The 114910-nt window shown below is 42.2% G+C and carries 124 protein-coding genes, 1 other RNA gene, 1 pseudogene, 1 riboswitch and 1 other annotated feature (2 of these 128 only partly in view); of the genes and pseudogenes, 70 read left to right on the top strand and 56 right to left on the bottom strand.

Features of this window, described 5'->3' with window-relative positions:
- From C1712_RS09040 to rpmH, 13 genes are all read right to left on the bottom strand, one after another.
- Positions 1-78 carry the 5' portion of a DUF1848 domain-containing protein gene (locus C1712_RS09040; protein WP_245858113.1) on the bottom strand. Its footprint begins 837 nt before the window's first position, so the window shows 78 of its 915 coding nt (coding positions 1-78); the start codon lies at positions 76-78; its stop codon lies beyond the left edge, outside the window.
- 48 nt (positions 79-126) lie between these two features.
- Positions 127-1011, bottom strand: coding sequence for a prephenate dehydrogenase (locus C1712_RS09035; protein WP_102268588.1), 885 nt, complete (start codon positions 1009-1011; stop codon positions 127-129).
- On the bottom strand, positions 1001-2275 hold the full coding sequence (gene aroA, locus C1712_RS09030) for a 3-phosphoshikimate 1-carboxyvinyltransferase (RefSeq protein ID WP_102268586.1): 1275 nt from the start codon (positions 2273-2275) through the stop codon (positions 1001-1003). The genes C1712_RS09035 and aroA overlap by 11 nt, the downstream gene beginning before the upstream one ends.
- Positions 2272-3291, bottom strand: coding sequence for a 3-deoxy-7-phosphoheptulonate synthase (aroF, locus tag C1712_RS09025; RefSeq protein WP_102268584.1), 1020 nt, complete (start codon positions 3289-3291; stop codon positions 2272-2274). Before aroF (C1712_RS09025) ends, aroA begins: the two co-directional genes overlap by 4 nt.
- 10 nt (positions 3292-3301) lie before the next feature.
- Positions 3302-4318 (bottom strand): 3-deoxy-7-phosphoheptulonate synthase, encoded by a 1017-nt coding sequence (gene aroF, locus C1712_RS09020; RefSeq protein ID WP_102268582.1) that lies wholly within the window; start codon positions 4316-4318, stop codon positions 3302-3304.
- Positions 4315-5451 (bottom strand): chorismate synthase, encoded by a 1137-nt coding sequence (aroC, locus tag C1712_RS09015; protein WP_102268580.1) that lies wholly within the window; start codon positions 5449-5451, stop codon positions 4315-4317. Before aroC ends, aroF (C1712_RS09020) begins: the two co-directional genes overlap by 4 nt.
- 11 nt (positions 5452-5462) lie before the next feature.
- A complete protein-coding gene (gene aroB / locus C1712_RS09010; RefSeq protein WP_102268578.1) occupies positions 5463-6458 on the bottom strand; it encodes a 3-dehydroquinate synthase in 996 nt (331 codons plus the stop codon).
- 298 nt (positions 6459-6756) lie between these two features.
- Positions 6757-7725, bottom strand: a complete 969-nt coding sequence (locus tag C1712_RS09005) for a helix-turn-helix domain-containing protein (protein WP_180963109.1) — start codon at positions 7723-7725, stop codon at positions 6757-6759.
- A gap of 242 nt (positions 7726-7967) precedes the next feature.
- The gene (locus C1712_RS09000) at positions 7968-8372 is read right to left on the bottom strand and encodes a DUF4829 domain-containing protein (RefSeq protein WP_102268574.1); all 405 of its coding nucleotides are present in this window, start codon (positions 8370-8372) and stop codon (positions 7968-7970) included.
- 336 nt (positions 8373-8708) lie between these two features.
- Positions 8709-9314 carry a Jag family protein gene (locus C1712_RS08995; RefSeq protein ID WP_102268572.1) on the bottom strand — a complete coding sequence of 202 codons (606 nt, stop codon included), beginning with the start codon at positions 9312-9314 and terminating at the stop codon, positions 8709-8711.
- A gap of 13 nt (positions 9315-9327) precedes the next feature.
- A complete protein-coding gene (locus tag C1712_RS08990; protein ID WP_102268570.1) occupies positions 9328-10206 on the bottom strand; it encodes a YidC/Oxa1 family membrane protein insertase in 879 nt (292 codons plus the stop codon).
- Between the two features lie 23 nt (positions 10207-10229).
- A complete protein-coding gene (rnpA, locus tag C1712_RS08985; RefSeq protein WP_102268568.1) occupies positions 10230-10562 on the bottom strand; it encodes a ribonuclease P protein component in 333 nt (110 codons plus the stop codon).
- Positions 10563-10614: 52 nt separating this feature from the next.
- On the bottom strand, positions 10615-10749 hold the full coding sequence (gene rpmH / locus C1712_RS08980; RefSeq protein WP_008977969.1) for a 50S ribosomal protein L34: 135 nt from the start codon (positions 10747-10749) through the stop codon (positions 10615-10617).
- Between the two features lie 1091 nt (positions 10750-11840).
- On the opposite strand from rpmH, the gene dnaA reads away from it, so the two are divergent.
- A complete protein-coding gene (gene dnaA / locus C1712_RS08975; protein ID WP_102268566.1) occupies positions 11841-13196 on the top strand; it encodes a chromosomal replication initiator protein DnaA in 1356 nt (451 codons plus the stop codon).
- Positions 13197-13342: 146 nt separating this feature from the next.
- Complete coding sequence (gene dnaN / locus C1712_RS08970; protein WP_102268564.1) at positions 13343-14461, top strand: DNA polymerase III subunit beta; 1119 nt, start codon at positions 13343-13345, stop codon at positions 14459-14461.
- 83 nt (positions 14462-14544) lie between these two features.
- Here dnaN and C1712_RS08965 read toward each other — a convergent pair whose 3' ends face one another.
- Positions 14545-14952, bottom strand: a complete 408-nt coding sequence (locus tag C1712_RS08965; RefSeq protein ID WP_102268562.1) for a hypothetical protein — start codon at positions 14950-14952, stop codon at positions 14545-14547.
- 121 nt (positions 14953-15073) lie between these two features.
- On the opposite strand from C1712_RS08965, the gene nagA reads away from it, so the two are divergent.
- The 7 genes from nagA (at position 15074) to serS (ending at position 24491) form a co-directional block, all read left to right on the top strand.
- Positions 15074-16294 (top strand): N-acetylglucosamine-6-phosphate deacetylase, encoded by a 1221-nt coding sequence (gene nagA, locus C1712_RS08960; RefSeq protein WP_180963108.1) that lies wholly within the window; start codon positions 15074-15076, stop codon positions 16292-16294.
- Positions 16295-16345: 51 nt separating this feature from the next.
- The gene (locus C1712_RS08955) at positions 16346-16894 is read left to right on the top strand and encodes a GNAT family N-acetyltransferase (protein WP_245858111.1); all 549 of its coding nucleotides are present in this window, start codon (positions 16346-16348) and stop codon (positions 16892-16894) included.
- A gap of 247 nt (positions 16895-17141) precedes the next feature.
- Entirely contained in the window at positions 17142-17345 is a 204-nt protein-coding gene (gene yaaA / locus C1712_RS08950) for a S4 domain-containing protein YaaA (protein WP_102268556.1), read from the top strand.
- Entirely contained in the window at positions 17342-18448 is a 1107-nt protein-coding gene (gene recF / locus C1712_RS08945; RefSeq protein WP_102268554.1) for a DNA replication/repair protein RecF, read from the top strand. The genes yaaA and recF overlap by 4 nt, the downstream gene beginning before the upstream one ends.
- Positions 18449-18462: 14 nt before the next feature.
- Positions 18463-20379 (top strand): DNA topoisomerase (ATP-hydrolyzing) subunit B, encoded by a 1917-nt coding sequence (gyrB, locus tag C1712_RS08940; RefSeq protein ID WP_102269837.1) that lies wholly within the window; start codon positions 18463-18465, stop codon positions 20377-20379.
- Positions 20380-20394: 15 nt separating this feature from the next.
- Positions 20395-22872, top strand: coding sequence for a DNA gyrase subunit A (gene gyrA, locus C1712_RS08935; RefSeq protein WP_102268552.1), 2478 nt, complete (start codon positions 20395-20397; stop codon positions 22870-22872).
- 72 nt (positions 22873-22944) lie between these two features.
- Positions 22945-23164, top strand: a binding site (T-box leader).
- A 43-nt stretch (positions 23165-23207) separates the two neighbouring features.
- On the top strand, positions 23208-24491 hold the full coding sequence (serS, locus tag C1712_RS08930; protein ID WP_102268550.1) for a serine--tRNA ligase: 1284 nt from the start codon (positions 23208-23210) through the stop codon (positions 24489-24491).
- A 123-nt stretch (positions 24492-24614) separates the two neighbouring features.
- Here serS and C1712_RS08925 read toward each other — a convergent pair whose 3' ends face one another.
- The gene (locus tag C1712_RS08925; RefSeq protein WP_102268548.1) at positions 24615-25304 is read right to left on the bottom strand and encodes a DNA alkylation repair protein; all 690 of its coding nucleotides are present in this window, start codon (positions 25302-25304) and stop codon (positions 24615-24617) included.
- A gap of 317 nt (positions 25305-25621) precedes the next feature.
- Between C1712_RS08925 and ffs the strand changes: the two genes are divergently transcribed.
- From ffs to C1712_RS08895, 6 genes are all read left to right on the top strand, one after another.
- Positions 25622-25719: signal recognition particle sRNA small type (gene ffs / locus C1712_RS08920), an RNA gene on the top strand.
- 36 nt (positions 25720-25755) lie between these two features.
- Positions 25756-26259: a tRNA adenosine(34) deaminase TadA gene (gene tadA, locus C1712_RS08915; protein WP_102268546.1), complete on the top strand. Its 504-nt coding sequence runs from the start codon at positions 25756-25758 to the stop codon at positions 26257-26259.
- 53 nt (positions 26260-26312) lie between these two features.
- Positions 26313-28112, top strand: a complete 1800-nt coding sequence (dnaX, locus tag C1712_RS08910) for a DNA polymerase III subunit gamma/tau (protein WP_102268544.1) — start codon at positions 26313-26315, stop codon at positions 28110-28112.
- Between the two features lie 4 nt (positions 28113-28116).
- On the top strand, positions 28117-28425 hold the full coding sequence (locus C1712_RS08905) for a YbaB/EbfC family nucleoid-associated protein (RefSeq protein WP_102268542.1): 309 nt from the start codon (positions 28117-28119) through the stop codon (positions 28423-28425).
- Between the two features lies 1 nt (position 28426).
- A complete protein-coding gene (gene recR, locus C1712_RS08900; protein WP_102268541.1) occupies positions 28427-29020 on the top strand; it encodes a recombination mediator RecR in 594 nt (197 codons plus the stop codon).
- A 132-nt stretch (positions 29021-29152) separates the two neighbouring features.
- The gene (locus C1712_RS08895) at positions 29153-30082 is read left to right on the top strand and encodes a hypothetical protein (protein WP_102268539.1); all 930 of its coding nucleotides are present in this window, start codon (positions 29153-29155) and stop codon (positions 30080-30082) included.
- Here C1712_RS08895 and C1712_RS08890 read toward each other — a convergent pair.
- Entirely contained in the window at positions 30066-30335 is a 270-nt protein-coding gene (locus C1712_RS08890) for a DUF1294 domain-containing protein (protein ID WP_102268538.1), read from the bottom strand. The genes C1712_RS08895 and C1712_RS08890 overlap by 17 nt on opposite strands.
- Positions 30323-30880, bottom strand: a complete 558-nt coding sequence (locus C1712_RS08885; RefSeq protein WP_102268536.1) for a CYTH domain-containing protein — start codon at positions 30878-30880, stop codon at positions 30323-30325. The genes C1712_RS08890 and C1712_RS08885 overlap by 13 nt, the downstream gene beginning before the upstream one ends.
- A 55-nt stretch (positions 30881-30935) precedes the next feature.
- Here C1712_RS08885 and C1712_RS08880 point away from each other — a divergent pair, with 55 nt between their 5' ends.
- The 10 genes from C1712_RS08880 to C1712_RS13270 all read left to right on the top strand — a co-directional run bounded on the left by C1712_RS08880 (position 30936) and on the right by C1712_RS13270 (position 38814).
- On the top strand, positions 30936-31715 hold the full coding sequence (locus tag C1712_RS08880; protein WP_102268534.1) for an NAD kinase: 780 nt from the start codon (positions 30936-30938) through the stop codon (positions 31713-31715).
- Between the two features lie 55 nt (positions 31716-31770).
- Positions 31771-32331, top strand: coding sequence for an aminoacyl-tRNA hydrolase (gene pth / locus C1712_RS08875; protein WP_102268532.1), 561 nt, complete (start codon positions 31771-31773; stop codon positions 32329-32331).
- Positions 32332-32338: 7 nt separating this feature from the next.
- Positions 32339-35764, top strand: coding sequence for a transcription-repair coupling factor (gene mfd, locus C1712_RS08870; protein WP_102269835.1), 3426 nt, complete (start codon positions 32339-32341; stop codon positions 35762-35764).
- A 9-nt stretch (positions 35765-35773) separates the two neighbouring features.
- Positions 35774-36319, top strand: a complete 546-nt coding sequence (locus C1712_RS08865) for an AbrB/MazE/SpoVT family DNA-binding domain-containing protein (protein WP_102268530.1) — start codon at positions 35774-35776, stop codon at positions 36317-36319.
- A 21-nt stretch (positions 36320-36340) separates the two neighbouring features.
- Entirely contained in the window at positions 36341-36613 is a 273-nt protein-coding gene (locus C1712_RS08860) for an RNA-binding S4 domain-containing protein (protein WP_102268528.1), read from the top strand.
- Between the two features lie 120 nt (positions 36614-36733).
- Positions 36734-37273, top strand: coding sequence for a rubrerythrin (gene rbr / locus C1712_RS08855; protein ID WP_102268526.1), 540 nt, complete (start codon positions 36734-36736; stop codon positions 37271-37273).
- A 148-nt stretch (positions 37274-37421) separates the two neighbouring features.
- Positions 37422-37724 (top strand): sporulation protein YabP, encoded by a 303-nt coding sequence (gene yabP / locus C1712_RS08850; protein ID WP_102268525.1) that lies wholly within the window; start codon positions 37422-37424, stop codon positions 37722-37724.
- Positions 37724-38167, top strand: coding sequence for a spore cortex biosynthesis protein YabQ (gene yabQ, locus C1712_RS08845; RefSeq protein WP_102268523.1), 444 nt, complete (start codon positions 37724-37726; stop codon positions 38165-38167). Before yabP ends, yabQ begins: the two co-directional genes overlap by 1 nt.
- Before the next feature lie 7 nt (positions 38168-38174).
- On the top strand, positions 38175-38429 hold the full coding sequence (locus C1712_RS08840) for a septum formation initiator family protein (RefSeq protein ID WP_102268521.1): 255 nt from the start codon (positions 38175-38177) through the stop codon (positions 38427-38429).
- 235 nt (positions 38430-38664) lie between these two features.
- A complete protein-coding gene (locus tag C1712_RS13270; protein WP_146003327.1) occupies positions 38665-38814 on the top strand; it encodes a HipA N-terminal domain-containing protein in 150 nt (49 codons plus the stop codon).
- A 65-nt stretch (positions 38815-38879) separates the two neighbouring features.
- Here the strand turns inward: C1712_RS13270 and C1712_RS08830 are convergent, their stop codons facing one another.
- Positions 38880-39242 (bottom strand): winged helix-turn-helix transcriptional regulator, encoded by a 363-nt coding sequence (locus C1712_RS08830; protein ID WP_102268518.1) that lies wholly within the window; start codon positions 39240-39242, stop codon positions 38880-38882.
- A gap of 219 nt (positions 39243-39461) precedes the next feature.
- On the opposite strand from C1712_RS08830, the gene C1712_RS08825 reads away from it, so the two are divergent.
- Genes C1712_RS08825 through C1712_RS08815 form a run of 3 tightly spaced genes read left to right on the top strand, consistent with a single transcriptional unit; the run spans position 39462 to position 41180 of the window.
- The gene (locus tag C1712_RS08825) at positions 39462-40028 is read left to right on the top strand and encodes a flavodoxin family protein (RefSeq protein WP_102268516.1); all 567 of its coding nucleotides are present in this window, start codon (positions 39462-39464) and stop codon (positions 40026-40028) included.
- A gap of 15 nt (positions 40029-40043) precedes the next feature.
- The gene (locus tag C1712_RS08820; RefSeq protein WP_102268514.1) at positions 40044-40577 is read left to right on the top strand and encodes a nitroreductase; all 534 of its coding nucleotides are present in this window, start codon (positions 40044-40046) and stop codon (positions 40575-40577) included.
- Between the two features lie 3 nt (positions 40578-40580).
- Positions 40581-41180: a TIGR04076 family protein gene (locus C1712_RS08815; RefSeq protein WP_102268512.1), complete on the top strand. Its 600-nt coding sequence runs from the start codon at positions 40581-40583 to the stop codon at positions 41178-41180.
- 183 nt (positions 41181-41363) lie between these two features.
- Here C1712_RS08815 and C1712_RS08810 read toward each other — a convergent pair whose 3' ends face one another.
- The gene (locus tag C1712_RS08810; RefSeq protein WP_102268510.1) at positions 41364-42404 is read right to left on the bottom strand and encodes an HNH endonuclease; all 1041 of its coding nucleotides are present in this window, start codon (positions 42402-42404) and stop codon (positions 41364-41366) included.
- A 125-nt stretch (positions 42405-42529) separates the two neighbouring features.
- On the opposite strand from C1712_RS08810, the gene C1712_RS08805 reads away from it, so the two are divergent.
- Positions 42530-43216, top strand: a complete 687-nt coding sequence (locus C1712_RS08805) for an AT hook domain-containing protein (RefSeq protein WP_102268509.1) — start codon at positions 42530-42532, stop codon at positions 43214-43216.
- 64 nt (positions 43217-43280) lie between these two features.
- Here the strand turns inward: C1712_RS08805 and C1712_RS08800 are convergent, their stop codons facing one another.
- Entirely contained in the window at positions 43281-43841 is a 561-nt protein-coding gene (locus C1712_RS08800) for a chromate transporter (protein ID WP_102268507.1), read from the bottom strand.
- Complete coding sequence (locus C1712_RS08795) at positions 43838-44383, bottom strand: chromate transporter (protein WP_102268505.1); 546 nt, start codon at positions 44381-44383, stop codon at positions 43838-43840. Before C1712_RS08795 ends, C1712_RS08800 begins: the two co-directional genes overlap by 4 nt.
- Before the next feature lie 186 nt (positions 44384-44569).
- Here C1712_RS08795 and C1712_RS08790 point away from each other — a divergent pair, with 186 nt between their 5' ends.
- Complete coding sequence (locus C1712_RS08790) at positions 44570-45007, top strand: PH domain-containing protein (RefSeq protein ID WP_178199917.1); 438 nt, start codon at positions 44570-44572, stop codon at positions 45005-45007.
- A 29-nt stretch (positions 45008-45036) separates the two neighbouring features.
- Here C1712_RS08790 and C1712_RS08785 read toward each other — a convergent pair whose 3' ends face one another.
- Complete coding sequence (locus C1712_RS08785) at positions 45037-45582, bottom strand: GNAT family N-acetyltransferase (protein WP_102269832.1); 546 nt, start codon at positions 45580-45582, stop codon at positions 45037-45039.
- Positions 45583-45743: 161 nt separating this feature from the next.
- Here C1712_RS08785 and C1712_RS08780 point away from each other — a divergent pair, with 161 nt between their 5' ends.
- The 14 genes from C1712_RS08780 to C1712_RS08710 all read left to right on the top strand — a co-directional run bounded on the left by C1712_RS08780 (position 45744) and on the right by C1712_RS08710 (position 58402).
- Positions 45744-46016, top strand: coding sequence for a hypothetical protein (locus C1712_RS08780; protein ID WP_102268501.1), 273 nt, complete (start codon positions 45744-45746; stop codon positions 46014-46016).
- Complete coding sequence (locus C1712_RS12715; protein ID WP_102268500.1) at positions 46017-46238, top strand: hypothetical protein; 222 nt, start codon at positions 46017-46019, stop codon at positions 46236-46238. It abuts the gene before it with no gap.
- A gap of 60 nt (positions 46239-46298) precedes the next feature.
- Positions 46299-47660 carry an MATE family efflux transporter gene (locus C1712_RS08770; protein ID WP_102268498.1) on the top strand — a complete coding sequence of 454 codons (1362 nt, stop codon included), beginning with the start codon at positions 46299-46301 and terminating at the stop codon, positions 47658-47660.
- A gap of 24 nt (positions 47661-47684) precedes the next feature.
- Positions 47685-47936 (top strand): kinase to dihydroxyacetone kinase, encoded by a 252-nt coding sequence (locus C1712_RS08765; protein WP_102268497.1) that lies wholly within the window; start codon positions 47685-47687, stop codon positions 47934-47936.
- A gap of 104 nt (positions 47937-48040) precedes the next feature.
- Positions 48041-48652 carry a manganese efflux pump gene (locus C1712_RS08760; RefSeq protein ID WP_102268495.1) on the top strand — a complete coding sequence of 204 codons (612 nt, stop codon included), beginning with the start codon at positions 48041-48043 and terminating at the stop codon, positions 48650-48652.
- A 73-nt stretch (positions 48653-48725) separates the two neighbouring features.
- A riboswitch (TPP riboswitch) is annotated at positions 48726-48829 on the top strand.
- A 51-nt stretch (positions 48830-48880) separates the two neighbouring features.
- Positions 48881-49486: an energy-coupled thiamine transporter ThiT gene (locus C1712_RS08755; protein ID WP_102268494.1), complete on the top strand. Its 606-nt coding sequence runs from the start codon at positions 48881-48883 to the stop codon at positions 49484-49486.
- Positions 49487-49658: 172 nt separating this feature from the next.
- The gene (locus tag C1712_RS08750; protein ID WP_102268492.1) at positions 49659-52421 is read left to right on the top strand and encodes a sigma-54-dependent transcriptional regulator; all 2763 of its coding nucleotides are present in this window, start codon (positions 49659-49661) and stop codon (positions 52419-52421) included.
- A 98-nt stretch (positions 52422-52519) separates the two neighbouring features.
- Complete coding sequence (locus C1712_RS08745; protein ID WP_102268490.1) at positions 52520-52924, top strand: PTS sugar transporter subunit IIA; 405 nt, start codon at positions 52520-52522, stop codon at positions 52922-52924.
- Between the two features lie 4 nt (positions 52925-52928).
- Positions 52929-53420, top strand: a complete 492-nt coding sequence (locus C1712_RS08740) for a PTS sugar transporter subunit IIB (protein ID WP_102268489.1) — start codon at positions 52929-52931, stop codon at positions 53418-53420.
- A gap of 11 nt (positions 53421-53431) precedes the next feature.
- Positions 53432-54175, top strand: a complete 744-nt coding sequence (locus tag C1712_RS08735; protein WP_102268487.1) for a PTS mannose/fructose/sorbose/N-acetylgalactosamine transporter subunit IIC — start codon at positions 53432-53434, stop codon at positions 54173-54175.
- Between the two features lie 2 nt (positions 54176-54177).
- Positions 54178-55002, top strand: a complete 825-nt coding sequence (locus C1712_RS08730; RefSeq protein ID WP_102268485.1) for a PTS system mannose/fructose/sorbose family transporter subunit IID — start codon at positions 54178-54180, stop codon at positions 55000-55002.
- Between the two features lie 33 nt (positions 55003-55035).
- Complete coding sequence (locus tag C1712_RS08725; RefSeq protein WP_245858110.1) at positions 55036-56247, top strand: M20 family metallopeptidase; 1212 nt, start codon at positions 55036-55038, stop codon at positions 56245-56247.
- Positions 56240-57625, top strand: coding sequence for an NADP-dependent phosphogluconate dehydrogenase (gndA, locus tag C1712_RS08720; RefSeq protein ID WP_102268482.1), 1386 nt, complete (start codon positions 56240-56242; stop codon positions 57623-57625). Before C1712_RS08725 ends, gndA begins: the two co-directional genes overlap by 8 nt.
- A gap of 219 nt (positions 57626-57844) precedes the next feature.
- Positions 57845-58402, top strand: a complete 558-nt coding sequence (locus tag C1712_RS08710; protein WP_178199925.1) for a PepSY domain-containing protein — start codon at positions 57845-57847, stop codon at positions 58400-58402.
- Positions 58403-58569: 167 nt separating this feature from the next.
- Here the strand turns inward: C1712_RS08710 and C1712_RS08705 are convergent, their stop codons facing one another.
- Positions 58570-59106 carry a TetR/AcrR family transcriptional regulator gene (locus C1712_RS08705; protein ID WP_102268477.1) on the bottom strand — a complete coding sequence of 179 codons (537 nt, stop codon included), beginning with the start codon at positions 59104-59106 and terminating at the stop codon, positions 58570-58572.
- A 125-nt stretch (positions 59107-59231) separates the two neighbouring features.
- Between C1712_RS08705 and C1712_RS08700 the strand changes: the two genes are divergently transcribed.
- The 8 genes from C1712_RS08700 to C1712_RS08665 all read left to right on the top strand — a co-directional run bounded on the left by C1712_RS08700 (position 59232) and on the right by C1712_RS08665 (position 66658).
- Positions 59232-59609, top strand: coding sequence for a hypothetical protein (locus C1712_RS08700; RefSeq protein ID WP_102268475.1), 378 nt, complete (start codon positions 59232-59234; stop codon positions 59607-59609).
- A 28-nt stretch (positions 59610-59637) separates the two neighbouring features.
- Positions 59638-60270 (top strand): hypothetical protein, encoded by a 633-nt coding sequence (locus C1712_RS08695; protein WP_102268473.1) that lies wholly within the window; start codon positions 59638-59640, stop codon positions 60268-60270.
- Positions 60267-60464, top strand: a complete 198-nt coding sequence (locus tag C1712_RS08690; RefSeq protein WP_102268471.1) for a hypothetical protein — start codon at positions 60267-60269, stop codon at positions 60462-60464. Before C1712_RS08695 ends, C1712_RS08690 begins: the two co-directional genes overlap by 4 nt.
- 122 nt (positions 60465-60586) lie before the next feature.
- The gene (gene gpmI, locus C1712_RS08685; protein ID WP_102268469.1) at positions 60587-62158 is read left to right on the top strand and encodes a 2,3-bisphosphoglycerate-independent phosphoglycerate mutase; all 1572 of its coding nucleotides are present in this window, start codon (positions 60587-60589) and stop codon (positions 62156-62158) included.
- 263 nt (positions 62159-62421) lie between these two features.
- Complete coding sequence (locus C1712_RS08680) at positions 62422-63624, top strand: peptidoglycan bridge formation glycyltransferase FemA/FemB family protein (RefSeq protein ID WP_180963107.1); 1203 nt, start codon at positions 62422-62424, stop codon at positions 63622-63624.
- A gap of 146 nt (positions 63625-63770) precedes the next feature.
- The gene (locus C1712_RS08675) at positions 63771-64595 is read left to right on the top strand and encodes a hypothetical protein (protein ID WP_102268466.1); all 825 of its coding nucleotides are present in this window, start codon (positions 63771-63773) and stop codon (positions 64593-64595) included.
- Positions 64596-64777: 182 nt separating this feature from the next.
- Positions 64778-65341, top strand: coding sequence for a manganese efflux pump MntP (locus tag C1712_RS08670; RefSeq protein WP_102268465.1), 564 nt, complete (start codon positions 64778-64780; stop codon positions 65339-65341).
- A gap of 42 nt (positions 65342-65383) precedes the next feature.
- Positions 65384-66658, top strand: coding sequence for a replication-associated recombination protein A (locus tag C1712_RS08665; RefSeq protein WP_102268463.1), 1275 nt, complete (start codon positions 65384-65386; stop codon positions 66656-66658).
- Positions 66659-66749: 91 nt separating this feature from the next.
- Here C1712_RS08665 and C1712_RS08660 read toward each other — a convergent pair whose 3' ends face one another.
- The 4 genes from C1712_RS08660 to C1712_RS08645 all read right to left on the bottom strand — a co-directional run bounded on the left by C1712_RS08660 (position 66750) and on the right by C1712_RS08645 (position 71063).
- The gene (locus C1712_RS08660) at positions 66750-67994 is read right to left on the bottom strand and encodes an ABC transporter permease (RefSeq protein ID WP_102268462.1); all 1245 of its coding nucleotides are present in this window, start codon (positions 67992-67994) and stop codon (positions 66750-66752) included.
- A complete protein-coding gene (locus C1712_RS08655; protein WP_102268460.1) occupies positions 67978-68868 on the bottom strand; it encodes an ABC transporter ATP-binding protein in 891 nt (296 codons plus the stop codon). Before C1712_RS08655 ends, C1712_RS08660 begins: the two co-directional genes overlap by 17 nt.
- 103 nt (positions 68869-68971) lie before the next feature.
- Complete coding sequence (locus tag C1712_RS08650) at positions 68972-69406, bottom strand: GNAT family N-acetyltransferase (RefSeq protein WP_102268459.1); 435 nt, start codon at positions 69404-69406, stop codon at positions 68972-68974.
- A 472-nt stretch (positions 69407-69878) separates the two neighbouring features.
- A complete protein-coding gene (locus C1712_RS08645) occupies positions 69879-71063 on the bottom strand; it encodes an IS110 family RNA-guided transposase (protein ID WP_102266835.1) in 1185 nt (394 codons plus the stop codon).
- Between the two features lie 310 nt (positions 71064-71373).
- On the opposite strand from C1712_RS08645, the gene ispF reads away from it, so the two are divergent.
- Positions 71374-71844, top strand: coding sequence for a 2-C-methyl-D-erythritol 2,4-cyclodiphosphate synthase (ispF, locus tag C1712_RS08640; RefSeq protein WP_102268457.1), 471 nt, complete (start codon positions 71374-71376; stop codon positions 71842-71844).
- A gap of 80 nt (positions 71845-71924) precedes the next feature.
- Here the strand turns inward: ispF and C1712_RS08635 are convergent, their stop codons facing one another.
- From C1712_RS08635 to C1712_RS08625, 3 genes are all read right to left on the bottom strand, one after another.
- Entirely contained in the window at positions 71925-72902 is a 978-nt protein-coding gene (locus tag C1712_RS08635) for a BglG family transcription antiterminator (RefSeq protein WP_281254642.1), read from the bottom strand.
- Between the two features lie 146 nt (positions 72903-73048).
- Positions 73049-74233: an IS110 family RNA-guided transposase gene (locus tag C1712_RS08630; RefSeq protein WP_102266835.1), complete on the bottom strand. Its 1185-nt coding sequence runs from the start codon at positions 74231-74233 to the stop codon at positions 73049-73051.
- Between the two features lie 108 nt (positions 74234-74341).
- A complete protein-coding gene (locus C1712_RS08625; protein WP_102268454.1) occupies positions 74342-75466 on the bottom strand; it encodes a BglG family transcription antiterminator in 1125 nt (374 codons plus the stop codon).
- Between the two features lie 145 nt (positions 75467-75611).
- Between C1712_RS08625 and C1712_RS08620 the strand changes: the two genes are divergently transcribed.
- Genes C1712_RS08620 through C1712_RS08605 form a run of 4 tightly spaced genes read left to right on the top strand, consistent with a single transcriptional unit; the run spans position 75612 to position 78965 of the window.
- Positions 75612-75938 (top strand): PTS lactose/cellobiose transporter subunit IIA, encoded by a 327-nt coding sequence (locus C1712_RS08620; RefSeq protein WP_102268453.1) that lies wholly within the window; start codon positions 75612-75614, stop codon positions 75936-75938.
- Positions 75939-75942: 4 nt separating this feature from the next.
- Positions 75943-77349, top strand: coding sequence for a glycoside hydrolase family 1 protein (locus C1712_RS08615; RefSeq protein ID WP_102268451.1), 1407 nt, complete (start codon positions 75943-75945; stop codon positions 77347-77349).
- A complete protein-coding gene (locus C1712_RS08610) occupies positions 77346-78650 on the top strand; it encodes a PTS sugar transporter subunit IIC (RefSeq protein ID WP_102268449.1) in 1305 nt (434 codons plus the stop codon). The genes C1712_RS08615 and C1712_RS08610 overlap by 4 nt, the downstream gene beginning before the upstream one ends.
- A 12-nt stretch (positions 78651-78662) precedes the next feature.
- Positions 78663-78965, top strand: a complete 303-nt coding sequence (locus C1712_RS08605) for a PTS sugar transporter subunit IIB (RefSeq protein WP_102268448.1) — start codon at positions 78663-78665, stop codon at positions 78963-78965.
- 209 nt (positions 78966-79174) lie between these two features.
- Here the strand turns inward: C1712_RS08605 and C1712_RS08600 are convergent, their stop codons facing one another.
- The gene (locus C1712_RS08600; RefSeq protein WP_102265770.1) at positions 79175-80512 is read right to left on the bottom strand and encodes an ISL3 family transposase; all 1338 of its coding nucleotides are present in this window, start codon (positions 80510-80512) and stop codon (positions 79175-79177) included.
- Between the two features lie 220 nt (positions 80513-80732).
- Here C1712_RS08600 and C1712_RS08595 point away from each other — a divergent pair, with 220 nt between their 5' ends.
- The 3 genes and pseudogenes from C1712_RS08595 to C1712_RS13260 all read left to right on the top strand — a co-directional run bounded on the left by C1712_RS08595 (position 80733) and on the right by C1712_RS13260 (position 82995).
- On the top strand, positions 80733-81164 hold the full coding sequence (locus C1712_RS08595; protein WP_102268446.1) for a MarR family winged helix-turn-helix transcriptional regulator: 432 nt from the start codon (positions 80733-80735) through the stop codon (positions 81162-81164).
- Positions 81082-82155, top strand: a pseudogene (locus C1712_RS13265) (ATP-dependent metallopeptidase FtsH/Yme1/Tma family protein); the annotation flags it as partial. The gene C1712_RS08595 and the pseudogene C1712_RS13265, both read left to right, overlap by 83 nt.
- A 6-nt stretch (positions 82156-82161) precedes the next feature.
- On the top strand, positions 82162-82995 hold the full coding sequence (locus C1712_RS13260; protein WP_425436025.1) for an ATP-dependent metallopeptidase FtsH/Yme1/Tma family protein: 834 nt from the start codon (positions 82162-82164) through the stop codon (positions 82993-82995).
- 39 nt (positions 82996-83034) lie between these two features.
- Here the strand turns inward: C1712_RS13260 and C1712_RS08585 are convergent, their stop codons facing one another.
- Positions 83035-83388, bottom strand: a complete 354-nt coding sequence (locus C1712_RS08585) for an arsenate reductase family protein (RefSeq protein WP_102268444.1) — start codon at positions 83386-83388, stop codon at positions 83035-83037.
- Between the two features lie 414 nt (positions 83389-83802).
- Between C1712_RS08585 and C1712_RS08580 the strand changes: the two genes are divergently transcribed.
- On the top strand, positions 83803-85155 hold the full coding sequence (locus C1712_RS08580; RefSeq protein WP_102268443.1) for an MATE family efflux transporter: 1353 nt from the start codon (positions 83803-83805) through the stop codon (positions 85153-85155).
- Between the two features lie 450 nt (positions 85156-85605).
- Here C1712_RS08580 and C1712_RS08575 read toward each other — a convergent pair whose 3' ends face one another.
- Together C1712_RS08575 and C1712_RS08570 are read right to left on the bottom strand one after the other, a co-directional pair.
- On the bottom strand, positions 85606-86268 hold the full coding sequence (locus C1712_RS08575) for an HAD family hydrolase (RefSeq protein WP_180963106.1): 663 nt from the start codon (positions 86266-86268) through the stop codon (positions 85606-85608).
- Position 86269: 1 nt separating this feature from the next.
- Positions 86270-87880 carry an N-acetylglucosaminidase gene (locus C1712_RS08570; protein ID WP_102268439.1) on the bottom strand — a complete coding sequence of 537 codons (1611 nt, stop codon included), beginning with the start codon at positions 87878-87880 and terminating at the stop codon, positions 86270-86272.
- Between the two features lie 225 nt (positions 87881-88105).
- Between C1712_RS08570 and C1712_RS08565 the strand changes: the two genes are divergently transcribed.
- The 8 genes from C1712_RS08565 to ispE all read left to right on the top strand — a co-directional run bounded on the left by C1712_RS08565 (position 88106) and on the right by ispE (position 95518).
- Positions 88106-89338, top strand: a complete 1233-nt coding sequence (locus C1712_RS08565) for an Mbeg1-like protein (RefSeq protein WP_178199939.1) — start codon at positions 88106-88108, stop codon at positions 89336-89338.
- Positions 89301-90377, top strand: a complete 1077-nt coding sequence (locus tag C1712_RS08560) for a chorismate mutase (protein WP_102268436.1) — start codon at positions 89301-89303, stop codon at positions 90375-90377. Before C1712_RS08565 ends, C1712_RS08560 begins: the two co-directional genes overlap by 38 nt.
- A 2-nt stretch (positions 90378-90379) precedes the next feature.
- A complete protein-coding gene (locus C1712_RS08555; protein WP_102268434.1) occupies positions 90380-91621 on the top strand; it encodes a pyridoxal phosphate-dependent aminotransferase in 1242 nt (413 codons plus the stop codon).
- Positions 91618-92070 (top strand): D-aminoacyl-tRNA deacylase, encoded by a 453-nt coding sequence (gene dtd / locus C1712_RS08550; protein ID WP_102268432.1) that lies wholly within the window; start codon positions 91618-91620, stop codon positions 92068-92070. The genes C1712_RS08555 and dtd overlap by 4 nt, the downstream gene beginning before the upstream one ends.
- 309 nt (positions 92071-92379) lie before the next feature.
- Positions 92380-93177, top strand: coding sequence for a 3D domain-containing protein (locus tag C1712_RS08545; RefSeq protein ID WP_102268430.1), 798 nt, complete (start codon positions 92380-92382; stop codon positions 93175-93177).
- 124 nt (positions 93178-93301) lie between these two features.
- A complete protein-coding gene (gene rnmV / locus C1712_RS08540) occupies positions 93302-93838 on the top strand; it encodes a ribonuclease M5 (protein WP_102268428.1) in 537 nt (178 codons plus the stop codon).
- On the top strand, positions 93835-94689 hold the full coding sequence (rsmA, locus tag C1712_RS08535) for a 16S rRNA (adenine(1518)-N(6)/adenine(1519)-N(6))-dimethyltransferase RsmA (RefSeq protein WP_102268426.1): 855 nt from the start codon (positions 93835-93837) through the stop codon (positions 94687-94689). The genes rnmV and rsmA overlap by 4 nt, the downstream gene beginning before the upstream one ends.
- Positions 94679-95518 (top strand): 4-(cytidine 5'-diphospho)-2-C-methyl-D-erythritol kinase, encoded by an 840-nt coding sequence (gene ispE / locus C1712_RS08530; protein WP_102268424.1) that lies wholly within the window; start codon positions 94679-94681, stop codon positions 95516-95518. Before rsmA ends, ispE begins: the two co-directional genes overlap by 11 nt.
- Before the next feature lie 397 nt (positions 95519-95915).
- On the opposite strand, the gene C1712_RS08520 is transcribed toward ispE, so the two are convergent.
- The 4 genes from C1712_RS08520 to C1712_RS08495 all read right to left on the bottom strand — a co-directional run bounded on the left by C1712_RS08520 (position 95916) and on the right by C1712_RS08495 (position 98445).
- Positions 95916-97112, bottom strand: coding sequence for a tyrosine-type recombinase/integrase (locus tag C1712_RS08520; RefSeq protein ID WP_102268423.1), 1197 nt, complete (start codon positions 97110-97112; stop codon positions 95916-95918).
- A 79-nt stretch (positions 97113-97191) separates the two neighbouring features.
- Positions 97192-97395, bottom strand: a complete 204-nt coding sequence (locus C1712_RS08515) for an excisionase (protein ID WP_021421702.1) — start codon at positions 97393-97395, stop codon at positions 97192-97194.
- A gap of 375 nt (positions 97396-97770) precedes the next feature.
- Entirely contained in the window at positions 97771-98019 is a 249-nt protein-coding gene (locus C1712_RS08500) for a helix-turn-helix domain-containing protein (protein ID WP_021421703.1), read from the bottom strand.
- Positions 98020-98022: 3 nt separating this feature from the next.
- On the bottom strand, positions 98023-98445 hold the full coding sequence (locus C1712_RS08495) for an RNA polymerase sigma factor (RefSeq protein ID WP_021421704.1): 423 nt from the start codon (positions 98443-98445) through the stop codon (positions 98023-98025).
- A gap of 526 nt (positions 98446-98971) precedes the next feature.
- On the opposite strand from C1712_RS08495, the gene C1712_RS08490 reads away from it, so the two are divergent.
- The gene (locus tag C1712_RS08490) at positions 98972-99334 is read left to right on the top strand and encodes a helix-turn-helix transcriptional regulator (RefSeq protein ID WP_032509185.1); all 363 of its coding nucleotides are present in this window, start codon (positions 98972-98974) and stop codon (positions 99332-99334) included.
- 69 nt (positions 99335-99403) lie between these two features.
- Here C1712_RS08490 and C1712_RS08485 read toward each other — a convergent pair whose 3' ends face one another.
- From C1712_RS08485 to C1712_RS08400, 18 genes are all read right to left on the bottom strand, one after another.
- Complete coding sequence (locus tag C1712_RS08485; protein ID WP_021421705.1) at positions 99404-99628, bottom strand: hypothetical protein; 225 nt, start codon at positions 99626-99628, stop codon at positions 99404-99406.
- Positions 99629-99644: 16 nt separating this feature from the next.
- The gene (locus C1712_RS08480) at positions 99645-100883 is read right to left on the bottom strand and encodes an MFS transporter (RefSeq protein WP_021421706.1); all 1239 of its coding nucleotides are present in this window, start codon (positions 100881-100883) and stop codon (positions 99645-99647) included.
- Positions 100884-100981: 98 nt separating this feature from the next.
- Positions 100982-101623, bottom strand: coding sequence for a TetR/AcrR family transcriptional regulator (locus C1712_RS08475; protein ID WP_021421707.1), 642 nt, complete (start codon positions 101621-101623; stop codon positions 100982-100984).
- Positions 101624-101739: 116 nt separating this feature from the next.
- Positions 101740-102633 (bottom strand): conjugal transfer protein, encoded by an 894-nt coding sequence (locus C1712_RS08470; RefSeq protein WP_077717671.1) that lies wholly within the window; start codon positions 102631-102633, stop codon positions 101740-101742.
- A gap of 21 nt (positions 102634-102654) precedes the next feature.
- The gene (locus tag C1712_RS08465; protein WP_077717672.1) at positions 102655-103662 is read right to left on the bottom strand and encodes a bifunctional lytic transglycosylase/C40 family peptidase; all 1008 of its coding nucleotides are present in this window, start codon (positions 103660-103662) and stop codon (positions 102655-102657) included.
- A complete protein-coding gene (locus C1712_RS08460; RefSeq protein WP_087382685.1) occupies positions 103659-105848 on the bottom strand; it encodes a CD3337/EF1877 family mobilome membrane protein in 2190 nt (729 codons plus the stop codon). Before C1712_RS08460 ends, C1712_RS08465 begins: the two co-directional genes overlap by 4 nt.
- On the bottom strand, positions 105848-108295 hold the full coding sequence (tcpF, locus tag C1712_RS08455) for a conjugal transfer ATPase TcpF (RefSeq protein ID WP_102268422.1): 2448 nt from the start codon (positions 108293-108295) through the stop codon (positions 105848-105850). The genes C1712_RS08460 and tcpF overlap by 1 nt, the downstream gene beginning before the upstream one ends.
- The gene (locus tag C1712_RS08450) at positions 108282-108671 is read right to left on the bottom strand and encodes a conjugal transfer protein (RefSeq protein WP_070087533.1); all 390 of its coding nucleotides are present in this window, start codon (positions 108669-108671) and stop codon (positions 108282-108284) included. Before C1712_RS08450 ends, tcpF begins: the two co-directional genes overlap by 14 nt.
- Before the next feature lie 107 nt (positions 108672-108778).
- On the bottom strand, positions 108779-109270 hold the full coding sequence (locus C1712_RS08445) for an antirestriction protein ArdA (protein WP_425436004.1): 492 nt from the start codon (positions 109268-109270) through the stop codon (positions 108779-108781).
- 29 nt (positions 109271-109299) lie between these two features.
- Positions 109300-109797, bottom strand: a complete 498-nt coding sequence (locus C1712_RS08440) for an antirestriction protein ArdA (RefSeq protein ID WP_077717676.1) — start codon at positions 109795-109797, stop codon at positions 109300-109302.
- Positions 109772-110008 (bottom strand): hypothetical protein, encoded by a 237-nt coding sequence (locus C1712_RS08435; protein ID WP_074141186.1) that lies wholly within the window; start codon positions 110006-110008, stop codon positions 109772-109774. The genes C1712_RS08440 and C1712_RS08435 overlap by 26 nt, the downstream gene beginning before the upstream one ends.
- Before the next feature lie 98 nt (positions 110009-110106).
- Positions 110107-110496: a DUF5301 domain-containing protein gene (locus C1712_RS08430; RefSeq protein ID WP_021421714.1), complete on the bottom strand. Its 390-nt coding sequence runs from the start codon at positions 110494-110496 to the stop codon at positions 110107-110109.
- 198 nt (positions 110497-110694) lie between these two features.
- Entirely contained in the window at positions 110695-110916 is a 222-nt protein-coding gene (locus C1712_RS08425; protein ID WP_010817890.1) for a hypothetical protein, read from the bottom strand.
- Positions 110913-111053, bottom strand: coding sequence for a DUF3789 domain-containing protein (locus tag C1712_RS08420; protein ID WP_010817889.1), 141 nt, complete (start codon positions 111051-111053; stop codon positions 110913-110915). The genes C1712_RS08425 and C1712_RS08420 overlap by 4 nt, the downstream gene beginning before the upstream one ends.
- Before the next feature lie 15 nt (positions 111054-111068).
- Complete coding sequence (gene mobT, locus C1712_RS08415; protein WP_102269830.1) at positions 111069-112259, bottom strand: MobT family relaxase; 1191 nt, start codon at positions 112257-112259, stop codon at positions 111069-111071.
- Between the two features lie 190 nt (positions 112260-112449).
- Entirely contained in the window at positions 112450-113844 is a 1395-nt protein-coding gene (locus C1712_RS08410) for an FtsK/SpoIIIE domain-containing protein (RefSeq protein ID WP_074143639.1), read from the bottom strand.
- A 62-nt stretch (positions 113845-113906) separates the two neighbouring features.
- Positions 113907-114512 (bottom strand): VanZ family protein, encoded by a 606-nt coding sequence (locus C1712_RS08405; protein WP_074143640.1) that lies wholly within the window; start codon positions 114510-114512, stop codon positions 113907-113909.
- Positions 114513-114625: 113 nt separating this feature from the next.
- Positions 114626-114910 carry the 3' portion of a YdcP family protein gene (locus C1712_RS08400; protein WP_074143641.1) on the bottom strand. Its footprint extends 102 nt past the window's final position, so the window shows 285 of its 387 coding nt (coding positions 103-387); its start codon lies off the right edge, out of view; it ends in the stop codon at positions 114626-114628.

Below are 114910 nucleotides of genomic sequence, written 5' to 3'. Positions count from 1 at the left end.
AAACCACTCGGAATAAAAGGCCGGAATGTCACAGCGGCCGCTGACAAATAAGATCATCGCCATCACCTCTTCTATCATTGTATCACAGAATCAAAAAACAGGCGTGTGCCTGCTTATGATCACGAATCAATTATGTTCCTCCTGTTTTTGATCAAATACTTTACGGCGCTTCGTTGATAAGCGCATCAATTCCTTTAACTTTTCTTCATCATCTTCGGCCAGTGCCTTTCTAAGTGATGCCAAAGCTTTCGAAAAAGCATCGATCTCTGCCAAAAGCACCGGCTTATTTAAGAAAAATAACTCGCTCCACAGCTGTTCATTGATCTTCGCAATTCTAGTTAGATCACGAAAACTATCACCGGTATATTCGGCCAGATGTGTATTATCACTTGTATTCATCAAAGCAACCGCTATGATATGCGTCAATTGAGAAAGAAAGCCGATCATGCGGTCATGCTCCTGCAAGGATAATATCGCTGTATGATGAAATCCTAAAAGATGCGCAAATTCTTTCATAAAAGCAATGGCAGCGCTACTGTTTTTTTCTGTTGGTGTAATAATGAAATTGGCGATCTTGAAAATAGAAGGATCACTGAATCGATTTGACGATACTTCTTTACCCGCCATCGGATGTGCACCGATAAATTCCAGATCATTTCGCAGCGCCGCTTGAATAGAAGGGACGATCGCCGCTTTTACTCCGCTGACATCGCTCAGCAGCGCACCGCTTTTGATATATTGCTGATATCGGCTGATCCAGGGAAGGATCGCACTTGGATAAAGTCCAAATAAGATGCAGTCCGCCTGTTTGATCAAAGCGATTACCGTACCTTCATCATCTGTGCATGCTCCTTTTACGATCATCTGTTTTTCTAAAGCGTAGTCGATCGCTTCCTGCTCTTGATCGATCGCAAAGACCGAATAGCCCGCTTTGCTTAATCCCATTGCATAACTGCCGCCGATCAAACCTAAGCCGATGATCAAAAACCGGGTATCCTGTTTAATTTTCATCCTGCAGCACGACCTTTCCTCGGATGCGTTCCAGATCAGCAAAGAAATGCGGATAAGATTTAGAAATTGCCTGCGCCCCGATAATGACACAAGGCTTCTTACAAAGCGTCGTCGCAACTGCTAAACTCATGACGATGCGATGATCATTATGCGCCTCGAGTGCAACGCCGCCTTGATAAGCAGGACTTCCCTTTATCCAGATCTCATCTTCACTGCTGGAAATTTCCACACCTAATTTTTTTAGTTCTGTTTCCATTGCCGCGATTCGATCACTTTCTTTATAGCGCAGCCGTTTGGCATGATAAATATGCGTCATACCTTTGGCAAATGCGCCCAGTACCATTAAGATCGGTCCAAGATCCGGACAGTCGGCTAAATCAATTTCACTTCCCTGTACTTCACCACCGTGAATCACGACATTTTCCTTCGTTTGATCAATGATGATTCCGCTTTTTTCCAATATCGCTAAGATTGCCTGATCTCCTTGCTTCGAGGTGACTGAGAGATTTGATAAAGTGATTCCCTTATGTAACGCTCCTAACACCGCAAAAAACGCAGCCTGTGAATAATCACTTTCCACCCGATCATGCGCCGCTTGATACTGTTGATTTCCTTTGATCATAAAGCGATTGTGACTTTCTCGCATGATCTCAATGCCGAATCGTTTTAGAACATCGATCGTCAATTCCACATAAGAAGCGGATTCAAACGGTTCTTTTACGGTAATTGAGGAAGCAGCGGGAAGCAGCGGCAATGCAAACAATAATCCGCTGATAAACTGTGAGCTGATATTTCCTTCCAGTACATAATCGCCTGCCTGTAAAGGTCCCCGCACGACGATCTGTTCTTTATTTTGTAAAAATGTCAGCCCTTGTTTCGCAAACAACTCTTGATAAACACTTTGCGGACGTTCCAACAATCGCCCTTTTCCGGTAAAGATCATGCTTTGTTCAGACAGTGCAAATAAGGGAATCAAAAAGCGCAGCGTCGAGCCGGATTCATTGCAGTCGATCATCTTCTGCGGCAGATCTTGCAACGTCCCAATCCCTTGAATCGTCAAAGTCGTTCCTGATTCTGTGATCTTCGCCCCGATCGTTCGTATCGCTTCAATGGTAGCCAAAATATCCTTTGAATAAGATATATTTTCAATGATACTGGTGCCGGACGCCAAAGCGGCGGCGATGATCGCACGATGGCTGAGTGATTTACTTGGCGGAATGACACAGGTGCCGAAAGGAGTGCAAGGATATACGATTGCTTTCATCCTAATTCCCTTTCGACGATCTTTGCTGCTTTTCGACATTTTTCAATGATCTCTTTGAAGCGTTTTGGCTTTACGCTTTGCGCACCGTCGCTCCATGCACATTCCGGATGGTCATGCACTTCAATCATCAAACCATCTGCGCCTGCCACAACTGCCGCCAAGCTCATCGCTTCTACCAGTTTCCAATCGCCGGTCGCATGCGATGGATCAATGATGATCGGCAGATGTGTTTTTTCTTTGATGATCGGAATGACGCTGAGATCTAATGTGTTGCGCGTATATTTTTCAAAGGTGCGAATGCCGCGTTCGCACAAGATGACATTGGGGTTGCCCTGCGCCAAAATATATTCTGCCGACATGATCCACTCTTCGATCGTATTTGCCAGCCCTCTTTTTAACAGTACCGGTTTTTTCGTCTTTCCGACCGCTTTCAATAAAGAAAAGTTTTGCATATTGCGGGCGCCAATCTGAATGATATCCACATGTTCGACAAATTCCTCCAACTGTTCGCTGTCCATCAGTTCTGATACGATCGGCATACCGGTTTCTTTTTTTGCCTGTTCTAAATTCATGATGCCTGCAAAACCTAATCCCTGAAACGCATATGGGGAAGTACGCGGCTTATAAGCGCCTCCTCTTAACATATCCGCTCCCGCTTCTTTTACTTCCTTGGCAATGCGGGATATTTGTTCCTGTCCCTCGACTGAACAAGGTCCGCCGATTATGACGATCTTCTCTTTTCCGCCGATCTTGATACCATTTACATCTACGATCGTATCTTCCGGATGAAATTGCCTGCTGGCCTGTTTATAAGGAACGGCGATACGCGTAACTTGTGAAATATAAGGATCTGCTAAGATCGATTTTTCATCTAATGTGGTCGTATCTCCGATCAGTCCCAATATATGATAATTGGCGCCACAGCTGTCATTGATTTGAAAGCCCTGTTCTTCAAACTGTCTTTTGATTCGTTCCAGTTCTTTTTCGGGAATATTCGCCTTTACGGTTATGATCATAAAATTCCTCCTACATGCTGCGTCCTACAACATTGGCGATCACACGCCCTTTTTCGATCAGTTCTTTGAAGCGTTTTGGTTTTAATGACTGTGCCCCATCGCTCCACGCACACTCCGGATGGTCATGCACTTCAATGATCAAACCATCTGCACCCGCCGCGATCGCTGCTAAGCTCATTGCTTCCACCAGTTCCCAATCGCCTGTCGCATGGGATGGATCGATGATGATCGGCAGATGTGTTTTCTTTTTAATGATCGGAATGACGCTGAGATCTAATGTGTTGCGCGTATATTTTTCAAAGGTGCGAATACCGCGTTCACATAAGATCACATTCGGATTACCACCTGCCATGATATATTCTGCCGACATCAGCCATTCTTCGATCGTGTTGGAAAGTCCGCGCTTCAGCAAGATCGGCTTATTGGTTTTACCAAGTGCTTTTAACAGATCGAAATTCTGCATATTGCGGGCGCCAACCTGCAAAATATCCACATGCTCCACAAATTCATCAATTTTATCTACGCTCATGATTTCACTGACGATCGGCATACCGGTTTCTTTCTTTGCCTGTTCCAAATTCATGATGCCTGCAAAACCTAATCCCTGAAACGCATATGGGGAAGTACGCGGCTTATAAGCGCCTCCTCTTAGCATATCCGCTCCCGCTTCTTTTACTTCTTTGGCAATGCGGGATATTTGTTCCTGTCCCTCGACTGAACAAGGTCCGCCGATTACGACGATCTTCTCTTTTCCGCCGATCTTGATACCATTTACATCTACGATCGTATCTTCCGGATGAAATAACCGGTTTACTTTCTTATACGGCTCAGATACACGCATGACGCTTTCAACCTTGTTATTTGCTTCAATGGTCTTCATATCCAAAATCGTCGTATCACCGACTACACCGAATACATTGTAACTTGTACCGGAAATCATATTGACATGTAATCCTTTTGATTCGATCATAGAAATGATGGAATCGAGATCTTTTTGTGTTGCCGTTTTCTTCATTGTAATAATCATACTATCATTCCTCTTTCGTTACTGCTCATTTGTTTGATCAACGCCATACCTGCTTCTTGCTGACAAAGTGCTTCTAATAGGCCAATGGCGATCATACTGTCTACGACGACCGCCGCCCGGTGTAAAATAGCCGGATCATGTCTGCCTTTGATCGTCAGTTTTGCTTCTTTTCCGCTTTGCAGATCAACGCTGTCCTGCTCTTGGTAAATAGATGGGGTTGCTTTGATCACCGTATGCAGATGAATTGGCATACCATTGGTGATCCCGCCGTTGATTCCGCCATTATGATTGCTTTTGGTCACGATCTTTCCTTCTTTTAATGCAAAGGCATCATTCGCTTCACTCCCATACAAATTCGCAAAGTCAAATCCACTGCCGAAGGATACGCCTTTTACCGCCGGTATCGAAAACAGCAGATGTGCAAGAATGCTCTCGATCGAATCAAAAAACGGTTCGCCTAGTCCCGCCGGCACATGGATCGCTGCACTTTCCAATATTCCGCCAACGCTGTCTTTTTGTTTTGCACAGGCTTCGATCTTTTCTATCATTGCTTTTCCACATGTTTCATCTAATGTCGGAAATGAGCGATCTTGCAAATAAGCAATCTGCGTTTCCACTTCTTCGATCGTTTGTCCAAAGCGCACATCTTCTAAATCATGCAGCTTTTCAATATGTGTTGCGATCTGTACGCCCAACTGTTGTAAGATTTGCATGGCAATGCTGCCGGCCGCAACGATCGGTGCGGTCAATCGTCCGCTGAAATGTCCGCCGCCGCGATAATCTTCAAAACCGCGATATTTTACATGTGCGCTGTAATCTGCATGCGATGGCCGCAGCAGCATCTGGGTTCGCGCATAATCCTGTGATTTGACATTTGTATTTTCAATCAGGATCGTCAAAGGTGTTCCGCTTGTATGACCGTTGAAATAACCGCTGATGATCTTTACTTGATCTGCTTCTTTTCGCTGTGTCGAAATTTTCCCTTTCGCTTTGCGCTTTTCCATCTGTCTTTCCATTAAATCAAGATCTAATGCGATCCCCGCCGGCAATCCGTCAATCACGATACCGATTGCTTCACCATGGCTTTCTCCAAACAGGGTGTACTGAATATTGCTTCCAAACGTATTTTTCATATTGTATTCTCCTATAAACAGGCTTTGATCTCATCAAAAGACATCTTTTCTATATGACTTTTCCCTGCATCGCTTACCACTACGACGTCAATCGTATGCTCCGATGCTTTTTTATCATGTGCGATATGTGTAAATACCGCTTCTTTTTCATAATCACATGTACACGGTAATCCCAGTTTCTCATAAATCTTGATGACTTGTTCTTTCAAACTTTCATTTTCAATAAAATAAAGCATACCCAGCGCCACCGCTTCACCATGATAAAGGGAATCCAGATAACAGGCTTCCATGCCATGTCCGATCGTATGTCCGAAATTTAATAATTTTCGCAGCCCGGTTTCTTTTTCATCTTGTTCAACGATATGCTTTTTAACTAATAAAGAGCGATAAATGATCGTTTCGATTTCTTCCATCGGATCTGCTCGTGAAAACAAAGCGAATAATTTTGCATCGGCAATCAACCCTGCTTTTAATGCCTCTGCCAAGCCGCTGACGATCTGTCGATGATCCAGTGTTTTTAATACTTCCGGATCAATGATGACCAAGGAGGGCTGATAAAACGCACCGATCACATTTTTCACACCATCTAAATTGATTGCGGTCTTTCCGCCGATGCTGCTGTCGATCTGTGCCAAAGTCGTCGTCGGAAAATTGATAAAGCGGATCCCGCGCATGTAAATACTTGCGGCAAAACCTGCTAAATCGCCGACTACACCACCTCCCAGTGCAATCACACAATCGCTGCGCTGAAAATCATGTGCAAGCATATAAGACAAAATTTTTTGCAATACCGTAAAAGATTTGCTGCCTTCTCCCTGTTCTACGATATAGCAATCGCAATCCGCAAGCTGTGCTGATACAAGCTCGATATGCGCCTGCGGTACTCCTGTATCAGTGATCAGCAGTACCTTTCCCTGTATTTTTACATAATCTGCTAAGTGGGCAAGCGCTCCTCGCTCTAATATAATATCATACTCATGATTTGGGATCATGACCGGTATTTTCATACGCATCCTCCTTTTCTAATAAAAAAAGCACAACTTCTGTTTCTCGTTTGTGCTTTGTCTGTATCGAAAAATCAAAAATAACCATGCTATTTATGGTTTCTCGACTACGATTCAAAATAAAAGTAAAAGAATTGTGAGAATTTCTGCATGGTCATCACTCCTATGCGTTTATTCTAATACTTTTATCTCTTACTTTCAATAGTTTTTCAATAATTTTTGAAACATTTTCAGCATTTTGATCTTTTTTATTGCCAAATCAGATTATTGCATGGCTATGAAGGAAAGGTTTGTCTGTTCTCTATTGCTTATTTTTTATAGCTGCATAAGCCAGTATGATTACAGCCGTAAGTGGGAAAACGATCCAAGATGGATGCCAGATACCGGTCCATAAACCAAAGCCACAGTATAAAACACCAACGATCGGCATAACGATTTCAAAATAGCGATCGGTCATTTCTTCTGTTTTCTTTTCTTTTTCTTTCTCTTTTTGATATTTTTCATGTTCTAAAAAGAACTGGTAAGAGGATTCTCGTAATCCGAAATAAATGAAGATATATACGGCAATGGCAACAAATATAAATAAAGAACCGCCTGTATAAACATCTTTTTCTATGATTGCATCAATTAAAATAGCCGAAATCAATGCAAAGATACAAAGAAATACACCACTTGCCATAGCAATGATAAAGTGATCATGGAACTGTTGATGCTCTGTTTCCAAATAACGATAATCTTCTTTTTTGATCGTTAATTCTTGTTCATATTTTTTATTAAACTGGGCATTTTTAATTCCATATATGATAAATATAATGACGCCTACCGCTACAATTAAAAACATACCGGCTGCACCAAGCGCATCTTTTAGCAGTATTTCATCATTTGCGATCCTTTGCATTTGCTTCATTTCTGTACTGATCAAAGGCGGCAATAAAGATAGGATACATAGCATGACGCCAATACCGATCATCTTCGCAAATTTCTTTTTGAAGGTTAAATAATCTTTCATTTCTGCCATACTGACTTCATAAAATGATTGTTGCGGGAACATTTCTTCATTCTTATTATGATCTGTTTCTTCATTCAACAAATAATCGATCGAAACAGAAAACAGTTTACCGATCTGAATCAGTTTATCGGTTTCCGGATAAGCATTATCGCTCTCCCATTTTGACACTGCCTGTCTTGATACATTCAGTTCAAATGCCAGATCTTCCTGTGACATTCCTTTGTCTTTTCTTAATTGTTTTAATTTCTCACTAAATTTCATTTTCATCACCTCGCTTTATTTATAATAAAAGCCGCTTTTTCTCACTACCAATTTTCTGTTTCTTTTTGTCAATTTCAGGTTGCGGAAACATAAATTCTATCAATTATCTTGATTGTATCACATTTTATATGCTGTTTCTGTATGAATGATCTGCTTTTATAAAAAAGAGGCTATAAAACTTCATAACAATTTCATCTTTATGAACTTGTTTGTTTCTTACAGTCTCTTTCTTGTTTTATCATTTATAATAATCCAATAGATATGATTTTCCACTCGCCTTTTACTTTCTTCAAATAAAAGTTTCTTGTATCACCGCCGTCATTATAGGTAATGCCTTCATTATTCTCATTATAAATCAGATCAAAGTCTACATAATATGTGATTTCATCTTCTTTCTCCTCTTTTTCCATTAGATGTTCGTCTTTTTCTACTACGTTTATTTCTCTTATTTTTATTTCTTTTATTCCTTTGAACAATGTTTCTGTATCTTCTGGTTTTAATGGAACCGCGAATAAATTGTTAAATCCTTCTTCATTTTTTTCATTGATATAGTTGAAGTAATTTTCTACGACTTGTTTGGAAGTCATCTTTTTTTGACAGCCTATTAGCAGAAGAAACACAGTCAAGATCAATATTATTTTTTTCATTTTATTTTCCTCTCTTGGTGCAACTATTTCTATTACAACAATTATGTTGTCCTTTCTATAATTTAATTATAAATGAATACAAATTATAAAAAAGACTTAAAAAAAATATATAAATCATGTATTATTATTTGTATAGGATCATCTATCATAAAAGATAAAAAAAACTATGGACAATCTAAAACATCATACATCATTTAGTTATCCTACCTTCTTATTGCATTTTATATTGCATGACATAACCTGAATAAAATTAAGATAGAAAAAAAGCTGTAACTTCACCCGCAATCTCATTTCTTTATGAAATTGTCTGTTTCGTTACAGCTTCTTTGTTATCTTTTATTCTGCGTAAATAATTTTTAATCGACGCTGATTGCCTTCTCCTTCACTTTGGGTCATGATATGTTCCATATCTGATAAAGCGTTGTGAATGGCTTTTCTTTCATCGGCAGGCATCGGATCTAATACTGCATCAGTTTTAGTACGCTGTACTGTTCTGGCAACCCGTTTTGCTAAAGAACATACTTTTTCATATTTATCTTCTTTATAGCCGTTAATGTCGATCAGTACTCCGATACGTTTCTTAAATTCACTGGAAACGGCAGTTTTCAACACTGTATTGATTGCCTGTAAAGTCTGTCCGTTTCTGCCGATCAAGATCGCATTGTTATCGGCATCCAGATTGATGCGATAAAAACCTTCATCATTTTCGATCGTGATCGCCACATCCATTTCGATGTTATTAAAATAAGCAGTTAAGTATGTTTTCATGAATTCTTGAATATCCGGTTCACAGTATGCACGTACTGTCACTTCACTTCCGATTCCTAAAAACCCTTTTTTCTCATCTACTAATTCATAAGTGATCGCATCGGCACTGACACCTTTTTCATCAGCAATCTGATGCAGGACTTCTTCTAAAGTCTTACCTGTATATTCTTTCATGAAAACACCTCCGTTACTTAATAAAGAATTTATCAATAATGAAATTTTGAATGATACGAGCAATGGAAGAAACCATCCAGTAGAATGACATTCCCAATGGCCACATCAGTGCGAACACCGCAACCATTCCCATGCTGACATACATCATCGTATTCATATTTTTCATCATGCCGCCATTGTTTTCCGGCTGTGCATATTTCTTTTCTTTGATGTGCATTCTCTTCTTTCTGCGCGCTTGCAGCCACATCGGAATTTTCATTGAAACAAACTGAGAAACAACCATCAGTGCAAAAATTACGATGAATGCAATATCAAATGCTTTAATACCGTCAATGGCATTGATAGAAAGATTGATACCTAAAAAGTTTCCGTTGATGACGGTATCAGCACGCTGTACTGCCTGATACATTCCTAAAATAATCGGAAACTGTAAAAACATCACCAAGATCGAACTGAATGGATTGACTTTATATTTGGAATATAGAGCCTGCATTTCCTGTGCCATTCTCATTCTTGACTGTTCATCGGTCTTGCCGGCATATTTTGCTTGAATCTTACTGAGCTCCGGCTGCATCATCTGCATCTTCTGAGAAGATACTTGTGATTTGATCGTAAATGCTGAAGTCAAAAGCTGAATGAGCAGCGTTGCGACAATGACACCGATACCGGCATCACTATGAGAAGCCACTAAATTGATCAACTGTGCAATCGGCCATACGATCAATCCGTCAAACCAGCTTCCATCTAAAGTAAACGGTGTATCCAAACTGATGATTTTTTCTGCTAAAATTTTTCCATCCTCACCGCGCGGACTGGAACAAGCGGTCAATACCACTAAAACCAAAACACATAACAGCAATAATTTTCGCTTATCCTTCATAATGTTTTTCATTGATACATTCTCCTCGCTATCACTTACTTATCTATTTTAACTTTTTTAAGCAATTTTTCCAAGCAGTTTTTATTGGTATTGTAATTTTCATCTAAATATTTTATCCGAACCAATAAAATCATGTCAAAATTGCCGTTAAAATCAAATATTTCATGCAATATCATCCGTACTTGGCGCTTCACTTTATTGCGTACAACCGCATTTCCGATCTTTTTACCGACTGAAATACCTACTCTTGCATGATCTTCTTTTCGTGGTTTTACATAAATGACAAAGGAAGGACATGTATAAAATTTCTTTGCACCCATGATTTCAGCAAATTCTTCACTCTTTTTGATACGAAACTGCTTTTTCATGTCTGATACCCCTTTCTTCATCTTTTACAAAAAAATCACCCGAAGGTGATTTTTATGCTGATAACACTTTTCTACCTTTACTACGACGACGCGCTAAGACTTTGCGTCCTCCAACAGTAGCCATTCTGGCCCTGAATCCGTGAGTTTTCTGGTGTTTTCTTTTGCTCGGTTGATATGTTCTTTTCATAATGAGCCACCTCCACTTCTATTCATTTTTTATACATAATTGAGCATTGCTTTTTGATTATATATAAATTTGCGGTATTCGTCAAGTATTATTTCATTTTTAGGAACAAGCTCCCAGATCTTTTTTCCATCTTATTTTAATAGGTAATCAATTTATTTTTCGAATGTGTTTTTCATCATTATTTTGTAATCATAAAATGATAGAATCGCCAGTTGTTTGAAAAAATCTCACATGATCTTATTTTATTGATTCATATAATAGTAGTACCTTATCTGAATATTTGATATTGATTTCAATTAAATTACATAAAAAACGCCTTTGAAGCTGTATGATCATTAAAACATATTTATTATTTCATAAGTGATCTGCTTTTCCATTATGATCATTTTCATAGCAAACATAAATTTGTGAAGGAAATATAAATGAAATAAGAACAATTTTTATTAACAAAAGTAATTGAAAATTTTACAAATGTGAATAGCAATATGAATATAACATCTAAAATAACTTCACTTTGTGAAAAATAATAATAAATAAGCTATATAAAAATGATGATTTTTCCACATTTTACTGAATTATCAACATTTTTTATAATATTATCTATAAAAATTGATAAATTTACATAGTTTATTCACAAATGATGAACAAATTATTTCACATATACGCGATTCCACTCTGTTTTCCACTGTATAGATTGATAAAATCCACTGACAATTTCTATACTTTTCCACATATTGTCATATCTGTTGAAAAGTGTTGATTCGCCTGATTTTATCATAGTATTTTTCAGCAATCAGGATGTGCAGATCCTTGTATGATCCATTTCTTTTCCACATTTTTCCACCATTTCGCTTTTCCACTGTTACTTATCCACATCCTTAGCCGGTGGATATCGGTGGAAATCTATCCAGAATACTGATTTATGCCCTCTTTTTCCTATTTTTATTGTGGAAAACTATTTTAGTTACGAAATCATCTCTATTTATTTTCCCCATTTTATTTTCTCTGCTGAAGGGATTTTTATCCAAATTAAATTTACATAGATTATTTCGCGCATTTATAGTAAAATAGATAAGCAAGGAGGATGATCTATGGTGCATTATACAGAAGGGCAATTAAATGACATTTATACACAGGTTTTAGATCATCTGAAAAAAATCTTGAATTTCCGTGATGAAGAATTCAAATACTGGTTTGGCAACTCTTATCTTTTTGATATTGACGATGATTTTGCTTCTATTGTTGTTACCACTAAGGTACATAAAACGATCATAACAAATTTTATCGAAGAAATCGCAACTGTTTTTGAACAAATCATCGGTAAAAAAGTCGGATGTCATATTTTTTTACAGGCAGAGATCAATCAGTCGATCAAGATTTCTAAAAATAATCTGTCTGACTTTGATTCCAAGTTTTTTAATACCAAATTAAAAGAAGAATATACGTTTGACAATTTTGTAACCGGTAAGAGCAATCGTGATGCGGAAGCGGCCGCAAGAGCAGTATGTTACTATCCGGGACAGTATAACCCTCTGTTTATTTTCGGTAATTCCGGACTTGGTAAGACCCATCTTCTGCATGCGATCGGCAATTTCATTCATGAAAACAATCCTGAGCTTCGTGTACTTTATATTTACAGTGAAGATCTGGTTACGCTGCTGATCAACGCTATGACGACCAAGACTGTAGAAGAACTGAAAGATAAGATCTTGACCTATGATTTTTTACTGATTGATGATATTCAGCGTCTGAAACAAAGCACTTCTCAGGAAATATTTTTCAATATCTACAATAAACTGATGAATGAAAATAAGCAGATCGTCATTACCAGCGATATTCATCCAACTGAATTAAAAGGCATTGAAAATCGTTTGATTTCACGCTTTTCCAGCGGACTTTCCGTACCGATCGGATCTCCGGAATTTGAAACAGCTAAGGCGATCCTGCGCAAAAAAATGGAAGGTCGTCAAAATGATAACATTATGATCAATGAAGAAGTGCTTGATTTTCTTGCAACTCGCTTTTCCAGCGATGTGAGAAAATTGGAAGGTTCTTTGAATGAATTATTTTTCAAAGCGATCTTATATAATCCGGAAGTGATCGACCTGGAATTTGTAACGGAAATTTTCAAAGATGATCCACAAATCAAAGTAGAAAGTGAATTGACAGCTGCACAGATCAAGCAGGTCGTTTGTGAATTTTACGGTCTTACCAAATCACAGATAGAAAGCAAAAGCAGGACCGCAACCATTGCAAATCCACGCCATATTGCCATTTATCTTTGTCGTAAGCATCTGAATATGCCTTTTGCAAAGATCGGTATGGAATTTGGCGGACGTGATCATACGACCATCATGTCCTCATATGAAAAAATGAAGAAGATGTTAAAGGAAAAAGATACTTTCCAGCAGGCGCTTCATAAGATCGAACGAAAACTCGGGGTTTAAGGTTTTGCACCGCATTCCACTTTCTTTCCCCTTAAAAAAATGATAAAATACCTTTGTATTATCACATATTTATGAGCTTTCCACCATTATCCACATGCTTATTATTATATCTTATATAGTAAAAGAATAAAGAAAGGAGCAATTTTATGTATTTTACAGTTTCTAAAAAAGACTTCTATAACGGTTTATCTGTCGTTGCAAGAGCAATTTCTAATTATTCTCCTTTACCTGCTTTCAGCGGTATTAAGATTGAAGCAAATACAGATGAATTGATCTTGACCGGCAGTGATTCTGATATTTCGATTCAAACCGTAATTCGTAATCAAGACGATTGCAAATTATCAATTAAAGATAACGGTGCAATCGTGATCGAAGCACGTTATATATTAGAGATCGTTCGCAAGACCGAGTCAGATGAAATCGAATTCGAGATCATCGACAATGCTTTGACAAAGATCAGTGGTAACGGCGCTGAGTTTAAGATCAACGGCATGAAGGCGACTGATTATCCGGCTATTGATTTCAGTAAGCCAAAAGAAGTATTTTCTTTTGAAGGACATTTATTAAAACAGATCATTGCACAGACTGCCTTTGCCACAAGCGATAAAGAAACAAGACCGGTATTGACCGGTGTAAATTTCCATGCGGCAGCCGGAAAGTTGAACTGTGTGGGAACGGATAGTTACCGGCTTGCGAAAAAGGAATTAAAGATTGATTCTGCTCTTTCTTTCAATATTACGATACCTGCCAAAAGTCTTGCGGAAGTCAGTAAAATCGTAGAGGATGAGGATCTGGTGGAAATTGCGGTAAATGACAAGAAAGCGCAGTTTATGATCAATTCTACGATCATTCAGACACGCTTGATCGATGGCGCATATCCGGAAACAGAACGACTGATCCCGACTTCTTATGAATACGAACTGAGCATGAATGCACACGATCTGCTTGGTGCGATCGACCGTGCTTCTTTCATTAAAAACGACGGTGTATCGGTAATTAAATTATCTTTGGATGAAAAAGAATGTATATTATCGACAAAAGCGCTGGAAGTCGGTTCTTCAACCGAAGTGTTGGCCGGAGCCATCTTCAAGGGTGAACATCTGGAAATCAGCTGCAATGGACGATATGTATTTGATGCGATCCGCGCTTTGGAAGGCGAAAGTGTCATTTTCAAATTCTGCGGTGAGATGAAGCCTTTTATCATCAAGGCAGCCGGCGATGATGATGTGCTTCAGCTGGTATTGCCGGTACGTACTTATGCATAAAGAGCGTGATGAATGCACGCTTTTTTTATGGCTAAATCATCTATAAAGAAAAACCGATCTTTTGATGATCGGTTTTATATCGGTCATAACTGATACTTCGCTTTTCCTAATTCTTTCTTTAAGATTTCATGATCATTTGTTAAATCTACATTTTTATACTTTGTCGTACTGATTTTCACATTGAAATAAGTGCCGTCTGCCATGAGCGAATAGACGGTGCCTTTTGATAAAAATGCTTTCTTCACTTTGACCAGTTTTAATTGTGATAAAGGAATCGTATAGGTTTTGATTTTATCTTTGATCTGATATTGTGTGCATAAGGCAAAATAAAGGTTTTCTGCACTTAATACGACAAAGCCGGTGCTTTGAAGCGAATGTTTTCCCATAGCTTCAATAAATGCCCAGTTTTTAGATAAGATCGGTTCCTTTATTTCAATATTTTCTTTGAAAAATGTCTGTAAATCCTGTTCAGTCATTTTATTGATATTCATATCATCACCTCATCTTAATTTCTATTCTATCATGGTAAAACGAAAATTGATATAGGACTGTTCAATTATTTGTTATAATGTTATGATTAAATTAAGAAAACAGTGAAAGGAGCGGATGGTTTTGAAAACACTGGTGATCTCTAAACAGCTTTATACTGAGAGAGGTTGTTTAGATGGTGGTATGGTAGTAGAAGACGGTATCATTTCTAAAATTTATTTACGTAAAGAGCTGCCTGATGCTTTCGATGGAGAAGTGCAGGATTTTGGTGATTGCAGAGTCATTCCCGGCTTGATTGAATTACACTGTCATGGTTATAAAGGATGGTCTGCTATGTCAGTTGACGTAGAAGAAATCAGAAATTTAAGCAGAAGCTTGACGACATGCGGTGTAACCGGCTATTTGCCTACCAATCATTTACGAAAAGATGTTTTAGAAAATTGTGCGGCAATCGCAGAGGTATTGGAAAATGGCAGCGACGGCGCAGAAATTTTAGGAATTCATATGGAAGGACCATTTATTTCAAAAGAAATATTAGGATCTGTATCTGCGGAAGATGTGTGCGAACCGGATCTTGCTTTAATGAATCGTTTTATCGAAGCTGCTCGTAATCATATTATCACTGTTACTTTGGCGCCGGAGGTCGAGGGCAATATGGAAATGATCGATTATTTGGTAGAGAACGGTATCAATGTTTGTATCGGACATTCCAATGCTACATATGAGATTTGTAAAGAAGCGGTGGATCGCGGGGCAGTTATTACGCAAAAGACGGGAAACTGTATGCGGGCGATCCATCAAAGAGAAGTTGGTGTAACCGGCGCTGCTTTATTGGATATGCGTTTGTATAATGAGATCAATTCCGATTTGGCACATTGCAGCAAGGAATTTTTAGAACTGCTTTATCGTTTGAAAGGATATCAAAAGTTGTGTATCATTGCCGACGCCGGCTATATGTCCGGCATGCCGTGCGGAAAATATGATCTGCCGAAAGAAAAAGGATATGAAGTAGGAACAGATGGTTTGCTTCATACTGCTGACGGTACGATCGACGGCAGTGCGTTGCATGTATTAAATGGTTTGAAAAACTGGGTAGAAGTATTGCATATTCCGATGGAAGAGGCAATTTGTATGGCTTCTTATAATCCGGCGGTAATTTGTCATTGTGCAGATCGCAAAGGCAGCTTAAAAGAGGGAAAAGATGCGGATTATGTTGTAATCGATGAAAATTATGAAGCATTGAAAACTTTTGTGAAAGGGCATCTGGTTTATGATAAAGGACAGGCAGAAGTATTTGAAAATCCTGAGTATTTACAATATCAAAAAGAAGTTTATGAAGGGTAGAAGTAGATCAATTTTGAACAGTCATATAAAATTTATGACTGTTTTCGTTCAATGGAGAATAAGAATGTTATGTTGTTAAAATATCAAAATTTAACGATCAGAAACGCAACGATCGATGATGCCGAACAATTAGCGATATGGTGGAATGACGGTACTGTAATGGCATATGTAGGATTTCCTAATGGCACCGGTCAAACAGCGAAGGAAATTGCCGCTATCCTAAAATATGATAGCGAGCATACTTGCAGACATTTAATCATTGAAGTTGATTACCTTCCTGCAGGTGAAATGAATTATCGTATCAAGGATAAGGATACGGTTGAAATAGGCATCAAGATTTGTGATCTTTCGCTATGCAATAAGGGATTAGGAAAGAAATTGCTCAGTATGTTGATCACATCATTGTTTTCTGATATGGGATATAAACGAATCACTCTTGACACGAATGCCGATAATAAGCGCGCACAGCATGTTTATGAAAAACTCGGTTTTAGAAAGCTGCAAGTTCATGAAAATTCATGGAAAGATCAATTAGGAAAATTACGATCCTCTATTGATTATGAAATGTATCGGGAGGACTTTGTGAATTTCGCAAAATGAATAAGAAAGCTTTGTAAATTGTTCTTCTATTTTTATTTATGCGTGTTACGATGATAAAATAATAAAATACCTTTTTCTATGTGAAATCGCTTGTTAAATACTGATTTTAATAATACAAAATCAATTCGATAATTTTAGAATACATGATGGATAAAAAAGTGAAAAAAGGATTGAAACATCTTGAAAAAGCAACAAAAGTCATTCATTTTATGGTATAATAATGAAGTCTATGAAAGAGGTTTTGCTTATGGAAATCAAGATCAGAAATGACTATATTACGCTTGGTCAATTTTTGAAATTAACGGACTTTATTCAAAGCGGCGGGGAAGCGAAAGCAGCGCTGCAAGAATTAGAAATTACGGTAAATGGCGTAGTGGAAAATCGCCGTGGCAGAAAATTGTATAGTGGAGATCAAGTCGTAATTGAAGGTCATGTATTTTTGATTCAATGATGATTACAAAACTCCACATTCGTAATTTTAGAAATTATCAGAATGTGGATCTTTCTTTTGATTCCGGCGTCCAGATGATACTGGGAAAAAACGCACAGGGAAAGACAAATTTATTAGAGGCAATCTTATATCTTTCTACGACACGCAGTCATCGAAGCAATGATGATCGAGATTTGATCCGATATGGCGAAGAATTGTTTATCATCGAAGGGGAAGTAGCCCGCAGTCGGCAGAAGATCAAATTAAAAGCAATCGGCGAATCTGGAAAAAAACATTTGATGATCTATCAGGAAACGGTTGCGAAAGTCAGTCAGTTTATCGGTGAATGCAATGTGATCCTATTTTGTCCGGATGATCTGATGTTGTTTCAGGCAGCGCCAAAAGTACGGCGCCGCTTCATTGATATGGAGCTTAGCAAGATGAGCAAGGTTTATACGCAAACCTTATTACAGGCAAACAAGCTCTTGAAGGAACGCAATCAATTTCTGAAACAGAATCAGACAGACGATATTTTTCTGGAAGTGTTAGATGAACAGCTTGCGGAAAAAGAAGTAACGATCATGGAACAAAGAAAGGCATTTCTAGCTAAATTGATTGAATTTGCGCAGCCTTTCTATCGGGAATTATCCGATGATGATACGATGTTGTCCTGTGCTTATCATACATTTGTTTCAGAGTGTGATAAGGAAAGCCGAAAACAAGCAATTCTGGAAAAGAGAAAAAAATGCAGAGAACGTGATTATATGTTGAAACAGACGACGATTGGCTGTCATAAAGACGATGTGACATTTTATCTCAACGATCATCCGATCGAAGAATATGCATCGCAGGGACAAAAACGCTGTGTCTTGTTGGCAATGAAAATCGGATTGGTGCATATGATCTATGAATTAACTAAGGAATATCCGATTCTACTGTTAGATGATGTATTTTCGGAATTGGATCAGGAAAGAAGAAAAAGACTGCTGAAGGCACTGCCGAAGGAAGTACAGATCTTTATTTCTGCCACCGATCTTGAAGTGATAGATTTAGAAGGACGATCTTTCCAAGTTTGGAAAGTTCATAACGGCACGATTCATAAATTAAAAGGAGGTATTTCATGATACATGGTACAAATATGGAACCGGAAAAGGTAGAACACTCTTATACGGCAGATGATATACAGGTATTAGAAGGCTTAGAGGCGGTTAGAAAGCGTCCGGGCATGTATATCGGTAGTACCTCTTCCAGAGGCCTGCATCATCTGGTATGGGAAATCGTCGATAACTCGATTGATGAGGCATTGGCTGGTTTTGCTACGGATATTACGGTTACGTTAGAAAAAGATGACGTTGTAAGAGTAGAGGACAATGGTCGTGGAATGCCGGTAGGAACACATAAGAAAACCGGAATTTCTACGGTAGAAACGATTTTTACCGTATTGCATGCCGGTGGTAAATTCGGCGGCGGCGCTTATAAGGTGTCGGGTGGTTTGCATGGCGTTGGTGCAAGTGTTGTAAATGCGTTGTCCAAATGGTTGGAAGTCAGCGTACACCAAGATGGAAAAGAGTATCATGCCCGTTTTGAAAATGGCGGTGCTACGGTAGAACCATTGCATGTCGTAGGAAATTCCGATCAGCATGGATCGATCGTTAGATTTCGTGCTGATGAAACGATCTTTCAAGAAACGACACATTATGATTTTGAAACATTAAACAGCCGTATTCGTCAGCTCGCTTTCTTAAATAAAGGCATCTTGCTGATTTTAAGAGATGAGCGGGAAGAGGAAGTACAGGAAGTACGTTATCAGTACAAAGGCGGTTTGAAGGAATATGTGCAATTTCTGAATAAGAATAAACAGGTCATCCATGATGAAATCGTTTATGTAGAAGGTGTGCAGGAAGGTATTGAAGTGGAAATTGCCATGCAATACAATGAAGGCTATCAGCCTAATATTTATTCTTTCTGTAATAACATCAATACGATGGAAGGCGGTACGCATGAAGATGGTTTCCGCTTGGCGCTTTCACGCATTATCGGTAATTATGCAAAAGACAACAATATGTTGAAAAAAGATGAAACATTGACCGGTGATGATGTAAGAGAAGGATTGACGGCGATTATTTCGGTAAAGCATCCGGATCCGCAATATGAAGGACAGACAAAGACAAAATTGGGCAATAGTGAAGTGAGAAGAATTGTATCGGGCATTTTAGGTGAACAGCTGGAACGCTTTTTCTTAGAGCATCCGGATACGGCTAAAACGATCATTGATAAAGCGATCCTTGCAAGCAAAGCGCGTATGGCTGCCAAGAAGGCGCGAGAACTCACGAGAAGAAAAAGCGCTTTGGAAATTACCAGTTTGCCTGGTAAATTAGCAGACTGCTCTTCTAAGGATGCCAGTGAGTGTGAAATTTATATCGTCGAGGGTGATTCTGCGGGTGGCAGTGCAAAGCAGGGCAGAAATTCTAAATATCAGGCGATCCTGCCGTTGCGCGGAAAGATTTTGAATGTTGAAAAAGCCAGACTGCATCGGGTATTTGAAAGTGATACGATTCGTTCGATGATCACCGCATTTGGATGCGGAATCGGTGATGAAATGGATCTTTCTAAATTGCGTTATCATAAGATCATCATCATGACCGATGCCGATGTGGACGGTGCGCACATCTGTACGCTTTTACTGACGTTCTTCTATCGGTTCTTAAAGCCGATCATTGAAGGCGGTTATGTATATATTGCTCAGCCTCCTTTATTTAAGGTGGAAAAAGGTAAAAAAGTCGTCTATCTTTATGATGAGGAAACATTAGAGGAAACTAAGAAAGAGTTTGGTGATAATTTCAATATACAGCGTTATAAAGGTTTGGGTGAGATGAACCCGGAACAGTTATGGGAAACGACCATGGATCCCGCTGCGCGTACTTTGAAAAAGGTCAATATCGAAGATGCGATGGAAGCAGACAGTGTATTTGAAATGTTAATGGGAGATGAAGTAGAGCCTAGACGTAAATTTATTCAGGAAAATGCAATTTATGTTAAGAATTTAGACTTTTAATAGGAGGTGTAGAACATGGATATCAATCAGGATCGTCTAAAGCAGGTCGATATATCAAAAGAAATGCGCAAATCATTCTTAGATTATTCTATGTCTGTTATTGTGCAGCGTGCTTTGCCGGATGTACGGGATGGTTTGAAGCCGGTACATCGCCGTATTCTGCACTCTATGAATGAATTGGGCATCGTTGCCAATAAACCGTTTAAGAAATCGGCACGTATTGTCGGCGATGTAATCGGTAAGTATCATCCACATGGCGACAGTGCGGTTTATGATGCGATGGTGCGTATGTCGCAGGATTTCTCATATCGTTATGAATTGGTACAGGGACATGGAAATTTCGGCTCGATCGATGGCGATGGTGCCGCGGCGATGCGTTATACGGAAGCAAAGATGTCTAAGATCGCTATGGAAATGATGAAAGACATCAATAAGGATACCGTTGATTTTATGGATAACTATGACGGCGAGGAAAAAGAACCGGTCGTACTGCCGGCCCGTTTTCCAAATTTATTGGTGAATGGATCGGTGGGTATCGCGGTTGGTATGGCAACTAATATTCCGCCGCATAATTTAACAGAAACGATCGATGCGACGTTGGCGGTCATGGATCAGCCTGATATCAGTGTATTGGAACTGATGTCAATTATCAAAGGTCCGGATTTTCCTACCGGCGGTATTATTTTAGGCAGAGCAGGCATCAGACAGGCCTATGAAACCGGACGCGGTTCGATCATGATTCGCTCGAGGACTGAAATAGACGAACTGCCAAACGGTAAACCGCGCATCATCGTTACGGAAATTCCGTATATGGTAAATAAAGCGAATCTTGTAGAAAAGATCGCTTCCTTAGTAAGAGAGAAAATCGTGGATGGAATTACCGATCTGCGTGATGAATCCAGCCGTGAAGGAATCCGCATCGTGATCGAAATGCGTAAAGATGTACAGCCGGATGTCATTTTGAATCAGCTATTTCGTTTAACGGCGTTACAGACTTCTTTCGGTGTCAATACGTTAGCTTTGGTAAACGGTGAGCCTAAGCAGCTGGGACTAAAAGATGTATTGCGTCATTATATTGATCATCAGATCGATGTAACCGTGAGAAGAACCAAATATGATTTGAAGAAAGCGGAAGATCGTGCCCATATTTTGGAAGGATTGCGAATTGCACTGGATCATATTGATGCAATTATTAAGTTGATCCGTTCTTCTAAAGATGATGAAGAGGCGCTGCATGGTTTAATGGAGCAGTTTGGCTTAACCGAAATACAGGGAAAAGCAATCTTAGAAATGCGTTTGCGCCGATTGACCGGTTTAGAACGGGATAAGATCGAAAGCGAATACCAGCAGTTATTGGAAACGATTGCCGATCTGAAAGATATTTTAGCCAATCATGCGCGTGTCTTGCAGATCATTCATGATGAATTAACAGAAGTGAAAAATCGTTATGGTGATGAACGCCGCACTGAAATCAGTGATGCAAATTATGATATGCAGGATGAAGATCTCATTCCGGTAGAGGAAAGCGTCATTACGATGACGACAAATGGTTATATCAAACGTTTACCGGTAGATACCTATCATACGCAGAATCGCGGAGGACGCGGTATCAAAGGAATGGCATTAAATGAAGATGATGTCATTGAATTTATCTTAACGATGTCATCGCATGATTATTTGATGTTCTTTACGAATAAAGGAAAGGTTTATCGTATCAAGGGATATCAGGTGCCGAATGCATCGCGTACCGCAAAAGGATTGCCGATCGTTAATCTGCTTTCCATGGAAAAAGACGAAAAGGTACGTGCTTTGATTTCTATTGAAAGGGAATGTGACAGCGCTTATTTATTGTTTGTAACGAAATACGGTACAGTAAAACGTGTTGCGCTGGATGAATTTGCTTCTATTCGTCAAAACGGCAAGATCGCAATTACATTGCGTGACGGTGATGAATTGGTTGCGGTAAAAGAAACAAACGGATCTGATGAGATCATCATTGCCGGTTCTAATGGCAAGGCGGTGCGTTTCAATGAAAATGATATTCGTCCGATGGGACGTACGGCAAGCGGAGTAAAAGGATTTAATACAGACGGCAGTGAGGTTGTCGGCGCTGCTACGACCAAAGAAGGAGAATATATCTTGGTTGTCAGTCAGAATGGTTATGGAAAACGCTCCGCAATTGAAGATTATCGTTTGACTAGCCGAGGAACAAAAGGTGTCAAAACGATCAATCTTACGGAAAAAACCGGTGATCTGGTAAGCGTACGTGCTGTGCATGGAGAAGAAGATGCGATGATCGTTACAGATGAAGGCATCATCATTCGTATTTCTTTGAAAAATGTCGGTGTTTACGGCAGAAATACCCAAGGTGTGAAACTGATCAATGTGAGCGATGGCCAGTCAGTGGCAAAAGTTGCGATCATTGATGCGGAAGAAGAAGTTTCTGATGATGAGGTTGAAACTGAAAATCATACGGAAACAGCACAGGCATAGATAACAGCGCCATAGTCTTTGGATTATGGCGCTTTTCATTGACTTTTCATGGAAACAATGATATAAAATACACATAAATCGTTGAATGGGATAAGTAAAGAATGTAATTATAAGCAGAGAGATGACGGCTGGTGCAAGTCATTTATGATCATTCTTGAAATCAACCCATGAGTGAGCAGAGGAATTTCAGTATTCTGCTTCGGTGGTACCGTTATCGCTGTCGAGTGAAATATAGAATGTTGCGTAAATTCTATATTTAAGAAGGGTGGCAACACGAGGTATCGTCCCTTTATGGACATGCCTTTTTTATTTGGCAAAATAAGGAGGAATTGACAATGTTGGATATGAAAGTAATTCGGGAAAATCCGGAATTGGTAAAAGAGAATATCAGGAAGAAATTTCAGGATGAAAAGATTGCACTGGTTGATCAGGTAATCGTGTTAGATCGTGAAAATCGAGAAACAAAACAAAAAGCAGATGATCTGCGTATGATGCGCAATAAACTGTCTAAGGAAATCGGTACTTTGATGAAGCAAGGCGCAAAAGAAGAAGCTATGGCTAAAAAGGCACAAGTACAGTCGATGGCCGAAGAGCTTGCCCAGCTGGAAGAAAAGGAAGATCAGTTAGCGGAAGAAATCAAAAAAATTATGATGGTGATTCCGAATTTGATCGATCCATCTGTTCCGATCGGAAAAGATGACAGTGAAAATGTTGAATTAAAACGATATGGGGAACCGGTAGTGCCGGATTTTGACATTCCTTATCACAGTGAGATCATGGAAGCATTTGACGGCTTAGATTTGGATAGTGCAAGAAAAGTTGCGGGAAATGGTTTTTACTATTTAATGGGAGATATCGCCCGTTTACATTCCGCAGTCATCGCTTATGCACGAGATTTTATGATCGATAAAGGATTTACTTATTGTGTTCCTCCTTTTATGATCAGAAGCAATGTCGTTACCGGTGTTATGAGTTTTGCGGAAATGGAAAGCATGATGTATAAGATTGAAGGAGAAGATCTATACTTGATCGGAACGAGTGAACATTCGATGATCGGAAAGTTTATTGATACCATTTTGGATGAAAACAAACTGCCTTATACTTTGACAAGTTATTCTCCTTGCTTCCGTAAGGAAAAAGGAGCGCATGGTATTGAGGAACGCGGTGTATATCGTATCCATCAGTTTGAAAAGCAGGAAATGGTTGTGGTTTGTAGACCGGAAGAAAGTGCGATGTGGTTTGAAAAACTGTATCAATATACGGTGGAATTGTTTAGAAGTTTAGATATCCCGGTTCGTACTTTAGAATGTTGTTCAGGGGATTTGGCTGATTTGAAGTGCAAATCGGTTGATGTGGAAGCATGGAGTCCACGACAGAAAAAGTATTTTGAAGTAGGCAGCTGCTCTAATTTAACAGATGCGCAGGCACGCCGCTTAAAAATCCGGGTCAATGGAAAAGACGGAAAGTATTTTGCACATACATTGAATAACACGGTTGTGGCACCGCCACGAATGTTGATCGCTTTTTTAGAGAATAATTTGAATGCAGATGGAACGATCAATATCCCGGAAGCGTTGCAGCCATACATGGGCGGTATGAAAAAGATCGTGCGTAAATAAAATTGAAAAAGACAAACGAAGCGAGCGATAAGCATAGAGTTAGGCGTTTGTCTTTTTTTATGTTGATGAGTGTATATGATAATATCGAATGGAGTGAAAAATCATTTTAGTGTGCTGAAAAAATTATTCTCTTTTCAGTGTTTGATAGTATGCTTTCTTTTCTTTTGAAATGCGCGTGCTTTCTCTTGCTTTTTGCAGCGTTTTATTGAAAGTAAAGGTGTCTATCTTACTTTTATGCAAGTAAAGTTCGGTTTGATCAGGAAAATGAATGAGCATGACACTGAGCAGCCACGCGATTGCCATTTGGACATAGTAACTTTTTTCATATGACATATCACAATATTGAAAGAGAGTAGGAAGATAGATCTCTTCTAAATAATGATCCAATAACAGAACATAAACGATTCTCTGTTTCCATGGATCTTTGCTATTCCATAGTTTGGAAAGATAGGAAAGGAAACGATCTTTATTCTCTTTCTTTTTGATCCATTTTTGGCGAGCGCACACAAGATCGCAGGTTGCCCAATTATCGACAAGAGAAGTAAATTTATCAAAATAATGAACTTTTTGTGCATAGTCTAATTTTGCGTAGCCGACGATGAAGCCGTAGATGACATCTGTTTCGTAGCATGTCTTTTGATATTGATCAAGGAAGTATATTGGATTTTCTTTCGCTAGTGTTTTTGCAATCTGTTCCAGTATCGGCGTGCGCACGCCGATTAAATCGGTATTGACACCTAAACTGCTATGAAACTGTTTATATTCTAAATCCTGATGTTTCTTTAATTCTTCTAATAGAGATGCGGTATCCATAAAAATTCTCCTTCCATGTTTTGTTAATAGTATAACATAGATTTCATAAACAAGAAGAGTCGTTACTGAGAGGATCGGATATATTTATATTTTGATAATCAAATTAAATATAATCATGTTGATACAATAGTTAGGGAACAGATCATACTGAATTATTGTGCAGTGATGATTCTTCTTTTTTATGGCTATAAAAAGGATAAATTGAAGGGGAGAATATGCTTACTTACGGTAAAGTGATAATGCAAAGGATTTGATTTTATATGTTATACGGTTAAATAAAGGATTTATATTGTGTAATACGGTAAAACATGCTATAATTTACTAGCTACTACAATAGCATGTACTGAATCTGGTCAGGTCGGGAACGAAGCAGCCATAAGGTGCCTCTGTTATGTGTAGTAGTTTTTATTTATACGTTTCACGTGAAACATATACTAGGCAGGTGCGGCATATGGATAGACATGAAAAATATATGAAATTAGCGATAAAGGAAGCGATAAAAGCACTGGAAAAAGATGAAGTGCCGATTGGATGTGTGATCGTAAAAGATGATAGAGTCATTGCTCGTGGTCATAATTTACGGGAATCTAGGCAAAGTGCATCGGCGCATGCAGAGATGATTGCGATTGAAAAAGCATGTAAAAAGATTGGATCATGGCGATTAGAAGATTGTGATTTATATGTAACATTAGAACCATGCCCAATGTGTTCCGGTGCCATCTTACAATCACGTATTAAAAATGTTTATTATGGCGCTTATGATCCAAAAGGCGGGTGTCTGCATAGTTGTATGAATCTATATGAAGTAAAAGGGTTCAATCACTATCCAAATGCGCATGCAGGAATTTTGGAAGAAGAATGCGCACAGATGCTAAGAGATTTTTTCAAAAATAAGCGCAGCATAAAAAAGGCAGAACGTAAAGGAATTGCAGAGATTAAGAAAAACAATGTCTAGGATTAGATGTTGTTTTTTGTTATAATAATAACAGTAACGGAAGTTGGTGAACTATGGGATATAAAGCATTATATCGAACATATCGACCGTCAAATTTTAATGAAGTTGCCGGTCAGCAGCATATTGTAAAAACATTGAAAAATGCAGTAGAACAAAATAAGATCGCTCATGCTTATTTATTTTGTGGGCCGAGAGGTACAGGTAAAACTTCGATCGCTAAAATTTTTGCGAAAGCAGTAAATTGTACCGGCGAAGGTGAGAAACCGTGCGGAAAGTGTCCGAACTGTATTGCGATTGCCGAGGGAACACACCCGGATATCGTTGAAATTGATGCCGCAAGTAATAATGGTGTTGAAGAAGTAAGAAATTTGATCGAAAAGGTTAAGTATGCACCGATCGAAGGAAAATATAAAGTTTATATCATAGATGAGGTGCATATGATGTCTGCAGGTGCATTCAATGCATTATTAAAAACGATCGAAGAACCGCCTGCACATATCATTTTTATCTTGGCAACAACTGAACCGCAGAAAGTGCTGCCTACGATTATATCAAGATGCCAACGCTTCGATTTCAACCGGGTCAATCCTGAAGAAATGATTCCGTATTTACAGGGAATATTAGAAAAGGAACAGATCAAATGCGAAGATGAAGTGATCAGAATGATCGCACAGCTGTCTGATGGCGGTATGCGTGATTCCCTGAGTATTTTAGATCAATGTATCGCATATGCACAAAATGATATAAAAGTAACGCATATCAATGAAATTTATGGAATTACAACAACACAAGATAAACTGCATTTATTGAAATGGGTAAAAGAAAAAAAGATTGCGGATTTGATGAATGCGCTGGATCGAATGAATGAAAAAGGAACAGACATCAAGCGTTTAACAATGGATCTAGTTGAATTACTGAAAGAGTCAATTATTTTCGAATATACAAATGATCAGGCGTTGCTTCATTATCTGAATGAAAGTGAGGTTAATGAGATCATTTCGTTGTATCAAACTGATGTGCGTTTACAGATTATTGATGTTTTACTGGAAACTTATGATAAATATCGCAATGCGGCCAGTGTGGCTTCCTATTTTGAAGTAGCGTTATTGAAATGTATGTATTTTGAGAAAGACCAATCGCAGAATATACCGGCAATAAAAAATCATTCACATCAAGAACAGAAAACGATCAGCGTTGCACAAAAAAATAAGAAAGAAGATGTTTCACGTGAAACAATCAATACAGAAACAATAGAAGAAGATAAAACAGAAGATAGTGAAGCAATAACAGATATTCCATTAGTAGAAGAAATAAATACAGAAGAAATGAAACAAGAGCATGAGGAGACTGCCGCAGAGGCAGAACCATCAGTAAAGCCACTTAAGGATGAATTGGTGGTACGGCTGCTTGTTGGTGCCAATAAACCGGAAAAAATGAAAGATATGGAATATATGAAAAAAATTCCGGAATATTTGCTTGATATGGAATGGGGGAAATATGCCAATTTATTGAGTGATTGTACGATTACGGCAAGCGGTGCGCAATATTTGATTATCTGTGTAGAAAATCAGCCAATCGTAAATGAAATCAATGAATTAGACAGTAACAATCAGTTTTTACAGTTTACCGCTAAAATTTTCGAGAAAAACAAAAAGGTATTCGCGATTACAACAGAGCAGCAAAAACGTGTAATCGCACAATTCAAACAGGCGATGGCTGCCAATGCTCTGCCGGAACCCATCACTTTTGAAGAGTTGGAAAATGATCAAGAAGAAACGATTAAGGAGAAAACAGAACAAGAACTGGTGGAAGAATTGTTTGGGAAAGATCATATCGTTGTAATGGAGGAATAAATCAATGAATATTCAAAGTTTATTAAAGCAAGCACAAAAAATGCAGAAAGAATTAGAAGTAATCGAAAAAGAATTGGAAACAAGAGAATATGCCGCAACTGTAAATCAAGGCGATGTGAATGTAGTGTGCAATGGCGCAATGCAGATCCAATCACTGACGATCAAAGAAGAGCTGATTCAAGAAGGCGATAAAGAAAAAATACAAGACCTTGTTACAACAGCAGTCAATGCGGTACTGCGAAAGGCAGTCAGCGATAAAAACGAAGTGATGAAAAAAGCGACCGGTGGAGTGAAATTGCCGGGAGGATTCTGATATGTATCCAAAGCAATTTGAACTGCTGATCGAGAGTTTTCGTAAATTATCCGGTGTCGGGGCAAAGACTGCTGAGCGCTATGCCTTCGAGGTGCTGAATTGGGAAGATGAAACATGGAAACAGTTTGTTGATGCCATTCAAAATACGAAAACAAAATTGCATCAGTGTGAGCGTTGTGGGAATATCAGTGAAGAGACGCTTTGTGAAATATGCAAAGACAACACAAGAGATCAGCATGTAATCTGTGTTGTGCAAGAGGTAAGAGATATTGCCGCAATCGAAAAGATCAACGAATATCAAGGACAGTATCATGTCCTAAATGGTGTGATCAATACAAGTAAAGGAATCCTGCCTGATGATCTCAATATCGCTTCTTTAGTAGAACGCGTAAAGCAACAAGAAGTAAAAGAAGTAATCATCGCAATGAATCCGACCATTGAAGGTGAAACAACGGCATTATACCTTGGAAAACTGTTAAGTGAATATCCGCTTAAAGTTACCCGTTTGGCACATGGTCTGCCGATCGGTTCTCATATCGACTATGCAGATGAATTGACCCTTTTGAAAGCATTGGAAAATCGAACAGAATTATGATGAATTGGAAAAAGAGGCTGATTGCCTTTTTTTGTTTGTTGACAGTGTGATAGATGTGCTAAAATAAAAATAGAAAGAACAAACAGAGCACCTTGTTTTCTTTACAGGGAAAGATGGAAAGGAAGTGATGATATGGCATCGATCGCTTATGTAACCGATCAACAAATGATTGAATTTCATCGCTTAAACGGCAATAGCGAGATCAATTTTTGGCGACCTTCCTCTTCAACCAAAAAATTTGCGGATTTTCATGAAGGAGATTTTCTATTCTTTTTGGCAAAAGGAACAGAAAGAGGCAGAAAAAGAGAAAAAGGAATTGTCGGATACGGTATTTATCATAAATCCACACAGATGAAATTTGAACAGATGTGGAGAAAGTATAAAACGCTAAATGGATATCCAAGCAAAAAAACACTATATGAAGCAATCGTAAAAGTCAGTAAAACAAAGAAAATGCCAGAAATTCTAAACTGTCTTGAATTAAAGCAGGTCGTCTTTTTCCAATCACCGCTCTATTTAAGTGACATCGGTATCAAAATATCCAATCAGTTAGAAAGTTATATCTATTTAGATCGCAGCCATACCAATATCACTTCTCGTATCTTGGCGGAAGCTGAAAAGATCGGCATTGACGCATGGAGCAGTATGTATCATGAAAAAGACAGCATGCGCTTTCAATATGACGCTTATAGCAGCGTCGTATCTTCAACACTGGAAAAAATACACGAGCTGACCTATACCGGAAAAGAATTGCAAAACGCCGCAAAACTGATAAGGATGTATCAAAAAAACATAGAAGGGACAAGCGATCTGATCAGTAAAACCTGTCTGCTTCATTTTCATAAAAATAAAACCGATATTTGTATGCCGCTTCTGCCAAACGATCTCAATCTTTGTAAGGCGATGATTGCACAGGCATTATGGCTCTTGCATGAAGTCGATCAAAATTTTCCAGATCGTTTGAACACTTTGTTTTTTATCAGCGAGAAACCACTAAAAAAGGAACTGCAATCGTTCCTTGAAGCATTAAAGATCCAAACGGTTATTATGAAACAGCCTTAGATAAGACGAAAAACAGGAAACAGTGAAACAGGATAAAACAAGGAAGAAGGAAAGTGAATTTCCTTTTCTTCGTCTTATGATGAAATAAATACATGCCGATCCAAGCACCAAACGCACCGCCGCAAACAGCACATCCCAACAAAGAAGACTCACGATAGCGCCATTTGCCATGGCGGGCATGTTGTTTATCAAGTCCCATAAACAAGAAAGCCATGCTGTTTATAATGAGATAATAAAGGATCAATCCTTGCATAATGCATCCATCGCCCGTTTGATCTTAGAGTCACAGTTTTTCTCATAGGAAAGGTGGATCGGTGCTAATATCTGGTTGAACTGCGTCAATCCATCGTGTGCTTTCGTCCATTCATATTCAATTTCATAATCACACTGATCACCGTAATAATTGATGTCAAAACATAACTCTGCATTTGGAAGATGTACGATCCCGCGCTTGGTCGTAAGCTGACACAGCATTTGAAACGGACCGTGAATGCCATGACTGCTCAACAGCTCGACAATCTCCTCATGATTTTCAAGCGTCGTTATCTGATCATTAGGAACAAAACATTCAAATTCCTGTAATCCTGCTTTACCGGGAAGCTTTAAGGTAAACAGAAATTGCTGTTTCACTTCCCGAATCCGCATTGCGCCCTTTAACTGCTTGACCGCAAGATCCGCTGTATCAAAATAGGTGTTGGTCTGAGTTTGGAAAGACACCCCGGGGTAGTATTTTAATAAAGTTTCAAACTGCTCTTTACTGACTAAGCATTTATATTCTTTTTCAATATTGAAGTTCATCTGCGCTCACCTAGGAATTATGATACAATAAGTAAGGAAGAAAAGGAAGTGGATCATGAATAAATTTGCACTTGTAGTCAAACAGGATGATCATTCACATCATATCGCTGCCAAAATAAAAACGGCGCTTTGTGAAGGCGGCTGGACCTTTGATTTAGAAAAAGCGGAGCTGGTAATCTGCGTTGGCGGAGATGGTACGATCTTGCAGGCGGTACATCAGTATATGGATCAGTTGCAAGATGTTCAGTTTCTCGGTGTCCATACAGGAACACTTGGCTTTTTGACCGATTACACCCAAAACGAATTAGAAGAGGTCATACAGGCGATCTTGACCACAGAACCGGAAGTTTATGAAAGCAAACTGTTGGAGATCACCGCTTATGGAAAAGAAGTAAAACGCTACTATGCGTTAAATGAGATGCGCATTGAAAATGTCATACGCACGCAGATATTGGAAATTTCCATAGATGAAGAACCATTTGAAATATGTCGCGGAAGCGGGGTTTGTTTAAGTACACAGGCAGGTTCAACCGCATATAACCGCTCTTTGCGGGGTGCTGTCATCGACAGTGGATTGTCGATCATGCAGTTGTGTGAGATTACCGGTATTCAAAACAGTCTGCATCGTTCCTTAAATGTGCCATATATCATGACAGACACTCGAACGGTTGCTTTCCGTTCTCATACCTTTGATGAAGCAACCTTATGTTATGACCATTTACATGCTTCGTTGGAAGGAATAAAGAAAGTAACCTGCCGTATGAGCAATAAAAAAGTTGTTTTCTCAAGATATCGTCCATACAGTTATTTGAAGCGTTTGAAAAATTTATATTAAACAGTCAGTTTTGGGGAATAGATAAACTAGCATGTTCAAAAGGAGGAGATAAGATATGAAACTGATCGTCGGTTTAGGAAATCCGGGAAAAGAATACGAAGCTACGCGTCACAATACCGGATTTATGGTGATAGATGAAATTGCCAAAGCATTAAATATTACTGTCAATCAGAAAAAACATAAAGCTTTGATCGGAAAAGGCATCGTACAAAATGAAAGTGTAATGCTCATGAAACCACAGACTTTCATGAATCTTTCCGGAGAAGCAGTGCGTGCGGCAGTGGATTTCTACCATTTGGACCTAGAAGATATTTTAATCATTTATGATGATCTGGATTTGCCGGTCGGCAAGATCAGGCTGCGGGAAAAAGGAAGCGCCGGCGGACAAAACGGCATGAAAAATATCATTGCACACCTGCATAGTCAGGAGTTTAACCGTATTCGTGTCGGTATTGGGAAAGATGCTAATATTCCGGTCGTTGATTATGTATTGGGAAAATTCCGCAAGGAAGAAGCAGAGGCGCACCATCTAGCCATAGAACAGGCAAAACAAGCGGCTATTGAAAGCATCAAAAGGCCATTTAATGAAGTGATGAGCCGTTATAATGGAAAGTAGGCAGCGTATGAATCAACTGCTGAAATTACTTGCGCATGATCCTGCTGTAAATGCCATTCTTCAAAAAAAGAACTGCTTAGGCAATCTCGGACTGCAAGAAGAAGCATTGCTGCTCGCTGCGGCCTTTCAACAAAAACCACGATCGTATTTCATCGTAAAACAAAACTTATATTCAGCACAGAAACTTTATGAGCGTTTACGCCCCCTCCTAAAGGAACAGGTGCTGCTTTTTGCCATGGAAGAATCACTGCGGGTAGAAGCGATTGCGGCATCACCGGAAATGAAAGCAGCACAGGTAGAGACATTAAATCGGATCCTTGATCCAAGCGCGAAGATCATCATTACGCATACCGGGGCATGTATGCGCTATTTACCTGATCCAGAGAGTTTTCGATCCCATTGTCTGCACATAGAAACAGGCATGTGCTTGGACTATGATCAAATGAAGCAGCTGCTGTTTGAAGCAGGATACCAGCCGGTATCCCGAGTGGATCAGCCGCTTTGTTATGCCAGCCGCGGCGGCATCATCGATGTGTTTTCCATTAACCACGAAGATCCGATCCGTATTGAATTTTTCGATAATGAAATTGATACGATTCGTTATTTTGATATTCATACCCAGCGTACGAAACAGCTGCTGCAAGCGGTAACCATCATTCCGGCAACGACACTGCTGCTGGATGAAGAAGAGATCGCGCAGATCGTTGAAAAGGTGAATCATCAATTACAAAAGCAGATGACAAAAGAAAAAGACAGTTCACTGGAAGAGCGCATCAATGATGATCTCGATCAGATTGCCAATCATATGGATGAACCCTTTATCTACCGCTATTTTACCTATAAAAAAACGAATGCTTCGCTATTTGACTACGATCCGCGCGCGCTTGTCATCTTATCCAGTGAAGAAGAAGTAAAGGATGCGGAAAAAAGAATTCAGGAAGAAACGATCGCTTATCTGCAAGAGCTTGCGGAAGAAAAACAAGCGCTGGCGACATTTACCCATTTCCATGATCTCCATACGATCATCGCACAGCGGGAAGTCATTACCTTCGGTTTATTTTTGAATTTCAAAGATCCGAACAGCAGCGGTATTGTGAGCGTGACACCACCGGATCTGATCTTTGAAAAGATCATGGAGGAAATCAGTTTAACCGCAAAAAAACAAACTGTGCTCTTATCCGTTAATGAAAAACATAAAGAACAGATCAAACAATATTTGAATGAGCATTTGACCCCTTATCAGGAAATAGATGAGGAATCACCTTTTACATCCGGTATCTCTTTCTATCCGGGAATCTTTGGCGAAGGCTTTTCCCTAGCAGAAGAACAGATCGTTTGTTACAGTGACAAAGAACTGTTCCACGAAAAAGTGAAACTGGGAAGATACCATAACAAATTCAAAGAAGCAGAAGTTTTACATAACTATATGGAACTGGAAATCGGAGACTACATCGTGCATAATCAGCATGGAATCGGTCAGTATATGGGAATCGTAACGAGAGAAAACGATGGTGTCCATAAAGATTTCCTACACATCATCTATAAAGGAAACGATGAACTGTTTGTACCTTTGGAACAGTTTAAGCTTGTCCGTAAATTTGTATCGAAGGAAGGAGCACGGCCTAAGCTCAATAAACTGGGCAGCGGTGATTGGGAAAAGACAAAAAAACGGATCAGCGAAAACATCAAGGAACTGGCAGAACGATTGATTCACTTATATGCCGTCAGAGAAGAACATATCGGTCATGCCTTTTCCAAAGACAGTGTTTTTCAAAGACAGTTTGAAGAAGATTTCCCATATGAATTAACGGCAGATCAAGAAAAAGCGGTAAAAGAAATTAAAGCAGATATGGAATTAGATAAACCGATGGATCGCTTATTATGCGGAGATGTCGGTTTCGGTAAGACAGAAGTGGCGATTCGTGCCGCATTCAAAGCAGTCATTGACGAAAAGCAGGTTGCTTTCCTTTGTCCGACTACCATTCTTTCGCAGCAGCACTACCACACCTTTCGTAAACGCTTTGAAAACTATCCGGTACAGATTGCCGTGCTGAATCGCTATGTAGAACCGTCTTTACAAAAAAAGATCATACAAGATGTAAAAGCAGGAAAAATCGATATTTTGATCGGTACACATCGAATCTTGTCGAAAGATGTCAGTTTCCACGATCTCGGTTTACTGGTCATTGATGAAGAACAGCGCTTCGGTGTTGAACACAAAGAGAAAATAAAAGAATTAAAAAACAGCATTGATGTGCTGTCCCTGAGTGCAACGCCGATTCCGCGTACATTACAAATGTCTTTGATCGGTATCCGTGCACTGTCACAGCTTGATACACCGCCGCAGAACCGTATGCCGGTACAGACCTATGTGATTGAAAAGAATATGCATGTCATCAAAGAGGTCATTGAACGAGAATTGGTAAGAGAGGGACAAGTATTTTATTTATACAACAATGTCAAAGAAATCTACCAGGTTGCCGCAAAGTTAAAAGAACTGATGCCGGACACGACGATCGGTGTTGCGCATGGGCAGATGCAAAGGGAAGAGATCGAGGATGTGATGATGCGCTTCATCGACAATGCCTATCAAATATTAGTATGCACGACGATCATCGAAACCGGTATCGACATTCCCAATGCCAATACGATCATCATCGACCAGGCAGATCGTTTCGGCTTATCTCAGCTTTATCAGATCAAAGGCAGGGTCGGCAGGAGCGATCGGCTTGCCTACGCATATTTGATGTACAGTCCGCAGAAGCAGATGTCGGAGATTGCGATGAAACGATTAAAATCGATCAAGGAATTTACCCAGCTGGGAAGCGGCTATAAGGTGGCAATGCGTGATTTGACCATTCGCGGCGCCGGAGATATGCTGGGCGCAAAACAGGCAGGTTTCATCGACACCGTCGGGATTGATATGTATATTGAAATGTTGAATGAAGCAATACAGGAACAAAAAGGCATCATTAAGGAAGAACCGCCGCAAATCAAAAAGGCAAATGCGAAGCTGGACGCTTATATCCCACAGCAGTTTGCCCCGGAAGATATGGAAAAGATTACGCTGTATCAGCGAATGGACACGTTAAAAACAAAAGCGGATCTGTTGGCTATGCAGGAGGAAATCAAAGACAATTACGGACGATTGCCGAAATCCGTACAATTATTGTTTGAGAAAAAGCGATTGGAGATTTTGATCAACGAACCGCACGTATTCCGTTTCCAGGAAAACGAGCGTAATATTCTGCTGGAATTTGATGAAGCATGGAGCGCACAGGTAGACGGCGTTGCTTTATTTGAAAGAATGACGACGATTTCAAGAGACATTAAGATCCGCTATGCAGAAAAGCGTATCAAGATGAATCTTACAAAGACAAAAGAATGGCTATCGGTCGTGATCGAAATACTAGAAGCCTGTGAAAAGCAGTAAGTCGTGCGTATGAAGTTTTCAAATCAGTCAATACTATTCTTGAAAAAAGGAGTGTTTGATTTGAAAGCAACAGGTGTGGTTAGAAGACTAGATGAGTTGGGCAGACTGGTGATCCCCAAAGAGATCCGGAAACGATTTCAGATGAAGGAAGGAGATTCTATCGAATTTTATATCGTAGATAATCAGATCATGATTCAAAAATTCGAGCCGCTTTCTCAATATCTGAAAGAGATTAAACTGATGTGTGAAACACTGGCGCAGATGAGCGGAAATGAAACTTTTTTCGTGCAGGAAGAATATTTGAAGCATTATATGCGGGAAGTACGAAGTGAGTTTATTTCCAAGTGTCAAAGCGTACATCGCATGACGATGTTCCAGGATTATCCCATTTATCAGGAAAATGAGCGATACAGCGGGGTAATCTGTCCTATTTCTGATTATGGAGAGTGGATGGGTGCTTTTGTGATGGTATGTAAAAGCGGTAAGGAAAGTGATTTACAGCTTGATGCGCTCAAGGCGTTTACACAGTTGTTATTGAAAAAGCAGGGTGGATAAGAATAAGAAGGAGAAGAAAATATGAGATTGGATAAATATTTGAAGGTTGCACGCATCTTAAAAAGAAGAAGTGTGTCAAAAGAACTGGCGGACTCACAGCGCGTATATGTGAATGGACGAATTGTCAAACCCAGTACCGAGATCAAGGTCGGTGATGAAATTCAGATCCTGTTTGGCAACCGGGAACTGCGTGTGCGCGTACGTGCTATTGAAAAGCAAGTGAATAAAAGTGCGGCTGCCGAATTATTTGAGATCATAGAAGAACGGCGGATCGAACAGAATGAAGTCGCTTAAGCGAAATAAAAGCAGAAAAGATAGCCAGATGCTTGTATCCGATGATAAGCAGTGCTATAATATCATTGTCAAGAATCATTCTCAATAACGAGAACATTAGGACAGAAAGAGGTAGATAAAATGAACTTAAAAGGTACGAAAACAGAACAGAATTTGATGGATGCTTTTGCCGGTGAAAGCCAGGCGCGCAACAAATACACTTTCTACGCTTCAAAAGCAAAGAAAGACGGTTATGTGCAGATTGCCAATATCTTTGAACAGACTGCAAACAATGAAAAAGAACATGCGAAACTGTGGTTCAAATACCTGCACGGCGGTGCAGTGCCTAGCACAGCAGAAAACCTGAAAGACGCAGCAGCAGGTGAAAACTATGAATGGACCGATATGTATGACCGCATGGCAAAAGAAGCACGCGAAGAAGGCTTTGTTGAAATTGCCGAAGCGATGGAAGGCGTATTGAAGATCGAAAAGACACATGAAGAACGCTATTTAGCGCTGTTAAACAATGTGGAAGACGGTACGGTATTCGCAAAAGCAGAAGAAACAGTTTGGGAATGCCTGAACTGCGGACATTTACATACAGGAAAAACAGCACCGGAAGTTTGCCCGGTATGTAAGCATGCACAGTCTTACTTTGAAGTACGTAAAGAAAACTACTAATTGACAAAGAGCCTGTTATGTTCTCACAGCATAGCAGGTTTTTTTGCGCTGATCATTTTAAGAAAATAGGATCAAACCCTATCGTAAAGATACCTTGATAGAATAATTGTTTTCTTCTTCTCATACAATGAAGCGAGGAGGAAAACTAATGGAAGAAATCAATAACAGTCCGATACGTTTTGAAACCAACCCGTATCACAATATCGTATTAAAGGATCGCAAAATATTGGAAATCACCGGGGTAAAGCAAATCGACAGCTTTGATTCCAATGAGTTTTTAATGGAAACCGCACAGGGTTGGCTGGTTGTAGAAGGAAAAGAGCTGACACTTGGGAAACTGGATACAGAACGCGGTGATGTCAGTATCCGTGGACTAGTTGAAAATATGTCTTATATTTCCAATAAGAAGAGCGGCGCCCGTGAATCTGTATTCTCTAAGCTGTTTAAGTAATGTTGCTTTCTGTTCAGGTACAAACACTTTGTTATTATTTGTTAATGGGCTGGCTGTTTGCGCTGGGCTTCTCTTTGGTCGGTTTTATTTTTGAAAGAAGGTTCCTGTATCGGCTGAAAGGAATCATGGAAGTGCTATATGGAATTGGATTTACTTTGCTTTTATATCGAGGTTTGTTTTATTTGAACGGCGGGTATTGCAATATTTATCTGCTAGGACTGTTTTTATGTGGTGCATGGCTGTTTTATCACTGGTATTATCCAGTCGTACTTCCTTTTTATGAGTGGATCTATCACCTCTTTCTTCCGCTTCGTCGTCTACTTGTTCTTGTCAAACGCAAAATATTTGGTATAATGAAAGTACACAAACGAAAACGAGAAAAGAGGAAACAGGATGCAAAGAGAAAACGTGAAGAAAAGAAAAAGCAAAAAGAAAAGCAGTAGGTTCTTAATGAGTTCCTGTCTGTTTGCGATTTCTTTATTTTTGTTCTATCAGATTGCGATCGAGGTTTCCAATATGTTTGCCTTGAAAAAAGATATTGCAAATTCAACAGATACATTGAATGAGATCAAGGAAGAAAAAGAGAGTCTGGAAAAAGAGAAGGAAAACTTACAAGATCCGAATTTTGTAGAGAATTATGCCAGAGGGAAGTATATGGCTACAAAGGACGGAGAACAGGTGTTTATTTTACCTGATGACAATTAGCGAGAAGAAGGAGCATAGGTTCCTTCTTTTTTATGTATAATTAAAATTTTTTGAGATAAAGATGCTCTATCACAGGATATACAGATACAAATATTTGCTGCGAAGAAAAGGCTATTTTGTGGCTTCGCTTTGTTCGCGAGCTTGAACAAGGAAAAGAAACAGTGCGGATGGATAAAGTGAATCAAGCTCTTTCTATGTTTGATATGGAGGCGGTTCCCGGAAAGAAGGATGCGTAATGGAAGCATATAGAATCGCATATGTTTATGTTCGGGATAGCTTTGCCGGAACTTTGAAGGAAACGGATGTAGGATATTCTTTTCTTTATGATCGTACTTATCTTACAGATAAAAACACGGCACCGGTAAGCCTTACTTTGCCGATATAGGCGGAGGCTATCTGCACATGATCAAGGTTTTTTAGAAGTGAAAGGGGATCTTTTCCCGGTTATAATCAAAATATATCGTCTTTGTGATCTTGTCCCCAATGACAGAAAGCATCGAGTACAGGCTCAAGTGTTTTGCCGCGAGGGGAAAGACTGTATTCGACTCTTGGAGGTATTTCGCCGTAATCTTTGCGGATAATCAGACCGTCCGCTTCTAATTCTTTCAAAGCCTTTGTTAAGGAACGATAGGTCGCGGTTTCCATCTTCCTTAATAATTCGTTGTAGCGAGTAGGTCCATTCAGTTGTAGGCAATACAAAATAGGCAGTTTATATTTTCCCTGTATCAAAGATTTCGTATAATAAAATCCTGTATTTTTTATTCCATTAGCAGCGAAAACACTTTTTTCTTCCTGTAAGTTTTGTTTTTTCATAATAGTTCTCCTAATGATATTACTATACAAAAGTATAGTATCTGCAATAAAATATCGTACTTGTTATCAATATATTACTATGATACATTTTATTTATAAAAAAGCAAGGTATTTAGGAGGAATGGAAAATGAAATAAGCGCATAACTGTTATGAAAAACAGATGCTATTTGTTTGGTGTTTGAATAGGAAGAAAATTTAGAGAGGATGGTGGATTGAGGATGAAGATCGCAGTATTATGGTCGAGCCCTAATACAGATGGACTGACAGCCGCTGCAAAAGATCAATTTTTATCGGGGCTGCAAAAAACAGATGCAAAGATTGAGGAAATTCATCTAAATAAGCTTCAAATAGAGCATTGTGAGGCCTGTGGCAGAGGCTGGGGAAGCTGTGCTGTAACTGGGCAGTGCTGGAAAAAGGACGACTTTTCAAATGTATATGAAAAATTGGTGCAGGCAGATGGAATTGTATTGGTATCGGCCGTATATTGGCATGATATAACAGAATGTATGAAAGCTTTTCTTGATAGGCTTCGCAGATGTGAAACCGCACATAATCATTTTCTGAGCGGGAAACGATGTATTTTGATCGCCTGTGCAGGCGGTACAGGACTAGGCGCAATCGAGTGTCTGCATAATATGGAAGAAACGCTGAAGAACATGGGCATGCGCGCCTATGATCGTATCCCTGTTATCCGTTATAACAAAGAATACATGCTTCCTGCACTTGTCGCAGCAGGGGAAATGTATGCAGAACGGATCGTCAGTGGATTTGATATGCAATATTGATTGGAGGAAATAAAAATGAGTAATGTATTAAGCGCAATGAAAGAAAGAAGAAGTATCCGCAAATATAAACAGGATAAGATACCGCAGGAAATTCTCGATCAGATCATTGAAGCCGGACTATATGCCGCAAATGGAATGGGGTATCAGAACACGATCATCATTCAAGTTACAAATAAAAAAGTAAGAGATGAAATTGCGGCGCTAAATGCGGAAATCGGCGGTTGGAAAAAAGGCTTTGATCCGTTTTACGGCGCACCGGCAATGCTGATCGTCCTTGCAAAAAAAGACTGGCCGAATCGTGTGTATGATGGCAGTCTTGTTATGGGGAATTTAATGCTTGCGGCACATGCGTTAGGAATCGGAAGCTGTTGGATCCATAGGGCAAAAGAAGAATTTGAAACGGAATGGGGAAAAAACTTCTTGCGCTCACTGGGAATCGAGGGTGCATATGAAGGCATCGGACACTGTGCGATTGGGTATGTAGAAGGAAATTACCCGAAAGCAGCACCGAGAAAAGAAAACAGAGTTTTTTATGTCAAGGAGGACTGAATAATGCTGCACAAAGTAAAACTGACCGTTATTGATAAAAAGTTATATCCACAACTGCAGGAACAGTATTGCGCAGATAAAAATGCAGGCATGTGTCCCTGCTATCATGTAGGTGATGAATTTATTTTTGAACGCTATGGTACAGCTGATGATTTCTGGCATATGGGATTAAATACATTGAAGCAAACGGCGTATACCGGCAGCGGCATGATAGCAGGAGCCGCATTTCCGCACTGTTCAGAAGCATGGGATGCGATCTCTCGCTATATTTATACAGGCTTGCAGGGCGGCTCTATTATGCGAGGCTGGATGAAGGATGAACGTGTCATGATAGCCTGTTGTTCAGATGGTACTAGACCGGTTATTTTCAAAATTGAAAGAATGGATTATAAGGTGATTGATATTGATGGAATACACAGTGAAAATGACAAGGATCAGATCAAGAGCACATTGGAAACGATTGCCGGTGTAAAACAGGTTGTTTTCTGTGAAACCTATATAGAAGTATATTTGCATCAGAATGTAGAGGATGCGATCTTAGAGCGTGCAGTACAGGAATGCGGTGCATATCGTGTTCTCAAAATAGATGGCGATCAAAAATGATTCCTGGTAGATAAGGAAAAGGATGAAATAGATATCATGAAAACAGAACGGATAAACTGTTCTGTTTTGTATTTATGATCGCTCAGGCTGTCTTACCTTTATCCAGCACGTCAAGACAGCGCCAATATCAGATAATGAGAAGCAGCTCCTGCAGGCAGATGGAATGTGAAAACAAGTAATCGTTCATTCCTTTTCATGATTAAAGATATGGTTGAGATGATAGGCCAAAAACTGCTTTCTGACATCGGTCAGATACCGAATCGGCAAACGATAATCCGGATCTAGCTGATAATGTGAAAGATCATGTTTCAATAGTGCTTCACTGAAAATGATCTGTCCGTTTTCTAAAAAAGAGAAGTAGCCCTGATCAAATAAGAAGTCGTGATTTTTACAAAGTAAGATCCCGTTTTGATAATCAATCGTTTCATAAATGTGCGCACAGTCACGAAACGGACGAATATGACTGGCAATTAACAAATGTGGGATTTCCGCATGACAGAGCGGACAGCGATGATCAAATTCATGGAATAACGTATCCTTGTAAAAAGCCTGCAGGCCTCTGGTAACTTCACGATCCTTAGGGATGCCTTTCACCGGCAGGATCCGTAAAATTTCCGATCGCAAAGGATAATCGATCATTTCCAGATCTTCGTTTCTCATTGAAAGAGAATGGCTGCGTGCAAAGATCAGATAATCGGCATAATGTGCGCAAAGGATCGTTGAGAGCAGGACCTCCTGTTCTTCATATTCCTTTATCTGTAAACGTATATCAGCCAACAAGTTCGGCTGAATGCGATAAGTATCACCAAGCTGTTCATAAAAGGACGAATCTAAAAATAAATCAAACAGCAGATCGTCTTTGAGATAGTGTCGAATCTCATAAAGCGGCATCGGTTCATTATCGTCGCAAAGAGCAAAAAAGCACTCCCGGTAATAAGGAATTTTTAAGGTCAGTTCCAGCAAGGCAAGCGATTCTAATAAAGAATGATGCGGACTGCGTACAAAAACGGCAGCACAGGGCACCAGATCAATGCCGGCAGCGCTTTGCTTTAATAGATCAAGTCGAAGCAAAAAGTGAAAAAAAGCTTCGAGTTCTTTCTCATTTGTTTCATATGAAAAATGAGTCTGCTTCATCAGTGCATCCTTTAATGCAACTAGAGAAATGCCGTTAATTTCGACATCGTCGATAAACTGCAATAATTCTTTTACGGTCGCCTTATTCATTTTATCACCTGCTTATAAGCCTATTATACCGCAAAATTACAATTATTTTCGGATCTGACAGCATTTTGTACCATTCGACATTGCAGAAGATTACAATGTAAGTAATTAAGGAGTGTGAACAAATTATGAAAGGTCCGGGTATTAAAGATTACTTAGCCGTAATTGACCAATTAAAAAAAGAAGCGATACGAAAGGGAGAAAAGAAACTGACGATTACCTCAAAGGCGCTGCATGCGAAAGTATCGCCGGAACATGCGACGATGCCTACTTGCTGCCAAGCTATTTATAAACGCATGCTGGTAGGCGATGAGATCCTGCAAAGACCAAAGGGAACGACTGGATTTGGGAGCCATTTGACGGTGTGCTTTGATTTATGTGATCTGGATGGGCGTGAACGGATGTTCCCGAATAAAAAGCGCGGACGGCCGGCAAAAAGTGAAGAAGAAAAAGCAGCGGCGCGCAAAGCGAAGATGCGTCACAATACTGAAAATTTAGGGCTGCTGATCGCACGGTGGCTGGAAGAACACGGTTGGAACTACATTATTGAAAAAGAACGTATTGAAGCAAGCAAAGAAGAAAAAAGATGGGTGATCAATGTGCAAGGCATTCGCCGCGGCAGAAAACAGACGTTACCGGTCAAACTGTCAGAAGCGATCAAGCTGATGGATCGGGAGGATACCCATTACAGCATTGCTTTTAACGATTCCATCGCTTATCGCCGTCAATGGAACGAAATTCCGCAAAATGTCAAAGAACGTCTGCATGTCAGTGTGATTTTAGCTGATCGCAAAGGCAATATCGTAGAAATATAAAAAGAAAACACCGGTTTCGTATCTGAACAAGCAAGATCAGATCAAAAGCACGGTGTTTTTATGTTTAGAGCTGCAATACGATACCGACAACCGCCATCAAGCAAATGATGAAGATCGGGTGCGGCTTGTATTTACGATTGATCAAATAACAAAGAACAAATAATGCGACTGCGATATAGTTGATATAGGCAAATGGATTTTGTGAATCAGCATCCATATGAAGCAAAGAGCTGATAAAGATACCGGATGCGGCAGTTACGATCAATGCCGCAACCGCAGGACGAAGTCCATAGAAAAGAGACTGTATCACTTCGCTCTCTTTGAATTTCTTTAATATTTTCGCAACGATGCAGATGACGATCACACTTGGGGCAACCAGACCGATCGTCGTTGTGATCCCGCCAATGATCCCGCCGATATGAAAACCGACATAGGTCGCCATATTGACACCGATCGGACCGGGGGTCGATTCAGAAACCGCGATCATGCTGGAAAGCATCTCGATGGTAAACCAGTGATAGCGCTCTGCTAATTCCGTTAAAAAGGGAATGGTGGCTAAGCCGCCGCCGACTGCGAATAAACCAACCTTAAAAAATTCAAAGAACATTAACAATAATTGACTCATGCGGATGCTCCTTTCCGCAGTTTTACCATTACGATCCCGCTGATTCCTGCTAATACTACGATCATAACGGTAGAAACGGAAGTAAAATAAGAAAGCAGCAGAACAGCGCCGAATACGCACCATCCGAACTGATCACGAATCCCGTTTTTTGCCAATTTGATGATCGCTTGAAAGACCAGTACACAGACAGCGATCTGAATGCCTGCCAAAGCATGCTGCACGATCGGATACTGTGCGAAGTTTTGAAGCAGGGAAGCGATCAGCATAATGATGATCAAAGAGGGGAAGATCACCCCAAATGTCGCGATGATCGCACCTAAGATGCCTTTTCGATAAAAACCGACAAAGGTCGCCACATTGACCGCGATGACCCCGGGCGTACACTGCGCAACGGCATAATAATCCATGATCTCTTCTTCGCTCGCCCATTTATGTTTTTCTACGATTTCTTTTTGAATCAGCGGCAGCATCGCATAGCCTCCGCCGAAGGTAAATCCGCCAAGCTTAAAAAAAGTTGTAAACAATGTCAGATATTCAGACATAGCATAGCCCACCTTTCTCGACATAACAGGAATATTATACTATAAATTCATGAAAAAAGGAGTCAGTTTTTACCGCAGGTTACTGCCTTTTTTTACCTTTGTTGAGCGGTTTTCGGCATCCCTATCCCGATTCAATTTGTGTTTTATCGAAATTTACGTTATAATAGACGGGCTTGGAGGGATATGATGAAATATAAATCTAAGATCAATTTATTTTGGATACTGGGCGCATGCTGCATGCTGCTTGGAACATATATCGTCATGCGTCCGTTCTTTATGGGCTATTACGGCACGCACAGTTCGATCGTACAGTTCGGTTTATTGTCGATCTGGATCATGGACGCTTTATTCGTATGGATCATGCTGGATCGCAAGTTTGTAATCAAGGAAGATTTGCTGGAGATCAAATACGGCTGCTTCCTGCATTTGCATTTACGTTATGAAGACATCAAAGAATTTCATGAAATCAGACGATTGACCTGTCTTAGCAAATATGCGGTAGATGGCGTAGCGATTGCCTTTCATCCGCAAAACGGCAGAATGGGAACAGATGTGATTCGCATCGCCCCGGCTGATCTAAAAAGGTTTTTGGATCATCTGAAAGAAAAAACAATGATCGCGTAGGAATGGCGCATCAGGCATGAGCGAAAAACTCATGCTTTTTCTTTCAGTGAAAGCCACTCCTGCTTGGTAATGCGGTAAACATAGTGTGGCATGTTCATGTGATAATAATACTTGCAGATCGTATCGACACATCGCATTTGATTATGCTTGGCAACACATATCGAAGCAAGATTGTTATCGCGGATCATGGAATAAAGCGCATCGGCTTGCAGCACTTCAAAACCATATTCACGACACGCATACGCCGCTTCGCCCGCATAGCCATTCTGCCAGAAATGGCGATCAAATACATAACCGATTTCCATGACCTGATGTTCGCGATAGTCCTGCATGGTAATGCCGCATTGCCCGATCAGCTCTCCGCTTTCCTTTAAGATCACTGCCCATAAACCGAAACCATAAGCGGCATAGCGATCCAACTGTCGTTTCAGCCATTCTTTCGTTTCTGCTTTTGAAAAACCATGTTCATAGGCATACATCGTTTTAGGATCACGCATCATTTCATAAAGACGATCGCTGTCATCATCATGCAGTCTGCGTAAATACAGGCGTTCTGTTTCTAAAATTTTGTTCATATCGATCACCATGCTTTCTGATAGAAATAACGGCATTGCTTTTTCTATCAATAAATAGGAGAGAGCGCCGTTCTTTCCTTGTTGTGAAAAGCAATCCTTGCTATCATCATATCATGAAATCAACGGTGATTACAAAATGATATGAAAAAGACGCATATGCTTTGGCGTACTGTAAGAAACAGATATGGGAGGAAACATATCGAGGGATCTATCCGGATACCAAGATCGATCAATATCAAATGGAAGAACAGATGGCAAAGCGGCGTGCCTATTTGAAACAAGAGGAAGTATTTTTATATGGGGGTTTTGAGTGGCAAGAGCTGATCGCCTATGTGAGTTATGGGAAAGCTTGTGTTCCGTTTGACCATGATGAATATGAGATCGGTTTATTGAACATCAGAAAAGCATACCGGAAGCAGGGACTTGGAAAGTGATTGTTTTTATTTGCCTGTGAAAGACTATGGCAGAAAACAGATCACTTTTTCGTATCTTGTAATCGCTATAATGAAAATGCCAGAAAGTTTTATGAACATGTCGGCGGGGTCTGTATGCAGGTAGATGAATGGCAGCAGGATCGATCAAAGGTACAGGTAAAATATCATTTTGAAAAGAATGCAGTTTCCAAAATAGAATGCACGCCCTTAACATTCAAATAAGAACTTGCTATAATAATGCATAACTTCTTATTTAGATCGGGATAGAAAGAAGATGAGGAAATGAAACGATCTTATGAAATGAATATGTGCAAAGGACCGCTGTTTCGACAGATCATCCTTTTTGCGATACCGCTGATTTTGTCGGGCATCTTGCAGTTATTATTTAATGCGGCGGATATTATCGTGGTCGGGCGTTTCAGCGGCAGTCATGCGCTGGCGGCGGTAGGCTCCACCAGTTCGCTGATCAATTTGCTGGTTAATTTATTTATCGGTATTTCCGTCGGTGCGAATGTACTGATCGGACGCTATTATGGGGCAAACGATCGCAAGAATGTGGAAGAAACGCTGCACAGTGCGATCTTTACCGCGGCAGTTTCGGGCATCGTCATGATCTTTGTGGGGATCTTATTGGCGCGTCCTTTGTTGGAACTGATGGGAACACCGGATAATGTATTGGATCTGGCAGTACTATATATGCGCATTTATTTTATCGGTATGCCGGCATTTATGATCTATAACTTCGGTGCAGCGGCTTTACGCTCTGTCGGCGATACGAAGCGTCCCCTCTATTTTTTGTTGGCAGCGGGGATCGTCAATGTCTTGTTTAATCTGCTGTTTGTCATTGTCTTTCATATGGGCGTTGCGGGAGTGGCGATCGCCACCATCATTTCCCAGGCAATATCCGCGGTATTGATCGTATTGAGCTTGCAGCAATCGGAAGGAATGCTGCGACTAGAATGGAAAAAAGTGCGTCCACACCGAGATAAGATCGTGCAGATGATGAGGATCGGTTTGCCGGCAGGCTTGCAAGGGACGATCTTTAACATTTCCAATGTTTTGATCCAGTCATCTGTCAATTCCTTCGGATCGATCGTAATGGCCGGTAATACTTCCGCAAACAATATCGAAGGTTTTGTCTATACATCAATGAATGCGATCTATCAGACCTCGCTTAGCTTTACCAGCCAGAACATGGGCGCAAAGCAATATCATCGGGTCGATCGTATTTTGCTGATCTGCCTCGGTGTGGTTGCGGTGGTGGGCATCACCCTTGGTGGCGGCGCCTATCTTTGCGGCAATCTCTTGTTAGGCATTTATTCTTCCGATGCACAGGTAATAGCGGCAGGACTAAGTCGTTTAAGCATCGTATGCGCAAGTTATTTCCTCTGCGGTATGATGGATGTACTGGTCGGCAGTATCCGCGGCTTGGGATATTCGATCATGCCGATGATCGTATCGCTGATCGGCGCCTGTTTATTGCGCGTTATCTGGATCTTTACGATTTTTCAGGCGGAACATACGCTGTTTTCTCTCTATATTTCCTATCCGATCTCATGGCTTTTAACTGCCATGACCCATGGCATTTGCTATATGGCGGTAAGAAAGAAAGCGTTTGGCAAGCAGAGCGAAAATCAGATATAATAAAAAAAGAAAGGAAGCGAAATCATGCTTACATATCGTTATGACACCCAACTGCTCATTGAGGGCAACAATCTATCGGAAGATGCGATCCACGCGTATTTCCAAGAACATTTTGAAGGCGATTGTCTTTTGGTCGTCGGTGATGAGGAATTGATCAAGATCCACTTTCATACCGATGCACCTTGGTTAGTACTTGCGTATTGTGCTACGCTGGGAGAAATCTATGATATCGTGATCGAGGACATGGATCGTCAAGCAAGAGGATTACAGGGATGATCAATGAAGCAAAAAACGGAAGCTTGTTAGAGAGGTTCCGTTTTTTGATAAAGAGGCACGTTCTTTCACTTTCTTAATAGGATAGACTAGCGGGGAGTGATAGTGTGGAATTATTGCTGATGATATTGGCGCTCAGTATAGATGGCTTAACAGCGGCTTTTGCCTATGCCAGCAATCATGTAAAGATGTCGTGGCTGAATATGGCGGTCATCGCGTTGATCGAAACACTTTCTTTGAGCTGTTCGATGGGAGCGGCAGGCATCGTGCAGGATGATCTGTCGATCGTATTTACCAAGGGCATTTCCTTTGTCATTTTCTTTTGTATCGGCTGCAGCACGCTGTTTCAGGCAAGCTTGAAAAAATGGATCCATGCACAGAAAGAGTGGATCCTGCATTGCCGCAATGTGTCGATCGTACTGCATATTTATGCCGATGAATTAACTGCGGATCAAGACCATTCCAATGATCTCTCTTGGAAAGAAACCTTATATCTGGCATTGGCGCTTTCACTTGATTCGGCGATAACCGGCTTTGCGGCAGGTATGCAGAAAGAGATGAGCGTCGTGATTGTGCTGCTGTCTTTTTTGATCGGCATGGCAATGCTGGGGATCGGGCTTAGCCTCGGCAATTATCTGGATGGGAAAAGCCGACTGGATATCAGTTGGATCAGTGGTATCGTCTTTTTATTTCTTGCATTTTTGAAGTTGACGACATGAAAATGGAAAACGCCATGCTGAGTAATCTTTTATGCGAGAATACTTGCAATTTACAAAGGAATGTTTATAATAAAGCTGTCGGCAGGGGCGCATTTTGCTGAGATGTACTGTTTTACAGTCGGTCCCTTATGACCTGATCTAGTTAATGCTAGCGTAGGGAGCCTGTATCTTATTTTCAGATAAAGTAAGATCGTACTGTCTACGCCTCAATCATGGAGGTGTTTTTTTATGTCAAATCAATCAAAACTAGTTCAAAAAATGGTGTTTGCGGCATTTTATGCTGCACTGGCGGTCGTATTTATGGCGTTCAATACGATGGTGCCGATCTTTGAAATGCCAAATGGCGGCAGCTTAGAATTATTTGTCATTGCGATCATTCTCGCATCTTTCCATTTAGGCTGGAAATGGGGCGTAGGTGTCGGTTTGATTGCTTGGGTATTGGGCATGATGTTCGGTTTCAATAAATACATGGTAACACCGATGCAGACTTTCTTAGATTATATCGGACCGTTCATGGGACTTGGCTTAGCGGCAATCATGCCGGCAGTTTATGCGGGCAAGCAAAAACGAAGCAATCTATATATCGGCATTTTCTTTGCGGTATTCTTAAAATATGCTTGTCAGGTGCTGTCCGGCGTCTATTTCTGGTTTCCGGAAGGAGAGGCTGCGGGCAGCTTAGCGGCTTGGATTTATTCAGCATGGACATATAACCTCGGTTATAATCTGATCACGCTGATCGTGGCGTTGATCGTGATTCCGGTGCTGGTCAAAGCGTTGCGCTCCGCAAAGTCATCTCTGCGTTTAGAGGGCTTAAAAGAATCAGATCAAGCATAAGAATCGCAATACCGAAAAAAGAACGGCGCTTTCTAAATAAGAAGGCGTTTTTCATTATCCGCAAAACGCCATAGCAGAAGAAACAGAATGGGAATTGTGTATTGTTCTTTTTTCCTCTATAATTAAAATTACCTATGAAAATCATAAGAAAGCAAGAAAGAAGGTGTATGACATGCTGCGAAAATCACGTATAGCCGATGAACTGAGAAAACAGTGTGAATCGATCAAAGTAAAAGACATCGCAAACGGAGTGGAAGGATGCAGCGCCGCGCAGATCGCGAAGCAATTGAACCTTGACCGTGCCAATGTCAGTAAAGAATTGAATCGGTTATTAGAAGAAAAACGTGTTGTGAAAATAACGGGAAGGCCGGTCTATTATTTTGATGTGCAGGTGCTGGAGTCGCTGCTTTTTATCCACATCCAAACATATGAAGTGGCGACGTTGAAAACCTTTTTACAAGAAACGAATAAGGAAGATGATTTCATGCACATCATCGGCAGTGAAGGCAGTTTGAAAACGGACATTCAAAAGGCAAAGGCAGCTATGATCTATCCGCCTTTCGGTTTACATACTTTACTGATCGGGCCGACGGGAAGCGGCAAGACGATGTTTGCGGAAATCATGTACCGTTATGCGAAAAGTCATGGCGTATTGGAGCAGGATGCGGAATTTATCGTATTCAACTGTGCGGAGTATGCGGATAATCCCCAACTGCTGCTGGCGCAGTTATTCGGTTATGCCAAAGGCGCTTATACCGGCGCGATGAAGGAATCGCTTGGTTTAGTGGGAAAAGCCAATGGCGGTATTTTGTTTTTAGATGAAATCCATCGTTTGCCTGCTGAAGGACAGGAAATGCTGTTTATGGTGCTGGATAAAGGATGCTATCGGCGGCTTGGAGAAGATACGCTCAGAAAGGTGAATTTATTGATGATCGGCGCCACGACGGAAAATGTCGATTCCGCCCTGCTTCAAACCTTTCTGCGGCGCATTCCGATGACGATCACTTTGCCTTCGTTGCAAGAACGGCCTTTGAAAGAGCGATTGGAATTGATCGAAAAGTTTTTTCGTCAGGAATATGGACAGGTACAGCTGCCGATCTATGTCAAACGCAAGATCATGGACGCGCTGTTAGCGTATGCGTGCGCCGGCAATATCGGACAGCTGAAAGCGGATATTCGTCTGATCTGTGCCAGAGGTTTTTTAGAGTGTATTGCAAATGGCGAGAACCGCATCAAGATCACAACTTCTTTATTGCCTGAACAACTATACAACGGGTTGTTCAATACCCAGCGCCATGAAGAAATCGCTTCTATCCTCGATCTGAAACAGGAAGAATACCTTGTGTTTGATAAGGAGGCAATGATCGAAGCGTTTGATCATCAGGATCAGGAAGATGTATATGAGATCATTGACCGTCAGTATGAGCTCTATGAAAAGCAAGGGTGCAGCGATGAGGAGATCAATCGTCAGATCAAGCGCTATATTGAAGACTATATCGCGCATTTGCTGGATCGAATGGTAAAAAACGGCGACGGCGGCAATGAAGAGCTGTTTAAGATCGTGCATCCCAGTGTCTATAAGGCGGTGGAAACCGCAATCTCCTTAGCGGAAAGCAAACTGAATAAAAAGCTGCCGAAGAATATCTATATCGCACTAGCCTTGCATGTATCGGCTATTATGGAAAACAAGCTGCGTCATCCACTCAAGCAAAGCGCTTATCATATTGCGCTGGAACATCCGAATGAATTTCAGGTGGCAAAGTCGATGAAGCACTTTTTACAAAGCGAACTGGATATCGAACTGCCGCAGCAGGAAACGATCTTCTTGACGATGTTTCTGTTAATGGAAAATCATGAACTGGAAAATAAAAAGATCGGTTTGTTGGTACTGGCACATGGAAACGGCGTTGCCCGCAATATGGTGGATGCCGCCAATACGTTGATGCGCAGCACCCATGCACACGCGCTGGATATGCCGCTGAAGCAGAATGTCGAAGCTTTCTTAACGATCGTTACTGAAAAGGTCGTACAGATCAATGAAGGCAAAGGGGTCCTGTTGTTGGTGGATATGGGATCGCTGCTTTCATTTGGCGAGATCATTGAAGAAAAGACCGGCATCAAGGTCAAGACCATCGACATGGTATCTACTCCATTTGTATTGGAGGCGAGCCGCAAGACGATGCTGCCGGAACAGACACTGGATCAGGTATATGAGGAAATGAAAACGTATATCCCTTATATCGGCAGGACTTATGCAAAAGACATCAAACAGAAGATGGACCACGATCTTGTCATTATTACGACCTGCATCACGGGAGAAGGCGCGGCAATCAAGCTGGGAGAACTCATACGCAGTGCAGTTGCGCTCATAGATGAATACCATATCGAGATCTTATCCTGCAATGCGGACAGTTTTTCTTCTTTGCCATTAGAAGGCAAGCGTGTATTGGCCGTAGTAGGCGCAATCGATCTGCCGATTCCCGATACCACTTATATTTCCAATGATCGTTTGATCTTAGGCGATGGCTTGACGACGCTTTCACATCTGATCATCAATGTTACCGGGGCAGAGAATGTAAAACCGCAGCTTCCTAACTTTGTGATCAACAATTTATTAACAGATTCATTGGTGTTTTTAGATCCGATGAAAGCCAATGATGCGATTACCAAATCATTTCAGATCATCAACAATATGATGGAGATCATGGATTATAACCGTATCTTGATCGGCTATCTGCTGCATTTAGGATGTATGATCGAAAGGATCATTCAAAAGCAGGCGATGGCTTACAGTGAGGAAGAGAAACGAATCAAAGCGGATGAAAAACGATATCGTATCATCAGGACCGCAATGGAGATCATCGAATCGACATTTAACATTACCGTTCCGGATGGGGAAGTGTGTTATATTATGGATATTTTTGACACAGATTGATACACTGAAATAAGAAGCAGCAGTCAGAAGCCTGATTTCGCTGCTTTTTTTATTTGGCATAAATCTTGCTTAATGATAAGCAAGAAGGGAGTGAAACGATGGACCAAGGAAAGATACTCTATATTTGTACGCATGGGCGTTTCGGCGAAGAACTTGTGAAGAGCGCGGAAATGATCTATGACAAGCTGGAAGATGTGCAGGTGTTTTCATTATTGCCGGGCATGTCGCCGGAGGAATACAGCGCTTTGATCGAAGCGAAACTGCAAAAGGAAACAAGGGAAGTCATTGCGCTGGTGGATTTATTCGGCGGTACACCGTCAAATACGATGGCGATGCTGTCAGGCAGATATGCACTGCATATTTTATCCGGATTAAATCTTGCCATGCTCATTGAAATTTATTCGCAAAAGGAGCGATGCAGTGCAGAGGAGCTGGTGGAGCTGGGCATTCAGACATTAAAAGAGAGCGGCAAAGATGTCATTAAGGTATTAAGAAGGGAGTAAGCATATGGCAGAAATTAAACTGATTCGCGCAGACTATCGTTTGATCCACGGGCAGGTCATCACTAAATGGGTCAAAGAGGCAAATGCCAATCGCATCGTTGTCATCAATGATGCCTTGTCAAAAGATCAATTCATGGCGAGCATTTACGTCATGGCGGCGCCTCCGGGCGTAAAGGTGGAAGTGCTGAGCGTCGATGGAGCAGTCGCATCATGGAAAGAAAACGAAATGGGAGAGGGAAGAATTTTGGTGTTGTTCAAGAGCGTGGAGGAAGCGATGGACGCATTAAACAAGGGCTTCCCGATCAAAGAATTCCAGATCGGCGGACTTGGCGGAAGCGGTGGCAGAAAGACGGTGATGGGACAGGTTTCCTTTGATGCGAAAGATGCGAAACTACTAGAGGAAATGCAAAGCAGAGGCACCCATGTTTATCTGCATGTACTGCCGAATGAGCCAAGAGAAGAGTTAGACAGCGCATTAAAGAAATTTTATTCATAGGAGGGATTAAAATGTTACAATTAGCGATCACAGCGGGTATCTTATATTATTTAGCACACTGCTGTTTGGGGTATTGGTTTTATGATGTATTAGGGCAGCCGCTTTTCTATGGTTTGGTTTTCGGTATTGTTTCAGGGGATATGGAAACTTCCATGATTTTAGGCGGAAGCATTCAGTTGATCTATTTGGGAATGATCTTTGCGGGCGGTAATCTGCCTTCCGATGCGGGACTTGCCGGTGCGATTGCCATTCCGCTGGCACTTGCATCAAACTTATCGGCAGAAGCGGCAGTGGTACTGGCAGTGCCGTTTGGCGTATTAGGAGCATTTGTCGATCAGATTCGCCGTACGGTTAACGCATTCTTTATTCACAGAGCGGATACGTATGCCAAGGAAGGCAACAGCAAGGGAATCTTTATGCTCGGTACGGTATTGCCGCAGATCTTCTATTTCCTGCTTCGTTTTCCGGTCGTATTTGCGGCCGTATATGTCGGAGCAGACGCAGTCAATGCGGTCATGGAATTTATTCCGGACTGGCTCATGCACGGTCTTGAAGTAGCGGGCGGTGTATTACCGGCTATCGGCTTTGCGACCATCATCTTTACCATCGGTAAAAAACAGCTGCTTCCTTATTTCTTCATCGGCTTCTTTGCTGTGCAGTATTTGCAGATCCCGACCATGGCAGCAGCGATCTTCGGTGCATGTATCGCCGTATTAGTTGTATTCGCGTCTAAGGCGCGCAGAGAGGAGGCTTAATCATGAGTGAAGTTGTAACGCAGAAAAAGTTAACGAAACGCGAGGTCAGAAACTCGTTCTTCATGTGGGCTTTGCTAGTAGAAGCAAGTAATTCCTATGAACGTATGCAGGCGCTCAGTTTCTGTGTGTCGATCATGAAACCGCTGCGGAAACTGTATGACGATGAAGAAGCGTATCGTGAGGCGCTGGAGCGTCATTTGCAATTCTTTAACTCAGAAGGTACCTTCGGCTCACTGATCGGCGGTATCACACTGTCGATGGAAGAAGAAAAAGCGAACGGTGCGGAAATTCCGGGAGAAATGATTACCGGCATCAAGACCGGTTTAATGGGACCGATGGCAGGTATCGGCGATACGATCGTATGGGGAACCATTCGTCCGATCGTTTTCTCATTCGGCATTACTTTGGCAATGGCGGGAAGCGTATGGGGCGGATTGATCCCGTTTGCCTTCGCCTTCATCTGTCTGGCTTTAGGCTATGTGCTGTATATGTTCGGCTATCGGGTAGGACGTGAATCTGTGCAGACGATGTTGCAGTCGGGCATGATCAAGGATGTCATTACCGGATCCAGTATCTTAGGTCTGTTTATGATGGGCGCACTAGGGGCAAGCTATGTAAAACTGTCGATCCCGATTGAGATCGTGATGGAAAATGCGGATACGATGGTCGTACAGGATATACTTGATTCGATCATTCCGGGCATGCTGCCGTTAGCGGCGATCATGTTGATCTATCTGTACTTCGATAAGAAAGAACAGGCTTATAATAAGATCTTGATCCTAATCTTGATCATTTCCTTAGCAGGATCATTCGTTGGTTTATTCTAAACGGAAAGGAAGTATCACCGTGCTGTGCATGAGATGATAGAAGGTGGTTTTATGGACTTTGAAAAGATAAAAGAAGCGTGTGATCGCTATGTAGAGGCGCGCATGGAGGAGCTTTGGGAAATATCGGCGTTCCTGCATGGACACCCGGAGCTGGCGTTTCATGAATATGAGGCGATGCGCTGCCTGAGTGCTTTTTTGGAAAAAGAAGGCTTTGCGATAGAACGTGGATCCGGCGGTTTGGAAACAGCGTTTCATGCCACTTATACGCATCGATTGGGAGGAAAGCAGATCGCGATCTTATTGGAATATGATGCGCTGCCAAAGCTGGGACATGCGTGCGGGCATAATCTGATTGCCTGCTCTGGTCTGGGTGCTGCCATCGCTTTACAGAAGATGGTACAGGATGCCGATTTATGCGGTACGATCCATGTGATCGGCACACCTGCGGAAGAAGATGGCGGCGGCAAGATCATCATGTTAGAAAATGGTGTATTTGCGGATATTGATGCAGTATTCCTGCTGCACCCGACCTCGGCAACGACCCGTATTGCCGGCGAATGTGTTTCTTCCACTGAATTTCAAATAGAGTTTTTCGGCAAGAGCGCACATGCGCAATCACACGCAGAGGATGGCATCAATGCCTTGGATGCGGCGACATTATTTGTAACGGCAATGGGGCTAAACGGAAAACAGATCAAAAACAATACCAATTACAGCTGCATGATCGCCAACGGCGGCATCAGCACCGGTCAGATTCCCGCTTATACAAAAGTACTATGCAACAGCAATTCACTGAGCTTAAAAGATCTGCATAAGGTCAATGAAAAGATCCGAAATGCGGCGAAAGGCAGTGCGATGGCAACCGGCTGCACCTGTGAGATCAAGGAGCAGGACGGTTATGCGGGCAGGATCCCGAATCAGATCCTGGCCGATGTCTGCAAAGGAGAACTGGCAAAGCTCAAGGAGCCGGTCATGGATGGCATGCCGTATGATCTGGGCGGAGAAGATCTGGGCAATGTTTCTCGCCATATCCCGATCTGCAATTTATATGTCACGATCTTTCGCGATCATAAAATATCCGGGCATACGGACCAGTTTCGTGAACTGGCGATCAGTGAAGCGGGCTATCGCTGCATCGAGGTCGGCAGCAAAGCAATGGCAAGAACCGCAGGAGAACTGTTTTTACATCCGGAATTAGTGGAGCAGGCGCAGGCGGAGCTAAAGGAACGATTGAAAAATGAATAAGGTCGGTTTATATGGCTTAGGGGTGATGGGAACCTCGCTTGCGGAAAATATTTATCGTCATGGCTTTTCTTTGAGCGTTTATAATATCGAAGTGCAAAAAGCGATACAGTTTGCCGAAAACAAAGACGGGGTCATGGCTTGTGAAAGCTTGGAGGCATTTGTGAACAGTCTGGCAAAACCGCGTGTGATCATTTTAATGGTAACGGCGGGGAAAGCGGTCGATGAAGTGATCGCATCGCTTTTGCCGTACTTGCAGCAAGAAGATTGTATCATCGACTGCGGCAATTCGTTTTATCTCGACAGTGAAAAAAGGCAGCAGGAACTGGAACAGAAGGGAATCCATTTCATTTCGGCAGGGGTTTCCGGAGGCGAAAGAGGTGCGCTCCTTGGTCCTAGCATCATGCCTTCGGGGAATCGAAGCGCTTATCAAAACGCAGCGGAAGTGCTGGAGACGATTGCCGCTCATAATAGCGATGGCAGTTCCTGCTGTCATTACATCGGCATAAAAGGCTGCGGGCATTTTGTCAAGATGGTGCATAACGGCATCGAGTATGCGGATATGCAGCTGCTGGCAGATGCCTATGCCTTGGTGCGCTTTGCCTATGCAGATGATACAGAGCAGATCGCCTCGATATTCGCGCATTATCAATCAGGCATGCTTTCCTCTTACCTGATGGAAATCACTGCTTCGATATTGCGTTATCAAGAGTGGGACGGCACTTTTCTGATTCATCACATCTTAGATGTCGCCAAGCAAAAGGGCACCGGCAAGTGGGTCGTACAGACGGCGATCGAAGAAGGGATCGCAGTGCCGTCGATTGAACAGGCAGTTTCTTCCCGCTTCTTGTCAGAACAAAAAAATTTGCGCAATGAACTGGCTGCGCATTATGAAAAAAAGCAACAGGCAAACCCTTACGACACATTCATCAAAGAACTGGAAGAAGCGCTTTATTTCATGAAGATCATGATTTATGCCCAAGGCTTTGCTTTTATGCAGAGAATCAATGAAAAGAACGAGTATGGCATCTGTTTTCACACACTGGCGACGATCTGGCAGGAGGGTTGTATCATCAAAAGCGCTTTCCTAAAAACGCTTGCGCATATTTATGATGAACAGCCGGATCTGGAACATTTGCTTTTGGCAAAACCGATCCAAGAAAAGGTGCAAAGCTATGAAGCATCAGCGCGCAATGTCGTTGCCTATGCAGTGCAAAACGGCATCAGCATACCGCTTATGATGAGCGCTTTGTCTTATTATGATGCGATCCGTTGTGCGGATTCTACGACCGCATTGTTACAGGCGCAGCGTGATTATTTCGGCGCGCACACATATGAGCGTAATGATCGAAAAGGTGTTTTTCATACGATTTGGGAATAAAAGAAAAAGACTTGTTTCAAAAGAGACAGGTCTTTTCTTATCAGGAAAACAAGTAAGTTTTTCCATACAGATTATGAGGAAAGAAAAATCAAGCAAGCGATTTGTGCATATCTTGCAGGAAATAGGAAAAAATAATATAAAGTTAGTAACATATAACTTGCGAATTAAGAAATACTTTGATAAGATAAGGATAACAAATAACAAATGAGGAGGTTTGCTATGAAAGCAGGAAAATTATTCGTTTTGAGTGGTGTGGGAATCTCATTGATCTTGGCAGGATGCGGTAAAAAGATCACATCGGAAGAAGCTCGCAGCATTGCCTTGAAGGATGCCGGGCTGAGCGAAGAAGAAGTTACGTTTACTTCTGAGACAATCGACGACGATAGTTTCGGTTTTGAATTTCATACGGATACAAAATCGTACGATTATGAAATAGACGATGACGGTACGATTGCGGAAAAAGAAACAAAGAATTATCAGGCGCCAAGCACCCCACAGGGAAATAGTGGAAATCAGACGACCGGCAACGGTGATCAGACCCAAACAGGTGAGCAGCAGACACAGACGCAGGGATTGACACAGGATGAAGCGTTGGCAAAGGCAGTGGCGCATTTCGGCGTTGACGGCAACAGTATTACCAATGTACGCATCAAACAGGAATATGATGATGGCAGAAATGTATATGATATCGACTTCTACTACAATAACAAAGAGTATTCATTTGAGATCGACATCAATACTTCAGAGATCATTTCTACTGACATTGATAATATTTAATGTTGTGATAATTTGATTAAAGAAAAAGACAAAGAGAAAGCAGAGCAAGCGTATGGGCAAGCTCTGCTTTTATATATGTTTTTCATAGTATCAATAAGATCAGACAAACCAACCGGATGAAGGCATGTTGCGGTGTTCGCAAAGTTGTAACAGGATATCGCATCCTTCTAACAAAAAAAGTCCATGCGCCCACGATACTCGCTTTTAATGATTTCAAACATATCTTCCGGACTTTCTTTACAGCCGTTTTGTAACCACATTTTTATGATTTTAGTAATACCGCTTCTGAAAAATTCTATGCGATACTCAATGAAACGATTGTGAAAATGTATTTCGGCAAGATGGGTGTCATAGTGAAAAACACGGAACTGATTATCGTAATCGAGTTTGAAATACGCAAGGTACAGCAGCCGGTTTTCTTTAATATGATGAAAAAGCCTTAAATAATCGTTGCTGTTAAAGCCGACGGTAATCTCATCTTGATATAGATCATTCAAATTATTTTCCAGTTTTATGCGGATAGAATCAGCCAGAGCGTAAATATCCGTATAGTTGGCATAAAAGGTGGTACGATTCAGTTCCGCCTTTTTACAGATATCGGAAACACTGATCTGATTTAATGCTTTTGTCTGTAACAGTTCGATAAAAACATGTTCGATTTTCTCAATAGACGCTCTTTTTCTTCGATTGTTCGCTTTATTCATAAAAACTCCTTTATCTCAACAAATGGCAGTTAATTGATGATTGTTTTATCTGTTGAATATATTATACTGTCTTTATATTAAAACAACAAGTGTTGTTTTAATGATGTGATCGGAGGTTAAATAAGATGAAAAAAAGCAGCTTGTTCGTAATGATGTTTGGAACTACGGGAATGTTGTTATTCTCGCTGGGAATGTGTATGGCGCTTATCTCGCAGTGGCAGGTAATGCCGCTTGGCATTTTTCTCGGTTGTTTGGGTATGGCGCTTTTATTGATCACTTGGCTCATTTACAGAAAAATGGAATATAAAAAAACGATTCGCATTTCTTTGAAGCAGATTGGGGCCGCTTGTATCGGGATTTGCGGTACATTGACGTTTGGAGCAGGCATGTGCTTTAGTATGCTTTGGGAAGAGCTGGTGGCGGGAATTTTGCTTGGCGTGATCGGCATCTTTGTTTTGCTGGGGATGATCGTATTCCTAGTGGGAATCAAAAAGGAAGCGTAAGTGAAGGTTATCCTATCATAACCTGATTATGAACGAAAAAAGATTTATAAATGGTTGGCGGCACCGCTATCAAAAAGTATCGGTAAAAGGCGTATTATGCCTGCACCTTCTTTATGCGGGCTATCATGGGGTATTGGGCATAATGCAGTCATCTATATGGTTTCTTGCACTTTGTGCTTATTATCTGATTTTGTCTGTTATGCGAGTATGTGTCTTATATGCTGATCGACATGATAGGCAGTACTTTATTTGTCAAAAGCAGTTTATCGAAAAGATCAGTGGTGTTTTGTTGCTTTTATTAAGCGTTGCTTTAATGGGCGTCATTGCTATTAGTTTGTCACATGATATTGCGGTCAAATATGATACGATCATGATGATTACCATCGCTACTTTTGTATTTGTTAAGATCGGTTTTGCGATTTGGAGGGCACTGCACCGGCGAAAAAAGCGTTCTGTGAGCATGGAGTTATTAAAAAATATCAGCCTTGCAGAAGCAGCAGCTTCGGTGTTTACACTACAGCGTTCGATGATCGCTTCTTTTGGTGAGTGGGAAAACGGCTGGATCGTGGATGATATTACCGCAGCGGTGGTTTGTCTGTTTGTCATGGGGATCGGGTTCCAAATATTATTTAGAAAGAAAAAAGAGGAGATGAAACGATGACAAGATCAAAATTAGTGGAAGTCAATGCGAATATCGCAGAGAAAGCAGTCAATGCATATGAAAAGATTGAGAAAACCGTTGTAGAAAAATACAACAATATAGAAGATGCGTTTGTGGAACGCTATTTGAAAAAGGAAGGAGAAAGCGTTGCACAGGCAAAAGAACGGCTGAAAAAAAGCCATAAAGAAAAATGATGTGAAATCAGGCTTTATCAGGAGAAGAAAGCTGTAATGAGGGTGAAATAAACGGTCTTTTCGTTGTTTCTGAGTGAAAATTGCGCTATACTAATAAAGTAGAATTAGGAGGAAATCACAAAATGAGCAAAAGACCTGTTGTATTAGTAGTAATGGATGGTGTCGGCATCAGTGAAAATAAACTGGGAAATGCAGTTTTGAATGCTTATACACCGACATTAGATGAATTATTAAGCACTTGTCCTCATACAGCGATCGCGGCACATGGTTTGGCGGTCGGATTGCCGAGCAACGGCGATATGGGAAACAGCGAAGTAGGGCATAATGCCTTAGGGTGCGGACAGATCTATTCGCAGGGAGCGAAGCTGGTAAATGAATCGATCGCTTCCGGTGATATTTTTGAATCGGAAACATGGAAAAATCTAGTGTCTTATTGTAAAGAAAAGGGCACTTTGCATTTTATCGGTCTGTTATCGGATGGAAATGTGCACTCTCATATCGAGCACCTGGAAGCGTTGATCAAACAGGCAAAGGCAGAAGGTGTAAAAGAAGTGCGGATCCATGCTTTGTTGGATGGACGTGATGTGCCGGAAACAAGCGCTTTGCTTTATGTAGAACGCATTGAAAAGTTTATGGCGGAATTAAATGATGATTCGTTCCAAGCATGTATTGCCAGCGGCGGCGGACGTATGAAAATTACGATGGATCGCTATGAGGCAAACTGGCCGATGGTGGAAGCCGGATGGCATACGCATGTATTAGGCGAGGGACGAACATTTGCGAGCGCGAAAGAAGCGATCGAAACCTATCGTGCAGAAAGCGGCGTCGTAGACCAGGATATGCCGGCATTTGTGATCGTGAAAGATGGAAAACCGGCAGGAACGATCGAAGATGGCGACAGTGTGATTCTCTTTAACTTCAGAGGGGATCGTGCACAGGAAATCTGCCGTGCCTTTGATGAAGAGGAGTTTACCCACTTTGATCGGGTGCGCCGTCCAAAGGTGCAGTTTGCCGGCATGTTGCAGTATGACGCGGATCTGAATATCCCGCATCAGTATTTGGCTCTGCCGCCGAAAATTAAGCATACATTGTCTGAAGCGTTAGTAAAACAGGGCATTCGCCAGTATGCGATCAGTGAAACGCAGAAATATGGTCATGTTACGTACTTCTGGAATGGTAATCGTTCCGGCAAGTTCGATGAAGCCTTGGAAGAATATGTAGAAATCAAATCAGATGTCGTACCGTTTGAACAGCGTCCTTGGATGAAATCGGCAGAGATCACCGATGCTTTGGTAGAAGCGATCAAATCAGGAAAATATGATTTCCTGCGCACCAATTATCCAAACGGGGATATGGTGGGACATACTGGTGATTATGAAGCGACGATCATCGGTGTGGAAAGTGTGGATCTGAATCTGAAGCGGGTCATGAAAGCGGTAGATGAAGTAAACGGTATCTTGATCGTAACCGCGGACCATGGCAATGCGGATGAAATGTATGAAAAGCCTAAGAAAGAAGGAGCAGCCTTGAAGGCAAAAACATCGCATACACTGAATAAAGTGCCTTTCATTATTTATGGCGCCGATGTGGAGATTGCCGAAGGAGAATTCGGTTTGGCAAATGTGGCTGCGACGGTCGCAAAGCTTTTGGAAGTTGACGGCGATGAAGCGTGGCTTCCTGCCATCATCAAATAGGGAAAGCACCGAAATAGCAAGCAAAAGCAGGAATGATGATGCATTCTTGCTTTTTTATGTCAATTACAGATAAAGGGGAGTAAAGACATTTGTTTTGGGGAAACTATCCCTGAAAGAGAAACGACTGGCAGCCATATATTGACATTTCAGACAAGCTGTTTATAATGTTGTTAGTAAACAGCGATGTGCAAAAAGCATGAAAAGATCGCTTTGATGACGGAGAACGGATGTGTGAGCGCACATTGATCGAAAGAAGGATAACCATGTATAAACTGATTACGGATTTAGATAAAAAACAGTACGATGCCTTTGTGGAACAGCACCCTTATGGCAGTCTGCTTCAGTCAGCCGGATGGGCGCAGGTCAAAAATAATTGGGATCATGTCTTCTTGGGATATGAGAAGGATCATGAATTGGTAGGGGCTGCGATGGTATTGATCAAGCACTTGCCTTTTGGCCTTCAGGCGATGTATGTGCCAAGAGGACCAATCGTCGATTTTGAAAACCTAGAAATGAGCGTATCCTTCCTAAAAGCAATCGGTAAGTGGGCGAAAGGACGTCATGCGCTCATCGTAAAGTTTGATCCGAATGTTACTTTGGCAGGCTATCACATCGGTGAAGAACGGATCGTTTCTAAGCAGGGAGAAATGCTGGTACAGGCCTTCCGACAAGCCGGCGCTGTCTATCATGGAGAGAACATCGATATGAAGGAAACGGCACAGCCGCGTTTTCAGGCGGAGGTGCATGAGGAGGATCTGGAGAAGATCTTGACCGGCAAACACTTTGCGAAAATGTTGGCGATCGCAGATAAAAAAGAAGTGGAGATCGAAATCGCGCATCTGGAAAAACTAGAACAGTTTAACGAATTGATGCAGATGACCAGCAAGCGAAAAGAAGTCGCCCTGCGCGATGCAAGTTATTATCAAAGAATCTTGGAAACATATGGGGAAAAGGCATTCCTCATGTTTGGCAAGATCCCGCTGCGCAAACAGTTTGACGCGATCTGTGCAGAGTTGGAAAGTGTGGAAGAGCAGCTTGCGCAGTGCCGGGATAAACCGAAGAAACGCTTTACTTTAGAAGAAAAGCGGGCGTCGCTGAAGCGTAATCATGATGAGTTGAAAGACTTGGCAAAAGAACAGGAAACTGCTTATCTTTGCGGTGTTTTGGCAGTGGTGTACGGAAGTGGCAGTGAGATTCTGTATGCCGGAATGGATGAGCGTTTTAAGCGCTATATGGCGCCTTATAAGGTGTGGCTGGAAGCGATCAGGCAATGTTTTGCCAAGGGAGCGAAGATCTGTAATATGGGCGGCGTGGATGGTACGCTGCAAGACAACCTGCTACAATTCAAAGGCAATTTTTATCCGGTCATCAACGAACGGATCGGTGAATTTGACTTATTGCCGTATCCGAAGCTGTACGATGTTTCTTCCAAGTGTCTGCGGCTATTGAAAAAACTGAAAAAATAAACAAGGCTCTTTCACGAAAGAAAGAGTTTTTTGATGCCAAAAGAAAAACACTACATAGGATAAAATAGCCGCAAGAAAGGGAATTGAGTATCAAAACATTATGTGATAGAATGTAATTAAATCAAGAGCGGATAGGAGGAATGACGATGAAAAAGATCACGATGTTTTTTGTAACATTTTGTATGCTCTTTGTAATCGGTGCATGTGGAAGCAAAAAAGAAATTCAGCAGGAAGCGATCGATGCTTATAAAAATGCACTGACGAAGATCATGGATTATCGGTCTGCGGATTATGAATTGGAAGTCAATGCGAAAGCAGACGGACAAAAAGTGAAATTTGCCATCAACGGCGGATTTATCAATGACGGACCGCTGCAGCTGCGCATGAATGCATCTATGTCAGTGTCCGGCATTTCAGTCGATGATTTTATGAGCTTGTATATCAAAGAGGATTACTTGTATATGAGCGCAATGGGAGAAAATATGAAACAGCCGCTGGATGTAGAGGAAAGCCTCAGCTCCTTTAATATCGGCATTGATCCGGAAACGATGATCGATGACAAAGAAATCAAAGCCATGCTGGAAGAAGCGACCATTGACGATAATGAGATCCACATGGTGTTTGATGTGGATGTGATCAATGCAACGATCGAAAAGACATATGACGAAACATCATCTGGAAGCGCGCCGCATTATAATACGATGGAATTTACTTTTCAGATCGATGACAAAGGAATGCTGACATCGTTTTCCATGCAGGCAGATGCAGTACAGGATGAGCAGGAAGTCGTTGTAGAACTGACGCTGAAGATGAAAGATGTCAATCAGTTGGAAGCAATCGAATTTCCGGAAGATCTGGATACTTATTTAGAATCGGGAACTTATGTGGAAAGTGATGGCAGCGATGCTTTCTATGAAGATGAGGAAAGTTTCGAAGACTACTGGTACAGCGATGAAGAGTTCGGTTTCTAGGGAAAACAGTAATTGTAATTTTTGATCGTTCATGGTAGAATAAGGAAGCACTAAGGGAGTAGTTGGCTCACAAGTGAGTAATTAAGCCAACAGACTGACCGCGAGGTCTGGCTTAATAGTTAAACGACAAGACTTATGCACAGTTTTTTGTGCGTGAGTCTTTTTTTACAGGAGGATAGGATATGACATTGCTTTCAGTGCTTATGATCGGGATTGGACTGTCCATGGATGCGTTTGCCGTTGCAGTGGCAAAAGGCATGTGCACACGTGGCGGTAAGACGATTACGACCGCTCTTTACCTGGCATTCTTTTTCGGCTTATTTCAGGCGATGATGCCGACGATCGGTTATTTCGCCGGTATTTATTTTTCTGATTTGATCGCTTCGATCGATCATTGGATCGCCTTTCTCTTATTGGCCGGCATCGGTATCAATATGATGCGAGAAGCAAAGGCGGAAGAAGAAACGGTTTGTGAACCACTGTATTTGAAACAGGTGATCATCTTAGCGATCGCCACCAGTATCGATGCATTGGCGATCGGGATCAGCTTTGCCTTCTTAAAGCTGGACTCCATTTGGAGCGCGGTTGCGATGATCGGGATCACCACCTTCCTTTTGAGTTTTATTGCAGTGTTTTTAGGGAAGTGGCTAGGCAGCTATATTGAAAAATATGCACAGATTTTCGGTGGGATCGTACTGATCGTGATCGGTTTGAAGATCCTGGTCGAGCATCTTTTTCTGTCTTAATGAAATGGAATGTGATAAAATGGGCGATAAGGAGGCGATGTCATGGAACCACTTGCTTATCGGATGCGTCCGCAAACGCCGGATGAGATCGTCGGACAAAAACATTTGATCGCACCGGGAAAAGTTTTGCGTCGATGTGTGGAAGCAAAACGCTTGTTTTCGATGATCTTCTATGGTCCTCCGGGCACCGGGAAGACAACGATGGCAACCGTACTGGCACAGTCGGTCGGTCTGCCATACCGTATGTTTAATGCGGTCAGCGGCAACAAAAAAGATCTGGATCGTCTGTTTGAGGAAGCAAAGCTTTATCCGGGGCTGGTCGTGATCATTGATGAGGTACATCGCTTAAATAAGGATAAGCAGGATCTATTGCTTCCTTATGTTGAAAAAGGGATGATTACCATGATCGGCGCAACGACTGCCAATCCTTATCATGCGATCAATCCGGCAATCCGCTCTCGCTGCCATATCTTTGAATTTTACGCGCTCAGCACTGCGGATTGTGTAACAGCACTGCGGCGCGCATTAGAAAGTGAGAAAGGATTGAATCATCTGGTTGAGGCGGACGACGCGCTGCTTTCACAGATTGCAATCAAATGCGGCGGTGATCTGCGGCAGGCGATGAATGTACTGGAACTTTGCGCATATGGGTGTGAAAATGGCATCATTGAAGAAGCAGCGCTTGATCTGTATCTGCAGAAAGGACAAAGACTGCTGGATAAAAACGGAGATGGCTACTATAACGTACTGAGTGCATTTCAAAAAAGCATACGCGGCAGTGACGTCGATGCGGCGCTTTATTATTTAGCGGCAATGATCGAAGCACAGGATATGGATGCGATCGAAAGAAGACTGCTGGTATGTGCCTATGAGGATGTCGGACTAGGCAATCCCGCTGCCGTTGCGCGCTGTGTGAACGCGATCGATGCGGCTAAACGAGTAGGCTTCCCGGAAGGCAGGATCCCTTTAAGTCAGGCAGTGATCGATCTATGTCTGTCACCGAAATCAAAATCGGCAGAAGCCGCAATCGACAAAGCGATGCAGGCGCTGCATCAATATGGTCTGCAAATGCCGCCATATCTGCATTATACGCCGGTTACTTTAGCCGAAAATGAACGCTATGACTATGGGCGCAGCGATTTGTGGGATCAGATCCAGTATTTACCGGATCCGTTAAAGGATGCAAGCTTCTATACCCCGCAGACCAATAGTCAGTATGAACAGGTACTGGCAGGCAATCTAAAGAAATTAAAGCGGACAAAACGCACAGCTTCTCTTGCTCAACTGAAAAAAGGAACAAATCAAAAAGCCGGATGATAAAGCAGATCCTTTTCATGAATATGATCTTTTGTGATCATGTCTGAACAAGGATCTTTTTGTTTGTCTAAAACAGACAAGGTCTGCTGCACTAGGATCGTTTACATATTGCTTTCATGATTTGTAAAAAGCCTTTATTAGAATAGTCGAGCACGCCGCGCTGATAGATCGCACCGCCATAATGCAAAACCGCCGTAAGCGAAGCGATTGCCAAAAAAGCCGCCAGCAGAAACTCCGGTACGGTTACGACTGTCATCAAAAAGCGACATGGCATCATCAGCATGGATAAAAACGGCAGAAACGACAAATAATAGCCGATGCCCTGCGACATGTGCTGGGGATCGTTAAGCGATAAAGTCAGATAATAAACAGCAATCAAGATCATATAGAAAGGCGCTTGGATCGCCGCTGCTGCCTCAATGCTGGAGATGAAGCTGGAAATAACGACCAAAAGCATTTGAATGAGCAGCATGCCTGCCAGTAAAAAGAAAGCGATGCCAAGCAGCAGAAGCAAAAAATCGAAAGATAGATCGATATGTGCGAGTACCTGTGAAAAAGTCGCTTCTTTGATCGACAAAATCTGCAAGCTTTTCGCAGCTTTCAACAAGCCGCTTCCGTTGTCGATCTGCCATCTGATCAAGGTCCAAAAAAGCAAACAGCCGCCACTGATCGCACACTGTAACAGCACGGTCAGCCAGCCGCTCAGCAGCTTGCTTAAAAAATGCGTTCGCGCACTGACGCTGGTCAAGATCAGCTCCAGTGTTTTCGTCGCTTTTTCATAGACGACCTCATTGGCAACGGTTGTCGCAAAAGAAAGCATCATGAAATAGATGCCGGTAACGACCATAAAGACGATACCTGCCCGCTCTTCCTGTTTTTGTGCCGTTGTTTTTTGATGCAGCACAAGCGGTTGCGCATACGCAATCAAAGCCGCTGATTCCTTGTTTTCTTTTAAGATCTGTGTCTGTCGATACTGTTCTAACAAACTTTCCAAAGCCACGATTTTCATTTCATCAAGCGGATATTCACTGTGCAAAGTAAATTCACCGTCATAAAAGAGCACATATTCATATTGCTTTTTCGCCTTGTTTAGTGATCGTGAAGTCGGCTGAAAATAGAAAAACGACTGTTTTGTTTCATTTAGCTCCTGTACCATCGACTGCGGCATCGCCACCGTATGAATATTGATCGAGTTCAGCATGCTTGGCATAAAACAAGTGATCAAATGGTCCGCAAATAACAAAAGCGCGCAGGCAGTAAACAAGATCAAATTGATGAAGATCTGCGTCTTATTGAAAAAACGGCGCCGCAGAGAAAATTTAATGAGCTCTTTCATCCATATACCCTCGAATCAGCTCCCGCAAAGAAGGCAGACTGACTTGTATTTCGTAAATATCATCACGCATCAGCTCTTTCATGATCATGGCAGCTGTGCGTTCATGATCGACACGCAATGTCGTATAGCCGTTTTCTTCATGTACATCCAGTACGCCTTTTTGATCCAGCCAGTTGCGTCCGCATTGCTTAGGGAACTGCATGATGCGCCCTTGTCGTTGTTGCTTTAAGCGCAAAAGATCACCTTGAAAGATCACATCACCATGATAGAGATAAAGCACGCTGTCGCAGTATGGCTCCACACTTTCATATTGATGGGAGGAGATCAAAATGATCTTCTGCTGCTTTTTCAAATAAGTGATCAGCGCCTGAAACAGCTGCACATTTTCCAGATCCAAACCGTTCAAAGGTTCATCGAAAATGATGATTTCCGGATCGTGGATCAATGCGCAGATCAACTGTACTTTCTGCTGATTGCCCTTGGAAAGCTCGGCGATCCTGCGGTTGCGATAATGGGTGATGCCAAGTCCTTCCAGCCATTTGCGCATCCTCACTTCGATCAATGCATCTTCCATCCCTTTTAACCGTGCCAGATAGCGTATCTGTTCAAAGACTTTCAGATCGCGCAGCAGGCTGCGTTCCTCCGGCATATAGCCCATGAGCGTGCTGGGATACTCGCGGATCGCTCTTTTATGATAGAGGATCGTGCCTTCGCTTGGTTTTAACAGTCCCAGCAAAATGCGGAAGGTCGTTGTTTTACCGCTGCCGTTGCTCCCTAAAAATGCCAGCACACTGCCTTTTTTGACCTTGACGGATAAGTGCGCGATCCCTTTGTGCTGATCATAGTATTTACTGATATTTTTTAACTCTAACATAGCATCACCTGTATCTGATATGTGTGCCTTTATGAAATAATCCTAAAAAAAACTGCATGAAAATTCATACAGTTGATCAAATCCCCCTATTTTTTGTTTGTGGCTAAAACCATTTGATAAAATGCTTTAAGTCGCGTTTAGAGTCGAATCCGTTTTTTACGAAGAACTCCCTTGTGATGATGCGGGAAGTATCGGCGATCATACGCATGCCCATGAATCCGAAAGAACGGATCTGCTTTTCAAATTCATCATAAAGCTGCTGAGAGATCGCTTCACTTTCTTCGATTCCCTCTTTTATGACAAATGCTAAGATATTCGCCATTTTATCCGCATAAAGCGTTTCATAGCGCGTTGCGTGCGCATAAGCGATTACCGTTCCATCCGCTTCTGCCGCCAGCATGACATCACTGCTGGAATAAAGCAGAAAATTGATGCGTGCCGCAATCTTATCCGCCGGATAAGAATAGCCGAGCTGTGTGTTTAATGCCTGAATATCCGCCGCGTCCTCCGGCTTCATCCTTCTGATTACAAGTTTCATTTCTAATCCCTCTTTTTCTTCAGTCCCGAATAAGTTTAACATAAAAATACAAAAAACGGTAACAAAACTTACATCATTTTATCACTTTTCGGCTATTATCGGTGTTTTTCCTTAGTATTATGCCCTTATTGAGGCTTCTCTATCTCATAAAATATACTTTTTACGCTAAAAGCCAATAAACCATCACTGCTGAAAACAATCATTTCCTGATAATCAGGAAGAAAAAGACGTGTTTATGCTTCTTTTATCAGTTGGGACAAGTTGCCTTGTTTCGCTTTTATGATTATAATGAAAGAAACACAGAGGAACAAAAGAAAGCTAACTATATAAAAATCAAGTAAATTGTATGAAAAAGTCTGAAAATAAAAATTTATTGAAGTTAGTTAGCTGAAGTTGTCTCGATCTTTGAAATAGTGAATAAAAAGGCATGACAAAAAGAACTTAGTAGAGGATCTAAGAATTTAGTAATGACTTATTTTAAAAGAGTTGAATCAAACGGTTGATTCGTTATTACCAGATGATAGATGATCCGAAGTAACTTTCGTACACAGTGTCCCTGAGCGCAACGATGGCCTTTCCCTTGCGACAACTTGAGATGATAGTATTCGTTAAATACAGGATTGTAGCGAATAACAGGTAAGATCACCTGATAAAGTGTTTTGCGAAGATATCGTGATCCCTTCTTGGTAATGGCTGTATGTTGGGCTTCATATTGACTTGATTGATGCTTATATGGGGAAACACCGGCAAATTTGATGATTTGAGACGCCTTAGAATAGTTGCGTAAATCTCCTAATTCAGCTAAAATAGAAGTACCGGAGAAATGTGAGATTCCCGGTATGGTGAGGATAGGAGAGTTAAGTTGCGTGCTGAACTCTTCTATTTTTATATCCACATCGTTGATTTGTTCTTTGATCAATTCGATCAAATCGATCAGATGACGTATTTCGATCACTTCAGCCTTTGAAGGAAACCCGATCGAATGCTTAGCAGCTTCTTTTAATTTTTCCGGTGTCAGTGAAATAGTGCGGCCGTTCCTATTGGTTTCGAAGCATTTGCGAATATTGCGGATATCGGCATGAGCAATAGCATTCGCACAGCCAAACGCTTTTAAGACCTTCATATATACAGTTCCATACTTGGATTTAAACAGGGAGTTATATTCAGGAAAAACGATATCAATACATTTCTGAAGCTTATTGGCATATACGTTTAATTGTTCCTTGAGATCGTGATGTTCACGGGTCAGACGTTTCTGCTCATAAAATTCAAAATTATTGATTTTAGAAATCCTGTAACCCTTTTTACGAGGACTGGAAGCCAGGACATCACAGATGGTCATGGTATCCAGGTTGTCGTCTTTGGTAGGATTTAGTTGCATCTTTCGGGTAAGATCGGTCGTTATGGGATTGATGAGTGCAACGGTATAACCGGAATCGAGTAAAAACTTCAAAAGGTTGAAATGATAATGGCCTGTATCTTCCATACCGATCAGCAATTTGTCTTTGGGATAAAGCTTGATGTTGCCCATCAGAAAATCAAAGCCTTGTTTATTGTTTTTAAAAGAAACAGGACTGACGAGGATTTCGCCATTGGAAGAATCCATGATGCAAAACATGTGAGAGAGCTTACCGACATCGATTCCAACAAGAAACATAAAAACACATCCTTTCTGAAATAAGAGTATGTGAAGTGAAGAAACCACAGCACTTAGACCATAAAACCTGGAACGAGATACGAATTCAAAGACTCATCTAACTCATCATTATTTTGGAATAAGGAGTGGTAAGAACCTTTCTAAAGTAGTCAGAGCCACAAGGAGCAATACAAATCCACATTCACATATTTCAATCATACAGACAATGAACCCCGTAATCAACCACGGGTATAAAGGTTGATAGAAAGGAAAAGGTATGTTGTAATGACTTTTAGATGAGTCATTTCCAATATACCAGGAGCATGATTAGATGCGAATCGGACAATCCAGCGATATTCATCGGTTCGCCGCAGACAGAGAACTGATTTTAGGCGGTGTAACAATACCACATGAGAAAGGACTGCTTGGGCATTCTGACGCAGACGCCTTGCTTCATGCGATTGCGGAAAGTATTTTAGGCGCGTTGGCGCTAGGAGATTTGGGAAAGCATTTCCCCGACACGGATCCGCGTTATCAGGGAATGTCCTCTTTGGTAATCTTAAAAGAGGTGGGCAAAATGATGAAAGCAAACGGCTACCGGATCGGCAATATTGACGCCTTGATCATGATAGAGCGGCCTAAGATGGCGCCTTATATTGAAAAGATGCGGGAAAATATCGCCGCTGCTTTAGCTTGTGAGATCACCCAGGTAAGCGTAAAAGCCACAAGAGGAGAGGGCTTGGGATTTGTCGGAAAAGAAGAGGGCGTCTTGGCGCAAAGCATCGTACTGTTGGTACAGTAGTGTTTTCCCTTCTTTGACTAAAAAGAAAAAAGCGGTTTCCCGCTTTTTTTATGATCGAAAAGAATTTGGTACAACGATCTTCAACGCATATCTGCCTTTAAGCATTTGATAAAATCCTGATAATCCTGCGCCTGTATCAGTTTGGCAACCTTGCTTTGATTCCAGAGCACGTGGATGATACTGTTGTAGATCTTCATAAATTCCAGTCGATCCTGCTGTTTTACGGCAATCATCAAAACAATCTTGATCTGATGCTGATCCCAGTGGATCCCATTTTCGTTGATCAGAACACAAAACATCGTTTTCTTTGCATTCAGCTCCATGGCATGAGGAATGGCAAATGTTTCAAAAAAGCAGGTAGACGACATTTCCTCCCGCTTTAATACGGAATCGATAAATTCCGGCTGTGCTATTCCAAACGAAACGATCTGTTGCCCCAAAAAGCGGATCACCTCTTCCTTTTCGGTTAAGTCCGTGCGGTGAAAAAATAAATGTTCATCAAAATAGCGCGTCAGCAGGTCATGCTCCTGTTCGATCTTCCGCTCTTTCAAACAGGCGCTGATCGCTTCTTCGATCATGGAGCGATCCATGTCGGTATAAAACGGTGAGATCAGTAAGACCCGTTTATGCAAGATATACAAAGGAATGGTCGAAAGGATCAAATCGACATCCAGTTCATCGTTGTTGGCGGGAACACCGAATATGACATTGCTGATTTCTATGACGTCCGCATAATCTTTTTTCAAATACTTAATGATCGTCTGCGCGCTCTGATGATAATCCTCGCAGATCAACAATACCCGGACACGGTTGTGTTCTTTGGTACTGCTTTCGATCCCAAAACCGATATGAATGCTTAAAAAACCGATTTCCTCCTCCGGTATCGTAATGGCAAAAGCTTCCTCTAGCTCTTTTGCCAGATAGACCGCTACATCATAAATGAAAGGACAACTGAATTTAATGGTTTCGGTCGTGGCATTGCTTACATACTGATGGTATTTCGCACGCTTGATCAAAGCGTCTACATGCAAGGTAAAATTGCTTAGAAAGCTAACTATATAAAAATCAAGTAAATTGTATGAAAAAGTCTGAAAATAAAAATTTATTGAAGTTAGTTAGCTGAAGTTGTCTCGATCTTTGAAATAGTGAATAAAAAGGCATGACAAAAAGAACTTAGTAGAGGATCTAAGAATTTAGTAATGACTTATTTTAAAAGAGTTGAATCAAACGGTTGATTCGTTATTACCAGATGATAGATGATCCGAAGTAACTTTCGTACACAGTGTCCCTGAGCGCAACGATGGCCTTTCCCTTGCGACAACTTGAGATGATAGTATTCGTTAAATACAGGATTGTAGCGAATAACAGGTAAGATCACCTGATAAAGTGTTTTGCGAAGATATCGTGATCCCTTCTTGGTAATGGCTGTATGTTGGGCTTCATATTGACTTGATTGATGCTTATATGGGGAAACACCGGCAAATTTGATGATTTGAGACGCCTTAGAATAGTTGCGTAAATCTCCTAATTCAGCTAAAATAGAAGTACCGGAGAAATGTGAGATTCCCGGTATGGTGAGGATAGGAGAGTTAAGTTGCGTGCTGAACTCTTCTATTTTTATATCCACATCGTTGATTTGTTCTTTGATCAATTCGATCAAATCGATCAGATGACGTATTTCGATCACTTCAGCCTTTGAAGGAAACCCGATCGAATGCTTAGCAGCTTCTTTTAATTTTTCCGGTGTCAGTGAAATAGTGCGGCCGTTCCTATTGGTTTCGAAGCATTTGCGAATATTGCGGATATCGGCATGAGCAATAGCATTCGCACAGCCAAACGCTTTTAAGACCTTCATATATACAGTTCCATACTTGGATTTAAACAGGGAGTTATATTCAGGAAAAACGATATCAATACATTTCTGAAGCTTATTGGCATATACGTTTAATTGTTCCTTGAGATCGTGATGTTCACGGGTCAGACGTTTCTGCTCATAAAATTCAAAATTATTGATTTTAGAAATCCTGTAACCCTTTTTACGAGGACTGGAAGCCAGGACATCACAGATGGTCATGGTATCCAGGTTGTCGTCTTTGGTAGGATTTAGTTGCATCTTTCGGGTAAGATCGGTCGTTATGGGATTGATGAGTGCAACGGTATAACCGGAATCGAGTAAAAACTTCAAAAGGTTGAAATGATAATGGCCTGTATCTTCCATACCGATCAGCAATTTGTCTTTGGGATAAAGCTTGATGTTGCCCATCAGAAAATCAAAGCCTTGTTTATTGTTTTTAAAAGAAACAGGACTGACGAGGATTTCGCCATTGGAAGAATCCATGATGCAAAACATGTGAGAGAGCTTACCGACATCGATTCCAACAAGAAACATAAAAACACATCCTTTCTGAAATAAGAGTATGTGAAGTGAAGAAACCACAGCACTTAGACCATAAAACCTGGAACGAGATACGAATTCAAAGACTCATCTAACTCATCATTATTTTGGAATAAGGAGTGGTAAGAACCTTTCTAAAGTAGTCAGAGCCACAAGGAGCAATACAAATCCACATTCACATATTTCAATCATACAGACAATGAACCCCGTAATCAACCACGGGTATAAAGGTTGATAGAAAGGAAAAGGTATGTTGTAATGACTTTTAGATGAGTCATTTCCAATATACCAGGATGCATAATCAATGTGAAGCATATAATACTGAAAGGTGCGATGCAGGATCGCGCGTACTTGTTCTTTGAAAGCGGCAGAGATCATGGAGCTTGCACCTTCCTCGCTAAACAGGATATAGGGCTTGATCTGGCCGATGAGCAGCAGGGCGATGTAAGCGACATCTTCCGGATAAATATGAATGGGGTAATGCTGCGCGTATTGTTCGCATATATCGCGGGCGATCTGATATTCGATCGAACTGCGGTCGATCGGATCCGCCAATGCTTCCATGTAATGCTTATTGCGGATACGAAACAGCGCAACGGCGATATTTAAGAAGAGCGCACCGGCATAACTTGTTTCCAAATGACAGTGATAACGCTCGATCGATGCCTCGATCATCTGTTTGCAGCGCAATAGATTCATATCGCCGAAATCTGACGTCAGCTTTTCAAAAGACGGCTGTCCCGGTTTTGCTTCTTCCCGCAACAAGTGATTGATCAATTTGCGTTTGTCATATTCGCTGCCATCGATCCAGATATGATTGTGTTTTCTTTTTACATGGAGCTGATAAGCAGCAAGCGGCGCATGAAGCTGTTTTAGATGAGATAACAGTGTGCTTGTGCTGAGATAGCAGCGCTCGGCAAAGTCATCAATAGAGATTTCGTCCTGTGCCAAAAGCAGTTGTTTCAACAGCGCGTGTTGTTCATTTTTCTGGTCAGGCAGAAAAAACAGCGCATGCAGATCCGCATCGGTATCGGCATTGATCATATATCCTTGATTGGTGGAAAGGATCAGCTTGTCGTGAAAGATCTGATTGATCGCTGTGATCTCATATTGCAGGGTGCGAAGGGAAATATGTAAAGCATCGGCAAGCACTTTCCCTTTGACAAACGCCGGCATTTGCATGAGATAACGGATGATTTTCTTTTGGCGATCACTGAAAGCATACACAACTTATCACCCCTCTTTGTTATTATATAAATATATTATAACAGATAAAAAGAAACAATCTTTTTTTTGCGGGGTACTATGCAAAAACAAATTGGAATGATACGAGGTATTTGTTTTAGAATAAGGACAAGGAAGGAGTGAGAGCATGACTAAGGAGGAAATGCAGTCTATGGCGTTTATGATGATTGCACATGCAGGCAGTGCGTTTGATTGCTTCTATCGCGCCGTCGATCTTGCCGAAGAAGCTCGTTTTGAAGAGGCGAGGACGACGATGCAGACGGGGAAAGAGGAATTAAATGCAGCGCACCGCTCACAGGCAGATTTACTGAGTGCAGAGGTCAGAGCAGAGGATATTCCTTTCAGCATTATCATGAGCCATGCACAAGATCATCTGACGATGGGGATCTTTATGGAAAGGATGGCGGAAAAGCTGATACGCGTTTATCAGAAGCTGGAAGCGGGAAAGGAGTGAAGATATGGAGCTGAAAGAGCCGTTTTTGTGGGGAAGTGCAACCGCCGCATACCAGTGCGAAGGCGGTTATCGGGAAGATGACAAAGGAGAATCGATCTGGGATGTGTTCTGTCATAGTGAAAAAAACAACATCAACGCAGTAACCGGAGATGTTGCCAGTGATCATTATCATCGCTATGAAGAAGATATCCGCATGCTGAAAGAAGGAGGACAAAACGCCTATCGCTTCTCTTTGGCATGGACCCGGATCATTCCCAAAGGCACAGGTAAAATCAGTCAAGCCGGCATCGCTTTTTACAAACGGGTGCTTGCCGCATGTAAAAAGTACGGTGTAACACCACTGGTAACGATCTATCATTATGATCTGCCGCAGCCTTTGATGGAAATCGGCGGATGGGAGAATCGAGAAGTGGCAGAAGCGTTTGCGGACTATGCGCAGGTGTGCTTTGAGGCCTTTGGCGATGAGGTGCGCCATTGGGTCACCATCAATGAACCGGATTACGATACGATGTGCGCTTATGCGGTCGGAAATTACCCGCCGAATGTAACCGACATGAATCGCCGTGCGAAGGCGCTATATCATATGTTGCTGGCAAGCGCAAAAGCAGTAAGCCGTTTTCGCAAGTTACAGGCGAAAGGCATGATCGGTCTGGTTCACGCTCCTTATCCGATCGCCACGCTGCAAGATGATTTGGCTTATCGGGAAGCGGCGAAAAATGCCGATCTGTTTTATAACCGCTGCATTGCCGATCCGACGATCACCGGGTGGTTCTGTGATGACCTGTTCGTAAAGTTAAAGGAAAGCAACATCGATCTATCTTTTATAAAAGAAGGGGACAAGCAGTGCTTTATGGAAGGTACGGTAGATTTTCTGGGATTGAATGTATATGAGCGGGCAGTGGTAAAGCCTTATACGAGCGGAGAAACCTGTTTGAAGATCAACAATACCGGAAAAAGCAAGGATAAGACCAGCATCATCGTAAAAGGATGGTTTGAGTTGGATAAAGATTCGGAGGTAAAACGCAATCCATGGGGAATGGAGGTTTATCCGAAATGTATCTATGACTTGCTTTATATGATGAAAGAGCGTTATGGGGATATTCCTTTCATCATTACCGAAAATGGGATCGGCTATTATGACAAGCTGGAAAACGGACAGGTACATGATCCTTATCGCATCGAATATCTTGATGGATTTATCGACTGGATGTGGAAAGCCAAAGAAGAAGGCATTGATGTACGCGGTTATTTTGTCTGGTCTACGATGGATCTATACAGTTGGATCAATGGCTATGAAAAACGCTATGGTCTGGTGTATGTCGATTATGAAGATCATGAAAAGCGTTATCCGAAAGATAGTTATTATTGGTATCAAAAAAAGATTGATGAGAAAGAAGGGAAAGAGTTATGAACAAATTGAGTGCGATGCTTGAGCGCTATGTGGCGCCGATGGCGAATAAATTAGCGCGGCAGAAATATGTGCAGGCGATTCAAAGTACATTTTTGACGATGATTCCGTTTTTGACCGTCGGCAGCTTTGCTTTGATCCTGATCTCTCCGGCAATGGATTTCCATGAGATGGATCCGGGCATCATGCGGACCTTTATGGAGGGCTGGCAGTGGTTTGCGGACTTCGCTTATGGACCTTTGAATGCGATCAACTATGCGACGATGAGTTGTTTGGCGCTGTATCTGGCGTTTGGCATGGGGTTCTTTTTATCCAAGCATCATGGCATGAAGGGATATTTGCCGACAGTGTTGTGCGGGATCTCATTTATTGTTGTAAATGCAATCGCACCGGATGGCAGCTTTACCACTGACTATTTGGGTGGTACCGGTTTATTCGGTTCGATGATCACCGCCGGCATTGCTTTTGAACTGTATCGTTTCCTGTATGACCATAAAGTAGGAAGAATTGAACTGCAGGGTGGTAATGTACCGCCGGCGCTGACGGAATCGTTTGCGTCTTTGGTGCCGGTCGTAATTGTATTGGCAGTGATGGGACTGATGAGCACAGCGGTCATCACTTTTGCGGGAGTACCGTTCCCGGGCTTGATCGGCGCCTTGTTAGAACCGGTCGTTTCCATGATCGACAATGTATTCGGCGTAATGATCCTGTCTTTGCTGGTCATGGTGCTTTGGTGGTTCGGCATTCACGATTCGGTCATTACCGGTCCTTTGACACCGTTCTTGTATCATAATCTGTCGGTGAATATGACTGCTTATGCGGCAGGTACTGCGGCGATTGCACTGCCTTATGTATTAACGGAGCCGTTTTGGTGGACGTTTATGGCGATCGGCGGCAGCGGTGCGACATTCGGTTTGGCGCTGTTGTTATTGAGAAGCAAATCCAAACATCTGAAAACAGTCGGAAAACTAGGAATCATACCGGCATTCTTCAATATCAATGAGCCGATCATCTTCGGTATGCCGTTAATGCTGAATCCGACGATGATGTTTCCGTTCGTATTCGCCATGACCGCAAACGGTGTCATCTCTTATTTGTTGATGGATATCGGTTTGGTTGCCAGAACTTTCGTTTATCCAAGCTGGAACATGTTCTGTCCGATCGGGGCGCTGCTGGCGACATTGGATATAAAAGCGGTGCTGTTGGTAATCGGACTGATCATCATGGATATGATCATCTATTATCCATTCTTGAAAGTATATGAAAAACAGAAACTGCAGGAAGAAGCAGAAGTAGCGAAATAGCGAGGGAAAGATATGAAAATATTACTAATGTGCAATGCGGGCATGAGTACCGGCATCTTACAGATGAAGCTGGAAGAAGAAGCGCGTAAACATCAGGTCGAGGCGAATGTGGAGGCGATCCCGATGGGAGAATTGAATGAGAACATCGACAGTGCTGACATCATACTGCTCGGGCCGCAGATTCGTTTTGCTTATCAGGATGTTGTAAAACAGGCGCAGGGCAAACCGGTCCTCTTGATCGATGTGCAGGATTTCGGCATGATGCGTGCTGACAAGATCTTTCAAAATGTGCTGGAAGCATGTAAAGAAGCATAATAAGTATGTGAATTATGTGAGAATAAAAGGGAATTATCGACTTGCGGTAATTCCCTTGCTTTTTTTAGTAATCTAAACTTTCGAGTGGTTTTGAGAAAATGAACTCTAAACTTTCGAGTGGTTTAAGATGAGATAAAAGGTGGTATATTTAGTACAAGTAAGTACTAATGAACCACCTTTTTATGTGTCGAGAAGTACGATTCATTTATTTATTTGTTTTTATTATATTTGCCTCTTCTTTTGCCTTGAACTTTATTAGATTTTAATTGATTTGTAATTGAATAGAAAACCTTTGGATTTAAAGCAAAAATACATCTTTTTCTAAAACGGATAAAATTAGATACTCCTTTTGATACAGATAAATATGTTCTAATTTGCCCATTGATATTTTCACAGAGTGCATTGCTTAGTTTGTGCTCATCAAAAGGTCTTTTGAATGAATTAAGAATTTCTGGTTTCCAGTTTTCAAGTGTTTGAATAAAATCATGGAACTCTGATATTCCTGATTTTTTAAAAGCTTCTAAAATAGAATTGAACCATTCCTCACAATTTTCTTCCGTTGCATTTTTATTAAAGGTTAAATACATCTCTTTTAGGTGATATCCTAAAGCCAATGTTTCACTAATCTCAAGAATTAAATCAAGTAGCTGTCTTTTGTTTAGTTTCATTTTGAAGCGATTATTGTAGACTGGTTCATTATCGAGAAAAACATTCTTTTCAATTAAGTCTTTCCATGTTTTGAGTAAATAGTAACTATCACTGCCATATTCTACCTGATACATGATATTAAGACGTATACGGCGGAAACTAGTCATTAAATGTTCGACAACATGAAATGGATCAACAGCTACAATGCAGTTAGGGAAATACTTATTCGCTACTTCTTTATAAGGAAACCACATATCAATGGTTACATATTTTACGTTGTTCCGTTCTATTTGAGGAATCTTTTCAAAATAACGTTTTAATTCTGCTTTAGAACGAGATGGAAGTATTTCAAAAAGAGAACGTTTCTTATTATCCACCATCACACATAAATAAGCAGAATCTTTTCGTTTTGCCATTTTTGAATGAATCTCATCAATCCCTATAGATTCAGGTAGAGTGATTCTAGGAATGTTTACGAAGCTATCAAAATATCTTTGTACTTGGGTAGGAGAGATATGGTTCAGCTCAGCTACCATTTTATATGAATAATTCAAATTAGAAAGCTGCTTCATAATGTTTTCAAAAGAAAGATAAGAATTTCTAAAGTTAGAAAAAGTGAAAGGATTTTTCCCAGAGAAAGTACGCAAGCATTCGTTGCATTGATAACGATGGTTATAAAAGATAATTACCGCTTTTCTATCTGTTAGTTTAGGGTGATTGATTATTTTAGGTTTCGAATAGCCATTGGCATGAACGACACCATAACAAAAAGGACAAAATAAATCACCATCGTGGTTTAAGACGATATGAAACTCAGTTTTATCCTTACTAGTAACAACATTCATTTTTTTAATCTTTTTTCTATCAATATTAAATAAATCTGTGATAAAATCATTCATAGGTTAAATACCTCCTTCGTGTAATTTCTTCTCGACAAAGAAATCATATCACGAAGGTTTTTTATTCACCCACACAAAATGTTAGAGGTATCTGAAAAATACCACACATAAGTTTAGGGCGTACCCACACCCACACGGAAGTTTAGAGCGCCCTTTTTTTGATACGGATGTTTATACTACATTTATTCAATGCGTGAAATATTAAAGAGAGGAAGGCAATATGAAGCAGGATTATGATGTCTTGATATTTGATGAAATGCGCAAGATCGGTGCATCTTTGCATGTGATCTTAAACCGCAGATGTGAACCTTACGATATTACAAGAGTACAGGCGGAGGTACTGATGGAACTGCAAAATAAAAGGCAGTTAAGGATCAGTGAATTAGCAGATACGCTGTCGCTTAGCATTTCCAATCTGTCGGCGATCGCCAAGCGGATGGAGAAAAGCGGCTTTGTGGAGCGGGTGCATGACTTTAGGGATCGGCGTATCGTGTACTTGCAGATGACTGAAAAAGCAAAGGAATGCTTACAGGACGTATGCAGGCAGGAAAGTCTGTTTGCGGATCTGAATGAAAAACAATTTCAGAAGGTCATGGAAGGCTTGCAGGTGCTTTCCGCCTATATTGAGGAAAGGAGGAAGTCAAATGAATAATAAACAGAAGAAACCATTGTATTATTATTATTTTTTAATGTTGATCATCATTATTTTATTAAATGCATTCGTATTTCCGATGTTAAGCAATTCCCGCACTGAGGAAGTCAGTTATAGTACATTTTTGAAGATGCTTGACAAGGAGCAGATCGAAATCGTAGAGGTGCAGAATGAACAGATCGCTTTTAAGAAGTCGCAAGAAGATCAGACGATCTATATTACGGGGCGAATGGAGGATCCCAATTTAGTGGATCGCTTGGCAGAGTCTGATGTGAGCATGACGCGGGTATTCCCGCAGGAAATGAATCCGTTGTTATCTTTCTTGATTCAGTTTATCTTGCCGGTCATTTTCATGTATGCGCTGGGTACATGGTTCTTTAAGCGAATGCAGAAAAAGATGGGTAAAGACGGTATGACATTTGGCGGCGGCGGTCTTGGTAGTTTCGGTGCGAGCAGTGCAAAAGTGTATGTGCAGGCACAAAGCGGCAAGACGTTTCAGGATGTAGCCGGGCAAGAGGAAGCGAAGGAAGCGCTGAAGGAAATGGTGGATTTCTTGAACAATCCGAAAAAATACCAGCGGATCGGCGCACAGATGCCAAAGGGCGCATTATTGGTGGGTCCTCCGGGTACCGGGAAAACGCTGCTTGCGAAAGCGGTTGCCGGGGAAGCGGGTGTACCGTTCTTCTCGATTTCCGGCAGTGAGTTTGTGGAAATGTTTGTCGGGTGAGGAGCAGCACGGGTGCGTGATCTATTCAAGCAGGCACGAGAGAAAGCGCCTTGTATCGTCTTTATCGATGAAATCGATACCATCGGAAAAAAACGCGACGGCAGCGGCTTAGGCGGCAATGAAGAGCGGGAACAAACATTGAATCAGCTATTGGCAGAGATGGATGGTTTTGACGGCAGCAAGGGCGTCGTGATCTTAGCGGCGACGAACCGTCCGGAATCTTTGGATCAGGCATTGTTAAGACCGGGACGATTTGACCGGCGGATCCCGGTGGAATTGCCGGATCTGGCAGGACGAGAAGCAATCTTGCGCGTACATGCCAAAGATGTCAAGATCGGCACGAATATTGACTTCAATGTCGTGGCGCGTGCTACGGCCGGTGCCAGTGGTGCGGAATTAGCCAATATCGTCAATGAAGCGGCACTGTTAGCGGTAAAAGATGATCGTGATATCGTTTCTCAAAAGGATTTTGATGAAGCGGTGGAAACGGTAATTGCCGGCTATCAGCGTAAAGGTGCGGTGATTTCGAATCGAGAAAAACTGATCGTGTCTTATCATGAGATCGGACATGCACTGGTGGCAGGACTTACGAAGAACTCGGCCCCGGTGCATAAGATTACCATTATTCCGCGTACCAGCGGTGCGCTTGGCTATACGATGCAGGTGGAGGAAGAGGAAAGCAATCTGATCAGCAAAGAGGAAGCGATTGCTCGCATTGCGACAATGACCGGCGGTCGAGCAGCGGAAGAAGTGGTATTCAAAAGTGTTACGAGCGGCGCCGCAAACGATATCGAGCAGGCGACAAAATTAGCAAGAGCGATGGTTACCCGACTCGGTATGAGCGATAAGTTTGATATGATGGCGTTGGAGACGGTTACCAATCAGTATTTAGGCGGTGATACGCAGCTGGCATGCAGCGCTGATACAGCGACAAGAGTGGATGAAGAGGTGCTGAAGATCATCAAAGAAGCACATGCTTACGCAGTGGATCTATTGACGAAGAATATTGATAAGCTGCATGAACTGGCAAAATATCTGTATGAAAAAGAAACGATCACCGGAGAGGAGTTTATGGAAATTCTGCATAACGGTGCAAATGCGTAAATAAAAAGCGGATTCACTTTGCAGGGGATCCGCCTTTTATTATTTTAAGCTGAGATAAACGCCCGGCTTGTAGCCGATGATGACCTGATCGCCGTAAATCAGAAGAGGTCGCTTCAACAGCATGCCGTTTTCACTTAGCAGCTGCAACTGTTCTGTTTCGCTCATCGTAAGCCGTTTGTTTTTGATATCCTGGGCTCGATATTGTTTGCCTGATGTGTTGTAGAACTTTTCTAACGGCATACCGCTTTTTTGGAGATAATCTCGCAGCTCATCGGCAACGGGTGTCTGTGTAACGATATCCTTCAGCGTAAAAGTGATACCTGTTTCTTCTAATTCTTTTTTGGCCTTTTGACAGGTAGAACATTTTGGATACCAAATAAAAAGTGCGTCCATTTTATCACCTCTTTGCATCATTATAGCATAGATCACCAGATGCGTCGCAGTGTTTGCCTATGAGGATAAGAGCATGCAAGCTGATTGATGATTGTATTTGGGCGAAAAAAGAAGCACTGGGAGTTTTTGATGTCAAAACAATTGTGCAAGAAGCAGAAGACGACGGATTTTAGAGAATAGAAAAAACGATCATTTGTAAATGCAGGTGATCGTTTTTACATATCCAAACAGGAAATCCGTATGATATGCAGATAAAATTTCAGTAAATAACGATGTACTTATTTTTGCTTATGAACAGGGTAAATAAAAAACAAGTAATATCAACTTGTCATAAAAATGAAAATATGTTTTTTAGAAAATAGGCTTCCGGCTTTGTCAGCGCATGTTATAATACAATTTGTAATAGGTGATCACATGAAAAAGAGTTTAACAGAAGGTGCAATCGGAAAGAGCCTTATTTTATTCAGTTTGCCGATGATTGCCGGCAATCTGCTTCAACAGTTATATAATGTTGCGGATACCCTGATCGTCGGGCAGACGATCGGTGCAGAGGCGCTTGCGGCAGTTGGTTCTGCTTATGCGCTAATGGTATTGCTTACTTCGATCATACTGGGGTTATGTATGGGAAGTGGAGTTGTGTTTTCACAGCTGTATGGGGCAAAACGAGAAACGGATCTGAGAATCAGCATTGCCAACGCATTTGTGTTGATCCTGATCGTATCTGCCTTGCTTTGCATACTTGCTTATTTGCTCTTGGATCAACTGCTGATCTGGCTTCAAATACCGGAAGAAGCATACCATCATGCAAAAGAGTATCTATCTGTGATTTTCAGCGGTATCCTGTTTGTGTTTCTCTATAATTTTTTTGCGGCTGTTTTACGCAGTGTCGGGAATACCGTTATTCCACTGCTTATTTTAGCGGTATCTGCACTTACGAATATCGGATTGGATCTTGCCTTTATCCTGCTTTTTGACATGGGCGTCAAAGGCGCCGCATGGGCAACGGTTGCGGCACAGGGCGTTTCCGCTCTGTGCGTTATCCTGTACTTCTTTTATCGAGAAAAAGAAGTTTGCCCGCGTAAAGAACATCTGCATTACCGAAAAGATCTGCTTGTTTTCATTATGACGAATGCATCACTGACAGCGGTGCAGCAGTCGATCATGAATTTCGGCATCTTGTTGGTACAGGGGTTGGTAAACAGCTTCGGCTTTGCGGCCAGTGCAGCATTTGCGGCAGTCGTTAAGATCGACGCTTTTGCCTATGTGCCGGCACAGGATTTCGGCAATGCCTTCGCAACCTTTGTGGCACAAAACTATGGCGCCGCAAAGAGCGGGCGTATCCGCAAAGGGATCAAGACCGCAATGACGACCGCTGCGCTTTTCTGCATGATCGCTTCATTGCTGGTATATCGATTTGCGAAAGAGCTGATGCTGCTGTTCATCAAGCCGAGCGAAACAGAGATCATATCGATCGGGATCACCTACCTTCATATCGAAGGGGCGCTTTATATCGGGATCGGCATCCTGTTTCTGCTGTACGGACTTTATCGTGGCTTAGGAAGATCGTCTATGTCGATCGTTTTGACCGTGCTGTCTTTGGGTACTCGTGTATTGCTCGCGTATGCCTTATCCTCGGTTGATTGGATCGGGATGAATGGAATATGGTGGGCCGTTCCGATCGGATGGGGAGTAGCCGATTGGTTCGGGATCCACTATTACTTAAAAAAGAAACACGAGCTGCTTTCCATAGATAATAATGTTTGTTAATGTGTGTGTTCAATGCTAAGAGATTTAGATACTATGAATGCTGTAAAACGATTGCCCACGGCAGCTTTGGCTTGTTCGATTCGCTAAGCGATCTTCCCCGCCGTTTTTCTTCGATAATGCTTCTCCTTTCTTTACGGTATAATCATACAAAATGATCATGGCATAAAATGTCGAAAAATGTAGAAACCCTTAAAAAAGTAAAAAAAATAAAAGAAATTTTGATAAAGGCAGATATTTTTAACTAGTTTACATACGATAAGTGTTTTATGGATGTGCGGTTTGGGAAGCGCTCGTATAAATGATCAACAAAAACAGTTGCTGAGAGCACGAAAAAGCGTTAAGAGCATTTAGGAGAAAAAGAAAAAAGCTCATGATAAGTTAAATTCCTAAATAGGCACAAATAAGAAAGCATGCGATCGACAAAGCCTATAAGCCGCTTAAAAACGCTCTTTATTTAAGGAGAGCGCGGTCAAACTGATCGAAATCAGCAATCGTCAGATCGGCACCTGCCTGTTTTTGTTTGGGTGCCAAATGTGCATCGCCCAGCGCACAGATCAAAGCGGCTGATACAGCTTTGGCGTGTCGGATACCGGATAGTGAATCTTCAAAAATAATACAGTTCTGCGGAGGTACGCGCAGATTTCTTGCCGCATGCCAGTACATTGCACTTTTATCTTTATGATAGCCGTCGTCATATACGATCATGCTCGGTTCGATCCAGCGGTCTAAGTGAAATGTTGAAATGAAAAAGCGGATGTTTTCCGCAATGGATGCAGAAGCGATGGTAAAGGGAATCTGTTGTTTTTTTAATTCGTCAAATAATGCTTGTGCGCCTTTGACAAGATGAGTAAAAGCGGGATCCTGTTTACATAAAGCACGATAAATCGCCTCTTTGCGTGCAGATAAACGCTTGGCTTCCCGCTCGCTTATCTGTGGGAACAGCGTTTTTAAGATATGCAGATTCGGCGGCCCGACAACAAGCTCCTTTTCTTCTTCACTTAACGGGGTACCGCGTACTTCTTCTACTAATGCTGTCCATGCAGCTAAATGCTTGGGACCGTCAAAAAAGAGCGTCCCGTTAAAATCAAATATCACACCTTTGATCTGTTTCATGTCATTCCTCCTGTTCTGCTTTGACCCATACCCGTGCCTCTTGCTCCTGATAAAGACTGTTTGCATCAGGGACAAGGGAGGAAGGATCGATCGCTGCATCGCTTTGCACCTCATACCAGATTTCCCGGCCGATCGTCTTTTGATCTACAACGATGAGAGGCAGTGCGGTGGTTGTCTGATAAAGAACTTTCTCATTAGGCGCTGTGTAAAAAGCAGTACCGGCTTCGACCCACAAGATCGTTTCTTTTCCATGATCCTTCGCCCCAAATGCTTCATCGATGCGCTGTAAATGAGAAGCGATTTTTTCACCCCAGTAAGGGTCAGAGGCATAACGTACATTCATGCCGTTTGCCTTATCGCCTAAATGACTGCCGTGCCAGCGTGTATCAGCGGGATTGGCATAGCTCTCGATCAAATACTGCTGCACATGGCTTTCCAGACATTCGGCAATGCTTTGATAGGTAGCCGCACTTGCATAAGGATCATCGTCATATGCACTGTGTCCAAATAAATTATGCTTCGCACAGGCGATATTGCTTCTGCCTGCATCGCTTTCATGAATGGCCGAAGCAAATAAAATGAGCGCGTTTATCGTATAACGATCTTGCATATCCAAAAAGAGCGAACCGCTTTTGTACAGGATTGAAGCAGATGCGTCTGCCGGACAAGTCGTAGGCAAAGAAGTGATGCCATAAGCTTCTTGTAAGTAAGCATTCAATACCGTTTCATCATGATCGGTATGTGAGCGCTGTGGCAAATATTGAAAATACTGATAGAAAGGAACGCTGTTTACGGCGTTTGTATGACATTCAGCGCGCACATCATCGGCCATTGCTTCAAAACTTTCATAAAAATAATGTCCATCATAACTGTAATAGATTCCATCTTGCAGCGAAGCAGGCGCCGCACCTAGATCGATCTGAAATTGTTTGGCGCTGTCTTTGACGTTTCCGCTGCCATAGTGCAGCAGTCTGCCTGCACTTACCTGATAATGATTGATCGCTGCAAGCGCAGGATCGTGGATGTCATAAAGCTGTGCCTGATCAGGGGAAATCTTACCGATGGCAGCGCTGATCTGAAACAGCCACCCTTCCGCATAGCCAACATACAGCGCATCTGCGCCATAACAGCCGTTCAGATACCCCTTGCTTTGATCAAGATAGGTAAAAGCTGTGGTCTGCGTGCAGACATCGTTTGGAAAAACGATGATCCCATAGCGGATGTCGATCATTTGATCATCCTGCAGGATAGCAGGATTGTAAGTGCCGCGCTCGATCTCCTGCTGCATCAGCATTTGCGCCTCATCCAGTGAATCAGCCGTATGTAGTAGAGTGGCACGATGTGATCGGTCATATGCGACGATCTGATAACTGCCTTTATTTTGTAAAAGGATGATTGCGGCAACGATGCCGATTACGATGAACAGCAGAAAAAACGCTTCCGTTAAAGTCAGTGGTTTTGCGGATCTGCGTCTTTTGACCGTACGTCGTTTTTTCGTCTTGCTCATTTCATCACTTCCTTTTATCCTGCGCTGTTTCGATAATGAAAAAGCATCGGGAACAAATATTTCTTTTGCCGATCCTTTCAAAAACAGCAGATTTGTTTTTCTCATTATATCAAACAGTGATCTGCCTGCACAAATACTGTTTTGAAAAAGGAACGAAATGATATTGATTCCTCTGACAACAGAAAATCACTTTTGATGGATCCTGCAACAAAGGGAAAGAATGTAAAAAAGCATGATTTCACAGCAGGCGCAATAGATTTTTTGTGGAATTTTATGCAGAGAAGGGCGCTTTGCGTTATAATAATAACAATTATAAAGTGTGGTGAGAATATGAACGACAGCGGTATTTATTATGATCTTTGCTTGTTTTCCTATTTTGATATTCCCCGCTTTATAAAATCGATGTCCGTTGCGGCATGGATCGAAACGCTGCTGCAGGATGAAACAGAGATGGCGCGTTATCAGCACGATGTATTTTTTCAAAGCTATGCAGAAGCCTTGCAGGCAAGCGATCATGAGCGCTATTGTGATTATTATATTGAGGATTATTATAATGATAATCAAAAAAGCGGTGTGGTTGCGTATGTGATCGTTCACAAGGAAGATGTTTATGTCGTATTTCGTGGCAGTGAAACGCTGGATGCACAAACACAGCGTACAGGGTGGCAGGACTGGCAGGATAACTTCCATCTGTTTTTGAGCGTACCGAGCGAACAGCAGATGATCGCAAGAACTTATGTGGAAAACTTGTCGATCAAAGGGAAACTGCATTTATGTGGTCATTCTAAAGGCGGCAATCTGGCGGGATTTGCCTATCTATGTGCGAGTGCGGATTTGGATGAAAAGATCGTCTCAGTCGTTGCCTTAAACGCCCCCGGCTACAGTGCGGCGATCTTGTCGCCTTATCGGGAACGGATCGAAAGCGATGCTTTTTCAAAACGCCTTTGCTGGATCGAAAGTGAGCATGACTGTATCTCAGCCATGTTTGCGCCGCTCAAGCAGCCGCTGATCGTAAAGTCTGCCTATCCGCTGCATAACATCACTTCCTTATTTCACTGTCATAACGTATATGGTTTTGTCAGGGAGGAAGGACAGTTTGTCGAGGCAAAGAAAAAACACCCGATTTGTGAGATGTGCGGCTATTTCACCAATCAGGTGTTCATGAAAAGTAAAAAAACGCAGATCCGCGCTGTTGTGGATACGGCGGATTCTTATTTTGAAAGCGGACTTTCACTGCCGGAGCTATATCATGTGCTGGTGTATCATTTAGGGCAGTATGCGAAAGTCTTTGATGATTTAAGTTATGAGGAAGTAGCCGTGCTGGAATTTTCTACTTTGAAAGAGCGTTTATTAGAAGCGTATGTACATGCAAAGCTCAAACAGCTGCCGGGCATGCATCAGCAGATTGCGGCAGGCGTGCAGCAGATGATCGAACAGTTGGTCAAAAACAGGCGCTTTAGCAGAAGCAGGCAATCCGGCATCAATAAAAAGCATACAGACAACAGGAAAAAGAAGGTGGAAAAAGATGGACAAACTGAAACAGGCAAGAGCGATCATCAATGAAACAGATGAGGAGATGGCCAGACTGTTTGAAAAACGGATGCAGGCGGTAGAACAGGTAGCTAGGTATAAGAAAGAAAAGGGACTGCCGGTATTTGATGCGAAACGGGAAGCGGAGATTTTAAGCACTTGTGAACAAAGGATCAAGGATCCTGCGTATGTGGAAAGCTATCGTGACTTTATAAAGCAGCTGATGGATCTTTCCAAACAGTATCAAAAAAAGGTTCTTTCAGAGGATGTCGTAGCTTATCCCGGGGTGGAAGGCGCTTTTTCCCACATGGCGGCTTTATCGCTTTTCCCCGATGCCCAGTTGGCGCATTATCAGACGTTCCCACAGGTCGTCATGGCAGTGGAGGAAGGAGCGGCGAAATACGGGGTGCTGCCGTTTGAGAACTCTTATACCGGTGAGGTCGGTGAAGTGTTGGATCTGTTGCATGAACATGACGTTTCTATCGTTGATACGCTGGCTTTGCCGATCGATCAGAATTTATTAGGCATCAAAGGTGCGTCGATAAAAGATATCAAGCAAATTTATTCACATCAGCAGGGCTTGTCCCAGTGCGCCCAATTTTTAAGCGGCAGAGCGGTCGAGCTGATTCCTTATCCCAATACGGCGTTGGCTGCCAAGTATGTAAGTGCGTGTCAGGATCCTCATAAAGGAGCGATTGCTTCTAAAGCGACGGCGGATTACTATGATCTTGCTTTGCTTGCGGAAAACATCAATACGGCCGCTACTAATACGACACGTTTTATCGTCATCAGCAAAACACCGGTGAAGGAAGGAAATCGTTTTGCGATGATGGTTACGATCAAGCATGAAACCGGCGCCTTGGCGAAAGTGATCGAATTGATCGCACGCTATGACTATAATATGGAAAATATCAAATCTCGTTCCTTGAAGGATCGCCCATGGGAATATTATTTTTTGATCGAAGTGGTCGGTTCGCTGAAGGAAGAAAAGGCAAATCGGTTGATGCAGGAACTGAAGGCTTATTGTGAGCAGTTTCGGCTTATTGGCTCTTATGCGCGAAAGGATGTGTAAAAATGGCATTTGTTAAGAAACAGGTAGATGTAACACCGATCGAAGATACGGTGTTTGCGATCGTGAAGTTGGCAAAGCAGGCGATTATGGAAAAGGGCGACGATGCGGTCGTTAATGCGACGATCGGTTCGCTTTATGGGGAAGATGGCAGGATCGTTGCATATGACAGTGTGTTTGGACCATACGATCGCATCAAAAAAGAAGTAAAAGCCGCTTATGCCGCAAGCTTTACCGGCAACGAGAGTTATCGTAAACAAGTATATGAATGGGTTTGTGGTGACAATAAACTGCATTTGGCACACAGCGTGATCGCTACGGCAGGAGGCAGCGGTGCGGTTTCTATTGCCATCAATGAAATGTTAGATGAAGGACAGACTTTGGTGATCCCGAAGATCGCATGGGGGTCTTATGCGTTAATGGCGTCTATGCACAATGTTGCGGTAACAAGCTATGAGCTGTTTGACGGCGACCGATTCCATTTGCGGGATTTTGAGCGAGTATGTCGGGAAGTCATGGAAAAGCAGCATAAGCTGCTGGTAGTGATCAATGATCCTTGTCACAATCCGACCGGTTATTCGATGAGCATGGCGGAATGGAAACAGGTGATCGACTTTCTGAATGAATTATCTGCGCTTGGCGATGTGGTGATCTTAAATGATGTCGCTTATATCGACTATGCGTATCAAAAAGATGCCAGAGCCTATTTATCAGTCTTGAATGAGATGAATGCGCATGTGATGTGCATCGTGGCATTCAGCTGTTCCAAAACTTTGACTTCTTATGGACTACGCTGTGGGGCGGCACTGCTTTTAGCGAAAGATGCGGCACAGGTGCGGGAAGTGGAAATCGTTTTTGAAAAGATGGCGCGTTCTCTTTGGTCGAATATACCCAATGCGGCCATGGAGAACTTTACCTATGTGACGACGATCGGTAGAGATGCGTTTTTACAGGAAAAGCAGGAATATGTGGAATTGCTGAGAAAGCGCAGCGCCTGCTTTATCGAAGAGGCAGAAGCGTGTGCACTGCCGTGTTATCCTTATAAGGAAGGCTTTTTCGTAACGGTAAAAATGCCGGATAATCAAACGCGCGATCGCTTTCATGAAGCGCTGATGAAACAGGACATCTATACGGTAAAGGTCAATACCGGCATTCGGGTGGCGATCTGTTCCCTGCCGCTTAAAAAATGTGAGGGACTGGCAAAACGTATGAAAGAGATTTATGTGCAGGTGGAGGCAGAAAGATGAGAGTGGTATTACAGCGGGTAAGCAGAGCAAAGGTAACGATCGAAGGAAAGGTGCATGGCGCGATCGAAAAAGGACTGATGTTGCTGGTGGCGATTTCCCCAAATGATGAGGAAGAAACCTTGCGCAAAGTGGCAAAGAAGATCGTCGATCTGCGCATCTTTGACGATGAGCAAGGAAAGATGAATTTATCGCTGCATGAGGTAGCGGGCAAGATTTTAAGCATTTCTCAGTTTACCCTTTATGCAGATTATCGCAAAGGGCGTCGTCCCGGTTTCAGCAATGCGGCCAAGCCGCCTTTCGCAAGCGATATGTATGAGCGCTTTAATGCGATCCTGCAAGAAGAATACGGAGCAGTCGTGGAAACCGGTGTGTTCGGCGCTGAGATGGCATGTGAACTCGTCAATGACGGACCGATCACCATCATGATCGACAGTGAAGAATTGGCATAAAAAAGCAAAGAAGATAGATGTGCAAACAGAAGCATCTGTCTTTTTTTATGCAGCTCAGCACATACTGATGTGAAATATATAGGTAATTTCACAATGTATAGAACACATAAAACTGGGAATTATAGGCATATAGATGTTTGAGGACGTCTGTTTTAGCACGTTTTATATGAAAACGCATTCAGTTTTAGGAAATATGTGGGAAATAGTAAAAATATACGACGTTTCCAGTATGTGAAAAAATAAAAAATTGGACAAGTTCTGGAAAATGTGCTAGAATAACCCTCGACTTTGCGAAAAGGAGGAAAAGAAATGAAATTAAAACGAACTGCATTCGCTTTAATCTTATGTATTTTCGCTTTATCAGGCTGTGTGGCCGGCAAGGAAACAGATTCTGTCATTCAGGCAGAGGCACAAGGAAATTCCACGAGAAAAAAGGTGGAAATCGTAACGACAAAAGAAGCAATCGTCAATACAGAGACAACATATTTAGACTATGATGGCGGATCCGGCATTTCTTGGATCGCCACTGCGGTAAGCGAACCGGTAGAGGGCACGATCGAAACGACTTATAAGATGACGATCAGCGCTGACGGCGAGGTGCTGGAAAAAGAAAAGTTAGCCGGGAAAAGAAAGGTAACCCCTGCTAAACCGGCGGTCATGCAGTTTGGCGGCAGCGTCAGCGTAGGAAGTGAATTTTTCCCGCGTACCACGACATATGGAGTAGACTGCATCGGCTGCAGCGGGCAATACAGCGGAGTGGGCGGTACGGCTGCCGGGGTGAAGCTCAGCGTGAGCCAAGGCGTATTACAGCCAAACGGAACTTGGCAAAGCGGGATCAAATACGGCGATTATTATATCGTCGCGGCAGATCGATCGATTCCGATCGGCACCGTATTAGAAATCAGCAATCACGGTTATAACGGATTCGGTTTAGTGAGCGGACAGCCGTTTTATGCCATGGTGCTGGATCGCGGCGGCGGTATCTGGGAAAATCATCTAGACCTTTATGCGGGCAGTGAGAAGATCGGCGGTCTGCACATTGATTACAGCGTACATCAGCCGAAAGCGAAGATCGTATCGCTGGGCAGCGGCGTCAAGCCATTTTAATTTGACAGAAACAATGTCGCCCTTTCACAGGCGGCATTTTTTATATTTCGCTAAAAGAGCGTTTTGTGTATTCAGTGGGAATATGGTACAATAGCGGCATAGAAAAAAGGGATGAAACAGCATTATGAAGATACAGGAAATCATCGTCGTAGAGGGAAAGCATGACAGCGACCGCCTACATCAGTATTTTGATTGTGATACGATCGAAACCGGCGGACTCAGCTTAGATGAAGGAAAGTTAGAAATGATCAAACAGGCACAGGAAAAAAGAGGCGTTATCATCTTTACCGATCCGGATACGCCGGGGGAAAAGATCCGCATGAAGATCAATCAGTACATACCGGACTGTAAAAACGCTTATGTCAAGGCAAAGGATGCGAAAACAAAGCGGAAGGTCGGGATCGAACATGCCTCGCGTGAAGTGCTTGAGGAAAGCTTGACACATCTGTTTACCTACCGAACAGATCTAGAGAATACGCTTGCTTATGAGGAATTTCTTGATCTTGGATTAAACGGCGCACCAAACAGTGCCGAAGTAAGAGAAGCGCTGGGAGAGCGTTTATTGATCGGCAGGCCGAATGCCAAGACCCTTTATAAACGGTTAAATATGTTACAAATGACAAAAGCGGAGGTAGAAGCGCTATTGGAGGAGATCATATGAGCAAAGCGATCGCAACGCCCAGCAGAACCAAAGAAATATTAGAAACCTATGATTTGTTTACGAAGAAAAACTATGGGCAAAATTTTCTGATCGAGCCGGGCATCGTTGAAAAAATCGCCCGCAGCGCAGTCATAAGCGATCATTGTGTCGTGATCGAAATCGGTCCGGGCATCGGTGCCTTGACGCAGCAGCTCGCTTACTTGGCACAAAAGGTCATCGCGTTTGAGATCGATGAACGACTGCCGAAGATCCTTCGTGAAACACTGGCAGAGTTTGATAATGTGGAAATCGTCAATCAAGATTTTCTCAAAGTCGATATCGCGGCTTATGTGAAATCATACACAGAGCAAGGCTATGATGTGGTGGTGGCAGCGAATCTGCCTTATTACATTACGACGCCGATTTTATTTCAACTCTTTGAAGCACAGGCGCCGATCGCTTCGATCACGGTCATGATGCAAAAGGAAGTAGCCGATCGTTTCAGCGCTAAGCCCAATAGCAAAGACTATAACGCCTTATCGATCATTACGCAGTATCGCTGTGAGGTAAAGCCGCTCATGAAAGTGCCAAGCAGTGTATTTCAGCCGAAACCGGCAGTCGATAGTGCGGTGGTACAGTTTTTCTTAAAGAAGAAACAGGATCAGATCGAAGAAGAGCCGTTTTTTGCGATGATAAAAGGCTGCTTTAAGCAAAGAAGAAAAACGATGTTAAATAATTTCGGCACCTTTTTACAGGACAAGGAAAAAGCGATGCAGTATTTGGAAAGTGCCGGCATTGATGCGAAGTGCCGTGCAGAAAGCTTGACGCTGGAACAATTTATCCGTTTATACGAGGTGGCATATGGAAGTTAGAGCAAACGCAAAGGTCAATTTATGTTTAGATGTTCTGCGCAGAAGAAAAGACGGTTATCACGATCTGGAGATGATCATGGTGCCGTTACAGCTGCACGATCTGTTACAGGTGGAATTAGCCAAGCAGGATGAACTGCACAGTGATGATAAACAAATGCCTCTTGATGAGCATAATACGATCTGCCGGGTCATTTCATTGATGCGCGAGATGTATCAGCTGAAAGCACATTTTTATGTGTCGGTGCGCAAGCATATCCCAATGGAAGCAGGACTAGCTGGAGGCAGTGCAGACGCCGCCGCAATGATCCATGCGATCGATATTTTATGCGGTCTGCATTTAAGCATGGAGGATAAGATTCGCATCGGCAAGCAGATCGGTGCAGACGTTCCGTTTTGCTTGGTCAATCAGCCGGCACTTGTGAGCGGAATCGGAGAAAAGATCGAACCTTTTTCATTTTCCTGTGATTTCCATATGCTTTTGGTAAAGCCAAGTGAAGGGGTATCTACCAAAACGGCTTACCAGATGTTGGATCTTGCAAGGTGTGCACATCCGGATTGTGAAGCGGTCAAAGCGAAGCTGCAGGAAGATGATTTTGCGGGACTATGTCAAGAGATTGGCAATTCATTAGAGGAAAGTGCATTTCGTTTGACTTCAGCAGTACAAAAGCTGAAAGCGGAATTAACAGCATATGGATTTGCGGGTGTACTGATGTCAGGGAGCGGTTCCTGTGTATTTGCGCTTACGCAGGATGAATCCTTGTTAAAAGATGCCTATCAGCATTTTCGGCAGCATTATCCGTTTGTGGAATTGACGACGGTTCGCAAATGATCGATCCTTAGACTATAAAAATAGTAGGTTCGTATAATCAATTTGATAGTTAAAACGTGAAAGGTCGCATAAACGAAAAGTTTTGCGGCTTTTCGTGTGCCTGCCTCAGTAGTAAAAATGCCGTTTGGCTTTTTTGTACCTGCTTCCTTTGCCCACAAGGTAAGTCTATAGCTAATGGAACCGAATCAATCACCGCATGTACGGCAGCAGAATGGGGTTTCATACTTAAAAACTCACTAAATTTCTGATTATCTTTTCATAAGCTGGTAAATGTCGGTATAGCCTGTATTTTAGGGCTTTATCGGCATTTTCCTTTTGGAAGATACTCTGCATAAGCTGGCATTTACCAGCATGAAAATGCAACCAAAAGTAGTAAATGAGTAGTACAATCACCGATTTAAGAAGCAAGAGCCAGTCTTTCAATTTCTGCTTTTGCTGAATTGAAAGTACCGTGTGCGTAGTACCCTAATGTCATGGTGATGTTTGAATGTCCCATGATGTATTGCAGGGTGTTCGGGTTCATTCCTTTGTTTGCCATGTTCGTGCAGTAGGTATGTCTGAATGAGTGCGGTGTGATGTTTGGTAGCTGGTCTTTATGTGTCTTGTTGTATTTCTTCACAAGCCCACGCAACATACTTTCGTAGTTGCCAGCCACTTTAGGAAAGCCCTTTTGATTTAGGAACAGGAAATTGCTGTAACCATTGATAACGATAGGCTCTGCCTTTCCTCTGTTCTGTAACACTCGCTTAAAGGCTTGATAGGCTCTTTCTGTCATTGGAAGCTGGCGTTCTCCTTTTTTGGTCTTAGGTGTTTCAATGTAGTAGCCGATTTCAGTATCTTTCAATAGCTGGTGGTCTACATTGATGATACGGTTCGCCATATCAATATGGACTGTCAGACCGCAAAATTCAGAGATACGAAGCCCCGTTTCCAGAAGAATAACCACTTCATCATAATACTTGCTGTACGTCTTGTCCTGTTCCATAAAGGCAAGCAATTTTTCTTCCTGCTCTGGCGTGAGAATGACTTTGGGTTCTGAATTATCTTCCAGAACGTCGCTCAATTTGAAGTTAAAAGGATTTTTTCTGATACAGTCGTCCTCAATCGCCATATAGAATGACGCTTTCAGAGAACGCTTGTAGTTGCTAATCGTCTTGTAGGAAAAGCCATTCTCATACATTCGCATAGCCCATTCCTTACCGTCCGATAGCTTCACCGTATCAATGCTCCTTGCACCCAGAGGGTCGTTTTCCAGAATTTTCATAAGGTACTGGCGACCTTTTTCTGTGTTGCGTTTCACATTTTTTCTCTGGCTGTTCTTCTTTGCGTAGAGCTGGCAGACTGTCATTTTCCCACCTATGGTATTGATACCGTCGTCGAGGTCTTTCTTAATCTTTTTCTGCTTTTCCCTCAATGACAAATCTTCACGTTTCCCAGCGGGTGTCTTGTCTGTCGGAACAAGTTTCCAAGCATAGACAAACTGTGGTTGCCCGTACATATCGGTATATTTGTAAACGTATCTTCCGTCTTTTCTCTGGCTCTCTCCAAGTCGTAAATTGCGTCCCTTGCTGTCTTTTCTCTTTACATTAGACATAGTGCGAAGCTCCTTTCCGTCAAGGAATGAGCCGTTGATACGCTATACTTTATTATACCATACCTACGGCTCGCTGACATTAGATTTCGTCTAATGTATCAATGATTTTTTCAAACTGTTTTCGCTTAATCTGCACACGGTTTCCATTCACAATCACCCAGCCAGCGTCGAGGTTTTCCTCTGCCAGCTTACGCAATTTCTTTTCCCCGATACGGAAGTATTTTGACGCTTCCTCAATCGTCAGCGTGTACTTCTCCCAGATAGGCACATCAGTATTGTTCATAAGTATGCACCCCCTTTACTGTGTGTCTTATGGAAGCAGACAGACGGCTTTGGCAAGCTCCACTGGCATTTCAGCCATTCCCATTCCTGTGGGCAGAACCGCACCATGCGGATGTATCATTATTCTGTGAATACAGGTCGTGGCAAAGCGACTTTTCCAACGGTCACTCTCGGATCACTGCATGGGTCGCTCGCTTCCCCTTATGGAAAAGGTCGTGGCGTACAGTCCCCGTGGCTCGCTGTATCACAAACGTATCTGTCTGCTTTATTCACTTGTCAAAGAACAGTGGCGAAAGCCATAGGCTCTCATGTGTAAAAGCAGAGGGCAGGACAGGAAAGAGGAGATTTCAACAAATCATGCCCTGCCATGATTGCTTTATTCTTCTGTTGGAACTGTACCAATATCGAAGTCTAAAATCATTTTGATAATAGCTTCTCTGATACGTCCTTTAAGCTCCATATCTACTACGATATAAACATTACCGTATTCATCATACAGAGGACGCAAACAGCATTTTGATATGTACGGGTCATAAAATGCCAGTATTCTTTCAATAGACTGTTCATTTCCGTCCACAGCAGATGAAATAAGTCGATAGGGTGGAAGTTTGTACCCTTTTTTCATGTTTCATTCACGCTCCTTTGTCAGTGTTTTCTTTAAATTTTGTAAAGCTCTATAACGGTTTTTAAAAACTCCTGCTCTGGAAATTTTCTGTGCTTTTGCAATTTCTGTATCGCTCATTTCCAGAAAGTAGTACATCAGAAGATTTTCACGGTTACGTTCCGATAATTGCTTTAATGCTTCTGAAAGTTCTTCATCAAGCACTCGGATTTCAACACCGCATACCTCAAACACGGTATAGTCACTCATGTACTCGTCCCATACAGCCAGCTTTTCAACAACGATTTCTGGAAGCTCACAGAAAGGAATTTCTTTATCTTTACGACGTTTTAATTCCTTTTTATAATTCCAGATAACGCCCTTAACAGTACGTTTGAGCTTACAGTCAAACTGACACTGGATTGTTTTTTGGAAGTCAGACGGTTTCATCATCTCACCCCCTCTCTGTCCAGACGTAAAAGGTATCTATCCCTCTTTCCGCCCCACATCGGTACAGGAGTGGGTGATTTGCTAACCTGTATAAGAAAGAAATTCAAAAAAATATTGAACTTCTCATAAATAACAAAAACAGTCAATCAGCACATGAATGTACCAACAGACTGTTTTTGTTATGTTTGCGATATGAATTTTTAACTCATGTTTAAGGTGTATTGACTGGATAACCATTGTAAGGCAGTTATTCAGTTGTGAATACTGGCGTATTCGCTGGTATGCAATCATAGCACAACCCCCTTATTCAGAGCTGTACCGTGAGAGCAAAAGAAAAGGACAGCTCTGGTTATCCAAAACCGTCCTAATCAAATTGAAAGACATGGAAAAAGATATTACCCCAGAACGGTTTTTTTTATTTACCGTCAAGGTAATATTGATATGAATTATTAACGCATAATATATGCGTTTTTAACACATTCTAATCATGTGCCATGAAGTATAAACTCATGACAGGTGATTTAAAATGAGGAAAAAGAAAGACACGCACAGTTTTGATTTCCGTCCGCTGGGACTGGCAATCAGAGAAGCGAGAGAGAAAGCTGGGCTTTCCCGTAATGACTTAGGCGATAAGGTCTTTTACGGAGAACGTCATATCGCAGATATTGAGAATATAGGGAAACACCCCAGCTTCCAGTTATTTCATGATTTAGTGACAATGTTCCATATCTCTGTTGATGAATACTTCTATCCGCAGGAGAAAGCGGAAAAATCTACAATCCGCAGACAGATAGACGTATCGCTTGATGAACTGACAGATGAAGAACTCAAAATCATTCAAGGAACGATTGACGGTATCATGAAATACAAGGGAACGGGAAGCAAATAGGCTTCTCGTTTTCTTTTTCCTCTCATAAGCTATCCTGCTGATCTGCTCCGCAGGAAGCAGGATAAGCACTTAAATCTTAGTTTTCTTTGTGATTGTGTAAATGTATTCTTCTGGTGTAGGTATCTTATTACCAAAATACTTTTTAAAATGTTTCTGCACCACTGGGTTTTGACTATTCACAGCATTGTCAATGTTTTCCTGTATCTCGGCTCTAAACTCTGATACCGACACGCCTCTAGCTTTTGCCCCAACCTTTAGCATATTTTTAATATCCTGCTTTTTTAGTATTCTCATTTTTGTACCTCATATATTAGTATTCTAATTGTTTAAACACCTGTCTTGAATACCATGTAATTAAAATCGAAGCGATAGAAGCTATAAGCATTACTATCCAAGCATTTTCAGAAAATACATCAAATAGAATACCGTAAATCATTTGTCCTATCGGCTGACCACACATAGCAACAGAAACTAATGTTGCCATGATTTTACCAACTAATTCTGGTGGTGTTTGCATTTGTACCACAGTATATATTTGTACTACAAATAATGTAGACACACCCATAGCAACAAAACACATTAGCGTAATCACCCAATAAGATATTATTTCTGGTAATCCTAGTAAAAGTGAAATTCCCATTAAAAATACAGAAGCAGAGCAAATCAATAAAAGAACATATAAATTTTTAAGTTTTAATTTTTCTGCCACTATTGCCGTCAAAAAGCCACCACATAATCCACCTAAAGAAAGTGACGCTTGTGAAAATCCATATAACGTATCAGACATTCCCAATACTTCTGAAATTAAAATTGGTAAGCCAACAATCAAAACGGCACTTAATACCAGATTAAAAATACATACCAAAATAATGACAGATATAAATATAGGTTTTTCGTGCCTTAAAAATCTGAAACTATCTTTTAAATCATTTTTAGCTACTGTAAAAACTCCTGTTTCACGAACACGTTTTTGATATGGTATATGTATGAATATTTCCATAATTGCCGAAAAAGTGAAACATACAATACTGGCAATCAAGATAGGCGTTATTCCATAAAATTGCAGAACAATTCCGCCAATAGCCGGACCAACAAAATTTGCCAAAGTATTTACCTGATTGATAACCGCATTTCCAACAGTCAATTTATCTGATGATACAAGTAATGGGACACTTGCCTGTACTGACGGCTGGTATGCTCCAGAAATACCGTATAGTAGCATTAAAAATACAATAAACAATGGAACCATTGGTAGTTTCCCCAATGATAAATAGAACAACGTAATAATAATAGCTGTACTAAAATCCAGTCCAACCATTATATTTCTTTTATTTATCCTATCAGCGAGTATGCCACCTACCATTGACAAAACTACCATAGGTAAAAATGAGCAAGCTGTAACAAGTCCAAAAAGAGTAGAAGAACCTGTTTCTTTTAAAAGATAATATGGTAGGGCAAAACGCAAAATTGCATTACCAAAAAGGGATATAATCTGTCCAATTACTACAAGGGTAAAATCACGTCTAAAAAGTTTTGTTTTTACTTCCATAGGTTATCCTCCTTTGAATTAAACCGACCGTCGGTTTATATATGGTTTAAAATAAACTGCACTTCTAAAATGTGTGTGCAGTCTATTAAAATGATGAATTACTTCTTATTGCAAAGTTGAACAAAAGCAGAAATTGTCTGATTATCAAGCAAGCCGTCTATACCCAATCCTTTTAAAAGAGTATTAAAAGTATCACACCTTTTTTTCATACCCTCCGTGTCAGTCATTTTAACCAAAGGATTTAGCCATACGTTTGTTAGTATCATAATTGCTTCTGCAATTTCATGCGGATTTTCAATATTTATAGAGCCGTCCTTAACACCCTCTGTTAAAATCGGTTCTACAAATTGCGGAGCTATCAGCTCATATATTTGTTCAATCTGCATTGCCAAAAATCGTGGATTATTCAGCAAACAGGGAGATACTGTAAGTAATACACTTTGATTAGAGTGGAATACTGCCGTTTGAAATATCTTTCTTAATTTTTCAATTCCACTTAAGCGACTATCATCTCTTATTTTTGCAAATATTTCTGCATTTTCATTTCCGAGTCGATGAAAAATCGCTTTCAATATATCCTCTTTAGAACTAAAATGATGATAAATTGCTCCTTTAGAAAGTTTTGTTTCATTGATAATATCTTGCAATGAAGTATCGTCATACCCTTTTTCAGAAAACAGTCTAGTTGATACATCTAAGATTAGCTTTACTGTTTCTTCTGGATATTTATTTCGTGCCATAATTCACCTCCATATACAAACCGTTGGTCTGTATATAGTATATATGATGATTTTACCCCTGTCAATAGAAATTAGACTTGCAGAGCATACTTTGTATGTTGCAAGTCTTTATCACTTTATCCAATAATCTTCCAGTTATTATCTTTATGAAGCGTCAGCTCATACTGTGATACCTGTGTCGCCTTTGTCTGATTGTCAATGAACTTCACCGCAACGCTTACTTTCACGTTGTCGCCGTCAGCCGTGAATACAGGATTGACAAGCTCGGAATAGAGATAGTCCCCGTTTATCGGTTCAAGGGCGTTTCCCTCTACATAGTAGGCAAGCTCCTTGTCCGTAGCGGTCGGGTACAGCTTGAAGAATGTTTCCAGAAACGCCGTAGCGTCACCCGCTGTATCAGCGTCCACGCTGTTGTCTGCTTCCTGTGCCTTTGGTTCATAGCTGGATTTCTCCATAGCGGGGGCAAGGGTCGGGTTCTGGATAATCACCATATCCCCGTCATAGTCCACATGAACGGTCACAGTATAGGTTTCTGATACATTTCTTGTCTGGTCGCCCTCTTTTATCTGCTGATCTACTTCGTAGGTAACAGTAAAAGCGTTCTCCCCAGACTGTACCACGTCCCAGATAAGTACGTCCGTGACCGTGGAGCTGGTCGGTATATCCGTCCTCACGGTATCAACATTCAAATCCTGCAATTCCTGTGTCAGATAGGCACTGATAGCCTGTGTCCTTGCTTCGATTGCTTCCTTGCTATTGCTCCATGTGTAGTAGGATTTACAGAAATTCTTCACGAAATTTTCTATCCCGTTGGTATCGTTAAGTCGTAGCTGTATGGTTTCTACCTCATGGGTGGTATGCTGGTCGATAGCCGTAAAATTCTTATACACACCAAAGCTCACGCTTGCGATAAGCACCACCCAGAGGGCAATAACGGACTTCTTATGCGTCCCCACTTTCATAGTGCGGATTTTCTTTTCTTTTATCGGTTTTTCTTTCTTCTTGAACATGATATTTTCATTCCTTTCTTTCTATTGCTTAATTCTGCCAGCCCCGATAAGGTGCTGTTGCCAGTAGCTATTGTTCAAATCAGCGTAGCCTATCGGGTCGCCAGCATGATACATCTGATTGTTTCCCACATAGATACCGACGTGCGTTACATACGTTCCCGCATTGTAGGTACTGTGGAAGAACACCAAATCGCCAGCCTGTGCCTGTGAAAGCGGGATATGCTGGGTAGCGTCATACTGTGCCTGTGCCGTTCTCGGTAAGGAAATGCCCACTTTGCCATAGCACCATTGAACCAGCCCCGAACAGTCAAAAGAAGTGTTAGGGTTGCTCCCGCCATACACATAGTCCCAGCCTTGATATTTCAGAGCTTCATTCATTATCTTCTGTGCCAGCTCGCCCGATACTTGACTGACCGTGAGATACTGGCTGACAAGCTCCACATAGAACATATTTCCATACCCGTAACGCCAGCCACCATTGCGGGCGACAGCGATAGGGTTCGTGTAGGTGACTTTCTTCCCACCAGACTTGTCACGGGCGAAATTCTCTGCCAGCGTGAAGCTGTGCTTTTTCCCGTTCTTAGCCACATAGCCGATATAGCCACCGCCATAGTTATAGGACTGTACCACGACGTTTATATCCTCTATGCCTTGACTTTCTACTGAAGAAAGCAGGGACGCAAAATACTTGCACCCCTGCTTGATTGAGCTTTCCGTATCAAGGGAGTTAGGCGGTAAGCCCATGCTCTCGGAACTCTGCATAACGTCCTCGGCTGTCCCGCCACTTTCCACCTGTATGATTGCCAGCAGATAGGGGACATACTCGGAAATGCCGTACTCTTTAGCGTATTTCTCTACCATAGGCTGATGTTTCAACACCTCTGCTGACAGGTTCATACCCGTTACCCATGAGGAAGAACCACCGCCCCCGTCGTCGTCCTCGGCACTGATAAGCACACCAAAGAAAAGCACTATCGCAAGAAGAAAGGGAAACAGACTGCCAATAATGGCGAGATGTCTCAGCTTCATTTCCTACGTCCTTTCTTTGTGGTGGTTTTCTTCACGGTCTGTTGATTTTTCTGGTAATTCGTCTGTTTCTGCTGGCTGGAAAGAGTACGCTCTGTCTTGCTTGTCTGCTCCACGGTACGTCTTACGGTTTGTCGCTGTCCCTGTGGCTGTGATACAGGTTCAGAAGTTTTCTTTTCTGTACCAGAAGCAAGCGGACGCTCCTTGACAGGCTGTGCTTTTGTCGGCTCGGTATGTACCTTATCGGTCGTGACAGGACGCTTGACTTCCTGCATTTTCCCTGTGTCGGTCTTAGAAGCAGGAGAAGCGGTCACAGGTCTGTCATGGGGACGGGTAGCTCCTGTTGTCGCTGATCCGTCCGTCGTTCTGCCAGCTTGTTTTGCTTCCTGTGCTTTTTGAAGCTCCATACGCTTGTCAGCGATATTCTGTCTGTGCTGTTGGAGTTTGTCGGCACGCTGGCTCTGTCTGGTTTCCTGTCCCTGCACAATGCCACGCTTGAAGTCGGACATATTTTCCTTTGCCTTTTCCTTTGCGGAGTGCAGGGCATAGGCGGTCTGTGTCGGCATATCCTTGATATTCTCCTTGACAGCCGTTGCCTTGTCCTTGACCTTGTTTTTCGTATCAAGCACTGCACCTACGGCAGAACCGGCTCGACTTCCGAAAGACGCATTTTCTCGGCGTTCTTTTCTTCCCGTACCAGCTCTGACAGATTTTCCAGAACCGTCATTCATGGTAGTTCCGGCTACTGTACCAGCCACCGCACCAGCGACACTTCCAGCACCAACCGCCCTTGCGATACGGTGTTCCATACGCCTAGCTCGGTGTCGCATGAACAGGTACGGGCGACGGAATATCCTGCGTCCCATGCTCTGACTGTCCCCAGCGTTTAAGCTGAACATACTCATAAGGTCGCCCAGCTTCATGTAGATACCCGCAAAGCAGACTATCTGTAAGAACGCAATCATAAAGAACGGGTAATCGGTGGAGATGTTGTAGAACATACTGGAAATGGAAAAAGCCACCGTGACAATGAGCGTTATTCCCGCCCTTGTCATAATCGTATTGAACACTCGCACGATTGCCTGTTTTGCCATGTTCTCATAGCTGGGTATCATGCTTAAAAGAAAGCTAATCGGCAGGAACATAGCGAAGATGATAAATAATATCTGGGAGAATATCATCATGCCTGTAAGCAGGAAAACGAATATCGTTATCCCCAGATTGAAGATGAGCAGGAAGAACACCATTCCCAGACGGTTGATGACCTGCGGTATCGTCAGATTGTCGTTGTCGTTATCCTCGATTTCCGTTTTCACCACGTCCTCACGGGTCGCCCCGTCGTCTGCTGACGGACTGACCGATACCAGAGCTTCCACACGGTCAGCTCCGATTTCCTCTATATCGCTGTTTCCAAATTGCAGGAGTAGCCACGGCTGTTGTACCTGTATGGAAAACAGGCTGTCCCTTATCAAGTCCACGCTGTCTCTCCCTTGGCTGTCGCTGTCGGGGAGCATGATTTTTGTCCCCAAATCCAGCGAAGCCGTGGAAATGTCCGAAGAAAAGTCATTGATTTTCTTGATATAGTCGGGAGCATAGGCGATAAAGGAAGCGGACAGCACGAACACCACAACAAAGTTGATAACGGCGTGTAATGCCTTGCTTGTTTCTCGCTTGATAAGCCCCGTGTAGGCTACATAGATACCCACGATAAGGATAATGAGAAGCAGGAAGCCCACATAGAAGCCAGTGCTTCCGAAGCCATTTTCCGTCACGCCCGCTAGGGTCTGTATGCTCTTTCCGATACTGTCTGCCATGTCGTTGATGAAGTCCAGCTTATACGCCTGCTGGACGACGTACCCCGTGGCGTTGCTTAGATACAGGCTGATAGTCCAGATAAAATTGGTGATACAGTAAAGCCCGTATTGTACGGATTTACCGATACCGTCCAGCCAGTTCCACGGAAGCCAGCCCCAGCTATTGTCCACATAGAAGTCAAGCTGGTAGTTTTCCAGCGGGTACTGCGAATACAGGTTATCCGCATTGACGGTATCATCAACCAGCCCCGTGGCATGAGCCACCGTCCCGAACAGGGAGAGGAACACAACAGAGGTAAAAATGACTATCACAGCTATCTTGAAAAAACGAAAGAGCTTCTTTCTTGTCAGAAGCCCCTTTATCCTATCTTTCATCACTCCACCTCGCTTTTCACGGGTGGTCTGGTATCAAAGGCGTGCAGTAATTCTTCAAAGACAGGGTGTATCTGCACCACGCCCACACGTCCGTACAAATCTTGAAGCAGGCATTGTCCGTTCTCCAAGTCACGAAGTCGTTTCTGGTTGTTCTCGTCGTCCTTGTCGATACCGAAAAATTCAAGGGTCTGCTTTATCTCGTTGATGTCCGTAGAACGGAAAGCGAATTTCAGCCCGATATTGTTTTTCAAGCTCTCCTTTGACACGTCGCCAGAGGATTGCGTAACAAAGTACACGCCCGCCTGCATAGCACGTCCCGCACGCACCAGCTTGTTTGAGAGGGTTTCGCCCTGTGCCACGTTGAGGAACGCCCACGCTTCATCTAAATCCACGATTTTAAAAATGCTTCTGTCACTGTGGATAAAGTCAAGGGCAAACGTACTAATGACAATCAACATAGCCACGGACAGCAGTTCTATGGTCGTGTATTCCTCAAAGGTCGTGTCTTTATCTGGCAGAACAAGGTCGGCAACCTGTATGATGTTGAGCTGGTTGTCCAAGCTGATAGCGTTAGACACCGAACCGTCCGAAAACAGCAGATGTGCAAAGTCATAGTCCGTAAAGCTGTCGATATGGTCGGCAATGTTGCGGGCTATCGCCGTGTCCTCTCTGCGTAGCTCGTCTATCACATGGAGTAGTCCTCGCTGATCGCTCTGGGTCACGGCTCGCACCGCTTTTCTAAGGACAGGGAATCTCTCGCCGTCCCTAGAGGAAATCCCCGTAAGGAATGTGAGAATGTCTATCGCCAGACTTTCAGCGTCCTTTACATTCTTCATAATCACGAACGGGTCAAGAAGCCCTGCGTTTTCCTTGTCGCTGGTAAGGTTGACGATATTGATTTCATGGGCTATCTCTGGGAGCGTTTCTTTCCAGTTGCCACGCTCGCTTTTAGGGTCGAGAATGACAGCCTGTCCCCCAAAGAGAACGGAATAATAGACAATCAGATTGTTGCAGAATGATTTTCCACCGCCAAGACTTCCGACAAAGGCAGACGCTAGAGCGTTGGTGACTGTCCCCTTGATACCCTGTGAAGCAAGGGACGGCTGTAAATAGACGTTTCTTCCCGTGTCTACGGAATAGCCGATATAGATACCTGTATTCTCGCCAAGCTGTTGCGTCGCTCCGAAACCAAGACCAGCCAAGAAGTCCGATTTCACATACTGCACATAGTCATTGATGTAACGCTTGCTGGCGGGGAGAAATTCAGAGTGAAGCCCCAGCATATCCCCAGCGGGGCGGACTAACTTAACATTGAGGTCGTCGTAGAAGTCCTTGACCTCATCACAGCGTCGTTTCAGCTCGTCAAGGTCGGGAGCGGACACACGGATAACGTAAGAAAGTTTATACATGCTTTCCTTGCTCTGGTCTAAATCGGTTTCCAGCTCGTCCACGCTGTCTAATGCGTCCACCACATTTGAGCTGGTTTCGCTTCCAGACTGATAGGCGTGGTTGTCCAAATCTTTCAGCTCTTTCTTTTTATTTCTCACCGTGGAAAGTGCCTTGCGGTTGCCGACGATTTCTACATTCATGCTTGTATCAACAGGAAACGTGAACTGCTGTTGCTGGAAGTAGAAGATTTCTGACGACGGAAAATCCAGCTCGCCCACAATGGCGTTGACGGTAAAGTAGGACACGAAGCTCTCGCTGTCCTCATGTTCCAGCCTTATGTATCGCTGGCTTTCCTCTATCAGACAGCGGGTCGGACGAATAAGGTCGTACTGCTTGATGAGCGTTGCCTTTTTCAGCTTCTTCTTTGGAAGCGAATATTCGTAGTCCTCATACGCCACGCCGTCCCTGCCGTAGATATGCTCGATAAGATACCCGAAGTCGTTCTTCTCCAAGCGTCGGAACTTGAAACGGCGGGAGATTTTATTTTCCAGCAGTTTTTCCATTTTCATGTAGCGGTTGATTTCATCATCTGGCATGGAGATAAAGTCGTTCATCAGCGTATGGTTGACCTCATTCAAGAACTCTTTGAATGTCAGAAACGCCGATTTCTTCATGCTTTCAAGGCTCACTTTTTCCTCTGTCACAATGAGCTTGAAGCCGATAAAAAAGCGGTAGTCCACTTGATTGTCCCCAATCATGGAAACAAGGGCTTCCGTCTGTTCATCTATCTTCTGTATCGCCACATCACGAAGTCGCCCCGTTACCAGCTTTTTTGACTGCTCCTGTATGCTTCTTACGGAGCTTTCCGTCGCTATCTGCAAGGCGTGTATCTTTCCCTCACGGGACTGTGCGATAAGCTGGCGAAAGCTGTCATGGACGATAAACTTCTGCTCCGCTGACAGAAAAGAATAGTTATACGGTATCAGCTCATAGTAGGCGAATACTTCATTGTCCTTGTTCCAGACAAGATTGTTGTCGATATATTTAATCGGGAACATACATCACACTCCTAACCGCCGTGACAGGTTCGCTGAACACTTCCTTTTCCAGCTTCACGGCTTTTCCTGCATAGGTCACTTTTGGTCGCAGGGCAAACGTAATCTGCGATTTCAAGAAGCTGTAAGGCTTCTTGCCGTCAAAGGTCTTTTGGCTCATAAACCATGTGAGGGCGACGGGAATACCGAAGTATTTCAGAAACGCCCCCTCGATAAGCGATAACGGCGGTAAGTCCCCTAAGAGAATGACGGCAAACTCCGTGATAACAAACCACGTTATCTGGGTAAAGGTAACGGGAAACGGGAGAGTGAAGTCATTGATTGCGTATAAGACTTTCTCCACGTTCCAGATACCCGTGTAGCTCTTAATCTTTTTCAATTCGTTTCAGCTCCTTTCGTTGTAATGGAAAAGGACAGCCATTTTCAGACTGTCCTTGATAGAAAAAGCTGTCAGTAGCGACCTTGCCTGTCGCTGATCTGCCAGCTCTAATATGGTATCTCGCATATCCCACGGCTTGTTTCAATGAATGTCCCCTCTATGGACAAGTCCCTGCCGTATGCTTCATAGTCGATATAGTTCTGCAACGGTAGCGGTATCTGTCCCAATACCTGCAACTCGTCAATGAAGTAATAGGCAACGTCGGTCATGTCCTCACAATTAGGATAATAATAAATCTCGTCCTTATGCTCGTAGACTTCTTCCAGACTTCCATAGTAGGAAACAAACTCGTCCAGAGCGTCCGTGATATAGTCGGGAAGCTCACAAATCATGTCGTACATCTCGTTGAGTCCTTCAATGGAGATATACTCCCCGATTTCAATAGGGAAGTTGTCGGTATCATGGACAGCGTATTCCTCATAGTAGCTGTTCAGCCCGATACGCTCCGCAACATCTTCCTCGTCGATAGGGAAAGAAAACCAGTCCCCCACAAGTTCGCCCTCATTGTACTTGCCAAGATTAGCGATATACACCCTCATGTCGTCCACCACAGGCTTACACCTCTTTTCTATGGAAGTTCATAGATACCGTGGTCGGTTTCCACAAAGCGTCCGTTGTCGTCAAGATACTGCCCGTAGGCTTCATAATCGAAATAGCGGGTGACACTCTCACTAAGGGAAGTAAAGTCTGGGTCGTTGTTCAGAATATGGCGGGCAACGTCCGTCATGTTCTTACACCACGAATAATGAATGATGTCGTTTCTGTATCGGTGCAGTTCGTCAAGGTCAGTGAAATAACACATCAGCTCCCCGTAGTCCTCTTTCAAGTCAGAGGGCAGGCTTTCATAGGTATGGTACAGGTCGTCGAGCCTTTCAATGGTGGTATCTTCCTGCACTTCATCAGCAAAGGGAAGCTCCTTACCCGTGATATAGTAATAGTCCGTATCTACATCAATCCCCAGCAGTTCTTCTACCTGTTCTGTGTCGATAGGCAGGGTGAACCAAAAGGCACGAATTTCTCCGTCTGTTGGTTCTCTGGCTTCAATCTGCACACGCATTTCTTCCATGTTTCATCACATCCTTTCTTTGTAACGCTTCCTGTATGACGGAGTAAGGCACGCCGAATACATAGCGTGAAAAATCTTCCAACTGTTTCTTAGGGTAGTCGGACAGGCAAAGGCGTTTCATCTCAAACCAGACCGCACGCTTGTAATAGGGCAGGTCGGAGAGATACGGACAGCCGATTTTTGCCTGCATATCGGTAAAAATATCTTTCAATCAATCACTCCAATCTGAAATTTGAGTATAGAAAAAGCGGTTGATCTCCAAAGGAGTAACCGCTTTGTGTCGGGATATGAAATTGCTATAGGTAGGATTTAATTAGTTTCTTGTAACCGTTTGAACAGTTGACTATCAGTTTTATAAATTCCCTGATATGGCTGTTCAATATAGTATTTACTACTGTCCTCATATACATAAAGGATACTTGTCCCTGTTTTGAACTGAAAATCAATTTTGATATAATTTTCAACTTGTGGAGTATCTTGAATGCTTTCCTTACTAGTAGGTTCAGAACTAGAAATATCTGAAATTATTTCACTTATCCAAGCTTTATCTGTATGATTTACTTTGTTTTCCCCGACGGTTATATCAACAGATGTAATATCGTCTATCTGAGGTAGCGTAATAGGGTCTGCTTTTTTTTCACATGCAACTAAAGCTAATATACAAATAAAACACAAAAATAAAGAAATATATTTTTTCATAGGCATATTACCTCCTCAAGCTCTGATTTATCTTTCCTATATTCACAGTATATCATCTAAAAAACAGCCATTCAATGAAATTCATAGCGTGACTATCTTTTATCTGTGTACCATTCCGTCACCCCCTTTCATTCCCCCTATGCCCGAACTCCCATAGGGGGGGACAGGTAAGTTTGCGTGACCGCAAACTGCTGATTGTTACGCTCCAATGATACGGTTGAACAGCTCTAACAGCACGTCCTTGACACCGCCTGCATTGAATACCAGCCCCACAGCGATTAAGGCAATCACAAGGAAGCCGATTAACTTAGAAAACTCTCTTTTAAATCCTAAGTAGATACCGATTACCACGATTGCCATAAGCACCAAGCTCTGAGCGTTGCTTAAAAACCAGTTGTATAAATTCTGTCCGAAATTCATTCTTTATCAATCCTTTCTTTTTTGATTTCTTCCATTTCTTCATCAGCCATTTTGCTGACCTGTGCGATACACATAAGGACGACACCGATACCCATTCCCAGCGATACCAGCACCAAGTCCTTGACAAGTTCTGCCATAATCTCAATTCTCCTTTACTCTGTGATAAGCTCCTCTGTGTCCACTGTCTGCTGTCTGATTATCTGCAAGTGCTTTTTTGTCAGCTTTGCGTTGTCCTCAATCTCTTTCAGATAGCTCGTGCTGTTGCCAGCGTCTATCTTTTTCAGCATTTTTAAGGTAGGTGCGACCTGTCGGCTTATCCAGCCCAGCGTCCTTTCCAATGTGTAAGGCTCTGGGTCTGTTGTCAGCTTGACAGGCGGGCGGTCTTTCCCGATAAACCACGCCCAGCGGTCATTGAGCTTCCAGTCTGTCTTTCGCTTCTCTGGTTCTCTGTCCACGAAGCGGATATAGTGATTGATGATAGAAAATGCCGTCTGTTCTGCGTCATAATGGGTCAGCAGTTCACGGACGGCATAATAGGCTCTTTCATCTTTCAGTCGTATCTCGAAGCGGTTCTTTATCGGAGCTTCCTCAAGCGGTATTCCCAGCTTTGCGTACTGCTCGTAGTTCTTCTCATAACAGCAGAAGTAGACTTCCGATTTCAGAGAGCCGATATACAGCGTGTGTCCCATGCCCGCCTTGTCCTGCTCGTTGTGCTTCACCAGCTCGCCCGAAGCATAGGACTTGAAAGAGCGGAACAGGGAAACACATTCCTCACGGTTGCATTTGGCGGTCAGATCTGGAATATCCAGTATGCCCGCCCTGTCGTTAATCGCAAGGTCAAGGCGTTTCATCACACCGCCCTCAATGAGTGCGTCCATGAGGAAGTCGTACCAGCTACGCCCCTGTGCCAGCAGATAGCTTTCAAACTGGCGACAGCCTTTTCCTTTCAGTTCCAGAAGCGTGCCTTTTTCCTCGTCCTGTGAAGTATAGACGAACACATCACCCAGATAGTAATGTTCTGTGTACTTGTAGTGTCCGTAGTCCTCATGGAGCATATAGTCAATGTTGAGCTTCAATATATCTCTGATAACATGCTGTATATCCAGCGTGGGGAAACGGATACGCACATAGTCGAACAGCAGGAACATGGGAGCGTCGGGATTGAATTTCTCAACGGCTTCCATGAGCTTGTCCTGCATATCGTCCGTAAGCGTTACCTTGCCCGCTTCAATACGGTTCAAATGTTCACGGCTGATACCAGCCATGATAGCAAGCCTTGTCTGGGACACGCCGTAAGACTGGCGTTTCTCTTTCAAGGCAGTTATAAAGGTGCTTTCATTCAGCCTGCATACCCCCAATCGTGAAAGTGTGATATTTTCCGCCGATTGTCACAGTCAGCCATGAGTGAGAGAAAACCCTTTTGCCAAGCGGGATTTCCAGACTTTTTGACCGTAGTTTCCAGCGGAATTGTGCCCCTCTGTTAGATACCGAGGGGCTTCTTTCGCTGGCGTGGCTGACGCCACACCAGCAAGGCTAGTCCGAGCCGTCGCCTTTCGCTTCGCACGTCGCCGTCCCGTCCTGCCTTGTAAGGACGAGTGAGCCGATAGCCTGTAAAAAATCATGTCCCTTTGGTACAAGGGGAGTGTAAAACTCTGATATGACGCTCGTACCCACGTCACAATAGCCACGCCCTTTGATACGCTTCTGGAAGAACTGTTTCTTTACGTCGCTTCCGAAAAGCATACCATAGCCTAGCTCACTGATACGCCCCAAGCCCACACGGAAATTGAAGTTATCTCTGATACCGTCTGAAAAATATTTTGCGTCGGGACGCTGGCAGGCGACAATGAGGAAATACCCCGCCTGTCTGCCAAGCATGACGATTTTCTTTAGCTGGCTTAAAAGGCTTATACTTTCCTTTGTCCCCAGCATTTCCAAGAACGCCACATATTCATCAAAGATAAGAAAGCAAGGCGGTAAGCCCAGATAGGCATAGTTCTCGCCCGTCTTGTAGTCTGGGTGGTGCTTCATTTCCTCGCTTCGCTGTACCATGCCCTCATAGAACGCATTGACACACTCAATCATATCTTCTTTGGTGTGGTACACGTTATCCATGACCGTACCCAAGTCCGCAAGGTCGGCGTTCTTAGGGTCTAAGATGAAAAGCTGGGCGTTGGTCTGCAAGAGGGCTTCAATGATTGTCAGCAAGAAATAGGTCTTTCCACCGCCAGTCCCGCCACAGATAAGGGCGTGAGGGAGTGCGTCATATTCCCATGTGAGGTTCTTCATCAGACGCAAACCCCCGTTTTCAGCCTTTACTTCGTCAATCGTGATACGGTTCGCTATCATGTCATAGAGCAGGGTGTATTCGATATAGCCGTCATGGAGCGTCTTGTCGGTCAGCTCACAGTAAAGCCCGCTTTCCAGCTTATCTTCCAATCTAAGGAGTTTATCTTGATACTTTCCCAAAGAGATTTCACAGCGGATATGGAGCAAGCCCGTTTCCATTTGATAATAGATTTTAGGAAACCAGATGATTTTTTCCCTTGATCTGCTCTGCAGGTCAGTGAAAAAACCGCTGTCCTGTACGGTCTGGGCTTCATACCACTTGTTATCCAGTATCATGCGAGAGAGCTTTTGACGGTGTAATAGCTTCTTGAAGCTGTCATAGCGAAAGTGGTAATAAAGGAAAGCGACCAATGCACAAACACCAGTCGCTATCCCTACGGTTATGAAGTTGTATATAGAAAGCGTCACGCCATTATCAAGCAGGCTGAAATGCTCCCAATCGGTACGCATAAGCTGTCCCAAGTTCAGTAGCAGAAGAACCGCCACGAACAGGAGCAGGAGCGTACCCCCACAGAAACGGTACACAAGGTACTTGTCGCTGGCTCTGATACGATGTCCTTTATATTTCAAAATGTTCATATATACCTCTTTTCTGAATATAAGAAAAGCAGTCAATCATATAGATTAACTGCTTCTAAAACTTAAAAAAACCATGTCCAATTATATAACAGGAAATTACAGATACAGGCTAAAGATAAATAAATAACAGGCTCACATTTTCCCAATGAAGTAGTGCGTTGTTCTTCTTTCTTATTGAAAAAATATTTTCCTATCATTTTCCATACTACATAGCCTAAAATTGCACCTAATGTATTCATCATTAAATCATCAATATCCACTAACCTGTTAGTTGGTAACTGTGCAAATTCAATAAAGATAGAAAATGAAAAACCTGTTAAAGCTACTTTCAAAGGATTTCTAAAGTTCTTCCAAATATAAGGAAGTAAGAAACCTAAAGGCATAAGCATGATTACGTTCATACAATATGTGAACATACCCTCTGATTGAAAAGGTATCAAACTAATATTAGCCTGTTGAAAAGTAGCTATCAACCCACCTTTTGAAATCATATCCCATATAGAGCCTATTCCAGTAACAGAAATAACAAGCCATATATAAATCATCATAATATATGTCCATACATAATGTGTAGATGTAGACTTTTTCTTACCTAGTAACATGACTGTTTGATATACCATTACTGGGGCTACGGTTAAAATAATTGGAATAATTAACATTAAAAGCATTTCCCCCACTCCTTTCTTGCATTGTCAAGCTAAGTGTACCACATATATTTGAAAGAATTTCTAAAAAACATGAAATTCTTTCTTAAATTTTCCTAAGAAGCAGGGGAATAAAATTATTTCTTCGCCTGTCCCTGCGGAGCATGGTTCTGTGGATTGCCTGCGGGCTGACCACCTTTATTTTTCAGCACAATGTCGTCTGCCTTGATGTACCATTCCACATCTGCCCCTCGGTAGTTGGCGTTTGCCACCGTATCGGCAACAGGATTGATAAGCTCCACCTCGGCATTGTACGGATAGTCCTTGACAGGGATTTCCGCTGGGATAGATACCTGTATCGTGCGTTCCTGCTGACTGCACTTCAAATCATAGGTTCTACGCTTGATTTCTTCGCTGGTCGT

The sequence above is a fragment of the Massilicoli timonensis genome, from assembly GCF_900199515.1.
In the GTDB taxonomy this organism is placed as follows: Bacteria; Bacillota_I; Bacilli_A; order Erysipelotrichales; family Erysipelotrichaceae; genus Massilicoli; species Massilicoli timonensis.
The sequence above is the reverse complement of the archived record's forward strand: the minus strand, read 5'-3'. Positions and strand labels throughout refer to the sequence as shown.

Excerpts from the sequence above, each read along its gene's own strand:
- C1712_RS09035 (WP_102268588.1), bottom strand. The coding sequence starts at position 1,011 with ATGAAAATTAAACAGGATACCCGGTTTTTGATCATCGGCTTAGGTTTG.
- aroA (WP_102268586.1), bottom strand. The coding sequence starts at position 2,275 with ATGAAAGCAATCGTATATCCTTGCACTCCTTTCGGCACCTGTGTCATT.
- aroF (WP_102268584.1), bottom strand. The coding sequence starts at position 3,291 with ATGATCATAACCGTAAAGGCGAATATTCCCGAAAAAGAACTGGAACGA.
- aroF (WP_102268582.1), bottom strand. The coding sequence starts at position 4,318 with ATGATTATTACAATGAAGAAAACGGCAACACAAAAAGATCTCGATTCC.
- aroC (WP_102268580.1), bottom strand. The coding sequence starts at position 5,451 with ATGAAAAATACGTTTGGAAGCAATATTCAGTACACCCTGTTTGGAGAA.
- aroB (WP_102268578.1), bottom strand. The coding sequence starts at position 6,458 with ATGAAAATACCGGTCATGATCCCAAATCATGAGTATGATATTATATTA.
- C1712_RS09005 (WP_180963109.1), bottom strand. The coding sequence starts at position 7,725 with ATGAAATTTAGTGAGAAATTAAAACAATTAAGAAAAGACAAAGGAATG.
- C1712_RS09000 (WP_102268574.1), bottom strand. The coding sequence starts at position 8,372 with ATGAAAAAAATAATATTGATCTTGACTGTGTTTCTTCTGCTAATAGGC.
- C1712_RS08995 (WP_102268572.1), bottom strand. The coding sequence starts at position 9,314 with ATGAAAGAATATACAGGTAAGACTTTAGAAGAAGTCCTGCATCAGATT.
- C1712_RS08990 (WP_102268570.1), bottom strand. The coding sequence starts at position 10,206 with ATGAAAAACATTATGAAGGATAAGCGAAAATTATTGCTGTTATGTGTT.
- rnpA (WP_102268568.1), bottom strand. The coding sequence starts at position 10,562 with ATGAAAAAGCAGTTTCGTATCAAAAAGAGTGAAGAATTTGCTGAAATC.
- rpmH (WP_008977969.1), bottom strand. The coding sequence starts at position 10,749 with ATGAAAAGAACATATCAACCGAGCAAAAGAAAACACCAGAAAACTCAC.
- dnaA (WP_102268566.1), top strand. The coding sequence starts at position 11,841 with ATGGTGCATTATACAGAAGGGCAATTAAATGACATTTATACACAGGTT.
- dnaN (WP_102268564.1), top strand. The coding sequence starts at position 13,343 with ATGTATTTTACAGTTTCTAAAAAAGACTTCTATAACGGTTTATCTGTC.
- C1712_RS08965 (WP_102268562.1), bottom strand. The coding sequence starts at position 14,952 with ATGAATATCAATAAAATGACTGAACAGGATTTACAGACATTTTTCAAA.
- C1712_RS08955 (WP_245858111.1), top strand. The coding sequence starts at position 16,346 with ATGGAGAATAAGAATGTTATGTTGTTAAAATATCAAAATTTAACGATC.
- yaaA (WP_102268556.1), top strand. The coding sequence starts at position 17,142 with ATGGAAATCAAGATCAGAAATGACTATATTACGCTTGGTCAATTTTTG.
- recF (WP_102268554.1), top strand. The coding sequence starts at position 17,342 with ATGATGATTACAAAACTCCACATTCGTAATTTTAGAAATTATCAGAAT.
- gyrB (WP_102269837.1), top strand. The coding sequence starts at position 18,463 with ATGGAACCGGAAAAGGTAGAACACTCTTATACGGCAGATGATATACAG.
- gyrA (WP_102268552.1), top strand. The coding sequence starts at position 20,395 with ATGGATATCAATCAGGATCGTCTAAAGCAGGTCGATATATCAAAAGAA.
- serS (WP_102268550.1), top strand. The coding sequence starts at position 23,208 with ATGTTGGATATGAAAGTAATTCGGGAAAATCCGGAATTGGTAAAAGAG.
- C1712_RS08925 (WP_102268548.1), bottom strand. The coding sequence starts at position 25,304 with ATGGATACCGCATCTCTATTAGAAGAATTAAAGAAACATCAGGATTTA.
- tadA (WP_102268546.1), top strand. The coding sequence starts at position 25,756 with ATGGATAGACATGAAAAATATATGAAATTAGCGATAAAGGAAGCGATA.
- dnaX (WP_102268544.1), top strand. The coding sequence starts at position 26,313 with ATGGGATATAAAGCATTATATCGAACATATCGACCGTCAAATTTTAAT.
- C1712_RS08905 (WP_102268542.1), top strand. The coding sequence starts at position 28,117 with ATGAATATTCAAAGTTTATTAAAGCAAGCACAAAAAATGCAGAAAGAA.
- recR (WP_102268541.1), top strand. The coding sequence starts at position 28,427 with ATGTATCCAAAGCAATTTGAACTGCTGATCGAGAGTTTTCGTAAATTA.
- C1712_RS08895 (WP_102268539.1), top strand. The coding sequence starts at position 29,153 with ATGGCATCGATCGCTTATGTAACCGATCAACAAATGATTGAATTTCAT.
- C1712_RS08890 (WP_102268538.1), bottom strand. The coding sequence starts at position 30,335 with ATGCAAGGATTGATCCTTTATTATCTCATTATAAACAGCATGGCTTTC.
- C1712_RS08885 (WP_102268536.1), bottom strand. The coding sequence starts at position 30,880 with ATGAACTTCAATATTGAAAAAGAATATAAATGCTTAGTCAGTAAAGAG.
- C1712_RS08880 (WP_102268534.1), top strand. The coding sequence starts at position 30,936 with ATGAATAAATTTGCACTTGTAGTCAAACAGGATGATCATTCACATCAT.
- pth (WP_102268532.1), top strand. The coding sequence starts at position 31,771 with ATGAAACTGATCGTCGGTTTAGGAAATCCGGGAAAAGAATACGAAGCT.
- mfd (WP_102269835.1), top strand. The coding sequence starts at position 32,339 with ATGAATCAACTGCTGAAATTACTTGCGCATGATCCTGCTGTAAATGCC.
- C1712_RS08865 (WP_102268530.1), top strand. The coding sequence starts at position 35,774 with ATGAAGTTTTCAAATCAGTCAATACTATTCTTGAAAAAAGGAGTGTTT.
- C1712_RS08860 (WP_102268528.1), top strand. The coding sequence starts at position 36,341 with ATGAGATTGGATAAATATTTGAAGGTTGCACGCATCTTAAAAAGAAGA.
- rbr (WP_102268526.1), top strand. The coding sequence starts at position 36,734 with ATGAACTTAAAAGGTACGAAAACAGAACAGAATTTGATGGATGCTTTT.
- yabP (WP_102268525.1), top strand. The coding sequence starts at position 37,422 with ATGGAAGAAATCAATAACAGTCCGATACGTTTTGAAACCAACCCGTAT.
- yabQ (WP_102268523.1), top strand. The coding sequence starts at position 37,724 with ATGTTGCTTTCTGTTCAGGTACAAACACTTTGTTATTATTTGTTAATG.
- C1712_RS08840 (WP_102268521.1), top strand. The coding sequence starts at position 38,175 with ATGAGTTCCTGTCTGTTTGCGATTTCTTTATTTTTGTTCTATCAGATT.
- C1712_RS13270 (WP_146003327.1), top strand. The coding sequence starts at position 38,665 with ATGGAAGCATATAGAATCGCATATGTTTATGTTCGGGATAGCTTTGCC.
- C1712_RS08830 (WP_102268518.1), bottom strand. The coding sequence starts at position 39,242 with ATGAAAAAACAAAACTTACAGGAAGAAAAAAGTGTTTTCGCTGCTAAT.
- C1712_RS08825 (WP_102268516.1), top strand. The coding sequence starts at position 39,462 with ATGAAGATCGCAGTATTATGGTCGAGCCCTAATACAGATGGACTGACA.
- C1712_RS08820 (WP_102268514.1), top strand. The coding sequence starts at position 40,044 with ATGAGTAATGTATTAAGCGCAATGAAAGAAAGAAGAAGTATCCGCAAA.
- C1712_RS08815 (WP_102268512.1), top strand. The coding sequence starts at position 40,581 with ATGCTGCACAAAGTAAAACTGACCGTTATTGATAAAAAGTTATATCCA.
- C1712_RS08810 (WP_102268510.1), bottom strand. The coding sequence starts at position 42,404 with ATGAATAAGGCGACCGTAAAAGAATTATTGCAGTTTATCGACGATGTC.
- C1712_RS08805 (WP_102268509.1), top strand. The coding sequence starts at position 42,530 with ATGAAAGGTCCGGGTATTAAAGATTACTTAGCCGTAATTGACCAATTA.
- C1712_RS08800 (WP_102268507.1), bottom strand. The coding sequence starts at position 43,841 with ATGAGTCAATTATTGTTAATGTTCTTTGAATTTTTTAAGGTTGGTTTA.
- C1712_RS08795 (WP_102268505.1), bottom strand. The coding sequence starts at position 44,383 with ATGTCTGAATATCTGACATTGTTTACAACTTTTTTTAAGCTTGGCGGA.
- C1712_RS08790 (WP_178199917.1), top strand. The coding sequence starts at position 44,570 with ATGAAATATAAATCTAAGATCAATTTATTTTGGATACTGGGCGCATGC.
- C1712_RS08785 (WP_102269832.1), bottom strand. The coding sequence starts at position 45,582 with ATGAACAAAATTTTAGAAACAGAACGCCTGTATTTACGCAGACTGCAT.
- C1712_RS08770 (WP_102268498.1), top strand. The coding sequence starts at position 46,299 with ATGAAACGATCTTATGAAATGAATATGTGCAAAGGACCGCTGTTTCGA.
- C1712_RS08765 (WP_102268497.1), top strand. The coding sequence starts at position 47,685 with ATGCTTACATATCGTTATGACACCCAACTGCTCATTGAGGGCAACAAT.
- C1712_RS08755 (WP_102268494.1), top strand. The coding sequence starts at position 48,881 with ATGTCAAATCAATCAAAACTAGTTCAAAAAATGGTGTTTGCGGCATTT.
- C1712_RS08750 (WP_102268492.1), top strand. The coding sequence starts at position 49,659 with ATGCTGCGAAAATCACGTATAGCCGATGAACTGAGAAAACAGTGTGAA.
- C1712_RS08745 (WP_102268490.1), top strand. The coding sequence starts at position 52,520 with ATGGACCAAGGAAAGATACTCTATATTTGTACGCATGGGCGTTTCGGC.
- C1712_RS08740 (WP_102268489.1), top strand. The coding sequence starts at position 52,929 with ATGGCAGAAATTAAACTGATTCGCGCAGACTATCGTTTGATCCACGGG.
- C1712_RS08735 (WP_102268487.1), top strand. The coding sequence starts at position 53,432 with ATGTTACAATTAGCGATCACAGCGGGTATCTTATATTATTTAGCACAC.
- C1712_RS08730 (WP_102268485.1), top strand. The coding sequence starts at position 54,178 with ATGAGTGAAGTTGTAACGCAGAAAAAGTTAACGAAACGCGAGGTCAGA.
- C1712_RS08725 (WP_245858110.1), top strand. The coding sequence starts at position 55,036 with ATGATAGAAGGTGGTTTTATGGACTTTGAAAAGATAAAAGAAGCGTGT.
- gndA (WP_102268482.1), top strand. The coding sequence starts at position 56,240 with ATGAATAAGGTCGGTTTATATGGCTTAGGGGTGATGGGAACCTCGCTT.
- C1712_RS08710 (WP_178199925.1), top strand. The coding sequence starts at position 57,845 with ATGAAAGCAGGAAAATTATTCGTTTTGAGTGGTGTGGGAATCTCATTG.
- C1712_RS08705 (WP_102268477.1), bottom strand. The coding sequence starts at position 59,106 with ATGAATAAAGCGAACAATCGAAGAAAAAGAGCGTCTATTGAGAAAATC.
- C1712_RS08700 (WP_102268475.1), top strand. The coding sequence starts at position 59,232 with ATGAAAAAAAGCAGCTTGTTCGTAATGATGTTTGGAACTACGGGAATG.
- C1712_RS08695 (WP_102268473.1), top strand. The coding sequence starts at position 59,638 with ATGAACGAAAAAAGATTTATAAATGGTTGGCGGCACCGCTATCAAAAA.
- C1712_RS08690 (WP_102268471.1), top strand. The coding sequence starts at position 60,267 with ATGACAAGATCAAAATTAGTGGAAGTCAATGCGAATATCGCAGAGAAA.
- gpmI (WP_102268469.1), top strand. The coding sequence starts at position 60,587 with ATGAGCAAAAGACCTGTTGTATTAGTAGTAATGGATGGTGTCGGCATC.
- C1712_RS08680 (WP_180963107.1), top strand. The coding sequence starts at position 62,422 with ATGTATAAACTGATTACGGATTTAGATAAAAAACAGTACGATGCCTTT.
- C1712_RS08675 (WP_102268466.1), top strand. The coding sequence starts at position 63,771 with ATGAAAAAGATCACGATGTTTTTTGTAACATTTTGTATGCTCTTTGTA.
- C1712_RS08670 (WP_102268465.1), top strand. The coding sequence starts at position 64,778 with ATGACATTGCTTTCAGTGCTTATGATCGGGATTGGACTGTCCATGGAT.
- C1712_RS08665 (WP_102268463.1), top strand. The coding sequence starts at position 65,384 with ATGGAACCACTTGCTTATCGGATGCGTCCGCAAACGCCGGATGAGATC.
- C1712_RS08660 (WP_102268462.1), bottom strand. The coding sequence starts at position 67,994 with ATGAAAGAGCTCATTAAATTTTCTCTGCGGCGCCGTTTTTTCAATAAG.
- C1712_RS08655 (WP_102268460.1), bottom strand. The coding sequence starts at position 68,868 with ATGTTAGAGTTAAAAAATATCAGTAAATACTATGATCAGCACAAAGGG.
- C1712_RS08650 (WP_102268459.1), bottom strand. The coding sequence starts at position 69,406 with ATGAAACTTGTAATCAGAAGGATGAAGCCGGAGGACGCGGCGGATATT.
- C1712_RS08645 (WP_102266835.1), bottom strand. The coding sequence starts at position 71,063 with ATGTTTCTTGTTGGAATCGATGTCGGTAAGCTCTCTCACATGTTTTGC.
- ispF (WP_102268457.1), top strand. The coding sequence starts at position 71,374 with ATGCGAATCGGACAATCCAGCGATATTCATCGGTTCGCCGCAGACAGA.
- C1712_RS08630 (WP_102266835.1), bottom strand. The coding sequence starts at position 74,233 with ATGTTTCTTGTTGGAATCGATGTCGGTAAGCTCTCTCACATGTTTTGC.
- C1712_RS08620 (WP_102268453.1), top strand. The coding sequence starts at position 75,612 with ATGACTAAGGAGGAAATGCAGTCTATGGCGTTTATGATGATTGCACAT.
- C1712_RS08615 (WP_102268451.1), top strand. The coding sequence starts at position 75,943 with ATGGAGCTGAAAGAGCCGTTTTTGTGGGGAAGTGCAACCGCCGCATAC.
- C1712_RS08610 (WP_102268449.1), top strand. The coding sequence starts at position 77,346 with ATGAACAAATTGAGTGCGATGCTTGAGCGCTATGTGGCGCCGATGGCG.
- C1712_RS08605 (WP_102268448.1), top strand. The coding sequence starts at position 78,663 with ATGAAAATATTACTAATGTGCAATGCGGGCATGAGTACCGGCATCTTA.
- C1712_RS08600 (WP_102265770.1), bottom strand. The coding sequence starts at position 80,512 with ATGAATGATTTTATCACAGATTTATTTAATATTGATAGAAAAAAGATT.
- C1712_RS08595 (WP_102268446.1), top strand. The coding sequence starts at position 80,733 with ATGAAGCAGGATTATGATGTCTTGATATTTGATGAAATGCGCAAGATC.
- C1712_RS08585 (WP_102268444.1), bottom strand. The coding sequence starts at position 83,388 with ATGGACGCACTTTTTATTTGGTATCCAAAATGTTCTACCTGTCAAAAG.
- C1712_RS08580 (WP_102268443.1), top strand. The coding sequence starts at position 83,803 with ATGAAAAAGAGTTTAACAGAAGGTGCAATCGGAAAGAGCCTTATTTTA.
- C1712_RS08575 (WP_180963106.1), bottom strand. The coding sequence starts at position 86,268 with ATGAAACAGATCAAAGGTGTGATATTTGATTTTAACGGGACGCTCTTT.
- C1712_RS08570 (WP_102268439.1), bottom strand. The coding sequence starts at position 87,880 with ATGAGAAAAACAAATCTGCTGTTTTTGAAAGGATCGGCAAAAGAAATA.
- C1712_RS08565 (WP_178199939.1), top strand. The coding sequence starts at position 88,106 with ATGAACGACAGCGGTATTTATTATGATCTTTGCTTGTTTTCCTATTTT.
- C1712_RS08560 (WP_102268436.1), top strand. The coding sequence starts at position 89,301 with ATGGACAAACTGAAACAGGCAAGAGCGATCATCAATGAAACAGATGAG.
- C1712_RS08555 (WP_102268434.1), top strand. The coding sequence starts at position 90,380 with ATGGCATTTGTTAAGAAACAGGTAGATGTAACACCGATCGAAGATACG.
- dtd (WP_102268432.1), top strand. The coding sequence starts at position 91,618 with ATGAGAGTGGTATTACAGCGGGTAAGCAGAGCAAAGGTAACGATCGAA.
- C1712_RS08545 (WP_102268430.1), top strand. The coding sequence starts at position 92,380 with ATGAAATTAAAACGAACTGCATTCGCTTTAATCTTATGTATTTTCGCT.
- rnmV (WP_102268428.1), top strand. The coding sequence starts at position 93,302 with ATGAAGATACAGGAAATCATCGTCGTAGAGGGAAAGCATGACAGCGAC.
- rsmA (WP_102268426.1), top strand. The coding sequence starts at position 93,835 with ATGAGCAAAGCGATCGCAACGCCCAGCAGAACCAAAGAAATATTAGAA.
- ispE (WP_102268424.1), top strand. The coding sequence starts at position 94,679 with ATGGAAGTTAGAGCAAACGCAAAGGTCAATTTATGTTTAGATGTTCTG.
- C1712_RS08520 (WP_102268423.1), bottom strand. The coding sequence starts at position 97,112 with ATGTCTAATGTAAAGAGAAAAGACAGCAAGGGACGCAATTTACGACTT.
- C1712_RS08515 (WP_021421702.1), bottom strand. The coding sequence starts at position 97,395 with ATGAACAATACTGATGTGCCTATCTGGGAGAAGTACACGCTGACGATT.
- C1712_RS08500 (WP_021421703.1), bottom strand. The coding sequence starts at position 98,019 with ATGAAAAAAGGGTACAAACTTCCACCCTATCGACTTATTTCATCTGCT.
- C1712_RS08495 (WP_021421704.1), bottom strand. The coding sequence starts at position 98,445 with ATGAAACCGTCTGACTTCCAAAAAACAATCCAGTGTCAGTTTGACTGT.
- C1712_RS08490 (WP_032509185.1), top strand. The coding sequence starts at position 98,972 with ATGAGGAAAAAGAAAGACACGCACAGTTTTGATTTCCGTCCGCTGGGA.
- C1712_RS08485 (WP_021421705.1), bottom strand. The coding sequence starts at position 99,628 with ATGAGAATACTAAAAAAGCAGGATATTAAAAATATGCTAAAGGTTGGG.
- C1712_RS08480 (WP_021421706.1), bottom strand. The coding sequence starts at position 100,883 with ATGGAAGTAAAAACAAAACTTTTTAGACGTGATTTTACCCTTGTAGTA.
- C1712_RS08475 (WP_021421707.1), bottom strand. The coding sequence starts at position 101,623 with ATGGCACGAAATAAATATCCAGAAGAAACAGTAAAGCTAATCTTAGAT.
- C1712_RS08470 (WP_077717671.1), bottom strand. The coding sequence starts at position 102,633 with ATGTTCAAGAAGAAAGAAAAACCGATAAAAGAAAAGAAAATCCGCACT.
- C1712_RS08465 (WP_077717672.1), bottom strand. The coding sequence starts at position 103,662 with ATGAAGCTGAGACATCTCGCCATTATTGGCAGTCTGTTTCCCTTTCTT.
- C1712_RS08460 (WP_087382685.1), bottom strand. The coding sequence starts at position 105,848 with ATGAAAGATAGGATAAAGGGGCTTCTGACAAGAAAGAAGCTCTTTCGT.
- tcpF (WP_102268422.1), bottom strand. The coding sequence starts at position 108,295 with ATGTTCCCGATTAAATATATCGACAACAATCTTGTCTGGAACAAGGAC.
- C1712_RS08445 (WP_425436004.1), bottom strand. The coding sequence starts at position 109,270 with ATGAGGGTGTATATCGCTAATCTTGGCAAGTACAATGAGGGCGAACTT.
- C1712_RS08440 (WP_077717676.1), bottom strand. The coding sequence starts at position 109,797 with ATGGAAGAAATGCGTGTGCAGATTGAAGCCAGAGAACCAACAGACGGA.
- C1712_RS08430 (WP_021421714.1), bottom strand. The coding sequence starts at position 110,496 with ATGAAAAAATATATTTCTTTATTTTTGTGTTTTATTTGTATATTAGCT.
- C1712_RS08425 (WP_010817890.1), bottom strand. The coding sequence starts at position 110,916 with ATGAATTTCGGACAGAATTTATACAACTGGTTTTTAAGCAACGCTCAG.
- C1712_RS08420 (WP_010817889.1), bottom strand. The coding sequence starts at position 111,053 with ATGGCAGAACTTGTCAAGGACTTGGTGCTGGTATCGCTGGGAATGGGT.
- C1712_RS08410 (WP_074143639.1), bottom strand. The coding sequence starts at position 113,844 with ATGAACATTTTGAAATATAAAGGACATCGTATCAGAGCCAGCGACAAG.
- C1712_RS08405 (WP_074143640.1), bottom strand. The coding sequence starts at position 114,512 with ATGCTTTTAATGTTAATTATTCCAATTATTTTAACCGTAGCCCCAGTA.